Origin of the sequence: Herbaspirillum autotrophicum, assembly GCF_001189915.1 — a bacterium.
Classification (GTDB): Bacteria; Pseudomonadota; Gammaproteobacteria; order Burkholderiales; family Burkholderiaceae_D; genus Herbaspirillum; species Herbaspirillum autotrophicum.
This window is the reverse complement of sequence record NZ_LFLS01000021.1, coordinates 1-109,408: the sequence shown is the minus strand read 5'-3', so window position 1 is coordinate 109,408 and position 109,408 is coordinate 1. Positions and strand designations below refer to the sequence as shown.

Annotated in this window: 90 protein-coding genes, 1 pseudogene and 1 riboswitch; of the genes and pseudogenes, 53 read left to right on the top strand and 38 right to left on the bottom strand. The window is 58.7% G+C overall.

Going from position 1 to position 109,408, the window contains the following annotated elements:
* The coding region (locus AKL27_RS16905; protein ID WP_198155995.1) for an adenosylcobinamide-GDP ribazoletransferase at positions 1-411 on the top strand (411 nt) is incomplete at its 5' end.
* A gap of 21 nt (positions 412-432) precedes the next feature.
* Positions 433-1,014 carry a histidine phosphatase family protein gene (locus AKL27_RS16900; RefSeq protein ID WP_050464016.1) on the top strand — a complete coding sequence of 194 codons (582 nt, stop codon included), beginning with the start codon at positions 433-435 and terminating at the stop codon, positions 1,012-1,014.
* Here AKL27_RS16900 and AKL27_RS16895 read toward each other — a convergent pair.
* Together AKL27_RS16895 and AKL27_RS16890 are read right to left on the bottom strand one after the other, a co-directional pair.
* Positions 983-1,618 (bottom strand): response regulator, encoded by a 636-nt coding sequence (locus AKL27_RS16895; protein ID WP_050464015.1) that lies wholly within the window; start codon positions 1,616-1,618, stop codon positions 983-985. The genes AKL27_RS16900 and AKL27_RS16895 overlap by 32 nt on opposite strands.
* Positions 1,611-2,990, bottom strand: a complete 1,380-nt coding sequence (locus AKL27_RS16890; protein ID WP_050464014.1) for a cache domain-containing protein — start codon at positions 2,988-2,990, stop codon at positions 1,611-1,613. The genes AKL27_RS16895 and AKL27_RS16890 overlap by 8 nt, the downstream gene beginning before the upstream one ends.
* A gap of 207 nt (positions 2,991-3,197) precedes the next feature.
* Here AKL27_RS16890 and AKL27_RS16885 point away from each other — a divergent pair, with 207 nt between their 5' ends.
* The 10 genes from AKL27_RS16885 to AKL27_RS16840 all read left to right on the top strand — a co-directional run bounded on the left by AKL27_RS16885 (position 3,198) and on the right by AKL27_RS16840 (position 12,427).
* Entirely contained in the window at positions 3,198-5,270 is a 2,073-nt protein-coding gene (locus AKL27_RS16885) for a carbon starvation CstA family protein (protein WP_050464013.1), read from the top strand.
* Positions 5,271-5,281: 11 nt separating this feature from the next.
* On the top strand, positions 5,282-5,491 hold the full coding sequence (locus AKL27_RS16880) for a YbdD/YjiX family protein (RefSeq protein ID WP_050464012.1): 210 nt from the start codon (positions 5,282-5,284) through the stop codon (positions 5,489-5,491).
* A 286-nt stretch (positions 5,492-5,777) separates the two neighbouring features.
* Positions 5,778-6,158, top strand: coding sequence for a response regulator transcription factor (locus tag AKL27_RS16875; RefSeq protein ID WP_050464011.1), 381 nt, complete (start codon positions 5,778-5,780; stop codon positions 6,156-6,158).
* Entirely contained in the window at positions 6,158-6,775 is a 618-nt protein-coding gene (locus AKL27_RS16870) for a chemotaxis protein CheC (RefSeq protein WP_050464010.1), read from the top strand. Before AKL27_RS16875 ends, AKL27_RS16870 begins: the two co-directional genes overlap by 1 nt.
* Positions 6,776-6,785: 10 nt before the next feature.
* Positions 6,786-7,739 carry a sensor domain-containing diguanylate cyclase gene (locus AKL27_RS16865; RefSeq protein ID WP_050464009.1) on the top strand — a complete coding sequence of 318 codons (954 nt, stop codon included), beginning with the start codon at positions 6,786-6,788 and terminating at the stop codon, positions 7,737-7,739.
* Between the two features lie 116 nt (positions 7,740-7,855).
* On the top strand, positions 7,856-8,194 hold the full coding sequence (locus AKL27_RS16860) for a hypothetical protein (RefSeq protein WP_050464008.1): 339 nt from the start codon (positions 7,856-7,858) through the stop codon (positions 8,192-8,194).
* A 154-nt stretch (positions 8,195-8,348) separates the two neighbouring features.
* Positions 8,349-9,233 (top strand): protease HtpX, encoded by an 885-nt coding sequence (htpX, locus tag AKL27_RS16855; RefSeq protein ID WP_050464007.1) that lies wholly within the window; start codon positions 8,349-8,351, stop codon positions 9,231-9,233.
* A gap of 160 nt (positions 9,234-9,393) precedes the next feature.
* Positions 9,394-11,058 (top strand): YbaL family putative K(+) efflux transporter, encoded by a 1,665-nt coding sequence (gene ybaL, locus AKL27_RS16850; protein ID WP_050464006.1) that lies wholly within the window; start codon positions 9,394-9,396, stop codon positions 11,056-11,058.
* Between the two features lie 110 nt (positions 11,059-11,168).
* Positions 11,169-11,342: riboswitch (FMN riboswitch) on the top strand.
* A gap of 80 nt (positions 11,343-11,422) precedes the next feature.
* Positions 11,423-11,935: a 6,7-dimethyl-8-ribityllumazine synthase gene (locus tag AKL27_RS16845; protein ID WP_050464005.1), complete on the top strand. Its 513-nt coding sequence runs from the start codon at positions 11,423-11,425 to the stop codon at positions 11,933-11,935.
* 177 nt (positions 11,936-12,112) lie between these two features.
* Entirely contained in the window at positions 12,113-12,427 is a 315-nt protein-coding gene (locus tag AKL27_RS16840) for a hypothetical protein (protein WP_050464030.1), read from the top strand.
* A 97-nt stretch (positions 12,428-12,524) separates the two neighbouring features.
* Here AKL27_RS16840 and AKL27_RS16835 read toward each other — a convergent pair whose 3' ends face one another.
* Complete coding sequence (locus tag AKL27_RS16835) at positions 12,525-13,118, bottom strand: DUF2242 domain-containing protein (RefSeq protein WP_050464004.1); 594 nt, start codon at positions 13,116-13,118, stop codon at positions 12,525-12,527.
* 177 nt (positions 13,119-13,295) lie between these two features.
* On the opposite strand from AKL27_RS16835, the gene AKL27_RS16830 reads away from it, so the two are divergent.
* Complete coding sequence (locus AKL27_RS16830) at positions 13,296-13,886, top strand: YXWGXW repeat-containing protein (RefSeq protein ID WP_050464003.1); 591 nt, start codon at positions 13,296-13,298, stop codon at positions 13,884-13,886.
* On the opposite strand, the gene AKL27_RS16825 is transcribed toward AKL27_RS16830, so the two are convergent.
* Entirely contained in the window at positions 13,860-14,762 is a 903-nt protein-coding gene (locus AKL27_RS16825) for a LysR family transcriptional regulator (protein ID WP_050464029.1), read from the bottom strand. The genes AKL27_RS16830 and AKL27_RS16825 overlap by 27 nt on opposite strands.
* Before the next feature lie 141 nt (positions 14,763-14,903).
* Between AKL27_RS16825 and AKL27_RS16820 the strand changes: the two genes are divergently transcribed.
* Both AKL27_RS16820 and AKL27_RS16815 read left to right on the top strand, forming a co-directional pair.
* Complete coding sequence (locus AKL27_RS16820; protein WP_050464002.1) at positions 14,904-15,944, top strand: NAD(P)H-dependent flavin oxidoreductase; 1,041 nt, start codon at positions 14,904-14,906, stop codon at positions 15,942-15,944.
* 255 nt (positions 15,945-16,199) lie between these two features.
* A complete protein-coding gene (locus AKL27_RS16815) occupies positions 16,200-16,421 on the top strand; it encodes a hypothetical protein (protein ID WP_050464001.1) in 222 nt (73 codons plus the stop codon).
* 78 nt (positions 16,422-16,499) lie between these two features.
* On the opposite strand, the gene AKL27_RS16810 is transcribed toward AKL27_RS16815, so the two are convergent.
* Together AKL27_RS16810 and AKL27_RS16805 are read right to left on the bottom strand one after the other, a co-directional pair.
* On the bottom strand, positions 16,500-16,730 hold the full coding sequence (locus tag AKL27_RS16810; protein ID WP_198155994.1) for a hypothetical protein: 231 nt from the start codon (positions 16,728-16,730) through the stop codon (positions 16,500-16,502).
* 116 nt (positions 16,731-16,846) lie between these two features.
* On the bottom strand, positions 16,847-17,278 hold the full coding sequence (locus AKL27_RS16805; RefSeq protein ID WP_050463999.1) for a YXWGXW repeat-containing protein: 432 nt from the start codon (positions 17,276-17,278) through the stop codon (positions 16,847-16,849).
* 210 nt (positions 17,279-17,488) lie between these two features.
* Between AKL27_RS16805 and AKL27_RS16800 the strand changes: the two genes are divergently transcribed.
* Positions 17,489-18,280, top strand: coding sequence for a hypothetical protein (locus AKL27_RS16800; protein ID WP_050463998.1), 792 nt, complete (start codon positions 17,489-17,491; stop codon positions 18,278-18,280).
* 40 nt (positions 18,281-18,320) lie between these two features.
* On the opposite strand, the gene AKL27_RS16795 is transcribed toward AKL27_RS16800, so the two are convergent.
* A complete protein-coding gene (locus AKL27_RS16795) occupies positions 18,321-18,542 on the bottom strand; it encodes a hypothetical protein (protein WP_050463997.1) in 222 nt (73 codons plus the stop codon).
* A 76-nt stretch (positions 18,543-18,618) separates the two neighbouring features.
* Entirely contained in the window at positions 18,619-18,816 is a 198-nt protein-coding gene (locus tag AKL27_RS16790; RefSeq protein ID WP_050463996.1) for a hypothetical protein, read from the bottom strand.
* A 274-nt stretch (positions 18,817-19,090) separates the two neighbouring features.
* On the opposite strand from AKL27_RS16790, the gene AKL27_RS16785 reads away from it, so the two are divergent.
* The 6 genes from AKL27_RS16785 to AKL27_RS16760 all read left to right on the top strand — a co-directional run bounded on the left by AKL27_RS16785 (position 19,091) and on the right by AKL27_RS16760 (position 28,178).
* Positions 19,091-19,315 (top strand): dodecin, encoded by a 225-nt coding sequence (locus AKL27_RS16785; protein WP_050463995.1) that lies wholly within the window; start codon positions 19,091-19,093, stop codon positions 19,313-19,315.
* A gap of 111 nt (positions 19,316-19,426) precedes the next feature.
* Positions 19,427-22,870, top strand: a complete 3,444-nt coding sequence (locus tag AKL27_RS16780) for a response regulator (RefSeq protein ID WP_050463994.1) — start codon at positions 19,427-19,429, stop codon at positions 22,868-22,870.
* The gene (locus tag AKL27_RS16775) at positions 22,870-23,697 is read left to right on the top strand and encodes a CheR family methyltransferase (RefSeq protein ID WP_050463993.1); all 828 of its coding nucleotides are present in this window, start codon (positions 22,870-22,872) and stop codon (positions 23,695-23,697) included. Before AKL27_RS16780 ends, AKL27_RS16775 begins: the two co-directional genes overlap by 1 nt.
* A 52-nt stretch (positions 23,698-23,749) precedes the next feature.
* Complete coding sequence (locus tag AKL27_RS16770; protein ID WP_050463992.1) at positions 23,750-24,913, top strand: hybrid sensor histidine kinase/response regulator; 1,164 nt, start codon at positions 23,750-23,752, stop codon at positions 24,911-24,913.
* 140 nt (positions 24,914-25,053) lie between these two features.
* Positions 25,054-26,154 carry a YihY/virulence factor BrkB family protein gene (locus AKL27_RS16765; protein WP_050463991.1) on the top strand — a complete coding sequence of 367 codons (1,101 nt, stop codon included), beginning with the start codon at positions 25,054-25,056 and terminating at the stop codon, positions 26,152-26,154.
* Positions 26,154-28,178 (top strand): AsmA family protein, encoded by a 2,025-nt coding sequence (locus AKL27_RS16760; RefSeq protein WP_050463990.1) that lies wholly within the window; start codon positions 26,154-26,156, stop codon positions 28,176-28,178. The genes AKL27_RS16765 and AKL27_RS16760 overlap by 1 nt, the downstream gene beginning before the upstream one ends.
* A gap of 24 nt (positions 28,179-28,202) precedes the next feature.
* Here AKL27_RS16760 and AKL27_RS16755 read toward each other — a convergent pair whose 3' ends face one another.
* Both AKL27_RS16755 and AKL27_RS16750 read right to left on the bottom strand, forming a co-directional pair.
* Positions 28,203-30,302, bottom strand: a complete 2,100-nt coding sequence (locus AKL27_RS16755; protein ID WP_050463989.1) for a hybrid sensor histidine kinase/response regulator — start codon at positions 30,300-30,302, stop codon at positions 28,203-28,205.
* Complete coding sequence (locus AKL27_RS16750) at positions 30,292-31,794, bottom strand: ATPase domain-containing protein (protein WP_050463988.1); 1,503 nt, start codon at positions 31,792-31,794, stop codon at positions 30,292-30,294. The genes AKL27_RS16755 and AKL27_RS16750 overlap by 11 nt, the downstream gene beginning before the upstream one ends.
* A gap of 342 nt (positions 31,795-32,136) precedes the next feature.
* On the opposite strand from AKL27_RS16750, the gene AKL27_RS16745 reads away from it, so the two are divergent.
* Both AKL27_RS16745 and AKL27_RS16740 read left to right on the top strand, forming a co-directional pair.
* Positions 32,137-32,559, top strand: a complete 423-nt coding sequence (locus AKL27_RS16745; RefSeq protein ID WP_232311015.1) for a response regulator — start codon at positions 32,137-32,139, stop codon at positions 32,557-32,559.
* A 129-nt stretch (positions 32,560-32,688) separates the two neighbouring features.
* Complete coding sequence (locus AKL27_RS16740) at positions 32,689-33,768, top strand: sensor histidine kinase (RefSeq protein WP_232311014.1); 1,080 nt, start codon at positions 32,689-32,691, stop codon at positions 33,766-33,768.
* Between the two features lie 27 nt (positions 33,769-33,795).
* Here AKL27_RS16740 and AKL27_RS27795 read toward each other — a convergent pair whose 3' ends face one another.
* Entirely contained in the window at positions 33,796-33,954 is a 159-nt protein-coding gene (locus tag AKL27_RS27795) for a hypothetical protein (protein ID WP_198155993.1), read from the bottom strand.
* Positions 33,955-34,076: 122 nt separating this feature from the next.
* Here AKL27_RS27795 and pgi point away from each other — a divergent pair, with 122 nt between their 5' ends.
* Complete coding sequence (gene pgi / locus AKL27_RS16735) at positions 34,077-35,759, top strand: glucose-6-phosphate isomerase (protein WP_050464027.1); 1,683 nt, start codon at positions 34,077-34,079, stop codon at positions 35,757-35,759.
* A gap of 28 nt (positions 35,760-35,787) precedes the next feature.
* Here pgi and AKL27_RS16730 read toward each other — a convergent pair whose 3' ends face one another.
* The 3 genes from AKL27_RS16730 to AKL27_RS16720 form a co-directional block, all read right to left on the bottom strand.
* Positions 35,788-39,606, bottom strand: a complete 3,819-nt coding sequence (locus AKL27_RS16730; RefSeq protein ID WP_050463986.1) for an ATP-binding protein — start codon at positions 39,604-39,606, stop codon at positions 35,788-35,790.
* Positions 39,607-39,776: 170 nt separating this feature from the next.
* Positions 39,777-40,265: a GFA family protein gene (locus tag AKL27_RS16725; RefSeq protein WP_050463985.1), complete on the bottom strand. Its 489-nt coding sequence runs from the start codon at positions 40,263-40,265 to the stop codon at positions 39,777-39,779.
* A 90-nt stretch (positions 40,266-40,355) separates the two neighbouring features.
* Positions 40,356-42,044, bottom strand: a complete 1,689-nt coding sequence (locus AKL27_RS16720) for a thiamine pyrophosphate-binding protein (protein WP_050463984.1) — start codon at positions 42,042-42,044, stop codon at positions 40,356-40,358.
* 613 nt (positions 42,045-42,657) lie between these two features.
* Between AKL27_RS16720 and AKL27_RS16715 the strand changes: the two genes are divergently transcribed.
* The 9 genes from AKL27_RS16715 to AKL27_RS16670 all read left to right on the top strand — a co-directional run bounded on the left by AKL27_RS16715 (position 42,658) and on the right by AKL27_RS16670 (position 49,592).
* Entirely contained in the window at positions 42,658-43,236 is a 579-nt protein-coding gene (locus AKL27_RS16715; RefSeq protein WP_050463983.1) for a hypothetical protein, read from the top strand.
* Positions 43,237-43,550: 314 nt separating this feature from the next.
* Positions 43,551-44,537 (top strand): cation diffusion facilitator family transporter, encoded by a 987-nt coding sequence (locus tag AKL27_RS16705; RefSeq protein WP_050463982.1) that lies wholly within the window; start codon positions 43,551-43,553, stop codon positions 44,535-44,537.
* Positions 44,538-44,696: 159 nt separating this feature from the next.
* Complete coding sequence (locus AKL27_RS16700; protein WP_050463981.1) at positions 44,697-45,281, top strand: DUF4142 domain-containing protein; 585 nt, start codon at positions 44,697-44,699, stop codon at positions 45,279-45,281.
* A 93-nt stretch (positions 45,282-45,374) separates the two neighbouring features.
* Positions 45,375-45,782, top strand: coding sequence for a hypothetical protein (locus tag AKL27_RS16695; protein ID WP_050463980.1), 408 nt, complete (start codon positions 45,375-45,377; stop codon positions 45,780-45,782).
* 140 nt (positions 45,783-45,922) lie between these two features.
* Positions 45,923-46,210 carry a DUF4186 family protein gene (locus AKL27_RS16690; RefSeq protein WP_232311013.1) on the top strand — a complete coding sequence of 96 codons (288 nt, stop codon included), beginning with the start codon at positions 45,923-45,925 and terminating at the stop codon, positions 46,208-46,210.
* A 205-nt stretch (positions 46,211-46,415) separates the two neighbouring features.
* Complete coding sequence (locus AKL27_RS16685) at positions 46,416-47,477, top strand: acyl-CoA dehydrogenase family protein (RefSeq protein ID WP_083439115.1); 1,062 nt, start codon at positions 46,416-46,418, stop codon at positions 47,475-47,477.
* The gene (locus tag AKL27_RS16680) at positions 47,465-48,238 is read left to right on the top strand and encodes a PIG-L deacetylase family protein (RefSeq protein WP_050463979.1); all 774 of its coding nucleotides are present in this window, start codon (positions 47,465-47,467) and stop codon (positions 48,236-48,238) included. The genes AKL27_RS16685 and AKL27_RS16680 overlap by 13 nt, the downstream gene beginning before the upstream one ends.
* A 50-nt stretch (positions 48,239-48,288) precedes the next feature.
* Complete coding sequence (locus tag AKL27_RS16675) at positions 48,289-48,936, top strand: SAM-dependent methyltransferase (RefSeq protein WP_083439117.1); 648 nt, start codon at positions 48,289-48,291, stop codon at positions 48,934-48,936.
* Positions 48,933-49,592, top strand: coding sequence for a glycosyltransferase (locus tag AKL27_RS16670; protein WP_050463977.1), 660 nt, complete (start codon positions 48,933-48,935; stop codon positions 49,590-49,592). Before AKL27_RS16675 ends, AKL27_RS16670 begins: the two co-directional genes overlap by 4 nt.
* 19 nt (positions 49,593-49,611) lie before the next feature.
* On the opposite strand, the gene AKL27_RS16665 is transcribed toward AKL27_RS16670, so the two are convergent.
* On the bottom strand, positions 49,612-51,561 hold the full coding sequence (locus tag AKL27_RS16665; protein ID WP_050464025.1) for a sensor histidine kinase: 1,950 nt from the start codon (positions 51,559-51,561) through the stop codon (positions 49,612-49,614).
* Between the two features lie 42 nt (positions 51,562-51,603).
* Complete coding sequence (locus AKL27_RS16660; RefSeq protein ID WP_050463976.1) at positions 51,604-52,323, bottom strand: response regulator transcription factor; 720 nt, start codon at positions 52,321-52,323, stop codon at positions 51,604-51,606.
* Between the two features lie 121 nt (positions 52,324-52,444).
* On the opposite strand from AKL27_RS16660, the gene AKL27_RS16655 reads away from it, so the two are divergent.
* Positions 52,445-52,909 carry a helix-turn-helix domain-containing protein gene (locus AKL27_RS16655; protein WP_050463975.1) on the top strand — a complete coding sequence of 155 codons (465 nt, stop codon included), beginning with the start codon at positions 52,445-52,447 and terminating at the stop codon, positions 52,907-52,909.
* Between the two features lie 182 nt (positions 52,910-53,091).
* Positions 53,092-54,513: an MFS transporter gene (locus AKL27_RS16650; RefSeq protein ID WP_083439113.1), complete on the top strand. Its 1,422-nt coding sequence runs from the start codon at positions 53,092-53,094 to the stop codon at positions 54,511-54,513.
* 23 nt (positions 54,514-54,536) lie between these two features.
* Here AKL27_RS16650 and proC read toward each other — a convergent pair whose 3' ends face one another.
* From proC to AKL27_RS28760, 8 genes are all read right to left on the bottom strand, one after another.
* Positions 54,537-55,346 (bottom strand): pyrroline-5-carboxylate reductase, encoded by an 810-nt coding sequence (gene proC, locus AKL27_RS16645; RefSeq protein WP_050463974.1) that lies wholly within the window; start codon positions 55,344-55,346, stop codon positions 54,537-54,539.
* A gap of 53 nt (positions 55,347-55,399) precedes the next feature.
* On the bottom strand, positions 55,400-56,239 hold the full coding sequence (locus AKL27_RS16640) for an IclR family transcriptional regulator (RefSeq protein ID WP_050464023.1): 840 nt from the start codon (positions 56,237-56,239) through the stop codon (positions 55,400-55,402).
* A gap of 122 nt (positions 56,240-56,361) precedes the next feature.
* The gene (locus AKL27_RS16635; RefSeq protein ID WP_050464022.1) at positions 56,362-57,927 is read right to left on the bottom strand and encodes an AMP-binding protein; all 1,566 of its coding nucleotides are present in this window, start codon (positions 57,925-57,927) and stop codon (positions 56,362-56,364) included.
* Positions 57,928-57,968: 41 nt separating this feature from the next.
* The gene (locus AKL27_RS16630; RefSeq protein WP_050463972.1) at positions 57,969-59,705 is read right to left on the bottom strand and encodes an ABC transporter permease subunit; all 1,737 of its coding nucleotides are present in this window, start codon (positions 59,703-59,705) and stop codon (positions 57,969-57,971) included.
* A 27-nt stretch (positions 59,706-59,732) separates the two neighbouring features.
* The gene (locus AKL27_RS16625) at positions 59,733-60,818 is read right to left on the bottom strand and encodes an ABC transporter ATP-binding protein (RefSeq protein ID WP_050464021.1); all 1,086 of its coding nucleotides are present in this window, start codon (positions 60,816-60,818) and stop codon (positions 59,733-59,735) included.
* A 13-nt stretch (positions 60,819-60,831) separates the two neighbouring features.
* Complete coding sequence (locus tag AKL27_RS16620) at positions 60,832-61,890, bottom strand: ABC transporter substrate-binding protein (RefSeq protein ID WP_050463971.1); 1,059 nt, start codon at positions 61,888-61,890, stop codon at positions 60,832-60,834.
* Between the two features lie 67 nt (positions 61,891-61,957).
* The gene (locus tag AKL27_RS16615) at positions 61,958-62,731 is read right to left on the bottom strand and encodes an enoyl-CoA hydratase/isomerase family protein (protein WP_050463970.1); all 774 of its coding nucleotides are present in this window, start codon (positions 62,729-62,731) and stop codon (positions 61,958-61,960) included.
* 92 nt (positions 62,732-62,823) lie between these two features.
* Positions 62,824-63,333: an extracellular solute-binding protein gene (locus AKL27_RS28760; RefSeq protein WP_332308351.1), complete on the bottom strand. Its 510-nt coding sequence runs from the start codon at positions 63,331-63,333 to the stop codon at positions 62,824-62,826.
* Positions 63,334-63,629: 296 nt separating this feature from the next.
* Here AKL27_RS28760 and AKL27_RS16605 point away from each other — a divergent pair, with 296 nt between their 5' ends.
* The 5 genes from AKL27_RS16605 to AKL27_RS16585 all read left to right on the top strand — a co-directional run bounded on the left by AKL27_RS16605 (position 63,630) and on the right by AKL27_RS16585 (position 75,190).
* Positions 63,630-64,661, top strand: coding sequence for an alpha/beta fold hydrolase (locus tag AKL27_RS16605; RefSeq protein ID WP_157056963.1), 1,032 nt, complete (start codon positions 63,630-63,632; stop codon positions 64,659-64,661).
* A 92-nt stretch (positions 64,662-64,753) separates the two neighbouring features.
* Positions 64,754-67,777 (top strand): ShlB/FhaC/HecB family hemolysin secretion/activation protein, encoded by a 3,024-nt coding sequence (locus tag AKL27_RS16600; RefSeq protein ID WP_050464019.1) that lies wholly within the window; start codon positions 64,754-64,756, stop codon positions 67,775-67,777.
* A gap of 9 nt (positions 67,778-67,786) precedes the next feature.
* Positions 67,787-71,722, top strand: coding sequence for a beta strand repeat-containing protein (locus AKL27_RS16595; protein ID WP_083439111.1), 3,936 nt, complete (start codon positions 67,787-67,789; stop codon positions 71,720-71,722).
* The gene (locus AKL27_RS16590) at positions 71,709-73,247 is read left to right on the top strand and encodes an argininosuccinate lyase (protein WP_083439110.1); all 1,539 of its coding nucleotides are present in this window, start codon (positions 71,709-71,711) and stop codon (positions 73,245-73,247) included. Before AKL27_RS16595 ends, AKL27_RS16590 begins: the two co-directional genes overlap by 14 nt.
* Positions 73,248-73,348: 101 nt before the next feature.
* Positions 73,349-75,190, top strand: a complete 1,842-nt coding sequence (locus AKL27_RS16585; RefSeq protein WP_050463969.1) for a peptide transporter — start codon at positions 73,349-73,351, stop codon at positions 75,188-75,190.
* On the opposite strand, the gene AKL27_RS16580 is transcribed toward AKL27_RS16585, so the two are convergent.
* On the bottom strand, positions 75,168-76,412 hold the full coding sequence (locus AKL27_RS16580) for a cation:dicarboxylate symporter family transporter (protein WP_050463968.1): 1,245 nt from the start codon (positions 76,410-76,412) through the stop codon (positions 75,168-75,170). The genes AKL27_RS16585 and AKL27_RS16580 overlap by 23 nt on opposite strands.
* Positions 76,413-76,680: 268 nt before the next feature.
* On the opposite strand from AKL27_RS16580, the pseudogene AKL27_RS28470 reads away from it, so the two are divergent.
* Both AKL27_RS28470 and AKL27_RS16575 read left to right on the top strand, forming a co-directional pair.
* Positions 76,681-76,803: pseudogene (locus AKL27_RS28470) on the top strand (LysR family transcriptional regulator); the annotation flags it as partial.
* A 192-nt stretch (positions 76,804-76,995) separates the two neighbouring features.
* Positions 76,996-77,607 (top strand): LysR substrate-binding domain-containing protein, encoded by a 612-nt coding sequence (locus AKL27_RS16575; RefSeq protein WP_232311016.1) that lies wholly within the window; start codon positions 76,996-76,998, stop codon positions 77,605-77,607.
* A 4-nt stretch (positions 77,608-77,611) separates the two neighbouring features.
* On the opposite strand, the gene AKL27_RS16570 is transcribed toward AKL27_RS16575, so the two are convergent.
* The 4 genes from AKL27_RS16570 to AKL27_RS16555 are packed head-to-tail and all read right to left on the bottom strand — an operon-like array spanning position 77,612 to position 81,700.
* Positions 77,612-78,244, bottom strand: a complete 633-nt coding sequence (locus AKL27_RS16570) for a Rossmann-fold NAD(P)-binding domain-containing protein (protein WP_050463966.1) — start codon at positions 78,242-78,244, stop codon at positions 77,612-77,614.
* A gap of 56 nt (positions 78,245-78,300) precedes the next feature.
* Positions 78,301-79,440 (bottom strand): ABC transporter substrate-binding protein, encoded by a 1,140-nt coding sequence (locus tag AKL27_RS16565; RefSeq protein WP_050463965.1) that lies wholly within the window; start codon positions 79,438-79,440, stop codon positions 78,301-78,303.
* A 29-nt stretch (positions 79,441-79,469) separates the two neighbouring features.
* Entirely contained in the window at positions 79,470-80,489 is a 1,020-nt protein-coding gene (locus AKL27_RS16560; RefSeq protein ID WP_050463964.1) for a zinc-dependent alcohol dehydrogenase family protein, read from the bottom strand.
* Positions 80,486-81,700: a serine hydrolase domain-containing protein gene (locus tag AKL27_RS16555; RefSeq protein WP_408609776.1), complete on the bottom strand. Its 1,215-nt coding sequence runs from the start codon at positions 81,698-81,700 to the stop codon at positions 80,486-80,488. The genes AKL27_RS16560 and AKL27_RS16555 overlap by 4 nt, the downstream gene beginning before the upstream one ends.
* A 200-nt stretch (positions 81,701-81,900) precedes the next feature.
* On the opposite strand from AKL27_RS16555, the gene AKL27_RS16550 reads away from it, so the two are divergent.
* On the top strand, positions 81,901-82,815 hold the full coding sequence (locus AKL27_RS16550; protein WP_050463962.1) for a LysR family transcriptional regulator: 915 nt from the start codon (positions 81,901-81,903) through the stop codon (positions 82,813-82,815).
* Between the two features lie 96 nt (positions 82,816-82,911).
* On the opposite strand, the gene AKL27_RS16545 is transcribed toward AKL27_RS16550, so the two are convergent.
* From AKL27_RS16545 to AKL27_RS16525, 5 genes are all read right to left on the bottom strand, one after another.
* Positions 82,912-84,261, bottom strand: coding sequence for an amidase (locus tag AKL27_RS16545; RefSeq protein ID WP_050463961.1), 1,350 nt, complete (start codon positions 84,259-84,261; stop codon positions 82,912-82,914).
* 51 nt (positions 84,262-84,312) lie between these two features.
* Positions 84,313-84,987, bottom strand: coding sequence for a DUF2848 domain-containing protein (locus AKL27_RS16540; RefSeq protein ID WP_050463960.1), 675 nt, complete (start codon positions 84,985-84,987; stop codon positions 84,313-84,315).
* 86 nt (positions 84,988-85,073) lie between these two features.
* Entirely contained in the window at positions 85,074-86,402 is a 1,329-nt protein-coding gene (locus AKL27_RS16535; protein WP_050463959.1) for an MFS transporter, read from the bottom strand.
* Positions 86,403-86,757: 355 nt separating this feature from the next.
* The gene (locus AKL27_RS16530) at positions 86,758-87,684 is read right to left on the bottom strand and encodes a LysR family transcriptional regulator (protein ID WP_050463958.1); all 927 of its coding nucleotides are present in this window, start codon (positions 87,682-87,684) and stop codon (positions 86,758-86,760) included.
* 105 nt (positions 87,685-87,789) lie between these two features.
* Positions 87,790-88,317 (bottom strand): YgjP-like metallopeptidase domain-containing protein, encoded by a 528-nt coding sequence (locus tag AKL27_RS16525; RefSeq protein ID WP_050463957.1) that lies wholly within the window; start codon positions 88,315-88,317, stop codon positions 87,790-87,792.
* Positions 88,318-88,630: 313 nt separating this feature from the next.
* Here AKL27_RS16525 and AKL27_RS16520 point away from each other — a divergent pair, with 313 nt between their 5' ends.
* The 9 genes from AKL27_RS16520 (at position 88,631) to AKL27_RS16480 (ending at position 105,128) form a co-directional block, all read left to right on the top strand.
* Positions 88,631-89,437 carry a helix-turn-helix transcriptional regulator gene (locus AKL27_RS16520; RefSeq protein WP_198155992.1) on the top strand — a complete coding sequence of 269 codons (807 nt, stop codon included), beginning with the start codon at positions 88,631-88,633 and terminating at the stop codon, positions 89,435-89,437.
* A gap of 116 nt (positions 89,438-89,553) precedes the next feature.
* Positions 89,554-91,788, top strand: coding sequence for a TonB-dependent siderophore receptor (locus tag AKL27_RS16515; RefSeq protein WP_232311011.1), 2,235 nt, complete (start codon positions 89,554-89,556; stop codon positions 91,786-91,788).
* A complete protein-coding gene (locus AKL27_RS28170) occupies positions 91,788-92,360 on the top strand; it encodes a hypothetical protein (protein WP_050463954.1) in 573 nt (190 codons plus the stop codon). The genes AKL27_RS16515 and AKL27_RS28170 overlap by 1 nt, the downstream gene beginning before the upstream one ends.
* A gap of 1 nt (position 92,361) precedes the next feature.
* The gene (locus AKL27_RS16505; protein WP_050463953.1) at positions 92,362-93,240 is read left to right on the top strand and encodes a PepSY-associated TM helix domain-containing protein; all 879 of its coding nucleotides are present in this window, start codon (positions 92,362-92,364) and stop codon (positions 93,238-93,240) included.
* 634 nt (positions 93,241-93,874) lie between these two features.
* Positions 93,875-94,726 carry an HD-GYP domain-containing protein gene (locus tag AKL27_RS27235; RefSeq protein ID WP_198155991.1) on the top strand — a complete coding sequence of 284 codons (852 nt, stop codon included), beginning with the start codon at positions 93,875-93,877 and terminating at the stop codon, positions 94,724-94,726.
* Positions 94,727-95,256: 530 nt separating this feature from the next.
* Entirely contained in the window at positions 95,257-97,134 is a 1,878-nt protein-coding gene (locus tag AKL27_RS16495; protein WP_083439106.1) for a ShlB/FhaC/HecB family hemolysin secretion/activation protein, read from the top strand.
* A gap of 94 nt (positions 97,135-97,228) precedes the next feature.
* Positions 97,229-102,241, top strand: a complete 5,013-nt coding sequence (locus AKL27_RS16490) for a beta strand repeat-containing protein (protein WP_083439105.1) — start codon at positions 97,229-97,231, stop codon at positions 102,239-102,241.
* Between the two features lie 77 nt (positions 102,242-102,318).
* Positions 102,319-104,214, top strand: coding sequence for a hypothetical protein (locus tag AKL27_RS16485; RefSeq protein ID WP_050463949.1), 1,896 nt, complete (start codon positions 102,319-102,321; stop codon positions 104,212-104,214).
* Between the two features lie 23 nt (positions 104,215-104,237).
* Complete coding sequence (locus tag AKL27_RS16480) at positions 104,238-105,128, top strand: Crp/Fnr family transcriptional regulator (protein WP_050463948.1); 891 nt, start codon at positions 104,238-104,240, stop codon at positions 105,126-105,128.
* A 66-nt stretch (positions 105,129-105,194) separates the two neighbouring features.
* On the opposite strand, the gene AKL27_RS16475 is transcribed toward AKL27_RS16480, so the two are convergent.
* The 4 genes from AKL27_RS16475 to AKL27_RS28465 form a co-directional block, all read right to left on the bottom strand.
* Positions 105,195-105,992, bottom strand: coding sequence for a Crp/Fnr family transcriptional regulator (locus tag AKL27_RS16475; protein ID WP_050463947.1), 798 nt, complete (start codon positions 105,990-105,992; stop codon positions 105,195-105,197).
* Between the two features lie 54 nt (positions 105,993-106,046).
* Complete coding sequence (locus tag AKL27_RS16470) at positions 106,047-107,786, bottom strand: 7TM diverse intracellular signaling domain-containing protein (protein WP_083439104.1); 1,740 nt, start codon at positions 107,784-107,786, stop codon at positions 106,047-106,049.
* A 749-nt stretch (positions 107,787-108,535) separates the two neighbouring features.
* Positions 108,536-109,012, bottom strand: a complete 477-nt coding sequence (locus tag AKL27_RS16465) for an energy transducer TonB (RefSeq protein ID WP_198155990.1) — start codon at positions 109,010-109,012, stop codon at positions 108,536-108,538.
* A gap of 182 nt (positions 109,013-109,194) precedes the next feature.
* A partial coding sequence (locus tag AKL27_RS28465) for a hypothetical protein (RefSeq protein ID WP_232311010.1) occupies positions 109,195-109,408 on the bottom strand: 214 nt, incomplete at its 5' end.

The following is a 109,408-nucleotide window of genomic DNA, read 5'->3' as shown; positions in this document are numbered from 1 at the left end:
ATGCTGGCGCTCAAGGTCGCGGCCCTGACGTCGTTGCCGGCGGCACAGGTGATGCCGGCTTTATTGCTGGGACATTCCTTGTCGCGCGCTCTGGCTGCAGCCCTGATCTGGCGCATGGAGTATGTACGGGAAGAGGGCAAGGTCAAGCCGCTGGCGCAACAGATGTCCACCGCCGAATTCGCGATTGCCGCCATCACCGTGCTGATTGCCGCGCTGGTCATCGCCGTGACGGGATGGCTGGCATGGCCGGCCATGGTGGCCGGCGGCTTGCTGGCCTTGTTGGCTACGCTGTTTCTGGCGCGTAAATTCAGCCGTCGCATTGGCGGCTATACCGGCGACTGTCTCGGCGCCGTACAACAGTTGAGTGAAGTGGGTTTCTATCTTGGCTTGCTGGCCAGTCTGCAATTCTGACCACGGGGTCAATCTCGCACCATGCGCCTCCATCTGATCCGTCATTCGCAAACACTGGTGCCGCCGGGCATGTGCTACGGCAGCAGCGACGTGGCGGTAAGCAGCAGCGAGCGCGATGCCGTTTTGCAGGTGCTCATTCCCAATCTGCCGCATGGCGCACCTTTGTTTTCCAGTCCTTTGCAACGTTGTGCCAGCCTCGCGGAACCGTTGGCGCAAGCATTGCACGGCGGGCCGGTACATTACGATGCGCGGCTGGCGGAAATGCATTTCGGTGACTGGGAAATGTGTGCCTGGGACCAGATTGCACAGGCCGCGATTGACGCCTGGGCGGCGCAGCCGGTGGACTACCGGCCCGGCGGTGGCGAGAGCGTGTTGCAGATGGCGCAACGCATCCGCGCCTGTTACCAGGACTTGCGCTTGCTGGCGGTGCCGGACCTCATCGTGATCTGTCACGCCGGCAGCATTCGCTTGCTGCAAGCGGCGTTGCACGCCTCATCGGCAAACGGTATGGCGCACCTGGCGGCTGCCACGCCGCATGCCATTGCTTACGGCAGCGTGAGTGTGCTGGACCTCACTGATACCGCTGCTCCACCGCAAACTTGATCAGTTCGGCCAGACCGTCGATACCCAGTTTGCGCTTGATATTCAGGCGATGGGTTTCCACCGTCCGCACACTGAGATCGAGTTCACGCGCGATGTGCTTGTTGGATTCGCCATTGGCGATGTGTTGCAGAATCTGATGCTCACGTGCCGTCAGTGCTTCGCCGGCGGCCAGCGGTTGCGAAATTTTTCTGGCGAGTGCGGCGCTGTAATAGATGCCGCCGGAAATCACGGTTTCGATGGCCTGGATGATGTCCTGACTTGGGGCATCCTTGAGCACATACCCGCGGGCGCCGGCCTGAATCGACTGCATCACATATTCGCCCTTGTCATGCATGCTCAGAATCAATACCGCGATTTCCGGGAAGTCGCTGTGAAACTGGCGCGTCAGTTCGATGCCGTTGACGCCGGGCATGTTGATATCCATCAACACCATATCGATGGTGTGCAGTTTTGCCTGTTGCAATGCCTGCGCCGCAGTACCGGCTTCGGCCACGACTTGCAGGCCGGATACCGCTTCCAGACGCGCGCGCAGGCCGTCACGCACCAGCGGATGGTCGTCGACCAGCATGATGCGGGTAATACGTGATGCAGTTGCTTCAGACATGAGTAAGGGCCGGATCAAAAGGGTAGGGAATACGCGCGGTGACGGTAGTGCCGGCGGCTGACGAGCGCAACGCCAGATGACCGTCGACCGCTTCCAGTCGTTCTGCCATGTTGCGCAGGCCGATGCCGCGTTGCGGGTTATTGTTGATTTGTTCCAGATCGAAGCCGACGCCATTGTCGCTGATTTCCAGGATGATCGACTGCGCAGCGCGCTGCAACGTCATGGAAATTTCACTGGCATGGGCGTGGCGGGCGATATTGGTGAGGGCTTCCTGAGCAATGCGGAACAACACCGTATTGGCACCTTTGGGCAGCGTGTCATCGTCCGCTTCCGCCTTGAAACGGATCGGTGTCTGGCTGTGACTGCTGCGCTCCTGGCATAAGTGTTCCAGCGCCGCCGCCAGCCCCAGATCATCCAGAATGGCGGGCCGCAAATCCTGCGATATGCGGCGCACTTCGCCCAGCACGTCATTGATCTGCAATGCCGTGCGTTCCAGTGCGACCCGCGCTGCAATGGCTTGATCGGGAGAGCCGGTGAGGCGGATCACGGCGGCTTCGATTTGCAGTTTGATCGATATCAGCCACTGACTGATGCCGTCATGCAAATCGCGTGACAGACGCGCGCGTTCTTCCTCTTGCGAACGCACCACGCGTTGCGCCAGATGTTTCAGTTTGGCATCGGCTACCCGGTGTTCGCTGATATTGAGCAGCCAGCCCGACAGCGCAATCACCAGCGCACTCAGAATCGCAATGCCGGCCAGCAGCCACATGGTTTTACGAATGTGTCCCGAGACTTGCTGATCGATCTTTTCCAGCGCGGCATCGACATCATCGAGATAAATGCCGGTTCCCAGCACCCAGCCCCAGCGCGGTATCGCCACCACATAACCGAGCTTGGGGGCGACCGTCTGGCTGGATGGCTTTTGCCACAGATAGCGCTCATAGCCGCCACCCTGATTGGCCAGTGCGATCAGATGCTGAATGGTCGGACTGCCACTGGCATCGCGCCATTCCCACAAATTCTTGCCCTCCAGCTCAGGCTGGCGCGGGTGCATCAGATTTTTTCCGTGTTGATCGTAGACAAAGAAATAACCATCGTTGCCGTAGTCAAGGCGCGCCAGAATGCGAATCGCCTCTTCCTTGATCCGGGCATCATCGCGGCCGGATTCGGACAGATGCGCAATCGCGCGTGCGGCCAGATCGACATAGTGCTTGAGTTCGGCATCCTTGCTGGCCAGATAAGCGGTCTCGACCGATTGCCGTTGCTGTTGCCCGAGCTGTACCGCCTGATGGCGCACCACCAGCGCGATCACGCACAAGGCCAGCAACAACGGTGCAATTGCCAGAAAAATGATCTTTTGTCTGAGTTTCATGCAGCGAATTCTACATAAAGGCATTGGGGGCGCACTACGCAATCCTACGTAGATGGTCTGCGTAGTACTCCGCTTGTGGGCGATCCGCAGATGTCAAATACTACGCCACTTGCTGCGGGTGGCTTGCCGGATCGGGAAGCGCTGGTATTCCCGGCAAGCATAAAAACAATATTTCAATTACCGACATCCCTGCACGGGAGGAGAACAATGAACCAGTTAATTTCAAAGCTGGGCTGGCTTGCGCTGGCCCTGGTCGGGGCGTTCGCACTCGGCTACGTGGCGTTGCAACGGGGCGAATCGATCAGTGCCGTATGGATCGTGATCGCCGCCGTGTGCGTCTACCTGATCGCTTACCGTTTCTACAGCCTGTATATTTCGGAAAAGGTATTGAGCCTGGACCCGGGGCGCATGACGCCGGCCTACAAGTTCAACGACGGTCTGGACTATGTGCCGACCAACAAGTACGTCTTGTTCGGCCATCACTTCGCCGCCATTGCCGGCGCCGGACCGCTGGTGGGGCCGGTGCTCGCCGCGCAGATGGGGTATTTGCCCGGCATGCTGTGGATCCTGGCCGGCGTCGTGTTCGCCGGCGCGGTACAGGACTTCATGGTGCTGTTCATTTCGACCCGGCGTGACGGCCGTTCGCTCGGCGATCTGATCAAGTCCGAACTGGGCCATGTGCCGGGCGTGATTGCGCTGTTTGGCGCGTTCATGATCATGGTGATCATTCTGGCGGTGCTGGCCCTGATCGTGGTCAAGGCGCTGGCCGAATCGCCGTGGGGCACCTTCACCGTGGCAGCCACCATTCCGATCGCGTTGTTCATGGGTGTCTATACGCGTTATCTGCGTCCGGGCCGGGTCGGTGAAGTATCTCTGATCGGTTTTGTGCTGCTGATGCTGGCCATCATCGGCGGCCAGTATGTGCAGGAACATGCGGTGACTGCACAGATGTTTACCTTCACCGGCAAGGAATTGACCTGGATGCTGATCGGCTACGGCTTCATCGCCTCGGTATTGCCGGTGTGGCTGTTGCTGGCGCCACGTGATTACCTGTCGACCTTTCTCAAGATCGGCACCATTCTGGGCCTGGCAATCGGCATCATCTTTATCGCGCCGAATCTGAAGATGCACGCGGTGACGCAATTCATCGACGGCAGCGGCCCGGTCTGGTCCGGTTCCTTGTTCCCATTCCTGTTCATCACGATTGCCTGCGGTGCGGTGTCGGGTTTTCATGCGCTGATCGCTTCGGGGACCACGCCCAAATTGCTGGAAAACGAACGCCATGCGCGTTTCATCGGCTATGGCGCGATGCTGATGGAATCCTTTGTGGCGATCATGGCGCTGGTCGCCGCATCGTGCATCGAACCGGGGATTTACTTCGCGATGAACAGTCCGGCGGCGCTGATCGGCACTACGCCGGAGCAGGTGGCGCAGGCGGTATCGCAATGGGGCTTTTATCTGACGCCGGAAATGCTGACCCACACCGCACAGGCGGTGGGCGAACACACCATCATCTCGCGCGCCGGCGGCGCACCGACGCTGGCAGTCGGCATGGCGCAGATTCTGTCGGGCTTTACCGGCGGCACGGCGATGATGGCGTTCTGGTATCACTTTGCGATTCTGTTTGAAGCGCTGTTCATTCTGACCGCAGTCGATGCCGGTACCCGCGCCGGACGTTTCATGCTGCAGGATTTGCTGGGCACCTTCATGCCGGCCATGAAACGTACCGACTCGTGGGTCGCCAGTCTGACCGCCACCGGCCTGTGCGTGGCCGGCTGGGGCTACTTCCTGTATCAAGGCGTGGTCGATCCGCTCGGCGGCATCAATACCTTGTGGCCGTTGTTCGGTATCTCCAACCAGATGCTGGCCGGTATTGCCCTGATTCTGGCAACCTGCGTCCTGTTCAAGATGAAACGCGACCGCTTTGCCTGGGTCACGATCGTGCCCACGGTCTGGATTTTGATCTGCACTCTGACTGCCGGCTGGCAAAAAGTGTTTGACGCCAATCCGCGCATCGGCTTCCTGGCCCATGCCAGCAAGTATCAAAGCGCGCTGGCCGAAGGCAAGTTGCTGGCGCCGGCCAAATCGGTGGAGCAAATGCAGCAGGTGATTTTCAACGATTACGTCGACGCCGGACTGGCAGCGATGTTCATGCTGGTGCTGATCAGCGTGCTGGTATTCGGTATTCGTACCGTGTTGCAGGCGCGGCGCTCAGGGCAGGTGAGTGTGGCCGAGACTCCTTATGAACCCATGCCGGCCGGTGTATCGCCGCAAAACTGACAGGCGCGCAGATGAAAAACATATTGCAGGAGTTGCTGACACTGAAGCGTTACGCCGGGCAAACCATGCGCTTGATGGTCGGGGTGCCTGAATATGAGGTGTATGTTGCCCACATGCAGCAAACGCATCCGGAGCAAACGCCGATGACCTATGAAGCGTTTTTCCGGGAGCGGCAGGAAGCCCGGTATGGCGGCAAGGGGCGGGTGGGCCGCTGCTGCTGAAGAACGCGACGCAAGCAGATGCAGTGAGATGACAAGGGAAGCCCGGGGAAACCCGCCGGCTTCCCTTTTTTCATATCCTGACGGCGTGCGCGGCAGGTGTTTTTTGCGCCGTATCCTGACCGCAGGGCGGGGCTGTTTCCGGGCAGGAATTTTGGCGATGTTTTGTCTGATTTGCAACATCGCAGTGAGCTTTCGCCCCGCCAGCAGTCGGTTTCCGGTGTGAATGGATGTAAAATGCAGCCAGTTTAGCAACGTCTAACAATGCCGATCACCGAGCTTACACACTATGTCAGAGCAATTTCCCGCAAAAAAAGTATTGATCGTTGATGACAGCAAGGTTTCGCGCATGGTCATCAAGGCCCACGTGTTGGCCCGGCATGCCGACTGGCAGATCCTGGAAGCCGCCAGTGGCGATGAAGCAATCGAAGTGGTCAAGCGCGAAGTGCCGGATTTTTGCACCATGGATATCAACATGCCCGGCATGCTCGGGACGGATGCCGCAGAAATCATTCTGGCCAGTTACCCGCAGGTGCGGATCGCCATCTTTTCGGCCAATATTCAGGAATCCGTGCAATCACGCTCGAAGCAACTCGGCGCGGTATTTGTTGCCAAGCCGGTGACTGACAAATCCATCGGACAGGCATTGGCGCACTTTACAGGCGAATAATGAATATCCTGACCGAGATTGAACTCGACGCCCTGACGGAAGTATTTAATGTCGGTGCCGGTCGTGCGGCGCAAAGCCTCAGTGAAATCGTCGGCGACGGGGTGCGGCTGTCGGTGCCGTCGATTGAAATTCTCAAGTCGAATGAAGTCAACGCCAAGGTGCTGGCGTTGTCGCATAGCCGGTTTGCCACGGTCAGCCAGTTTTTCACCGGTCCGTTCGACGCCGAAGCGGTGCTGTTGTTTACCGAAGATCATGCGCTCGAAATCGTGCGCGATATGATGGGTTCGCAGATGTCGCTCGAAGATCTGGCCGAGTTCGAGCAGGAAGCCATGTGCGAACTCGGCAATATCATTCTCAACGCCTGCATGTCCGCCATGTCCGATATGCTCGGCATCGTGCTCGGCAGTTCGCTGCCGACCTATCTGGTGTCGTCGCCCGATGACATCTCCGAGCGGCTGGTCGCCGATAGCAACGATGATGCCTACGTGCTGGTCTTGCACATCGATCTCATGATCGAAAAGCGCCACACCCAGGGCCATCTGATCTTCTTGCTGAGTTCAAGCTCCCTGAATCAGCTGGTGACGCATATCCAGCGTTATCTGGACAGTATTCCGTGAGCCATATTTGATGAGTAGTCCGGTTTCCCATTTCGAAGCAATTGAAGTATTCGACAGTATCAATCTCGGATTGATTGTGGTCGATCCTGACTTGAAGATCGTGCTGTGGAATCAGTGGATGGCCCGGCATAGCAGGATCACCCAAGAACAGGCACTCCGAAATGATTTCAAGGGTTTGCTCGCCGATCAGTTGTCGCCGGGATTCCTGCGTGCGCTCGACAATGCGCTCAGGTATGGATTGCCGGCGGTGATGTCGAGTGCCTTGCACCGGTCACCGTTGCCGCTGTTTCATCAGCACGAAAACGAGGATGCGCCGGTGCGGATGTATCAGTCGATCATCATTACGCCGCTGACCTCGGCCGAAGGTATGCATTCCTGCCTGATTCAGGTCAGTGATTCCAGCACGTCGGTGAAGCGCGAAAAAATGCTGATGTCGCACTCGGAAACGCTGAAGCGACAAGTGGTCACTGACAGTCTGACCGGTATCTACAACCGGCGCTTCTTCGACGACAGTTACGCCAGCGCGCTCAAGCAGGCCAAACGCCAGCAGAGCGCGTTGTCGCTGTTCATGATCGATATCGATTTTTTCAAACAATATAACGATCATTACGGCCACATGGCCGGCGATAAAGCCTTGAAGGCAGTCGCCAACGCCCTGGGCGGGCAGATGATGCGTTCCACCGACGTGTTTGCGCGCTATGGCGGTGAAGAGTTCATCATCCTGATTCCCGGCTTCAGTCCGGAACAGGCCGGCTTGTTTGCCGAAAAGCTGCGCGCCTGCGTGCTGGCGCTGGCAATCCGGCATGAGAAGTCACTGGCCAACCACTATATGACGATCAGCGTCGGCGTCGATACCTGTATCCCGGAGCCGGACTTTGACGGCAAGCTGTTGCTTGACCGTGCCGATGCCGCGTTATACCGCGCCAAGCAGGGCGGACGTAATCAGGTGCACGCCTCAGTTTGAGGTCTTTTATTTCGATTTCGCCATGCTTGCGTATAATTGACCCCGTGCCCGTCAGGGCCTTGTCTGATCAACCTGACCAACGCCTTCCGATCTGATTGTTAATGCGCCGACTATTGATGTTGCTTCTGGTATTGCTGTTCCCCTTGCAATTGTTTGCAGGGACGCTCGCGCATATGCCCGAACCGGTAGTCGCCGCGATTGATATCGTCAGCGTTGACGCCGGCAGCAATCGCGACAGTCTGGCATTGCCGGGCGAGCTGGCGGCACAGGATTTGTCAGTTGATGCCGATGAAGCGGACAGCAGCGCGCAGCAATGCGATCTCGAAGATCAGACATTGCCGGGGCAGGAGCTGACACTGTCTGCCGTCTGGCATTCCTTCCCGCATTTATTTCCACGCCCGGCGGCGTGGGCATCGTCGTTTATCGACATCGTCCGACCGCCTCCATCCGTCTGATCGTTTGGCGCTGCCGCGACCACGCTGCGCGCCTTCTGCTGACACTGCCGCCTGCGCCGGTGCCGGCCTGATCCCTGTCTGAGTTTTTGCATTCTGCTCTCTTGTCTGACTGCTGCCGCCGTGTCGGCGGCCGGTCCTTTTTACTGGAACCAACATGAAACGCGTGATCCTATTCCTTGTTACCAACCTGGCCGTGATGCTGGTGCTGAGCTTTACCGCCAGCCTGCTCGGCATCAATCGCTACCTGACCGCCAACGGCATGAACTTCGGCATGCTGCTGGCATTTTGCGGATTGATCGGTTTTGGCGGGTCGTTCATTTCGCTGTGGATGTCCAAGACCATGGCCAAGTGGTCCACCGGTGCCCGCGTGATCGATCAGCCGCAGAATTCCACCGAGTTGTGGCTGGTGGATACGGTGCGCCGTCTGGCGACCCGGGCCCAGCTGACGATGCCGGAAGTCGCGGTGTACGACGGTCCGGCCAATGCCTTTGCTACCGGCGCCAGCAAAAACAATTCACTGGTCGCGGTATCGACCGGCTTGCTGCAAAGCATGACCAAAGAAGAAGTCGAAGCGGTGCTGGCGCATGAGGTGGCGCACATCGCCAATGGCGACATGGTGACGCTGACCCTGATTCAAGGCGTGGTGAACACCTTCGTCATGTTTCTGGCGCGCATCGTCGGCTATTTCGTCGATTCGGCCCTGCGCCGCAACAGCAATGAAAACTCTGGTCCCGGCATCGGTTACATGATCACGGTGGTGGTCTGTGAAATCGTGTTCGGTATTCTGGCCAGCGTCATCGTCATGTATTTTTCGCGGCAACGTGAATACCGTGCCGATGCCGGCGCGGCTTCGCTGCTCGGTTCGCCGGTACCGATGATCGGTGCCTTGCGTCGCCTCGGCGGTATCGAACCTGACGGTTTGCCGCAAAACCTGCAGGCCTCGGGTATTTCCGGACGCCAATCCTGGATGGGCCTGTTTTCCAGCCATCCGCCGCTGGAGTCGCGCATCGCCGCATTGCAGAACCGTTCGGTGCGCTAAGTTGGCTGACATGCGCACAGTGCGCGCCAAACATGGTCGCGCACTGATGCGTTAACCCGGGTGACTTTTATTTGTTGTTCCGGTTTTTAGTGTGTTTTTTCATTTCGTTTTTTATCGCGTTATTTCCATCCAATTATTTTCATCTTGATTCAGGGAGTCTATGCCTCACCACACACCGCTCATCGCAACCATTGTCGGCGGTCTCGTACTGGCTTTTATTTTCGGGACGCTGGCACATCGACTACGCATGCCACCGCTGGTCGGCTATCTGATCGCCGGTATCGCCATCGGCCCGTTTACACCCGGCTTCGTCGGTGATGCCGACCTGGCCCAGGAACTGGCTGAAATCGGCGTCATTCTGCTGATGTTCGGGGTTGGGCTGCATTTCTCGCTCAAGGATTTGTTATCGGTCAAGAATATCGCCATCCCCGGCGCGGTGGCGCAGATCAGTATCGCCACCTTGCTCGGCATGGGTATGGCGTGGGCGCTGGATTGGCCGATGGGTGAAGGCTTTCTGTTCGGACTGGCATTGTCGGTCGCCAGTACCGTGGTGTTGCTGACCGCACTGCAGGAACGCCGACTGGTAGAAACCAAGCGCGGTCGCATCGCGGTCGGCTGGCTGATTGTGGAAGATATTGCGATGGTGCTGGCGCTGGTGCTGATCCCGGCGCTCAGCGGCGTGCTTGGCGGCAAAGGCGAAGCGCTCGGCACCGGTGCCTTGCTGACCACGCTGGCGCTCACGCTGGGCAAGGTAGTGGCATTCGTGGCCGTGATGCTGATCGTCGGCCGGCGCGTGATCCCATGGATTCTGGAACGGATTGCCGATACCGGTTCGCGCGAATTGTTCCGGCTGGCAGTGCTGGCGATTGCACTCGGATTTGCGCTGGGTTCGGCCTACGTGTTCGGCGTGTCGTTTGCGTTGGGTGCATTCTTTGCCGGCATGATTTTGTCGGAATCGGAATTGAGTCATCGCGCGGCCGAAGAATCGTTGCCATTGCGCGATGCATTCGCGGTATTGTTTTTCGTCTCGGTCGGCATGTTGTTCGATCCCTCGATCCTGATTCGTCATCCGTTCCTGGTGCTGGCCACCTTGCTGATCATCGTGGTCGGCAAATCGCTGGCGGCGCTGTTCATCGTGCGCGCATTCGGACATCCGTTATCGACCGCGCTGACGATCTCCGCCAGCCTGGCGCAAATCGGCGAATTCTCGTTCATTCTGGCGACGCTGGGTATTTCGCTGGGCCTGTTGTCGCCCACTGCGCGCGACTTGATTCTGGGGTGTGCGATTCTGTCGATTCTGGTCAATCCCTTGCTGTTCTCATTGCTGGACCGGCTCAAACCGGCGCTGGAAAAACGCGAACGCGCGCTGCATCCGGCGGTGGCCGACAGCGCGCCGTATACTGCCGAAGCGCTGCATGATCACGTCGTGCTGGTGGGCTACGGCCGGGTGGGGCGGCATGTCGGCGAGACGCTGAAAGCGCAGGGCAGTCAGTTTGTCGTGATCGAAGATCAGGTCGAACTGGTCGACAGTTTGCGTGCCGCCGGGATCAATGCCTTGTATGGCAATGCCGTTTCCGCCGAGGTGTTGCAGGCCGCCAATATCGCCGCCGCGCGCTGGTTGCTGGTAGCGATTCCGGGTGCCTTTGAAGCGGGGCAACTGATTGAACATGCGCGAGCTTCTAATCCGGCGATCCGGGTCATTGCCCGGGCGCATTCGGAAGCCGAGGTCGAGCATCTGGAGAAGCACGGTGCCGCACATGCCATCATGGGAGAACGCGAAATTGCCAATGGCATGCTGGCTTGCGTGAAGAGTGCAGCGGCCTGATGGCGTGAGTGGTTTGGTGCAAAATCGCTGTTGCTCTGCAATATTTTTTCAGGCGTGATAAATTCCTGACTGGCGCGACACATCAGGCAACCATGATGCATCGCAGCCAAACATGTTCTCGGGGCGGGGTGTAATTCCCCACCGGCGGTAATGATGTGATGATGTCTTTTTCGACGTCATGACATCGAGCCCGCGAGCGCTTGACGGACGCCAGTCCGACAAGGTCAGCAGACCCGGTGTGATCCCGGGGCCGACGGTCATAGTCCGGATGAAAGAGAACGGGTAGCCTGCCAGGCGCATTTTGCGTGCCTGTGCTGTACCCATGCGCCCTGTTTTTTATTCAGCAAACAGGAGTCTTGAACACATGCAACACCATTCCACCGACATCAATTCCCAACGCAGCCGTATCGCGTTTATCCAATCTTGCTGGCACAAAGAGATTGTCGATCAATGCAAAATCTCGTTCGTGGCCGAAATTGCCAAACTGGGTTTCGCTGAATCCGATATCGATTTCTTTGAAGTGCCGGGCGCCTTTGAAATTCCATTGCATGCCAAACTGCTGGCAAAAAGCGGCAAGTACGCCGGCATCGTCGCCAGCGGACTGGTGGTCGATGGCGGCATCTATCGTCACGATTTTGTCGCGCAAGCCGTCATTACGGCATTGATGGAAGTCCAGGTCGCTACCGAAGTGCCGGTATTTTCAGCGGTATTGACACCATTGCATTTCCATTCGCACAGCGAACATCAGCAATTTTTCCACGAGCATTTCGTGGTCAAGGGGCAGGAAGCCGCCCGTGCCTGTGCCGATACCGTGACCAAGATCCGGGCATTGCAAGCGTCCCTGCGGGATATCGCGCCGGTACTCAACGCCGCCTGATCACGGCGCTCTGGTTGATCTGCGGCAACAGCTATGGCGAGGAAACCGAGGTAATGCCGGGCTATTGCCGCAGCGGAAGCATTTTGTTACATGGCTTACCGGATTGCCGTGGATACCGAGGGCGAATTGGTCTTTAATACAGGTATCCAATCAACGCGCAAGTATCGGGAGTACACCGTGAAAAAATCAATCGTCAGTATCGTCTTGTTGTCGGGTGCGGTATTGCTTGCCAGTGCCGCACCTGCGATGGCTGCCCATGTCGGCATCGGTATCAATATCGGCGTGCCGGGCTATTATCCGGCCCCGGTGTACGTGCAACCGGCCCCGGTCTATATGCCGCCGCCAGTGTATGTGCAACCGGCGCCGGTTTATGTCCGTCCGGCCCCGGTTTATTACGCACCGGCACCGGTGTATTACGGTCCCGGCCCGTATTACCGTGACTACCATCGCCACGGTCGCCCATACCACGGACACGGCTATTACCGGCGTTAAGAAATACTAAAGGCAGTCACGCTGCCTGAGCTGCGGCGCTGAGTTTCCTGCGTTGCCCGCATGCCGGCCATTGGCCGGCATTTTTCATGTCTGTTGCTCAGGGTTTGCTGTCGGCTTTGACGGGAGTGGTGGTGGCTGGTGTTTTTTCGGCGACTGAGGATTCGGCGACCGTGCCCAGATAACGTTCCACTGCGCCAAAAAAACGGTCATAGAATTGTCCCGAGCGAATGGTTTCGCTGGCAACCCTGACCAGCGAATCATCACTGGAACCGAACGGCATGGAAACCGAACCCAGCACGCCGACGCCGAGGCTGGCGGAATTATTGGTTTTCTTCAATGCGTAGCGATCCTGGGTGGCGCTGACGAAGGCGGTCGCATTCTTGTCGGCCTTGCCATTGGCGGCGCATACGATATGAAATGAAATTTCCAGATGCTGATCGGCGTCGGGCTGGAAGCTCTTGGTGCCGTCGACCACGTTGGCTTGCGCCTTGCTGATCACATAGCCCTGACTCAGCAGAGCACGTCGGGCAGCTTCGCAGGCGGCGGCGTCACTGCTGGCGAAAGTACGGGAGTAGGTGTCGGTCTCGCCGAATTCTTCTTGATGATAAATGGCTTGTTTGGACGTCGTGCAGCCGGCCATAGCGATGGCGATCAATCCTGCTATTGACGAATGGCGAACAAGGCGACGCATGCACAGATCTCCGAACTGAAAACAATGTCCGTGATTGTAATTTATCGTGACGACAACAAGTCAAAAGAGTTGGTAAATGTCGGTAACCCGTGGCGGCAAGTGTGCAAGCAAATGTAAGCGGCGTCGGCGCGCAAGGCCGCTGCCGCGTTTTTGACAGACCTCTTTCAAGGACACGACATGAACCCTCTCCATTCGCGCAGAAAATTGTTGCTGGCACTGAGTGCCGCATCGGTCTTGTTGGTCACCGGTTGCGTGGTGGCGCCACCGCAGGCGCACATCGAACGTGCTGAACATAAAGTGGTGCAGGCGCCGCCGGCACCGATTGCAGAGGCGATTCCGCCGGCGCCGTATCCCGATGCTTACTGGATTACCGGGCACTGGAAATGGGCAGGCAACCGTTATGTGTGGAATGGCGGTCATTGGGAGCAGGCGCGCCCGGACATGGTATTCCAGCATGCGTACTGGGCCAATGAGCGCGGCGAGTGGGTATTGCACCCGGGCCATTGGGTCCGGATCGACCCCGGTTACCGGGTAGAAACGGAAGTCATCACGATCGCGCCGCCACCGCCACGGGTGGAAGTGCAACCGCCGCCGCCAAGTCCGAACCATATCTGGATCGGCGGCTTCTGGCGCTGGAATCATGGTCGTCATGAATGGGTCGGCGGTCACTGGGATGTGCGGCGCGACGGCTACTTCTGGGCGCCGGGACATTGGTATCGCAACGGTGCCGGCTGGACCTTTTCAGGCGGCTTCTGGCAGCGTTATTGATTCGTCCGCGTCAGGCAAGCTGTCGAAACTGTCGGCAAAGGCTTGTCGCGCCGGATGATGCGTCACGTTTTTACGCCATACCAACAGGGTTTTGATGTTGGCGATAGCGGGCGGCAGGGCGTGAAACCGGATCGCATCGTCCATTTTGCGTTGCAGGATGACCGCCTTCGGCATCATGGCCACGCCCATGCCGGCCGCGACGCAACCGATGATGGCTTCGAAGGTGCCGAACTCATGCATGCGAAAGGCGTGAATGCCGGCATCGGTGAACCAGGACTCCAGCCGGCGCCGGTAGGTACAGCCGGCACGAAAACCGAGCAACACTTTCTTTTCCACATCGGCCGGGACGCTGACTGCTGCGTGGCCGCTGTGCGTCAGCAATACCAGCTCTTCTTCAAACACTTCCTTGCAATCCAGTTCCGGGCGCGATATCGGTGCCGTCACCAGCGCGACGTCGAGACGATGATCAAACACCGCTTGCACCATGGCATCGGTGGAGCCGGTTTCCAATACCAGATCGACATCCGGGTAATGCCGGTGAAAGCCTGCCAGCAAACCGGGTAAGCGTACTGCGGCGGTGGTTTCCATCGCGCCGATCTTCAGTTGCCCGGACGGTTTTTCGCCGCCGCGCACTGCGGCCTGCGCCTCGTCCGACAACTGCAGCAAGCGATCGGCATAGGTCAACAAACGTTCGCCTTCAGTGGTGATCAGCAAGCGGCGGCCGGCGCGGTGAAACAGCGGTACACCCAGCGTCTCTTCCAGTTGTGCCAGTCGTGCCGACACATTGGACTGCACCCGGTGCAAACGGGCAGCGGCGCGGGTGACGCTGCCTTCTTCAGCAATTGCCTTGAATATGCGTAATGCGGATAAGTCCATGATCATCTCTAAAAAAGATTGATAGGCTCATTATTATTCATTTTAAAAAATGGTTTAAGTACTTTATGCTGTTTGCTCTGCGACACCGGGATCGCAAACAACGGCCGACATGATGATGGGCTGGACTATCAGGAGCAGAGCATGACAACATTGCAACAATTGTTCGGTATCGAATTGCCGCTGATTCAGGCACCCATGGCTGGCGTGCAGGGCCATGCACTGGCGGCAGCGGTATCCAACGCCGGCGGGCTGGGGTCGATCCCGGCAGCCATGCTGGATGCCGAGAGCCTGCGGCGTGAACTGAGTGCCGTGGCGGCGGCAACCGACCGTCCTTACAACGTCAACTTCTTTGCGCACACGCCGCCGGTGCCGGATGCCGCCCGCGAAGCGGTCTGGCGCAAGGCGCTGGGGCCGTACTACGCAGAATTCGGTATCGATGCTGCCGCCATCCCGGCCGGCGCCGGCCGGGTGCCATTCAATGCCGCAGCGGCGGACATCCTGAGCGAGTTCGAGCCGGCGGTTGTCAGTTTTCATTTTGGCTTGCCGGCACCGGAACTGGTCGCGCGGGTGCGCAGTTGGGGCGCCAAGGTGCTGGCTTCGGCCACCACTGTCGAGGAAGCGCTGTGGCTGCAGGCGCGCGGTGTGGATGCGATCATTGCGCAAGGACTGGAAGCCGGTGGTCATCGGGGGATTTTTCTGAGCGACGACCTGACGACACAGGTCGGGACCTTTGCACTGTTGCCGCAAATTGTTAACGCAGTGACCATTCCGGTGATCGCTGCCGGTGGCATTGCCGATGCGCACGGGGTGGCTGCGGCGCGGGCATTGGGCGCGGCCGGCGTGCAGGCCGGCACTGCCTACCTGTTATGTCCGGAAGCGCTCACCAGCAGCGTGCATCGCGCCGCATTGAAGAGCGAGGCCGCGCGCCATACGGCATTGACCAATCTGTTCACCGGCCGTCCGGCGCGCAGTATTGTCAATCGCGTCATTCGTGAACAGGGAGCGATCAGCGCCGCCGCGCCAGCGTTTCCGTTGGCCACAGCCGCCATTGCGCCGATACGGAGCAAGGCGGAAGCGCAGGGCAGTGGTGATTTTTCGCCGTTGTGGTCGGGGCAGAATGCCAGCGCCTGCAAGGAAATTCCTGCCGCCGAGCTGACGTGGGAGCTGGTTTCCGGCTGGTGATGATGTACTGACCGGCGCACGGTGCTTGCCGTGAACCGGCGTTGGACATTGGGCAGGGTTATTGCGCCGGTTTTGTTTTTATATTGCCCTTGCTTGCTGGCATGAAGATCGCTTGTTGATGGTATGCATGTTTTTCTTTGGGAAATGATGCATGATGGATACTGGCGCTTCATAATATAATTTCTCGATTGAAATTAGAAACACTTCTATCTGAGTTGGTTTTCAATTCAGTTTAATGACCAGCAGAAGGCCCTAATGGATAACAACAAGAAAACTGAACTTGATCGCATTCGCCGCGAGTTGATCAATGCGCATAACCGCGCTGCCTGGCATATGGCGGCGACTATCATCAAGGCATCGCAGATCAAGGATGGCATGGACAAGCCGCCGACGGCGCGCGAACTTGCCGAACTCAATGCCACCATCACCAATCTGAGAAGTGTCGCTGAAGATGCTTTGTTGTTACTGAAGAAGTAGATTGACTGGCAGCAGTGCAACTGCTTGCCAGGTCATGCAGGCCGCCGCCGTTCGCTGTTGACGGCAGGGCAGTGCGACTCAGAATATTTCAAATGCCAGAATGAATGCTGAAATTGCCATGATGGCCATGCCGACCATGAAAAAAGTGTCGGCCAATTCTTCGCAGCGCGCCATTTTGCTGCCGCGCCGGACAGAAATATAAGACAGGATGATGCTGACCACAAAAATCAGGCTGTCCAGCGCCAGCAGTTCATCCACCCACGTTTGATTGCCATTGCCGGTCAGCTTGATGATGCTGATGACCGTCATGCACACACCGACCATGGTCGATGCGGTCGGCAAAATATGATTTGAAATCGAGTCCCGGTTCGGCATGTGGTTAAGCTGATCGTCAAGCGCGTGTTGGTGGTGAGCAGCTGATGCGCTTAACGCCCGCCACGGTGGTCATTGCGATCATGGCCGCGGTTGTCATGACGGTTGCCGCGGTGGTGATCGTTGCGATGGTCATCGCGCCGGCCATAGTGCGGATCGCGGCGCGGCGGATTGCCGTGATGCCAGCCGCCGCGACGCAATTCCCAGCCATGACTGCCGTGATACCACTGCGGACGGCTGTAGGCATAACCGGGTCGTGCCCGTTCCCAGTGTCCGGGGGCCCAGACGTGACGATTGCCAGCCCAGTTCCAGTAGCCCGGCGCCCACAGGTAGCCCTGACGTGGTGGCGGCACGCGTTCGTAACGCATGGGCGGTGGCGACGAGCCGATCGTGATGCTGACGCCGACTTGCGCCATGGCTTGCGTTGGCAGCATGGCAACGGCGCTGACGGCAATGAGTGCGGCGGCACAGAGGAAGCGTTTCATGGTTTTGCTCTTGGTTGTTGGATAATTGAACTATATAGGTTGCGATTGCAACGACAACTAAAGATGCAATTCATTACACTCGCTACAATACGGTACTTGCTGTCCGGCACGATGCCAGCAAGCAATTTCCGTGTCTGATACGGCGCGTGAAAATAACTTGCCTGGCCGCTGCCAGTAAAGTGTTTGAGTGTTTATTGGGGAGAGGAAGCCATGCGCAATCGTTTTAATCTGGGAGTGGGCTGTCTGGCGCTGGTATCGGGTCAGGCGCTGGCGCAACAGACGTTTTTTGAACTGGGTACTGAGTTGTACCAGGAAGTGTATTCCGAGAAAATCAATGGCCGGCCATTCATGCGGGAAGAGGCCACCATGTACGGCGTGAACGGCGTCGCCGGCTGGCGTCTGACACCGCAGCAAACGCTCAAACTCAGCCTGCGCTACGCTCAGGGGCGCAGCAAGTACACCGGCGGAAATGCGGTTATTCCGTTCGGCGGGCTGGTAGCCAGCGGGCAGGATCGTTATGTGTACGAACTGCGGGGTATCTACGAACATCAGGTGCAACTGTTGGGGCAAGACTTGCTGCCGTCGGTTGGCATCGGCTATCGCAATTTGACCGATCATCTGGAGCAGGCGGGCAGTGGCGGCTACAAGCGCGAGTCGGAGTATTACTTCATCAATCTCGGGCTGGCGGCCACGTTTGCCGCGGGACCGTTGAAAATCACACCGAAAATCGGTTGGAACCAGTTATTCAAAGGCAAGCAGTACTCCTACCAGTACGCAGGCAACAACGACATCGGCAACAAGCAGGAAACCGGACGCGGACTTGAATTGAGCACCATGTTTGCCTATGCCATGACTGATGGCAGTGAAGTGCGTGTGACGCCGTTCTTTCGCTACTGGAAAATTCCTGACAGCCAATGGACTTTTTACACGCAACATGATGCGTTGAAAGAACCAGACAATATGACGCGAGAAGTCGGCGTCAATCTCAGCTACGCATTTTGACGCCGGCCTGACTCCTGACGTTGACTGATATACCGTTTTACTAATGGGTGGTTTTTTTTGCCGCGGTCTTGATCTTGTTGCTGTTCTGATGATCTGCGGCCGCTTCCGGCAATACCGGTGCTTTGGTGATGCGCGTGATATTCGAAGTATTCACCGGATCGCTGGCCGGAAATGACATTTCATTTGCTTCGTCGAGTGCCACTTCGCTCGGTGTGTCGTGTTTGGTCGAGCGATGTTTCGGTGCAGGATCTGATTTGCTCATGATATTTCCTCGGTTGCAGAAAGTAGGGGATGCCGTCGGCCTGATGTGAGCAAGCGAGATTCTCCGTGAGCGAGACTCACGGCGCGCTGGTACCCTCGTCGGAGGCGGCGTCTTCAGCGCCGGTGCCGGGCAGGCGGCCGGAAATCAGAATCGCCGTAGCGTCGCGTTCGGCTTCCGGCGAAGGCGTCGGTGCCGATAATGGTCCGGGTGCAGAAGCAACGTCGCTTTTTGGGGCCTGGGCCCGGATTTGTGTCAGTGCGGTGTCGGTTCTCATGAGCTGCTCCTGGTTTGTTGGTCTGTTGTTGCGTGTCGTGCAGGGGCGCGGTGCATTCCTTGCGTTCCCTGCGGTATGGATACGACATCAGCGTAATGCGGCGTCACCGGGGGCGCCATAAGACCCTATCGCTTCCGCGTGTCAGAAAAGCAGCGGTGCATTTCTCCTACATTGTTTTCAGGCAACAACCGACTTGATCGAGGGCCGCATTTGGCTATGCTGGGAGCTTTCGTGGGCGTGGCATCCAGCCAGGCATATTTCCCGGGAGCCGGCGATGAGCAGATCTCACGATGACCAGCATACTTACAAAATACGCGAAGTGATTGGCAGTTCGCCCGACAGCAGTGATGAAGCAATTCGCAACGCCATTCGCGATGTCGGCAAAAGCGTCAGGCATCTGGCCTGGTATGAAGTGACGGAGCAGCGCGGACATATCGCGCAGAATGAAGTTGCCCATTTTCAGGTAACCCTGCGCGCGGGATTTCGTATCGACGCCTGAGCGGGGATTTTTACCGGGGCGGGCAGATTATCTGCATCACTCAGCTGTTTTTTGCACTCTTGCTGCACAGAACTTTTTCTAATATAAAATCAATAGTTTTGCGAGAGAACAATGTCCGAGTCCGCTCCCGCCGCAGTTGATCAGGCCGGCTTTCGCCGTATTCTGACGCGCAATATCGCCTTGCCGGCTGCCGCCGGACTGGCCAGTGCCATCGTTTTTGTCGGCCTGATCCTGTATCTGTTGTCATCCATGCGCTGGGTCGATCATACGCAAGAGGTGATCGGCAATGCCAACGAAATTTCACGTCTGGCGGTCGACATGGAATCCGGCATGCGCGGCTATCTGCTGACCGGAGACGACGCTTTTCTGGCGCCGTATCGCATTTCCAAACCGAAGATTGCCAGCGCCATGGCCACCCTCAAGCAACAAGTCATCGATAACCAGCCGCAAGTAGACCGGCTGACGCGGATCGCGGCATTGCAGGCGCAATGGGACAATTTCGCCATGGCAGCGATTGTGTTACGTCGCAACGGTGGTGATTACCTGAAGGTAGTGGCGACCGGCCGTGGCCGCCAGGAATTCGATGAAATCCGCCGCGAGTTTGCCGATTTTCTCGATATCGAACAACGTCTGCGCCAGGAGCGCATCGACACCTCACAACGCGTAACGACCGGCGTCATCCTGATTTACCTGCTGGTCAGCCTCGGTCTCACCGGTTTGCTGGCGCTGCTCGGGCGGCGTGACCTGAAGCTGTTGGCTACGACCTATGGCGAAGCGCTGGAACAACATCGTGAACACGCCGCAGTGCTGGAGCGGCAGGCTTGGCAGCGTACCGGGCAAAGCCAGTTGGCGCAGCAAAGCATGGGCCAGTTGTTGCTCAGTCAACTGGGCGGAACGGTACTGGAATTTCTGGCCACCTATATCAATACCTCGGTCGCGGCAGTGTATGTGCGCGAAGACAGCGGTACGCTGGAACGGGTCGCCAGTTATGGCTTCAGCCGTGAACAACTGCATACCACGCAAGCATTCAACGACGATGAAAGTCTGGTCGGACAGGCCGCTCGCGGGCGGCGCCTGATTCATCTGGAACAGGTGCCGGACGGTTACCTGACCGTCAATTCCGGCCTCGGTCAAGGCAAGCCGGTGAGCGTGCTGTTGTTGCCACTGGAACAAGACGACGAAGTGATCGGCGTGATCGAGCTGGGCTTCTTGCACCGTCCCCACGCCCGTGTGCTGGAATTTCTCGACATGACGGCACCCAGCGTGGCGGCAGCGTTCAAGGCCGCACTGTATCGCCGGCGCCTGCAGGATGTGTTGCAAAAAACCCGGCAACTCAACGAAGAGTTGCAAATGCAGCAAGAAGAATTACGTACCGCCAACGAAGAACTCGAACAGCAGTCACGCGTGCTGGCAGACTCGCAAGCGATCCTGGAAAATCAGAAGGCCGAGTTGCAGCAATCGAACGATCAGTTGGCCGACCAGACCACCGCACTGGATCAGAAAAATGCCGCGCTCAGTCTGGTACAGGTGGAACTGGAAGCGCGTGCCAGTGATTTGCAGCGGGCCAGCAAGTACAAATCCGAATTTTTGGCCAACATGTCGCATGAGTTACGCACCCCGCTCAACAGTTCACTGATTCTGGCCAAATTGCTGATGGATAATCCCAAGGGCAATCTGGATCCGGAGCAATTGCAATTTGCCGAAACCATTTATTCGGCGGGCAATGATTTGCTCAATCTGATCAACGACATTCTCGATATTTCCAAGGTCGAAGCCGGCAAGCTCGAACTGGCGCCGGAACCGATCCGGGTACAGCGTTTGCTGGATGGTTTGCACATGAGCTTCGCGCCGCTGGCGCAACAAAAGAATCTGCATTTTTCGGTCACGCTGGCAGCCGCTGCACCGCAGATGATGTTTGCCGATCGTCAGCGGCTGGAGCAGATTCTCAAGAATCTGTTGTCCAATGCGCTCAAATTCACCGAAACCGGCAGCGTAGCACTTGAGGTCTCGGCGCACGGCAGCCGTATTGCGTTTGCGGTACGCGATACCGGTATCGGTATTCCTGCGCATCAGCAAGACATCATTTTCGAAGCCTTCCAGCAAGCCGACGGTACCACCAGCCGGCGCTACGGCGGCACCGGTCTGGGGCTGTCGATTTCACGCGACCTGGCAAGCCTGCTCGGCGGCACCATCACGGTGTCGAGCGTGCCGGAGCAAGGCAGTATCTTTACGCTGGACATGCCGCTGACAGCAACGTTGCCCGAGGTGGTTGCGCCGGCATCGCCGGCGCCGACGCCGGTCCCGGTCCCGAAAGGCGTGGCGCCGGCCGAGATTCCGGTATTCGCGGATGACCGCCATCATGTGCCGCTCGGCCGTTCGGTGCTGGTCATCGAGGACGACGCCGAATTCGCCGGCATTCTGTATGAAGTTGCGCATGAAGCCGGCTATCAGTGCCTGGTGTCGCATGGCGCTGCCGATGGCTTGCAGACTGCCAGTGAATTCCTGCCCGATGCCGTGCTGCTGGATCTGCGTCTGCCCGACGATTCCGGCATGGCGGTACTGCAAAAACTCAAGGCCAATCCGCGTACCCGGCATATCCCGGTCCATATCGTCTCGGCCTCCGACCGTACCGAAGTGGCGTTGCAACTGGGCGCGATTGGTTACGTCATGAAGCCGGCCACGCGTGACCGGCTGCAACAGGTATTCCAGAAGCTGGAAGCGCGCTTGACGCAAAAGGTCAAGCGCGTGCTGCTGGTGGAAGATGATGCGCGCCAACGTGAAAGCGTGGTGCACCTGATCGAGGATACGGACGTCGAGATCGTTGCCGTTGAAAGCGGCGAAGAAGCCATTGCACTGCTGCGCGACACCGTATTCGATTGCATGATCATTGATTTGCGCTTGCCGGATATGCAGGGGCATGAGCTGCTGCAACGGGTTGCCGAAGAAGATGTCTGCGCGTTTCCGCCGGTGATTGTCTATACCGGCCGCAATCTGACGCGCGCTGAAGAAGACGAGTTGCTCAAGTATTCACGCTCCATCATTATCAAAGGCGCGCGGTCGCCGGAGCGCTTGCTCGATGAAGTGACGCTGTTCCTGCACCGGGTCGAATCGGAGTTGTCGGCCGAGCGGCAAAGCATGCTGCGCACGGTGCGCAGCCGCGACCGTATCTTTGAAGGGCGGCGCGTGCTGCTGGTGGATGACGATGTCCGCAATATTTTCTCGCTCACCAGCGCGCTCGAACAAAAGGGCCTCAAGGTCGAAGTCGGTCGCAACGGTTTCGAGGCAATTGCCCGACTCGATGAAGTGGCCGATATCGATCTGGTGCTCATGGATATCATGATGCCCGGCATGGATGGACTGGAAGCGATGCGCCGCATTCGTGCCGACGGCCGTTTTGCCAAGTTGCCGATCATCGCCATCACCGCCAAGGCCATGAAAGACGATCAGGAGCAATGCCTGCAGGCCGGCGCGTCGGATTATCTGGCCAAGCCGGTTGATCTGGACCGGCTGTACTCGTTGCTGCGGGTCTGGATGCCGAACATGGAACGGATCTGATGCACGCCGTCAGCGCCATTGATATCGAAATGCATTTGCTGATCGAGGCGATCTACCTGCGTTATAGCTATGACTTCCGCAACTATTCCAGCGTCTCGCAAAAGCGGCGTTTGCAATATGCGGTGCAGCAGATGAAGTGCGGCACCATTTCGGAATTGCAGGCGCGCGTGTTGCACGATCCCGATACCTTCATGGAATTGTTGCAGTACCTGACGGTGCCGACCAGCGAAATGTTTCGCGACCCGTCCTATTTTCTGGCCTTGCGACACGACGTGGTGCCGGTGCTGCAAACCTATCCGTCGCTCAAGATCTGGGTTGCCGGTTGCAGCACCGGAGAAGAAGTGTATTCGCTGGCGATCCTGCTCAAGGAAGAGGGTTTGCTGGAGCGCAGCATCATTTACGCCACCGACATCAATCCGTATTCGCTCGACAAGGCGCGCAAGGGCGTATTTGCGCTCGACCGCATGCGCACCTATACGGAAAATTATCAGGCCGCCGGCGGCAAGTGCGCCTTTTCGGATTACTATACGGCGGCCTACGATGCGGCGTTATTCGACCGCAGCCTGACCGACAACATCAGCTTCGCCGACCACAGCCTGGCTACCGACAGCGTGTTCTCCGAAACCCATTTCATTTCCTGTCGCAATGTGTTGATTTACTTCAACCGCAAGCTGCAGGAACGTACCTTTGGCCTGTTTCACGAATCGTTGTGCCGGCGCGGTTTTCTCGGCCTGGGCAGCCGTGAGCGTATCGATTTCTCTGATATTGCCGGACACTTCGAACCGCTGGTGCGGGAGCAGCGGATTTACCGCAAGTTGTCAACCTGATGGATTTTAGAAAAGAAAAAGCATTCGCCATGACGAAGCCGGAGAACCACTGATGCCGCCCGAACCAGCGACCAAACTGCTGATTGTCGATGACTTGCCGGAAAACCTGCTGGCCCTGAGCCATATCCTGCAGCAGGAAGACCGCGTGGTCTACACCGCAAGCTCCGGCGACGCCGCGCTGCAATTACTGTTGCAACATGAATTTGCGCTGGCCATCCTCGATGTCAACATGCCCGGCATGGATGGTTTCGAACTGGCCGAGCTGATGCGCGGCACCGAAAAGACGCGCCATATACCGATTGTCTTTGTCAGCGCTGCCGGCAAGGAATTGAATTACGCCTTCAAGGGTTATGAAACCGGCGCGGTCGATTTTCTCTACAAACCGCTCGATATCGCGGCGGTCCAGAGCAAGGTCAAGGTGTTTGTGGCGTTGTATCGACAGCGGCTGCAAATGCAGCGCCAGGTCGAAGCGCTGGAAAAAAGCCGTGCCGAATTGCATGCCACGCAGATCGAATTGCAGCGCTTGTTGCAGGTGCGGGACGAATTCATGTCGATGGTGGCACATGAGTTGCGCACGCCGCTCAATACGCTGTTGCTGGAAACCCAGATGCGCAAGATGCATCTGGACCGAGGCAATGCAGCGGCATTCAGTGCCGAGCAGTTGCGGCCGATGATTGCGCGCGACGGGCGTCAGATTCAAAGCATGATCCGTCTCATCAACGATATGGTGGACGTGTCGCGCATTCGCAGCGGCAAGCTGTCGGTGCGCCCCGGTAACACCGAGTTGTCCGGCATGTTGCAACGCATTGCCAGCGATCTGGAGCAGCAGGCCGCCGCCGTCGGCGTCACCATTCATTTGCGGGCGCCGCAGCCGGTGCATGGTGTCTGGGATGAGTTTCGCATTGAACAAGTGATCATCAATCTGTTGACCAATGCCTTGCGTTACGGCGATGGCAAACCGGTAGAGGTCACGTTGAGCACGGCCGGCGGCTTTGCCGAAGTCGCTGTGCGCGATTACGGCATCGGCATCTCCGAAGCCGACCAGCAGCGCATTTTCGCGCCGTTTGAACGGGCCGGTTCGAAGCAGGTCAAGGAAGGCCTCGGGCTCGGCTTGTATATTGCGCGGCAACTGGCCGAGACCCATTGCGGTGAACTCGGCGTGCAAAGTGCGCCGGGTCAGGGCTCGGTATTTGTGTTACGGTTGCCACTGGCATAGCGGCAGCATTGCCGCTATTCCTACTGCACTCCGGGGCGGTTGCCGACATTCAGTTGTGGTGGTCATGGTTATAGTGGCCACTGGACAAGTTAATCCATCGCCGGGGCAGCGTGTGCTCTGTTGCATGGGGAACCGACAATATGAAAAATCCGCAACGTCCTTCTGCCTGGCGCAGAGTGCTGGTCGGCTTGCAACTGACAGCCGAAGTCTATGTGCTCTGGCGTGATTACCAACGTTATGTAGAAGCAAAGAACGCGCGTTCGCTCACCATTTCCATGGCGCCGCCCAAGCCGGCGACCCTGGTGGCGCCGTTACCGGTAGTGCCGCCATTGCCGGCGCGTGAAGCCGTCTCTCTCAACAGTTTGTGGCACGTGGTGCGAGCCGCCGGCAATGCCTGGCTGCAGCATCGCGCTGCCAGCAAGGGCGCAGCGCTGGCCTTGTACACCTTGTTTTCGCTGGCACCCATGCTGATTCTGGTGGTGGCAATTGCCGGCTTTTTTCTCGGCGAAGCGCAGGTCGCCGATGGCATCGTGGCGCAGATGAAGAATGTGGCAGGGGTGCAGGGCGCCAGCGCGATCCAGTCGATGCTGATGGGCGGACGCAATCCCGGCAACGGGCTGGTGGCCGGATTGGTATCCGGCGGCATTGTGTTGTTTACCGCGACCAGCGCCTTTGCCGAACTCAAGAACAGTCTCGACGAACTATGGGAAAACAAGATCACTTCCAGTTCGGGGGTCTGGACCTTGCTCAAGGAACGCTTGCTGTCGTTCGGGTTGTTGCTGGTATTGGCGCTGATGTTGCTGATGTCGCTCACGGTCAGTGCCGGACTGGATGCCCTGAGCAATATCTGGGGCAACAGTTCGTGGATATTGTTTACCCAGATCCTCAGCAGCGGTACCGCGATTCTGATCGTGACCATCCTGTTCGCAGTGATTTTCAAATATTTGCCCGAAGTGCCGCTGGCGTGGAGCGATGTCATGGTCGGCGCGGTTCTGACCTCGGTATTGTTCAGTATCGGCAAAGCGCTGATCAGCCTGTATGTAGCGCATGGCAATTTTGATTCGACCTACGGCGCAGCCGGTTCGCTGGTGGCCCTGATCGCATGGATTTACTATTCGGCGCAGATATTCTTTTATGGCTCCTTGTTCACCCATGAATACGCAGTGCGTCTGGGCAGCCGCTATGGCGACCGCAGTGCCGCAACACCTGTCACGGAGACCGGCTTGCCGGTCAATTCCTGATGCGGACACTCCCCAACACAGTCATTAAATTCGCCCTCGGTTTGGTGGCCGCGCTGGCGGCGCTGCTGGTGTTGCTCTGGATACTGATCGTGACACTGGACTGGAACCGGGCGCGTCCCTATATCAATGAACGTGTGAGTGCTGCCACCGGCCGCGAATTCGTGATCGCCGGTGATTTGCGGGTAGCGCTGGGTTTCGGCCCCGCCAGTGAGACCGGCTGGCGACATTATGTGCCGCGCCCGCATATCGTGGCGCATGACGTCAGCATGAGCAATCCCGACCGGAGTAGTGTCGGTCCGGCACTGGCGCGGGTCAAGGCGATTGACATCTCGCTGCACCTGTTGCCGCTGCTGGCGCGGCAGGTCAACATCAGCGATCTCGGTTTGCAGGAAGCGGCGGTGGCGCTGGAGCGCCGCCCGGATCGCAGCAACAACTGGACCTTCAAGAGCAACGGCCCGTCGCGCTGGCAATTCAAGGTGCAGCAATTGCGCGTGGCGGGCGCGAATATCCGCTATCTTGATCCTGCCATCAAACTGGATGTCTCGGCCCGCATCGATTCGCTGGCGGCACCGCAACTGGTGGCCGGCAGCATCCAGCCGTATGGTCTGGCATTTACCCTTGGCGGCAGTTACAACGGCGCCGCGGTCAGCGGCGGCGGCAAGGGTGGTCAACTACTGACACTGGCCGAAAAGGGCGTGGTGTATCCGGTGCAGGTCAAGGGCCGGATCGGCGACAACGCGGTCAGCCTCGATGGCCGCATCACGCAGCCGAGCGCCGTTACCGATGTCAATTTGCGGCTGTCCTTGTCCGGCCGCAGCATGGCCGATCTCTATCCGCTGACGCGGGTGGTGTTGCCCGATACCCCGGCTTATGCCACCAGTGGCCACCTGATCGGCAAGATCGATGAGAATGGCAGCCGCTGGGTCTACGATAAATTCACCGGCACCGTCGGCAGCAGCGACTTGTCGGGGACCGTCGAATATCTGGTACGTCAGCCACGGCCGCTGTTGCGCGGCAAACTGCAATCAACCATGTTGAAGCTGGCCGATCTGGGGCCGGCCATCGGCGCTGACTCGAATCAGGAAAAGCGCAACAAAGGCAAACCGGCAGTCCAGCCCGACAGCAAGGCCTTGCCGGTGGAACAATTCAATACCGCGCGCTGGGGCGCGATGGATGCCGATATCAGTTTCAGCGGCAAACAAATCGTGCGGACCCATGACATTCCGCTCAAGGATGTGGCGGCCGAACTGCACCTCAAGGATAAGGTGGTCACGCTGACGCCGCTCAACTTCGGCGCTGCCGGCGGCAATGTCACCTCGAACGTGATGCTCGACGGACGTACTGCCAAAATCGATGCCCAAATCCGCATGGCGGCGCGTCACATGCAGATCAGGCAACTGTTTCCGAAACTGGAATCGATGCAGGCCAGCTTTGGTGAAGTCAACGCCGATGCTTTCCTGCGCGGCGGCGGCAATTCCATTGCGGCCATGCTGGCCAGCGCCAACGGTGAACTGAACGGGGTCGTGACTGACGGCTCGGTCAGCAAATTCATTCTCGAAGCAGCCGGGCTGAACGTGGCTAATGCGGTGTTCGTCAAAGTGTTTGGCGACAAGCAGGTGCATCTGAATTGCATGGTGTCGTCGTTTGTCGTCAAGGACGGGCAGGCGCAGGTGCGCCGCTTCGTGCTGGATACCGACGATGCGGTAGTCGACGTCAGCGGCCATATCGATCTGGCCCGGGAGTTGCTTGATCTCGACGTGCGTCCGAAGAGCAAGGGCGTGCGGATATTTTCCTTGCGCACGCCGCTGTACGCCAAGGGCAGCTTCAAACACTCCGATGTCGGTCCTTACAAGGGACCACTGGCGCTCAAGGCTGGTGCCGCAGTGGCGCTGGCGGCACTGGCGCCGGTGGCAGCGGTGCTGCCGCTGGTCAATATCGGCAAGGTCGAAGACACCAATTGTGCACCGTTGCTGGCACAGGCAGAGCAACCGCCGACCATGCAACCGCCGGCAGCCCGGCGCTGAACGCGCTGCTGCGGCAAGTGTGGTTCAGTGTGCGGACGGAGATTTGCCATTGCCGGGATGATTGGCATTGAGGGCGCGTTTGACGCTGCCGGCCAGATCGGAAATCTGGAATGGCTTGCGCAACACCGCATCCAGTCCGATGACTTTTTCCACCGCCTGCATGTCGGCATAACCGGTTGCCATGATGATCGGCAGATGCGGATAGCGTTCGCGCACGGCGGCGATCACCTCGGCGCCGTTCATGCCTGGCATCAGAAAGTCGACGATCATCAGATCGAAGTTTTCGTGTTGCAGCTTTTCCAGACCGAACCAGCCGTTTTCGGCATGTTGCACAGCATAGCCCAGAATCTCCAGCGACTCGACGATGAATTGCCGCACTTCGTTGTCATCTTCAATGACCAGAATATTGCCGGATTCCTTGAGCGGCAATTGCAGTTCCTGCGATTGCGGGTCGGGCGCCGGCACTGCTTCGACCGACGCCACCGGCAGCCAGACTTCGACCGTGGTGCCTTTGCCGACCGTGCTGTCGATGCGCGCCAGACCACCGGATTGGTTGGCAATGCCATAGACCTGGCTGAGTCCGAGGCCGGTGCCTTTGTCGACCGGCTTGGTGGTAAAGAACGGATCAAATACCTTGCCGAGTATTTCCTGCGGTATGCCTGAGCCGCTGTCCTTGACCGCAATCACGACATAGGTGCCGGAGGTGAGAATGCCGTCAGCGGCATCGCGCAAGGACACGATGATTTGCAGGTTGCCGCCGTCGGCCATGGCATCGCGGGCATTGATGGCGAGATTGAGAATCGCCATTTCCAGTTGGTTGAGATCGGCCACGGCGCGCGGCAGGCCGGGGGCGATCTCGAAGGTGACATGAATGTTGGCGCCGACCGACACCGCGATCAGATCCTTCATGCCCTCGACCAGCGATTCGATTTCGACCGGCTTCAGATCGAGGCTTTGATTGCGCGAAAAGGCCAGCAACTGGCCGGTCAGTTTGGCGCCGCGCTTGGTGGCGTTGCGCGCCGAATTGGCCATGCGTTTGATGCGTTCGTTATCGGCCAGCCGTTCGATCAGATCGACATTGCCGATGATGACATTCAACAGGTTGTTGAAATCATGCGCGATGCCGCCGGTGAGGCGGCCGATGGCTTCCATTTTCTGGGCCTGCATCAGGGCAATCTGGGTCCGTTCGCGTTCAGCCATTTCGCGCATCAGGCGATCATTGGCCTGCGCCAGTTCCGAGGTCCGCTCCTGAATCCGCAATTCCAGCGTGTCGTTGAAGCGGCGCAATGCGCTCTGGTTTTCCAGCAAATGGTTTTCGGCTTCGCGGCGGTCGCTGATATCCAGTGAAATGCCGGCCATGCGTACCGGAATTCCGATCCGATTGAGCACGGTCTGGCCGCGAATCTGTATCCAGTGCACCGACTGATCCGGCCACAGCACCTGGTATTCAATCGAGAAATCCTTGCTGGAAGCGACCGCCGTTTCAATCACGTCGCGATGGCGCTGACGATCATTGGGATGAATCGCGTGCAGCAGATCGTCGTAGGTAAACTCACTGTCTTCAGAAAAGCCGAAATGCCGTTTGCAGGTCGCCGATACCTGCAGCACGGAAGTCGCCAGCTCCAGGCTCCACGAACCAAGCTGACCGGCATTCAGCGCCAACCGCAGATGTTCCTCCGAGCGCGCGCCTTCTTGCAGATGGCGGCGGCTCAAATATTGCCGGCGGCGTGCCCGCAACGCCGAGACGCTGGCACGCAGCAAGGTTTCGGCATTGATCGGGCGCTCCAGCAAAATCATGTTGACCAGATGCTCAAGCACATCCAGTGCCGGGTGGCGATTCTGTCCGGACTGTCTGGCGCTGAGAATCACGAACGGAAAGTCGGACCACGATTCCTGCTTTTCCAGCCATTGGTGCAGCAAGGAAAAATCGGCGCCGTTGAAACCCTCTTCGGTGATCAGGGCGGCGCCGGCGCCGATGTGCAGCTGCTGCATCAGCTCGGCATAGCCGGCGCAAATGAGGCAGTTCAGGCCGTGCTGCGACAAAGTTTGCCGAATGACGTCGGCATCTCTGCCTTGGGGCGCGAGAATCAGAATGCGTTCTTCGATGGGAACATCAATCGGCATTGCTGTTCATCATGGGAGTCGCGCCGCGATACGTCGGCAGGCCGCTCAGGATGCCTTCAAAATTTTTCAGGGGCGGGCCGATTTGCAAGCCGTTCTGCGGTTGCAGACGAAACTCGTGAATGGTACGGGCATGATGATTGGTGCGACTCTTGATGACCGAGATGGCGGTGGCGATATCGCCATGCGCTTCAAAATACCGAAACATTACGACCGAATCACTGAGGTAACTGAGATCGACGTCCGAGCGAATTTCGCCGACCAGACCGTGCTGGCCCAACACCAGCATGGTGGTGACTCCCTGCCGGCTCAGATAGCTCAAGATCTCATGCATTTGCAGTAACAGGAATTTCTCTCCCGGCATGGCTTGCAGATAAGCGTTGAGACTGTCGATGACGGCGAATTTGCGGTTCTCGACTTCGACCGCATGACGGATGCGGGTGGTGAATTCACCGGGCGACAGCGCGGCCGGATTGATCTGATACAGCACCAGGCTGCCGTCTTCCAGATAAGGGGAGATGTCCATGCCGAGCGAACGCGAGCGGCTCAGCAGCGTATCGATTCCTTCGTCGAACAGGTAATAGGCGGCCCGTTCACCGCGTTGCAGCGCACTGAGTACGCAGCCTATCGCGGTAGTCGTCTTGCCGACGCCGGACGGTCCGTTCAGCAAGGTATTGGTGCCACGCACCAGACCGCCGCCCAGCAAGGCGTCGAATTCCGCCACCCCGGTGCTGACAACCGTATCGTCGAAGCGGTTGGGGTGGTTCGACGCGACCAGACGAGGAAACAGCGACATGCCGCCGGTTTCCAGTACGAAATCATGATACCCGCCGCTGAATTTGATGCCGCGCATTTTGATGATGTGCAGCCGGCGCCGCTCGTTGCCGAATTCCTGCGGCAGTTGTTCGAGCCGGATGACGCCATGCACGATGCTGTGCAGTTGCAGATCGCCCACCTCGGTGCTGCGGTCATCCAATAGCAGGACGGTGCAATTGCGGGTCGAGAAAAAATGCTTGAATGCCAGGATCTGACGCCGGTAGCGCAAGGAATTTTGCGCCAGCAGCCGCATTTCCGACAGGCTGTCGAAAATCACCCGGCTCGGTTTCAGTTCATCGACCAGCCGCATGACATTGTTGATGGTCTCGCCGAGTTCAATTTCGGACGGATGGAGAATCGTTTGCTGGAAATCGGGATTGAGATTTTCTTCATCAATCAGTTCATACAGTGTCAGACCTTCCAGCGACCAGCCATGCGACGCCGCTACCGCCCGCAACTCGGATGCGGTTTCCGACAAGGTGATGTAGAGACCGGATTCGCCATTGGCCAGCCCGGTCAGCAGGAATTGCAGGCCGCAGGTCGTCTTGCCGGTACCGGGAGTGCCTTCCAGCAAGTACAGACGATGTTTGGTCAGACCGCCGCCCAGAATCGTATCGAGACCGGCAATGCCGGTCGGGCAGCGCTCGGTGGCAGCAGAGGAGGTGGTGGTTTGAGCCATGTTGGTGGGCGTGATGGGCACGGTGGAATATTAGTTTTATATGAAGATCCGAATTTAGCAGCGGCCCTTTTTTCGACTTGTCAGTGAACTCCTGAAAGTCTTGTAAGACATTCTGAAGGGCGCCCGCAATCCCAGTGCCAGCAAGGATTGTTCGTTTTTTTATGGTCTTTTTGACATGGATTAATCGAGCGCCGAATGCTTTACTATGCGGTATGCGTAGTCCAAGCGGAACCCCCGGCGACAGTTGCTCTGATAGGGCTGTCAGCAATAGCGGCAAGCGGATGATGTTTTACCCTTGCTGTAACCGCATACCGGCAACAACCAACAATACAGGCGAAGATGATGGAACGAATATCGGATATCGGGAAGACACATGACGATGCTTCTCTGCACATTCTTGTGGTGGAAGATAATCTCGATTCGCAAGTGCTGGTGTGCGAATTGCTCAACGTGCTCGGTCATCGTGCCAACGGCGTGGCCAGCGGCGAGTTCGCGCTGAGCGCTTTGGAACAAGACGCTTATGATGTCTTGTTTACCGACATCAGTCTGCCTGGCATGTCGGGCATTGAACTGGTACGCAAGGTCAGTGAAACCAACCCGGCATTGAAAATCATCTATGCCTCGGGGTATGGCGCTCAAGTCCGGAAAAATGTCGACAGCAATACATTTTCGCTGCCGAAGCCGTATGATATCGATGAGTTGCAGAACATTCTCGATTGCATCCATCGCCAGTTGCAGGTCGCGCCCGCCGCGATCGCACACTGATGCACTGAACCCCGGCCGGCGCAGCGCTGATGACCAGCTCTCAGACCGTTGTGCGCGGCCCATTCCCATCAGGAGAGCACTATTAATCCGCTCATACAGCTGTCCGATCTCGTCCATCAGCATCGGGAGGTGCTGCTGACGCGTTGGCGAGGCCTGGTGCGCGCCTTGCCGTCGGCGCGTGAACTCAGCACGCCCACCCTCAACGACCACATACCGGCGCTGCTGGTCGAAGTATCACAGGCATTCCGGCGCAATTCCGATGCCGCCACCGCCGACGTGCTGGCCGAAGGTACGCCGCCCGAGCACGGCCTGCAGCGCCTGCACGACGGGTACATGATCGAGGAGGTAGTGGCCGAATACAATATTTTGCGCGGCTGCATTCACGATCTGGCCAGTGAGCATGGCATCAATCTGCAAGGAAAACCGTTTCACATCCTCAATCTGGTGTTCGACAGCGCCATCGGCCTCGCGGTCCAGACCTTTTCGATGAACCGGGCGCTGGAAGTGCAGCGCCGGCGCAATGAGTATCTGGCGTTTATCGCGCATGACCTGCGCACGCCGCTCAACGCGGTGGCGCTGGCGTCGAAAGTGCTGGAGGTGCAGTTTTCCGGCAAGACGGACGAGCCGCAAGCGGTCAAAATGCTCAAGGTATTGCAGCGCAATGTGCAGACCCTGTCCTTGCTGGTAGCCAATGTCATTGAGGAAAATGCCAACCTGGAAACCGAAAGCGGCGTGCGGCTGGAACGTCGCCAACTTGATCTGTGGCCACTGGTCGAGAGTCTGGTGTACGACCTCAATCCGGTCGCCGGCACCGGCAGCGCCAAACTGATCAATGATGTGCCGGAAGAGCTGGAGATCTACGCCGATGCCCACCTGCTGCGACGCATGATACAAAATCTGATCGCCAATGCGATCACGCATACCCCGCGCGGCGAGGTGGTGATCGGTGCGGCGGCGAATGCTGACGGCAGCGGGGTCGAATGCTGGGTGCGTGACAACGGCTGCGGTATCGCGCCGGATCGGCTGGACAAGATATTCGACAAGTACGAAAGCGAAACCCGGGACCAGGGTGGCCTCGGTTTGGGCCTGACGATATTCAAGGCATTCGTCGAGGTGCATGAAGGCACGCTGCATGTGGAAAGCGAAGTCGGCACCGGTTCGCGCTTCAGTTTCATTTTGCCCAACCGCCAGCGGTCAGCCGGCGCCTGACCGCGTTGCCGGTGGCCAGGCTGGCCATCACGCTTCACGTGCATATCTGTTGCAATGATCCAGATAGGCGCGTTCATGCGTGGCAACCAGATCGATGACGCTGTCCCATCGCCAGGACGGTGCTTCCAGGTTTTTGGTGCGGCCCCGCGCCAGTTCGTTGACCCGGGTCCGGCACGTCGCCATCATGCGCGACTTCTCCTACAGAAATAAGCGGAGCCGTCCTATCGCTATCTCTTGCTGTCGGGCTTACTATTTTTGCACAGGCGCAAGCCAACTCTCTCTTGTTTGCAAAAATCGAAGGACCCGACATGACTCCGTTGCGTACCAGCTTTTCCCCGGCAATTATTCCGTTCACCCAGATCGACCTGACCCAGAAGACCGCGTGGAAATTGCTGGAACAACATTACCGGCAGCAAGCCCGGCATGTGCACTTGCGCGATCTGTTTGCGCAGGACGCCGGGCGCGGTACCCGGCTCAGCGCAGAAGGCGCCGGCATCTATCTCGATTATTCCAAGAATCTGGTCACCGATCAGACGCTGCGGCTGTTGATGCGCCTGGCGCGCGAGTGCGGTTTGCGACAACGTATCGAAGCCATGTTCAGCGGCGACAGGATCAATGCCACGGAACAGCGCGCAGTGCTGCACACCGCTTTGCGCGCACCGGCCAACAGCAGTTTGCGGGTCGATGGCAAAGATGTCATTGCACCGGTGCAAAAGGTGTTGCAACGGATGGGCAAGTTCTCCGCGCAGATTCGCACCGGTGAGTGGCCCGGTTTTACCGGCAAGCCGATCCGGCATGTCATCAATATCGGCATTGGTGGCTCTGACCTTGGACCGATGATGGCAGTCGAAGCGCTGCGTCATTACGCCGACGCCGAACTCGATGTGCGTTTCGTGTCGGATGTGGACGGTGCGGATTTCGAACAGGCGATTCACGGGCTGGCGGCCGACCAGACCCTGTTCATCGTTTGCTCCAAGACCTTTACCACCATGGAGACCCTTAGCAACGCCAGACTGGCGCGCGACTGGCTGGTGCAAGCGCTGGGCGATGAGCGGGCAGTGGCACGGCATTTTTCCGCCGTCACCACCAATACCGCCGCGGCCGGGAAATTCGGCATTGCGCGCGACAACATGTTCGGTTTCTGGGACTGGGTGGGAGGGCGCTATTCGCTGACGTCGGCTATCGGCCTGTCATTGATGATCGCGATTGGTGAAGACGGTTTTCGTGACCTGCTGGCCGGCTCCCATGCCATGGACCGGCATTTCCGCGAGACCCCGCTGGAGCAGAATTTGCCGGTGCTGATGGGCATGCTGACGGTGTGGTACAACAATTTTTTTCAGGCGCACAGCCAGGTCGTGTTGCCTTACAGCCGGTCGCTGAAAAAATTCCCGGCCTATCTGCAACAACTGGCGATGGAGAGCAACGGCAAACAGACCACGCTGGACGGCGCGCCGGTGTCCTATCAGACGTCGCCGGTGTACTGGGGCGACAGCGGCATCAATGGCCAGCATTCGTTTTATCAGTTACTGCATCAGGGAACCCGAATGGTGCCATGCGACTTCATCGGCTTTTGCGAGCCGCTGACCCGCACGCCTGAGCAGCATCAGTTGCTCATGGCCAGCATGTGCGCTCAGGCCGAGGCACTGGCGTTCGGCAAGAGTGCGCAAGAAGTGCGTGCCGCCGGCACCCCGGAAGAACTGGTGTCGCATCGCAGCTTCGAAGGCAATCGTCCCAGCAATACCTTGTTGATGCAGCGCCTCACGCCGCATGCGCTGGGCGCAATGATTGCCCTGTATGAACACAGCGTGTTTACCCAAGGGGTGATCTGGAATGTGGACTCGTTTGATCAATGGGGCGTTGAACTGGGCAAGGCGCTGGCCAAGCGCACCAGTGCCGAGCTGGCTGACAGCAGTTTGCCGCTGACCCATGACAGTTCCACCAATGCCTTGCTGAAGCGCTTGCGCCGGCAGTCGCCGGCCGCGCGTTCCTGAACCTGGCCGCAGCCCCGCGGCTCAGGCCTCAGGCTGGCGGTGGCGCCAGCAATTCCCGGATCACCGCTTCCAGCGTATCGATATCCACCGGTTTCACCAGATGCCGCACAAATCCCGCCTGCGCTGAGCGCTGGCGGTCGGTGGCCTGACCGTACCCGGTGAGCGCCACCATCTGCAACTGCGCCAGACCGGGTTGGGTACGCAGATGACCGGCCAGTTCGTAGCCATCCATGATCGGCAAACCGATATCCAGCAACGCAATGCGGGGCGTGAAGCTTTGCACTACGTGGAGTGCCGACGGACCGTCGCCGGCGACGCGCACCTGATAGCCGCAGAAGGTGAGCAGCTCGGACAAGATCTGGGCCGCATCCGCGTTGTCATCGACCACCAGAATCGGACAGGAAAGTCCACTGTTGGCCCGCTCCGGCAGACGGGGATGGGCAATCGCGGTGGCCGTCACGCCGGTGGCTGCCGGCAGCCGCACGGTGAACACGCTGCCCTGATCGCGGCCACCGCTGCTGGCGCTGATGCTGCCGCCATGCAATTGCGTCAGGCTGCGCGAGATCGCCAGCCCGAGCCCGATGCCGCCTTTGGCGCGGTCCAGACTTTGTGCTTCCTGCGAAAACATGTCGAACACGTGGGGCAGCATGTCGGCACTGATACCGACGCCGCTATCCACCACCCGCAACACAATGTGTTCACCTTCGCGCAGCGCGCTGAGCGTGATATCGCCGCGATTTTCAGTGTATTTGCCGGCATTCGTCAGCAGGTTGGCAAACACCTGGGGCAGCCGTTCGGGATCGGCTTCTACCTGCAAGCCTTGTGCCGCCACCGAGATGTTCAGCCGGTGCTGGCGTTCTTCCAGTAACGGACTCGCCGTTTCCACTGCCTTGGCGACGATCTCGGCAATTTCCAGCACGTGTTTCTTGAGTACGATCTTGCCTTGCGCGACCCGTGACACATCGAGCAAATCATCGACCAGCCGCACCAGATGGCGCGCTTGCCGTTCGATGATGTTGCATTCTCGTTCGGTGCCGGCATTGCCGCGCAGACGCATCAGTTGCACTGCGGTCATGATGGGGGTGAGCGGGTTGCGCAATTCATGTCCGAGGATGGCGATGAATTCATCCTTGGTGCGGTTGGCGACCTCGGCGTTTTGCCGTGCCCGCGTCAGCTCGCTGACGTCGAACGCTACCACGGCGATGCCTTCCGGTTGGCCGCCGGTATCGAACATCGGCTGGTAAACGAAATCGAAATAGCAGACCCGCAGGGTGCCGTCGGGCTGTTGCAGTTCGACTCGCAGGGAACGCCCGATATGTGGTTTGCCTTCGCGATAGACTTCATCGAGCAATGCAAAGATGCACTGGCCGGCCAGTTCCGGCATGGCATCCTTGACGGTCTTGCCGACCAGCGATTGACGTCCGACCAGATCGCAATAATGCGAATTGGCCAGTTCAAAAACATGTTCTGCGCCGCGCGTGATGGCGATGCCGACCGGCGCCTGGGCAAATACCGTCGCCATGCGGGCAGCATGTCGTTGTTCGACCTGGCGCAGTTGCGAGCGCAACAGCATGGCTTCGATACGGGCGACCAGCTCGCGTCCGGAAAACGGCTTCACCATGTATTCATCAGCGCCGGCCAGCAGACCGTCGAGTCGCGCTTCTTCGCCGGCCCGCGCCGACAGCAGAATGAAGGGCAGATTGTGATCGCTCATTTCGGCGCGTACCGCCGCCAGCAGTCCGAAGCCATCGAGTTCCGGCATCATGACATCGGAGACGATCAGATCCGGCGCCTGCTCGCGCACTGCGGCCAACGCCTGCACGCCATTGGCAGCGGTTAGCACTTGCCAGCGTGGCGACAACAGGTTGCGCAGATAGTCGCGCATATCGGCATTGTCATCGGCCACCAGCACGCGCATGTGGCGCGTGCTGGTAGCTGCCATCAGTTCAGTGGCAGCCGCGACCACGGGTTCCTGCATGCTGTTCCAGCGCTCGGCTTCACCGACATAGCTGGCGGCCAGCGTGCCGTCGGCGGTGCTCACCGGCAGCGCGGCCGGCATGCTGATATCCGTTGCCGCTACCACGGCGGCGGCCGGCACATGGGCGTGACCCAGCGGCAGGTGCAGCGTGAAGCGGGTGCCGCGCGCGGGCGCGCTGTCGACTTCGATCTGGCCCCCATGCAGCGCCAGCAGATCGCGTACCAGCGCGAGGCCGATGCCGGACCCTTCATGACTGCGCGCGCGGGCGCCGGCGACGCGATGAAAACGCTTGAACAGCAGTGGCAGATCACTGGCGGCGACGCCGACCCCGGTATCGCTGACGGTCACCACGACGTGCTCGTCGCGTTGCCGCAGAGTCAGTGTGACGCTGCCTTCAAACGTGAATTTGTAGGCATTCGACAATAAATTCAAAATGATTTTTTCCCACATGCCGACATCAACGAAGACGGCTTCGGTCAGTGTCGGACAATCGACTTCAAATGTCAGTCCGGCACTTTCCATGGTGGCGCGGAAGGTGCTGGCAATGTCGGCGGTGAGGGCGGCCAGGTCGACCGCGACAAATTCCGGTTGCGTGCTGTTGGCCTGCAAGCGGGAAAAATCGAGCAGGGTATTGACCAGTTTTTGCAGACGCAGGGCGTTGCGCCGGATCAGTTCCAGTTGTTGTACCTGTGGTGCCGCCCAGTCGAGGCTGGGCTCCGACAGCAGGTCGTCGAGCGGTCCCAGCATCAGGGTCAGCGGCGTGCGGAATTCGTGGCTGACATTGCTGAAGAAGGTGGTCTTGGCATGATCCAGTTCGGCCAGCAGGTCGGCGCGACGCTTTTCGTCTTCGGCGCTGCGGGCATTCCGGATGGCGGTTGCCGCCTGACCTGCCAGCAATTCGAAGAAGGTACGGTAGTCATCATCGAGCGGCCGGGTGGGATTGACGCCGAAGATCAATACCCCGACCGGCTGCTCCTTGCCCGATGCCGCCAGGGGCAATGCGATGGCGGTGCGCACGGGATGATTGGCCGGTCCGCGCGGCAAGTCATGCAAGGTCGAGACGTCAATGATCTGCGCTCTGCCGCTGGCCAATACATCATGTACCGGACAGATCGGATATTTTTCCGGCGTACTCAGATCGATGTGCGCGGGTGCGCTGTAATGCGCCGGCAATACGTGCACGCTTTGTTCCAGCACCGCGTGACGGCCATCGGCATCGCTCAGGTAGAGCAGCGCAAACGGAATGTCATCGGGGTTGCCGGCCAGTACGGCGGCGGTGGCGGCGCAAGCGGTGATGGTGGTTTTTTCCAGCAGGGCGCCGGCCGCCAGTTCCGACAGGGTGCGCAGGCGGCGCGCATGCAAGAACTTGGCCGTGACTTCGGTGTTGGGACAAAACAGGCCGCCGACGGCGCCGCTTTCATCCCGGATCGGGCTGTAAGAAAACGAATAATAGGTCTCGCGCACGCCATCCTCGCGATTCATGAACAGGCGTTGTTCTTCCACCGAGGTCGCTTCGCCCCGGGCAAATACCTTGTCGGCCAGCGGACCGCAGATATCCCATACTTCATGCCAGACTTCGGCGGTAGGGCGTCCCAGCGCGTGCGGATGTTTGAGCGAACTGAGTACGCCGATGTAGGCATCGTTGTAGAGAAAGGTGATCTCGGGACCCCAGCCGATCCAGATCGGATGACAGGAATTGAGCATCAGGCTGACCGTGGTGCGCAGGCTTTGCGGCCAGTTGTCGAGCGGTCCGAGCGGGGTTTGCGACCAGTCGTGGGCACGGATCAGGTCGCCCATGATACCGGGACCTTGCAGGAAAGCGTACGGAGCCGGCGCATCGGTGGCGTCGCTGGGCGTAAATCGCGGCATGCTTTTTTCTCTATGTCGGAGTCTCAGGTGCACCCGCACATGCACAGGCTGGCCGCCATGGTCACTCCCGGGTACCGGGATTATAAATACTATCCACGCGGCAAGAATGTCACGCACGAATCCTACGGCAAAATAAGTAATCGGCCTACAATCCGGCCGATGTCAAATCATCAATATTTTCCGGGGCAGACGCGTTGATGCCAGACCTCAAGCGATTCTTCGGGATACTGGTCGAAATGCTTGTCGCGGCTGCCGCCGTCGATTTCCACCCAGGACGCTTTCGACGCCAGCATCATGTGCGTATGTTGCGATGCCGCCGGCAGCGGGGTATCGATCGCCGAGGCGAACGGATGTATCAGCTCCGGCCATTCCGGACTGAACAGCCACAGCGCGCTGCCGCAGCGGCGGCAGAAATGGCGTTCGGCGGTGCTGGCGTGGGTGCGCCCCTGGCCGTTTTTCATCTTGGCGTGATAGATGCTGATATCGTCCTGGCCGCGTATTTTCAGGGTACTGGCGTCGGCGCCGATGTTGACGGCGTAACCGCCGCCGCCCTGGGTCTTGCGGCAGATCGAACAGTAGCAGCGTTGATAGGGGACCGGCGTGCTGCTGTCGACGCGGAAATGCACCGCGCCGCAGTGACAGGATCCTTCGAGTTCCATGGTTGATCTCCCGAAATGCGGATGCAGCTTGCAGTATGCGCCGCATCCGGTGTCAGCGGTGATGTCGCCTCGCGGCGTGGCGCGGGCGGTTCAGGCGCCGGTCATGGACAGCATGGTTTCGCGTACCTTGGCCAGACCGAAGCGCCAGATCTGATCCAGTTTGATGTGCGGCATGGCCGGTAGTTCGTTGGGATCGATGAAGACATTCAATACCGCCGGGCCGGGGGCCGCCAGCAGTTGCTCCAGCGCCGGATCCAGTTGTGCCGGGGTCTTCGCGGTAAAGCCCTGCGCGCCGCAGGCCAAGGCGAAGGCAGCGAAATCCAGATTGGGAAATTCGCTGCCCGCGAATGCCGGCAAGCCGGCTTGCTCCATTTCCAGATGCACCAGACCCCATTCGCGGTTGTTGAACACGATGACCTTGACCGGCAGCCGGTGTTCGACGCTGGTCATGAACTCGCCGAGCAGCATGGTGAAGCCGCCGTCGCCGACCGCAACGAGCACCTGGCGCGCACGATCCAGTGCCTGGATGCCATTGGCCTGACCGAGTGACGTACCGACGGCGGCATTGTTGAAGGAGGCCAGCAAGCGTTGCTGTCCGCTCTGGCGCAGCCAGTTGCCGCACCACAAGGTGACGACGCCGGTATCGACCACGAACACCGCATCGGCGCGCGCATGATCGCTGATCTTGCGCGCCAGCCGCTGCGGTTTGATCTTGTCGCCGGCGACCGCTGCATGTTTGTCCAGCATCTGGTTCCAGCGCAGCCGGTGTTCACTGACCTGATTGAAAAACGCATTGTTGGTGCGGCCTTCGCACAGCGCCAGCAATTGCCGCACGGCAGGTTGCACCGAGGCTGCGATGCCGAGTTCGACCGGGGTCCGGCGTCCCAGCACGAACCCGCGTTCGTCGATCTGAATGGTACGGGTATTGCCGGGCAAGAATTCCGAGTAGGGATAGTCGGAACCGAGCATCAGCAGCAGATCTGCATCCCGCAAGGCATCCACGCCGGGAGCGCCGCCGATCAGGCCGACGCCGCCGATCCAGCACGGATGATCATACGCTTGCATGTCCTTGGCGCGGAAGGTATGCACCACCGGCGCCTGCAGCTTTTCCGCGAGTGCAGTGATTTCAGCCACTGCGCCACGGGCGCCGTTACCGGCCAGAATCACCACGCTTTTGGCTTGATTGATCATGCTGGCAGCGGCGGCGATTTCTTCTGCCGGTGGCGCGTTGTCGGTCAGCGGCCGCAAGGTGTTGATGCTGCGCATCACGGTACTGGTCTTGGCGCCGATGATATCGGCCGGAATATTCAGATGGGCGACGCCGCGCCGGGCATAGGCCTGGGCAATCGCCTGATGAATGACTTGCGGTGCCTGCTCGGCGCTGACGACGGTCTGGGTGTAGACCGCGACGTCACGGAACAAGAGGTCGGGGGTGTTTTCCTGCAAATAATCGATACCGCGCCGGCTGGCCGGCACGCCGCCGGAAATCGCCAGTACCGGCGCATGATCCTTGTGGGCTTCGTACAGTCCTGCCAGCAAATGATTGGCGCCCGGTCCGGTGGTGCCACAGCATACCCCGAGCCGTCCGGTCAGCTTGGCCTGACCGGCCGCCGCCAGTGCCGCGCCTTCTTCATGCCGTACGCCGATCCACTCCAGACGTTTGTCGCGCCGGATGGCGTCCGTAAACGGATTGAGTGCATCACCGACCACGCCGAATACCTGACGCACACCGATCTGATACAAGGTATCAACGAGTATTTCGGCAACAGTGGCTGACATGGCAACTCCTTTGGCAACAAGAATGAAAATTCAGCTTAGCGCGCTGATGCTGACAGCGGTATCGGGCGATGCGGTAAATCGCTGTAGGAGAAGTGCAGCGCTGGCGGATACCGGCGTGGCGGCGCCGCCCGGGCGCCACCGGAACGCAAGTCGAGAGCCGGCAAGCGTGCCGGAAAATAAATCTTCTTCCTGATCCGCACTGGCGGCAACTGGTGGTACGTCATGGCGTGCGCACCGGTTGGCTGAAGCAGCGGGCGGCGCCGGCAGTGAAGGCTGCGGGCAAGGCGGAACATGGGGGCCCGGCTGAAAGCAGATCGAACTCTCATGTTGCGACCGCGATGGCGGCGAGGGTAATCGGCCAATCCTGTAGCTTGATGTCAGACGACATCTGAAAACGGGGTGCCGCTGGCTGAATTTTCACTTGCCGGATTGCGTCACCATCGCCATGGCGCTGGCGGGCACGATGTTGACGCGGCAACAAGCGGCTGACGATTTTTCTTACAGGCGAATGCGGCAGACGCCTATCGTGCCGCCACCGGGCGCGGCGTAGTCTTTGGCCATGTGCCGGCTTGCCGGCAGTCATCAGGCATTCATCGCAGAAAGGAAGCACGCTATGTCATCCATCATCGTGGGCCGATTTCAATTGCAGGACGAGACCGAACATGCGGTCGACCAACTGGTGTTGGCGGGCCATCCGCGCACCGCGATTGCCACCTTCTACCTGAACCCGGCCGGGCAGCATGACTTGTACCCGATTGGCGGCGACCGTGACAAATCACCGGGCGCCAGCGACACCGACGTCGGCGTGGTGGCGGGCGCTGGTGCCGGGGCGGTCGTCGGTGCCGGGGCCGGCGCAGTACTGGCTCCGGTTACCGGCCCGGTTGGTCCGATACTGGGAACACTGGCGGGGGCCCATGTGGGGGCGCTGATCGGCAGTCTGGATGCCACCGCCGACAGCGACGACGGCACCCATGCCAACGAAAATCAGGTGCGGCGGGCCGGCATGCGGGTGGCGGTTGCCATTGTTGATGACGAACAGCAACGCCGGGTTGTCGCTACCTTGCGTGAACTGGGCGCGGTGGACATGGAATACAGCGAAGGCAGTATTGTGGACGGCGACTGGACCGATTTCGATCCGTTGACGTCGCCGCATTACCTCGATCAGGGCAAGCGTGCGGCAGCGCCGCTGTGAGCGTTGCAAGGGGCTGGAAAGGACGTGGCAGATGATGGATGTCGTGGGCTGGATCAGCGCCCTGATCTTGTTGCTGACGGTGGGTTCGCAAGTGTTTGAACAATGGCGCAGCGGCAGCAGTCGCGGCGTCTCGCCGTGGTTGTTTGTCGGTCAACTGGCGGCGTCAACCGGGTTCGTGATTTACAGCGCGGCAGTCGGCAACTGGGTCTTCGTCGCAGCCAATGCCGCGACCTGGTGTGCGGCGCTAGTCGGCCAGTATCTTTATCTGCGCAATCGCGCCCGGCCGGCAGCGGCCATCACAGTCCCAGCTGACCATGAATGCACCGCGCCAGCGCTGGTGGAGCAAACTGCGGCAACCGCAGCAGTCATCGACGCTGGTCATCTATGCGGCGCTGGCCGGCAACTTCATGGTGGCCCTGACCAAATTGGGTGCCGCCCTGTGGACCGGTAGTTCAGCCATGCTTAGTGAAAGCATTCATTCGGCGGTCGACATGGGCAACGAATTGTTGCTGCTGTATGGCATGCGGCGCGCCGAACGCAAACCGGATCATGATCATCCGGTCGGTTATGGTCGCGAAGTGTATTTTTGGAGCTTTGTGGTGGCGGTCCTGATTTTTACGCTCGGCGCCGGGATGTCGATGTATGAAGGCGTGCGCCACATTCTGCAACCGACACCGATAGAAAGCGCCCGCGTCAGTTATCTGGTTTTGCTGGCATCTGCCGTATTTGAGGGCGGCTCATGGGTGCTGACGCTGAATCGCTTCAAGGGCAAGAAGCGCTACTCGGAATTGTTTGCCGAATTTCGTCGCAGCAAGGACCCGCCGACGTTCATTGTGTTGCTGGAAGATACCGCCGCCATCCTTGGTCTGGCAGTAGCGTTCATCGGCATTTGGTGCTCGGTGTATTTTGAGCAGCCGGCGTTTGACGGTATTGCTTCCATCGTTATTGGCTTGATTCTGGCGGCTACTGCCGCCATGCTGGCGCGCGAAACCAAAGGCTTGCTGATCGGCGAACGGGCGCATCAGCAAGTGCAGGATTCGATCGTGAAACTGGTGACGGCGATGGATGGCGTGGTGGGTGGCAACGGTCTGGTAACCGTGCATCTGGCGCCGCATCAGATTCTGGCGGCGTTGAGCGTGGAGTTTGAAGATGATTTGCGTACGCCGCAGATCGAAGCGCTGGTGATTGCCATGGAGGCACGTATCCGCGAACGGCATCCGGAAGTGGTGGTGCTGTTTATCAAACCGCAAACGGCCGGGCGTTACCAGGCGCTCTGGAATGCGACTGACAGCACCGGCTGAGGATGTCGCCCGACAAGTAGCCGGCATGCGCTCATCAATTCTTACAGCCGGCAGAGTGAGTGTCCGATTTCATTCGCAGCGCGCACATCCTACAGTGGATACATGGCAAGTTTTCTGCCATCTGCATTTCATTTTTCCCCATGTTCAAGGAGAACCCGTATGTCATCTTTTTCATTTCGCCCGCAATTCCGCCTGCCTCTGTCGCGCCGCAACGGCACCTTGATCAAGGTGCTCGGCATCACAGCGGTGAGTGCCGTCGGATTGGTGATGGCGATCCAGCAGGCACGCGCCGACGGACTGCCACACAAAGACAAGGCCTTTCTGGAACATGCGGCTGAAGCCGGCAATGCCGAAGTGGAAGCCAGCAAACTGGCGCTCGAAAAGACCGCCAATCCCGACGTCAAGACGTTCGCCACGCTGATGATTGATGAGCATACCACCGTCGGCGACCGCCTCAAGAAATTGGCTGCCACCAAAAATCTCAAGGTGCCGGATCGTCCGGGCGTGACACAGCGCGCCAAGATTGCGATTCTCGGCAAGTTGGATGGCGCTGCGTTCGATGAACAGTACGTCGGCACCATCGGCGTTTCGGCGCACAAGGATGCGGTTGATCTGTTCAAGAAGGGCGCCGCCGAAGCCAAGGATGCCGAGGTCAAGGATTTCGCCGCCAAGACCCTGCCCAATCTGGAACACCATCTGGAGATGGCCAACGCGCTCAAGGCCAAGCTCGACGCCAGCAAATGATGGCTGGCAATTTCCGGCTCCCTGACTGCCGGCGGCGACAGCAGTATCGGATGCGCCGTCGGGTAGCAGGCAACTGTTTTTCAGGGAGGACATATGAAGACGTCCGGCATCGGGAATCCGCAGCAGCAACCCCGTCATGCCGTGCGCAGCGATGGCGGCAGCCATCCCTTGCACGACGCCATGCGCGACTGTATTGCCGCTTGTACCCATTGTCATCAGGTATGCCTGGCGACACTGGCGGCCATCAGTGAGTCTGACTTGGTGGCCGAAGCCGGTGCCGCCGCCTTGCCGTCGCCGGCCTTGTTGCTGGCATGCAGTAACTTGTGTGCGTTGTCGGCCAGCTTGCAGGTCATGCACTCGCCTTACAGCAAACGGGTCTGTGCATTGTGTGCCGATATTTGTCGCGAGTGCGAAGCGCAATGCGCAGAGCGGATTGTGACCGTCGAATGTGCTGCCGCCTGTCGCGCCTGCGCCGCCAGTTGCAGTGCGATGAGCGCTTGATGGCGCCGCCGTCAAGTCGAGATACCTGCATTCATTGTCTCTGGTATTGGATCAACTGAAGCATTCGCGCTTGCGGCGCCGGTTTCGGTTATCCGCGACGGAATATCGTTACTTGCAGAAAACCGGGGCCGGATACGCTGTTGCTGCATGCCGGGCAATTCGTTGCCACCCGTCTGGCACCGGCTATCCCGCCCAACGATGGCAAGCAGACCCCGTTCCACGGCCATCCGGTATTTGTCGCCCGGCATGCCACCGCCACCTGCTGTCGCCGTTGCCTGTACCAGTGGCATGGCATTCCCGAGGGTGTCGCATTGACACATGTCCAACAGCAATATGCGGTGGCCGCGGTGATGCATTGGTTGCAGCAACAGCCGCCACCGCCAGTCAAACCGGTGTCGGTGTCACCGGCCCAGGCCCGAGTGTTCTGAGGCACGCTGCTGCACTTCAGCAAGTCTTACATGCAAACAGGAAAGGCGCTTATGTCGGGGCCCGGGGTTTGCTTTTATGCTGAAGTTGAGTCGGCACAGCGTGTCACGACAAGCCGCGGGCGCGACCGGTGGCAGGCATTGGTTGGTATAGCCCGCGCTGTGTTCTGACCTTTTTATTTCTCTTATTTCATCTCCGGAGGTGCTGATGCATTCGGCAATCGGTATTGATCAGGCGCCTGCCATCCGCGCTTTTCTTGACCAGCGCCAGAGCGCCACTGATCTGGATGTCAATAACACTACCGGCTTGTTGCTGGCGGCCATGATCGAGGCCGGGCTGGACCGTCTGGTGTTGCCAGGTGACGGCCATATCTTGCTGCGTTGGCAGGCATTGGCGGCAGTCGCGGCACATGACCTGAGCCTGACCAAATTGTACGAAGGGCATACCGATGCGCTGGCGATTCTGGCCGAGGCCGGCGTGACGCCACCGGTGGCTGACAGCCGTTGGGGCGTGTGGTGTGCCGAACCGCCGCAAGCCCGGGTCGAGATCCGCGCTGCCGGCGGTACGGACAGTCAGGAAGTCCGGCTGAGCGGCACCAAAGCCTGGTGCTCGGGAGCCCGGGTGTTGACCCACGCCATCCTCAGCGGCTGGAACGAGCAAGGCCAGCCTTGTCTGGTGGCCGTGGATTTGTACCAGTCCGGCATCGTGATCTCGGATGAAGGCTGGCATGCTGTCGGCATGGCCAACACCATGAGCGTCAATGTGCAATTCAATGAGGCGCTCGGGATCACCATCGGCAGCCCCGGTTTCTACACGCGGCGGCCCGGGTTCTGGCATGGCGCAGCAGGTATCGCGGCCTGCTGGTACGGGGCGGCGGCGCAGTTGGTTCATTATCTGCGGGAGCATCTGACTGCCCGTAACGACCCTCATGCCCTGGCGCATCTGGGGCGCGCCGACATGGCCTTGAATCTGGCAGCGTGCGCCTTGCGCGCGGCCGCGCAAGAGATAGATGCGGCCCCGCTCGGTGACAGCTATCACAGCGCAATGCGGGTGCGGCTGGGGTGCGAGTGGGCCGCCACGCAAGTGATGCAGGCATTGGGCCAGGCGCTTGGGGCGGCGCCGTATTGCCGGGATCCGTGGTCCAGCCGGATGCTGGCCGACTTGCCGGTATTTTTGCGCCAAAGTCACGCTGAACGCGATCTGGCAGCACTGGGTCGCTTTTGCGCAGAGCAACATGGAAGCGAGCGAGAACACCCATGGCAACTGTGATTTCAACGCCTGCCGAGCGCTTGCAAAATCATCCCGGCACGGTCGAACAGCATTGGCGTGAACACCCCCGCATGGCACAAGTGCCGGAGGTTGGCGCGGCGCAATTGGTGCCGGCCGGATCGCGGGCGGTGGTGGTGGCACCGCATCCGGATGATGAAGTGCTGGGTTGTGCCGGCTTGCTGATGGCGCTGGCGCAAGCCGGGCGCGATATCTTGCTGATTGCGGTGTCGGATGGCGAGGGCAGTCATGCCAGTGGCTCCGCCATGAGCGCCGGTTTGCTGGCGCAGCTGCGGCCGGCGGAAACCATCGCTGCGCTGGGGGTGCTGGAACTGGTGCAGGTCGACATCATGCGCGCCAATATTCCGGACAGCCGGGTCGCTGAACATCGCCTCAAACTCCAGGATCTGCTGCTGGCCTATGTGCAGCGCAGCGATACCTTGCTGGCGAGCTGGCATCTGGACGGTCACCCGGATCACGATGCAGTCGGCGAAGTTTGTCGTGATGTCGGTCGCCGCATCGGTTGTCATGTGATCGAAGTGCCGGTCTGGCTGTGGCACTGGCGTCAGCCCGATGATGGCGACATACCGTGGCACAGCGCGCGCAAACTGGCACTCGATCAAGAACAGGTGGAGCGCAAGGCGCAAGCGCTGCAGTGCTATCGCAGCCAGCTGGAACCGGATTTGTCGACCGGCAATGCCGCCGTGCTCAGCAATGAAGTACTGGCGCACTTTCTGCGGCCTTATGAAATTTATTTTGTGTAGATTGTTTTTGCACCATGTCACTGAAAAACCGAGGAGGGCGCATGCGGGCCATGTCATCCGACTATTTCGACGCCTTGTACCAGGCCAGCGACGATCCGTGGCGGATTGAAGATAACTGGTACGAACAACGCAAACGCGCGCTGCTGACAGCGATGCTGCCGCGCCGGCGCTTCCGCAATGCGCTCGAACCGGGCTGCGGCACCGGCGAGCTGACGCTGGCGCTGGGACCGCATTGCGACCACATTCTGGCCGGCGATCTGGCACCGGCAGCGGTGGATATTGCGCGTCGCCGCTGGCAGCAATATCAGCAACGCCAGCCCAATTTCTTTGCGCCGGGGCATCAGCCCCATTGTCATGCCCGCTTCATCGACATGACCTTGCCGGCCGACTGGCCCGCGCATCTCGGCGCCAGCTTCGATCTGATCGTCATCAGTGAACTGGCCTACTATCTGGATGCCGCGGCCTTGCAGCGGCTGCCGGCGCTGATCAATGGTTCGCTGGCGGACGACGGCGTACTGCTGGCCTGTCACTGGCGTCACGATTTTCCGCAACGCCTGCACGATACCGCAAGCATTCACGCCGGCTTCGACAACATACCGGCGCTGCATCGCATGGCGCACTATCAGGATGAGGATTTCCTGCTCGACATGTGGTGCCGCCAGCCGGCGTCCATTGCGCAGCAACAGGGGCTGGCATGATCGGCGTGGTGATCCCGGTCCACAATGAAGAAGATTTCCTGCGTGGCTGCCTGCTCTCGCTGCAAGTCGCGGCGCGTCATCCCGGGCTGATGGGGGAACAGGTCCGCATCGTCGTGGTGCTGGATGCCTGTACCGACCGGTCGGCGCTGCTGGCAGCGGCACTTGAGGTCGAGTGTTTGCAGATCGGGGCGCGCAGTGTCGGTACGGCACGCGCTGCCGGCGCCCGTTACCTGCTGCAACAGGGAGCGCGCTGGCTGGCATTTACCGATGCCGACAGCGTGGTCTCGCATGACTGGCTGCCGCGGCAACTGGCTTTGGACAGCGATGCGGTATGCGGCACGGTGTCGGTGCTGGACTGGGCCGTACACGGTGCGCGCGGTGCCTTGTTGCGGGAACGGTTTTACGATTGCTATCGCGATCACGATGGACACCGGCATATTCATGGCGCCAATCTCGGCGTTTCGGCGGCCGCATATTTGCGCGCCGGCGGCTTTTCCGCCTTGCGCTGTGGCGAAGATGTCGCGCTGGTGCAGGCGCTGCTGGCATGCGGGGTGCAGATCGCATGGAGCGCCGCGCCCCGGGTCCAGACCAGCAGCCGCTTTGCCTGTCGCGCGCGCGGCGGGTTTGGCGATACCTTGCATCGGCTGTGGTGTTGAGCGCTGGTGTTGAATGCGTCTAGGCGCCAGACACCTGGCGCCGCAGCGGCAGCCACAGCGTAAAACGGGTGCCGGCTGCGGTCGAGTGCCAGGCTACGCTGCCGTCAATGGATCTGGCGCGTCGCTGCTGATTATGCAAGCCGCGCCCGGCGGCGCGCAGCAGCGCCTGGTCGGGGTCGAAGCCGGCACCGTTGTCTTCAATCATGACGACCACGCCGTCTGCCTCGGCTGCGGTGTGCACGCGGATCCTGTCGGCACTGGTATGGCGCAGGATATTGGCGATGCTTTCCTGCACGATGCGCAAGATATGCAGCGCGCTGGACGGCTCCAGCCAGTCCAGCGCCGGCAGTTCCTGTACTTCCCAGACCAGCTTGATATTGGTGTCTTCCAGACGCGGCTCCAGCCGGAAGCGCAGGGTCGCCAGCAACAACAGTAAATCCGCTTCCACCGGCTCCATCGAATCGATGGTCAGCTTCAAATCATCCAGACAGTCCTTGAGTATTTGCGATATCTTGCTGTCGCTGACGCCGCCATGTTCTACCGAACGGATGGCGCTGATCAATGACGATCCCAGCCCATCGTGCATGTCTTGCATCAGCCGCTGACGCTCGTCACTGATGCTTTGGCGCAGGGCTGCCTGGCGCAGGCGCTGATGGCTCAGTTCCAGCTCGGTTTCGCGTTGTTGCAGGCGTTGCGCCAGACTGGCATTGAGCTGTTCCACTGCGGCGATGGCGCCGACGTAATGGCGGTACATCAAGGTGCCGAACATGGCGAAGGTGACGGCATTGGTATAGGCGCCGAGGAACCAGCCTTCGGGACCGATGACATTGTTGTGCAGCAGCCAGTCGGACATCCCGAGCAGGGTCGAGGCCGCCACGCCGACCGCCACCAGCAGACCGTCGCGCGAACGTCCGCGGGAACAGAGGGCGCCCGTGACGCTGACCACCACCCCCATGATCACCGCGATGGCATACACCAGCGGCACCAGCAGCGAGGTGCTCGGATAGACCGGCAGGATGCCCGGCACCGGCATGCTGAGGATGCTGATCAGCAGGGTCACGCCAACCACGGCTCGGGTCAGCCAGGTCAGTGCTTGTCCGTGCAACTGACGCAAAAACAGATGGATCACCATCAGCAACCAGAACAAGGCGTTCGCCGTCAGCCACGCAAACCAGTCGCTGACAATCGGCAGGCTGACGTAGTAGTGCAGATGGCCGACGAACGATACTGCCGCCAGATTGAAGAACAGCAGATAGCTGGTTTCATGACGGCGTCTGAACCAGACGAACAGGGCAAAAATGCCGACCGCCATGAAGGCGGCACTGAGCGTGGCCGGCAATTCCCGCTGCAACCACTGGCGCAGGTAATAGCGGCCTTGCAATGCCGCCGCCGGCCCGATCCACAGCGAAGACAAGCCCACCGGCGTTTCGGCTGCGTGCTCCACACGGATCAGGATTTCCTGTAACGGTGCGCCATCGACAGCCTGATCCAGCGGCACCCACAAGGGCGTGAACAAGCTGTTCCAGAGTTCACCTTGCGCTTGCACCCGCTGTACCAGCCGGCCATTGGCATAAAGGGTCACGTTGCCGCTGGTCTTGATGCGCGCGCCATATAGCATCAGCGGACCGGCAGCGACGTTGCGCTCGTCCGGCGTGAGTCGGATCCAGGTGGTGCGCAGCGGCGTCTGGCCGGCATCGCCGGTTTGTGTCTGCGGCCCCGGGTTCACCGGCAAGGTGGCCGGCAACACGATGGCTTGCCACGTCGGCGGCAAGCTGCTGCGGTCAATGCTGAGTGGCGGCGCGGCCGTGACGCGGGTATCCGTATCCTGCCATTCGGCATGCGTCAGATGGAGGCTGGTCGCCGATCCGGCATTGCTGGTCTGCAGATACCAGGCACCCACGGCGACCAGCAACGCCAGAGAAAAGACGAAGATCGCACTGGAAAAAAGGGAGGCCGGGCGCAGTTTCATGTCGGCATCATAACCGACCGGCATCGGTTTGCGACACGGTACTTAATCGGGCAGCAAACCAAGGGTCCTTGCCTCGTAAATGGCTTCGGTCTTGGAGGTGACTTTGAGTTTGTCGTAGATGCGGCGCACGAACGTGCGTACCGTGAAATGCGATAACTGCATCAGACGTGCTATTTCGTGAGTAGTAAAACCGCGCGTAATGTAGTCGAGCACTTCCCGTTCCCGCGCCGACAACAGGCCGGCGGCCGCTGCCGCTTTTTCAGTGTTCGCGGCCGCTTCCGGCGCTGCCGCGGCGCCGGCCTGGCCGCTTGCACCGGCCCGAAACCGCGCCAATACCTGACGCGCGATGATGGGGCTGATCGGGCTGCCGCCGCTGGCGAGGCTGCGAATTTCATCACTCATCCTGGCCGGCGAACTGTCTTTCAGCAGATAGCCGGCAGCACCGGCTTCAATCGAGCGCATGACATGGGTTTCATCACCGAAATTGGTGCTGACCATGATGTGGCAGCTTGGCCATTGCACGACGGCGGTCTGGATCACGTCAATGCCGGAGCCATCGGGCAAACCGAGATCAACCAGCAACACATCGGCCGGCGGCCCTTGCAACATCAGCAAGCCCTCGGCCCGGGTCGCTGCGGTGTGCGCCAGCCGCATGTCCGGTGCGGCTTGTACCACCTTGCTCAAGGCGGCGCGAAAGTCGGGATCATCCTCGACGATGGCGACGTGGATGGTGGCGGCAGGACTGTCTGGAGTGGCTGGCATAGGAGTGCCATTGTACGCCGCCGGGCCGCCGCTTTTGTAGCGCGTTTGTGCTACAGACAAGCGGGCGGCGCAGGTCCTACAGTGACGTGCATTCACAAGGCTGCAGAGGAGGATGATAAAAATGCAATATATGAGCGCCGGTCCGCAGCCGGCGGTATCAGCCTCTGGCGCGACCGCCCCGGAGCACCGCTTCGGCGGCGTGCGCAGCGGCGTGCGGCAACGCAGTGAATCACCCGCAGCGATACGGCGCAAGGCCGCAGAACGCAATTGCCTGATCGACAGCATCCGCGACTATATCAATGACCGGCTGGATTCGGCACGGCTGTCGCCGGGCACCATCCAGGCCGCCTTTCAACTTTCGCGTCCCACGTTGTACCGCATGTTTGGCGCCGAGGGCGGCCTGGCCCGCTACATCCGCTGCTGCCGTCTGCAAGAGGCCAGCGTGATTCTGGTGCGGGTCCCGCAGCGCCCGATCATCGATATCGCCTACGCTGCCGGCTTTCGCAGTGCCTCCGATTTCAGCCGGGCATTCCGGCGCGCGCATGGCATGACGCCGCGTGAGTTCCGGCGGCAGGGAACGCGCTGAGCAATATCCTGATGGCGGCATTGCCCGGCGCGGCAAGCTATGGCAACCGCCAGTGACGGTGCGGCATTCGCGATCCGCGTTCACCGGCGCTGTCCTCAGACCGGTCACGATGCTTCGCTACGTAGCGAAGCATGCGGCATCTCATCCACGTTAGGCTCCATGCTTTTGCCGCGGACCCGAGGATGACTGACAACACCAATATCAAAACAGGCAGCCGCCCTGCGCGGTTGCAGGCAATCCCGGGCCGCGATCCGGAGGGCTTGACGGCGCGCCGGGTGCTGGCCGCCACCAGCGTCAGCTATGTCATCGTCTTGCTGGATACCTCAATCGTCAATGTCGCGCTGAACGATATTGCCACGTCGCTGGCGACCCATATCGAAGGACTGCAATGGGTGATGAATGCCTACACGCTGGCGTTTGCCAGCCTGTTGCTGAGCGGCGGCAAGCTGGGCGACCGCCGGGGCGCGCGCAATATCTATCTGGCCGGGCTGGCGTTGTTCACCCTGGCATCGGTGGCGTGCGGCATGGCGCCGGACCTGCCAACGCTCGTCATGGCGCGCGTCTTGCAGGGTGCCGGGGCCGCCATGCTGGTGCCGTGTTCGCTGAAACTGATCAATCAGGCCTGCCCCGATCCGCACCAGCGGGCGCGCGCCGTCGGCATCTGGGTTGCTTGCGGCGGTATCGCCATGGCGGCCGGACCGCTGGTGGGCGGCATACTGATTCAGTTGTTTGACTGGCGCAGCATCTTCTTTGTCAATGTACCGGTCGGCTTGCTGGGAATCGGGATGACGCTGCGCATTCCCGGTGACGCCACTGCGTTGCCGGCGCAGCGCTTCGATCTGGCGGGGCAATTGTCGGCCATCATCGCGCTGGGCGGATTGATTGCGGTGCTGATCGAAGGCCGCGCGCTGGGCTGGGGATCGCCGGTGATCGTGGCGGGGATCGCGCTGACGGTAATCGCCTGGGTGGTATTTCTCGTGGCCGAACTGCGCCACCGGGAGCCGATGCTGCCACTGGCCTTGTTCAATAACGGCATCTTCGCCGGATCAACCTGCGTTTCGATGGCATCGGCATTCGTGTTCTACGGTTTGTTTTTCGTCACCAGTCTGGATTGGCAACAGGCCAAAGGTTATTCACCGCTGGCGGCCGGGCTCGCCTTCCTGCCGATGACGATCATGGTGGCGCTGGGCAGCCTCATTTCCAACCGGCTGGTCAAATGCGGTGGCCGGCGCGGGTCCATGTGCGCGGCGTTCGGCTTGTATGCCGCCGGTGCGCTCGGTTTGCTGGCGGCGGCAGGGATTTCATCGTATTGGTTGGCGGTAGCGCCGATGCTGGCGATCGGACTGGCGTCGGGCTTCATCTCGCCGGCCGCGACCGCTCCGGCCATGAGCACGGTCGGCAAGGAGAGTGCAGGGGTGGCGGCAGCGGTCCTCAATGCGGCGCGTCAGACCGGCGCCGCGCTCGGGGTCGCCATCTTTGGCACTCTCATTACGGCATTTCAGCCGCTGGTGGCCGGCATGCGCATTGTGTTGTGCCTCGCCGTGGCGGTATCGATGCTGGCCGCCGCAGCGTGGTGGCTGGCGACAGCGCGGGCAGGGGACTAGTCTGCCCGGGAGCAGCGGTGTTACTACTGCGCACCCAGTTCGCGGCTGCGGGCAACGGCGGCTTTCACTGCATTGGCAACCACGTTGTCGAAACCGTCATTGCCGAGACTGGTGAGACCGGCAAAGGTGGTGCCGCCTTTGGAGGTCACGCGCTCGCGCAATACCTGCACCGGTTCTTCCGAGGTGGCGGCCAGTTGCGCCGCGCCGGCCACGGTTTCGATTGCCAGCACCCGGGCATCGGCGGCACTGATGCCGACTTCCTGCGCCGCTTTTTGCAGCGCCTCGATGAACTGGAATACATAAGCCGGGCCGCTGCCGGAGACCCCGGTTACGGCATCGAGCATGCCTTCTTCATCGAACCACAGAATCTTGCCGACTGCACTCAGCATCGCGCTGACCAGTTCGCGCTGTTGCGGCGTGACGCCGGCCATCGCAAACAGGCCGGTCATGCCGCGTCCGATCAGCGCCGGCGTATTGGGCATGGCGCGCACGATGGCGCTGTGGCCGCGCAAGCCGGAAGACAACTGCCGGGTTTGCAAACCGGCCGCCAGTGAAATCACCAGTTGTCCTGCCAGGCCGGGCGCGATCTCTTGCAGCACCTGATCCATATGCTGCGGCTTCACCGCCAGCAGGATCACGTCAGCACCTTGGATGGCGGCGGCGATATCGCTGCCGGTCTTGACGCCGAATTGCGCAGCGAGCACCTGCAATGCCGCCGGATTGACATCGACCACCCAGATATTGCTTGCCGCCGTGACGTTGCCGGCCAGGCCCTTGACCAGTGCCGACGCCATATTGCCGCCGCCGATGACGGCGATCCTGATTTGATTCATGTCAGTCCTGTCCTTGTTGTTCCTGTGATTGCTCCGCGCCGTTGCCGGCAGGCTTATCTGCCCTGAACGGAAATGGCGCGGGCGGCCGACATGACCAGATCCGCATAGCGGCGCTCGTCGTTGTCATCCACCCAGCGCGCCTTGGTGACGGCGACGTTGACCGCGCCTACCGCACGTCCGCGAAAATCGGTGACGGCAGCGGCGGTGGACATATCGCCCAAAAAATATTCTTCGCGAATGTGGGCATAGCCCTGTTCGCGAAACATGGCCAGCCGTTGTTTGATCTTGACCGGATCGGTGACCGTGAACGGTGTATGCATCCTGAGGTCGGTCATGGACAGGATGCGGTCGACGTCGACCTCGTCCATGCGCGACAGGATGGCCAGACCGGATGCCGTGCAAAATGCCGGCAACCGGGTACCCGAGACCACGGTCGGGTTGAGCACGTTGCGGCTGACGATACGTTGCACGAACACGATATCCGAGCCATCCAGAATCGTCAGATTGGTGGTTTCTTCGGTTTCCTGGCTGAGCTGTTGCAAGTAAGGCGTGGCGCGCCGCACCAGTTCGCTGGACGCCAGATAGTGATAAGCGAAGTTGAGCACCTTGGGCGCCAGTTCATACTTGCGGCTTTCCTCATCCTTGCTCAGATAACCGAGCGCGGTCAGCGTGAAGGTAAAGCGCTGCGCCGTGCTCAGATCAAAACCGGTCACGGCGGCGATCTGCGACAGCGACAACTGACGCTGCTGGCCGTCGAAGGCCATCAGCACCCGCATGCTTTTTTCCACGGAATTGACATACAACGGCGAGTCGACCGCACTGCTTTCCGCTACGTCAGCCGGATTGCCTGCCGGCGACGTATTGGCGGCCTCGGCGTTCTTCACCGGTTTCATTTTGGCGTTTGCGCTTTTGGCCGCCGCAGCTGGTTTTTTCACGGCTGTCTTTTTGATGTCTGTAGTCATCGTTGGTATCGCCATCTGCGCTGCAGTGAAGGCTTTCAATAAGAAAACCGCTATTATCGTCGTTCTGCGACGATCTCATCCGGTTTTGCCTGCCGGTCCCATGCGGCGCTGATGTCGCGCGGCAACAAGTGCTTGCGGATACGTTCGCTCAGGGTTTTCTCGAAGTCACCGGTTGCCGTGAAGTAGCGCGGCACCTGATAGCTGGCCAGTTTGCTCTTGGCCCATTGCGCCAAGGCCGGGAAATCGATCTCCTGGCCCGGCTTGAATTGCACATACAGCATGATTTCCTGTTCGCCGATGTCGCTGGCGATACCAATCGCCGCCGCTGCCGCCACCGCCGGATGCATGACGAATACGCGTTCGATTTCCCAGGCCGAAACATTCTCGCCGCGCACGCGCATGCTGTCGGTTTTGCGGCCGACGAAATAATAATCGCCATCTTCATCCATGCGGCCCAGATCGCCGGTGTACAGTTTGCCGTTGCGTACTGCTTCGGCACTGGCGTTGGGATTGTCCAGATAGTGCGGCAAAAAGCAGCCGTCGATGGCGCTGCTGACCACGATCTGACCGATCTCGCCGACGGCTACCGGCCGTTCCTTGTCGTCCAGCAATTCAATCTGCAGCCACGGCAGGGCGCGACCGATGGCGCCGCGCTTGCCGCTGGCATTGACGGTGGCGAAACTGGAGCCTTCGGTCATGCCATAGCACTCGCGCAATTCAAGTTGCAAACGTTCGATCACGCCGTCCCAGGCTTTGGCGGAAACGCCGGCACCCCATGCCACCCGGATCGTGTGCCGGGCCGGTTGCATTTCGGGCGGCAATTGCGTCAGGATATCCAGGATGCCGCCCAGATAGTGCAGATGGGTGGCCTGCGCAGCGGCGATCTGTTGCCAGAACCGGCTCGATGAAAAACGTTCGACGATATGCAATTCAGTACTTTGCAGGAACGGCACCAGCAGCATTTGCGCACCGCCGATATGGCACAGGGGTTCCCACATGAACAGGCGGTCGCCGGCCTTGGCGTCGGACACGATCAGCGTCGCTTCGCTGGCAATGCGCAGCATGCGATGGGTGAACACCACACCCTTGGGGGCGCCGGTGGTGCCGGAGGTGTAGATCAGGCACAGCGGATCTTCAGGCAGGATGTCACGCGTGGCGGGACTGCGCTGATCACCGGGTTCGAGCGTGATTTCATCGAGCCATTGCAAGCGGCCGGCGAGATCGGGGACTTCACTGATGGCGTCGCTGAAAGCGCGTTGTGCGATAAACAGCGAGGGCGTGCAATGGCCCAGCAGATAGCTGATGCCGGGACCCTTGAGGCGAGTATTGACCGGCACCCATACCGCGCCGCTCAGGATCAGCGCGTAAATCAGCGCGACGTGTTCCAGTCCGTTTTCCAGCATCAGCGCCACCCGGTCACCGCGTTTCACGCCGCGTCGTTTGAGCCAGCCTTGAATTGCGCCGACCCGTTGCGCCATGGCGGCAAAGCTGGTTTTTTCACCGTTGAATTCCATCAGCGTGTGCGGGCCGTTTTTCAGCAAGCCTTCCAGCAGCAATGGCACGACATCGAGATTGTCTTGCGTGGAACGAACCGGAAAATATTCAGTGTAATTATGCATATCAATCAACTATAAAAATGAGAAGGGCGCGGCAGTCGTCATCAGACGGCACAGGCGCGCGCCCGCATGCGGCGATATAAAGTCGGGGTCAGCACCAGCAACGCGATGACCAGCACCATCACCAGCGATACCGCAGCCAGCGTCGGGTTCACCTGCAAGGTCATGTCGTCCCACATCTGCTTGGGCAAGGTGTTTTTCAGGCCGCCGCTGACGAAGATGGCAATCGTCAGTTCATCAAACGAAATGATGAATGCCATCTGCATCGCCGCCGCCAGACTGCCGATCATCATCGGCAACTGAATCGTGCGTAGCCGGGCAAAGGCCGAGGCGCCGAGAATCCGGCCGGCATCATCGAGGCGCCAGTCGAAACGCTTCAGCGCAGCCGCCATGGTGACTACGACATATGGCACGGCCAGCACGGTGTGGCCGATGGTCAGGCCGAGATTGGTGCCGACCAGACCCAGTCGCGAAAACAGATAGAACAGGCCGACCGCCACCACGATGCGGGGCACGATCAGCGGTGCCAGCAAAAAGGCGAATACCGGTTTGGTCCAGCGTGCCGGCAGACGCGTGAGCGACAAGGCCGCGCCCAGGCCCAGTGCGGTGGCCGCAACCGCAGTGACCGCAGCGACCCCGAGTGAACGCAGGAACGCCGATTGCCACAGTGGCGAGAACAGGAAGGCATCGAACCAGCGCAGGCTGAAGCCTTTGGGCGGGAACGACAGGAACGGCGAATCGGTGAACGCAATCGGCAACACCACCAGAATCGGCAACGACAGCAAGGCCACGATCAGCAAACTGTAGACCTTGAAGCCGCGTACTTTGGCAGTCAGCGGTCCCAGTGCGGCATGACCGCAGCCGCTGATGCGGCCCATGGCGATCAGCAAACCGGTGGTGCCGCTCAAGCTGTTTTTGCGCGTCACGGCACGGGTCTCGCCGCTCAGGGACGACAAACCGACCAGCTTGTCGTAGATCATGAACACCGCCACCGCACTGACCAGCAGCACCGAGGACAAGGCCGCGGCAAATGGCAGATTGAACAAATCGTTGATGGCCGAGATCACCAGTTGCGCCACCATGGTTTCCTTTGGCGTACCGAGCAGGGCCGGCAAGATGAAGAATCCCAGGCTGGTGATGAACACCAGCAAACCGGCTGCTGCCACGCCGGGTGCGGCCAGTGGCAAAAATATCGAAAAGAACGCCACCGGTCGATTCGCGCCCAGCGTTTCGGCGGCTTGCAGCAATTGATTGTTGACGCCTTGCATGATCGGCAGCATGTTGATCACCGCCAGCGGCAGCATGGCGTGCACCATGCCGATCATGACCCCGGTCATGGAGGGCGCCAGTGCCTGCGGATCGCTGACCAGCCCGAGGCTGACGGCAATCGAGGTCAGCACGCCGGTCTTCGACAGCACCAGAATCCAGGCAAACGTCTTGACCAGATAACTGGTCCAGAACGGGATCATCAGCCAGATCATCCAGCGGTTGCGCATTTTTTCGCTGGCCTGACTGAGAAAGTAGGCCACCGGAAATCCGATGATGACGGAAAACAGCGCCGTCAATCCGGATATCTTGAAAGTGGTCCACAGCACCTTGGCAAACACGATGTCGTTGCCCATGCGCCGGAACTGTTCCAGACTGACCTGACCATCGGCGTTATAGGCGCCGGTCTGCAAGATCTCGATCACCGGGATGCAGAAAAAGCAGATCAGAAATATCAGGCACGGCAACGCGGGCAAGAGCGCGCGGCCGAGTTTGCGACCTGATGAGGTAGGCATAGTTGATCCTTATCGCGTGAAGAAGACTTAGCGCGCCACGACGGCGGTATGTTCCGGATTCCAGTTGATGCCGACATGGTCGCCGACCGCCGGCGCATCACGCCGGCCACAGCGCAGCGCAAACGGCTGCCCGCTACCGATATCGATCTGCACCCGGAAATCGGAACCGGCAAACACCACTTCGCTGACGCGACCGCGCAGAAAAGCGTGCTCGTTGCTGGCCAGTCGCGCATCTTCGGGGCGTACCACCAGCGTGCGCTGATCCGCAACGCTGCCAGTCACGTTGCTGGCAGCGGCATGCGAACCTGTCGCCGGCGATAAGCAAACCGGTACCGAGAAGCTGCCGTTGCTCAAGATCTGCGCCCCGGCGCTGCCGCTCAGACTGCCCTGAAGCAAGTTGGAGTAGCCGATGAACTGCGCCGAGAATGCCGTTTGCGGACGGTCATACAGATCTTGCGGCGTACCGAGTTGTTCGATCTTCGATTGATTCATCAGGCAGATGCGGTCCGACAGATTCAATGCTTCTTCCTGATCGTGCGTGACATAGATGAAGGTGGCGCCCAGATCCTTGTGCAGGCTGCGGATTTCCGACTGCATGTGTTCGCGCAGTTTCTTGTCGAGCGCGCCGAGCGGTTCGTCGAGCAAGATCACCGAAGGACGGTAAACAAAACAGCGCGCCAGCGCGATGCGTTGCTGCTGGCCGCCGGACAATTCGCGCGGCAGCCGGTGTGCGTACTCGCCCATCTGCACCATTTCCAGCGCGCCTTTGACGGCCTGGTCCATTTCCGGTTTTTTCATCTTGCGCATGCGCAACGGATAGGCAATGTTGTCCCACACCGACATGTGCGGGAACAGGGCATAGCTTTGAAACACCATGCCGATGCCGCGCTCGCCGGCCGGCTTGCGGGTGGCATCCTTGCCGTCGATCAGCAGCCGGCCATCGCTGGGCTCGACCAGCCCGGCGATGATCTGCAACAACGTGGTCTTGCCCGACCCCGAAGGGCCGAGCAAGGTCAGAAACTCCCCATCCTGTACTTGCAGGTCGGTCGGGGAGAGCGCCGTGACGCTGTGATATTGCTTGCTGATTGCTACAGTTTCTAATCTGGCGGTCATGATGTCATTCGCTTCAGGAAAGTAACCAGGCGTTGAAGCGGTCTGATGCCGCATTCCGGTTCTTGTGCCACCACTGGCCGCTCGGCGGTTTCATGAGGCTGATGTTGGCGGGGGCGGTGGGCAGAATGGCGGCGCGTGCAGCAGGAATGTTTTTGTAGGCTTCCAGCGCGGTCGGTCCATACGCCAGCGTGTCGGTGAAATCACTTTGCCGTTTGGCGTCGGCACAGAATTTCACGAACTGTTTGGCAATATCGGCACGCGGGCTGCCCTTGGGCACGCCCCAGCCTTCGACTGAATACAAGCCCTGATTCCAGTTGATGGCGACCGGTGCGCCGCCTTCGATGGCGGTTTGGGCCCGGGCATTCCAGGTCGAAATCATGTTGACTTCACCCGACTGAATCAATTGCATCGCCTGCGCCCCGCTGGTCCACCACACTGCGACATGCTTCTTGATCTTGTCCAGACTCTTGAATGCGCGATCCAGATCCAGCGGATACAGCTTGTCGATCGGCACGCCATCGGCCATCAGTGCCTGTTCCAGCGTGTCGATGGCATTGCGGCGCAGCGAACGCGGGCCGGGAAATTTCTCGACATTCCAGAAATCAGCCCAGGTCTTCGGCGCATTCTTGCCATACTTGTCAGTGCGATATGCCAGCACCGTGGCATATACGTCGACGCCGAGGAAACCGGGCGTGACCGATCCCTGCAGCATGTTGGGGAAGTCGCTGGCGACCAGTCCCAGTGGTTCCAGCAAGCCGCCTTCTTCGAGGATCGGCACATCTTGTTGCAGGGTCAGCGTGGTGACATCCCATGCAAAGTTTTTGGTTTTGACCATGGCCGTGAGCTGCGCCACCGGTTGCGCTTCACGCGCCACATTCACCACGCGTATGCCGCTGGCTTTTTCGAACGGATCGTAAAAGGCCTTGCGATAGGCCGCGGTATAGGGACCGCCCGGATCGGCAACCACCAATTGTTTGGATTGACTGAATACCGATGGCACTGCGCCAGCCAGCGCCAGACCACCAGCCATTTTGAGAATATTGCGACGACCGGACATGATGTGCTTTGTCATACGACCTCCCTGAGTGAAGTGAAAACCAAACGCGTGATGCGAAACAAAATGAACCCGACAGGAATTTTCAGGCGGCGATGGTGCGGCCGCGCTTGCGGAAGAACTCTTCCATCATGCGGGCCGGCTCACCGGTGCCATAGGCTTCGGACTGGATGCGACGGCCGGCGCTGATGGTTTCGATGAAGGACGGCTCGCTCATTTCGAAGAAGCGCTGTTTGTCCAGACGCATCGCAACCGGTGGTTTGGCGGCCAGTTCGCGGGCGATTTCCATGGCTTTAGGCATCACTTGATCGGCTTCTACCAGATGGTGAATCAGGCCCAGTTGATGCGCTTCGGCGGCGCTCATCATGCGGCCGGTCAGGGTCAGTTCAATGGTGCGCGACAGGCCCAGCATCTGTTTCATGATCCACGGACCGGTGACGCTTGGAATGCCGGAGTTGATTTCCGGCTGACCCATCTTGGAACCGGCGTGGCCGACCCGGATATCACCGAGCAGCGCTACCTGAAACGCCGAACCGGCAGCAGTGCCGTTGAGCGCCATGATCAGCGGCTTGGACAAACTGCGCAGCGTGCGGTAGTAGTTTTCCCATTCGGTCATCCACGCATCGGCGCGCTGCGGATCGAAGCCGTGCGCCTCTTCCAGATCCTGGCCGGCACAGAAAGCGCGGTCGCCGGCACCGGTCATGATGATGGCGCCGATAGTCTGCTGGCGGTTGAAGTCCTGCAATGCCGCGATGATCTCGTTACGCATTTCGGTATTCCACGCATTGAGTTTTTCAGGACGATTCAGAGTAATGACAGCGACATTGCCTTCAACTGCTAATTGGATCAAATTCGTCATAACTATTCCTATGTAATAACTACTATGTGATAGAGATAGTAAGTGTTGCGTAAACTAAGTTGGATGTCTATATGCAATGCAAATTTAATTATTTAGCTATGAAGACGGCACTTTAGCGGGGGTAAAACGACGCGGTGCAGCATGGATATGTACGGCTCGTTACCCATGCCGGGGTCGCAAGAGCAAAGAGAAGTTGCTGACGGGAACGCAACGATGCAGGTGACACGGTCAGCGCAGTGGTCTTGACCGGAATGAAAAAAGCCCGCAAGGCTTGAGGCCACGTGCGCCTGACCTTGTGGCGACAACACGTAGTCGATGAACTTGCGGGCATCGTCTTGCGCCTTCGATGATTTCAAAATCATCATCGGCCGCGGTGCGATCACCGTGCCGCTCTTCGGAAACATCACTTCAACGCTTTCGCCCTTGGCCTGATTGCCCAGCGCGACATAATCGACGGCACCGAACACGGCCGCCCTGGCACCTTGCAGTACCGGGTTCATGGCTTGCGCATTGGGCCCGGCGATCACCATGCCATTATTCTTGAGGGCGCCGAACAGTTGCCAGGCGCGGTCATTCTGGCGGCTTTGTAAGCCGGACAGCAAGTCCAGCTAAGGGGGAATATTTCTTCCTCATGACATCAAGCGATGACCTGTGCTGCCGGTCACCTGCGCGGCAGTGGCGAAGCGTCCGCCGGCTTGGTATCTGGATACTTTAAAAGTATTGAATGTGCTGAATTGAGATATTTTACATACGCCTGTGCGACTTCTATAATTCGCCCACAACAAAAGATAAGGCAGTGGCGATTGGCAAGCAGCAAGCAGTCGCCATCACTAGAGACACAGGGATTGGTGGTACTGCGCACAGCACATGCGTCGCATCCCGTAACGAACAGACGACTATGATTGCGATTCGCCGGCCATTACTGATCTCATTGCTGTTGACGGCACTCTGGGGCGCACTGCTACCGGTTGCGCACGCCGACGTCACCCCGCAAATCATCAGGATCGGCGCCGCCGGACAGCAATATCCGTTTCCGGTGTATGCCAACATGGACCTCACTCAGGCCGGGGCCGGGGTGCGCCGCGTGATCATTCTGGAACACGGCGTCAAGCGTGACGCCGATCATTATTTCGAGATCGGCATGCAACTGATGCGCAAGGCTGATCTTGCGCCATCGGCCACGTTGTTGCTGGCACCGAAGTTCGCGATTGCCGCTGACGCGCTGGCGCAATATGACATGCCGTTGTGGACCGGCAGCAGCTGGATGCAAGGCAAGGAATCGAGTCAGGGACGGACCGGCATCACTTCGTTTCAGGTGCTCGATGATATTGCCGGCTATCTGCGCGCCGGCGGGTTTCCGGGATTGCAGGAAATTGTGTTTATCGGCCACTCGGCCGGCGCTCAGCTCATGCAACGGTATGCGGTATTGAACAATCTCGATGAAACGGTGCGCAGTGCCGGCATCAATGTCCGTTACGTGATCTCCAGTCCGTCATCGTATCTGTATCTGGATGGCGATCGCCCGGACGGCGCCGGCTTTGCCATGGTCGGCAACATTCTTTGTCCCGGCTATAACAACTATCGCTACGGCGTTGAAGAAATGCCGGCATATGGTCAGGGTCACGACGGCAAGCAATTGTTCCGGCGCTATGCGGCGCGCAATGTTGCCTATCTGGTCGGACTGCGCGACAACAACCCGAATCATCGCTGGCTCGATAACGCCTGCGGCGCACGTCTGCAAGGCAGCAATCGTCTTGAGCGGCACCGGAACTACCTGCGCTATGAACAATTCCTGGCGCAGAAGTGGGATGCACCGGTGACCCGCACTGATATCGAAGTGAAAGGCGCCGGTCATGATGCCAGCGGAATTTTCGAATCGGATGCAGTGGCCGCGGCGTTGTTCCCGGCCCGCCAGAACGTAAAACAGTAGTACAAGCAGTACATGCAAGCAGCGGATAAAAGCTGCGCATAAAAACGACAGCAGCAATGCTGCATAAAAATTGCGGAGACCAGAAAATCATCATGAACAGACAGCGGGTAGTCGCGCACAAGCGACGCATCATGGCATTGCAGGTGTTGTCGGTGCTGGCGGGAGCACCGATGACGGCAGAGGCGCAAACGCCGCCGAGTTCGGGCAGCATTTTCGATGCCAATCGCGAGCAGCTGATGCCGGCCGAGCGCACGCTGACGCCGCCGGGCCAGCGCGTGCGCATCGAAAACGACGTCGCCGACGACGTCGGTGCACCGCTGCCGCCAGCCAGCGACATCCGGGTCAGGGTCAGCAGCTTTGCAGTGACCGGCAATCAATCCATGTCATCCGTACAGATACAGGATGAATTGCGTGAATTTGTCGGCCAGGAACTGGATTTTGCCGGGCTCAGAAAAGTGGCGGCAAAAATTACTGCCTGGTATCGCGCGCACGGTTATCTGGTAGCGCGGGCCTACCTGCCGGCGCAGGAAGTTCGTGCCGGCGAAGTCGTCATTGGCATCCGCGAGGGCGTCATCGGCAAGGTGAGTGCAGAAACCGAAGGTTCGGTACGTTTCAATCAATATATTCTGGCGCGCCATCTGGAAGCATTGCAGCCTGGCACCGTGATTCGCGAGCAGGAACTGGAAAGTGTCTTGTTGCGGCTCGCCGATATTCCCGGTATCGCGGTCAAGGCGGTATTGCGGGCGTCGGCAATTGCCGGCGCCACCGACATCGTGGTCAGGATCAGCGAGATGACGGCGCTCACGGCACGGGTCGGCATCGATAACTATGGCAACTATTACACCGGCGCCAACCGGCTGTCGGTCAATCTGAGCCTGAACGATGCGCTTGGCCTCGGCGAAAGCTTCACGTTGAATACGCAAAATTCATTTGAAGGCTTGCGTATTGCGGGACTGGGCTACGTGCAGCCGATTGGCAGCAGCGGCCTCTCGATTGGCGCCAATGTCGCTGAGTTGCAATACAACGTCGGCAAAAATCTGAAAGATGCGCAGGCCAGCGGTCAGGCAAAAATCTCCAGCTTCTTTATCAACAGCGCGCTGTACCGCACCCGCAAAGCCAACATCAACGCCTCGCTGACAGCAGATTTCAGGCATTTTCAGGACACCACTGCGGCGACCACGGTCAACAAATCGGCCACGGTCTGGACCGCCGCCTTGTATGGCGACTGGCGCGACGGCTGGAACGGCAGCAACGGCTGGAGCCTGCGCTACGGCAAGGGCCGGCTGGAAAAGGAAACGCCGAATGATGCGGCACTTGACCGGATTACTGCCAAGGCCGCCGGTGATTACACCAAAATCAACTTGTCGTTCAGTCGCCTGCAACAACTGGGCGCCGGCTATTCGCTGCTGGGCGCAGTCAATGCCCAATACGCCGACAAGAATCTCGATGCTTCGGAAAAAATGAGCCTGGGCGGGCCGAATGGCGTGCGCGCCTATCCGGTCGGCGAAATTGCCGGCGATGAAGGCCTGTTGGGAAGAGTTGAATTGCGCAAGACCTTCGGCATCGTCGGCAATTCCATCGTCGAAGGCGCCTTGTTTACCGACGCCGGTCGGGTCACGATCAACAAGACGCCGTGGGATCCGAGTGTCAACCGGGCCTCGCGTTATGGTTACGGGATCGGCGTCAATGTGTACAACAAGGATGTGATTTTCAATGCCAGCATGGCATTTTCACCGGGAGCCGATCCCGCCAGCGAAGCGCGCAATGCACGGCGCTTCTGGGTGTCAATCTCTGGCGCGCCGCAGTCATTTGCCGGTCTGGCGTCAGACCTCGGTAACAAAGGCGAGGATTTCGAAAATGCCGATCCGGCGTTCGTGTTGTATGGCTCGTTGGGACTGGTGCCCGAGTATGTTTCACGCACTGGTGCAACGCTGGCGGCGAGTGCGGACCAGAGCAAATTGGCAACCGCCAACGGACGCAACATGCCGGGCTTTTGGCGGGTACGTGACAACGTTAACTATATCGGCGCGCACGGCGGCGTGGGATTGTACGAACAATGGAAATTGTTGTGGCAGCTTGAGTTGGGATTGTCTCTCAACTACACCAACCGCAGCGCAGAGTCGGTGCCGGACTGGACTCACTCACAAGACTTGCGCAATACCAGTGTGGCGCTGGCACATCCGGCGGTTGGCACGCTGATGTACGGACGCTGGGATATGCCGATGAAGGAGAGTACCACCAGCTTCGATCCGTTTCGGGCGTTGACCAGCGCCAGCCACTATAACATCATCGGCTCTCCCGGTTTTGTCACCAGCATCACCAAAAATTCCGGACCGGTCGGCAGTGCATCATCGTCGGTCAACGATGATGCGGCTTTCAACCGCCGCCAGGATGGGCTGCTCGGATACTGGACACCCAAGCTGGCCGGCTTCCAGCTAAAGCTGGCATTTTCCAACAACGGCATGAAAGCGGCGCCGGATGTGGATACCGGCTATGTGTACGGCGGCAGTCTGTCGTATGAACGTGGCGGCTTTTCGGCTGTGCTGGCGGCCGAGCAGCATATCAATTATTTCGGCATCGCCAGCCTCGGGCGCAACGCCCGCGGTGTCGGTTCGAATACCCATGTCACGCAAGGGACCTCGTCCAGCGATTTCAGCATGCGTTACGGGATTGCCTACGATTTTGGCGCCACCAAGATTTCATTGATTGCGGATGACTTGTCTTATTCCGAATACGGCGTCGTCAATACCAGCACCACCTCCACCGATTTATCCAACTATCGCCGGCGCGCCTACTTGCTGGGCGTCACGCACAAGATCGGCTCGCTGGAACTGCGCGCCAGTTTTGCCAAGGCATTGGCCGGTGAGTGCAGCATGATTTCCGGCAACAACGTCGCTTGCTCTACCGACGGCATGGGCGCGACGTCGCAAGCCATTGGCTTTTCCTACAGTTGGAATAAGCAGACCAAATTGTTTGCCCAGTATGTCGTGTTGCGCAATGAAGCGCTGGCCAATTACAACTACGCGGTGACCGGTGTGTTTGGCGCCAGCGGCTACTCATCCGGTGTCGGCACGACGATCCGTGCCATCGGTGGCGGTTTCAATTATTCTTTCTGAGGATGCGGCATGAACCACTTTCAGCGACGTAGCACCCAAGCGAAGCTGGCCTTGAGCCCGCTGAAGCCGCTCAGCATCGCGATTCTTTCCGCGTGGTGCGGTATGCAGGTGATGCCGGCCTGCGCCTTGGATGCCGGTGCCTTGCCGACCAATGGCCAGATCAGCGCCGGCAGCGGCAGCATCAGCCAGAGCGGCAACGTGATGAATGTCACGCAAAACAGTGACCGCATGGTGGCAACCTGGAATACCTTCAATATCGGCAGTGCCGCGCAAGTCAATTTCCTGCAGCCGTCATCGTCGTCCGTGGCCTTGAACCGGGTCACATCCAGCGATGCCTCGCAAATCATGGGGCAACTCAATGCCAACGGTCAGGTGTACCTGATCAACCCGTCCGGCATTTTGTTTGGCGCCGGGTCGGCCGTCAATGTCGGCGGACTGGTCGCCAGCACGCTGAACATGACGGATGCCGGTTTCATGGCCGGCGACAACACCTTTCAGCTCAACGGCGCCAGCGGTGCGGTCGTCAACCAGGGGCAGATCACGGCCAGCGATGGCGGCTATGTGGCCTTGCTCGGCAATCAGGTGCGCAACGAAGGCACTATCGTGGCGCGGCTCGGTTCGGTGATGCTGGGCGCGGGTGAAAAGATCACGCTCGATTTCAACGGCGACGGTCTGATCAATATGGAAGTCAGGGACAAATCCCTCAATGCCAGTGTCATCAATCAGGGCCTGTTGCAAGCCAATGGCGGCATGGTGGTACTGTCGGCGCAAGCCAGCGATGCCATGTTGTCGGCGGTGGTCAATAACGAGGGCGTGATCGAAGCCACCAGTTTGCAACACCGGAATGGCGCAATCCTGCTCAGCGGCGGCGATTCCGGGGGGGTGGCCGTCAACGGCACGCTCAATGTGTCCGGGCGCGGCACAGGGGAAAGCGGCGGCAGCGTCAAGCTGCTGGGTGAGTATGTCGGTCTGTTCGACGGCACCCGTATTGACGCCAGCGGCGATGTCGGCGGTGGTACGGTATTGGTCGGCGGCAATTTTCAGGGCAGCGGCAGCGAGCAGCAGGCCAAGGCCGTGTATATGGGCAGCGACGCCCGCATCCATGCCGACGCACTGCGCAGCGGCAACGGTGGCAAGGTGATTTTGTGGTCGACAGAAAGTACCCGTTTTTACGGCGACATCACGGTGCTGGGCGGCGGTCAGACTGGCAGTGGCGGATTGGTGGAAACCTCGGGTCACGATCTGGAAGTGATGGGATCGGTCAATCTGAGCGCCGCTTCGGGCAAGGGGGGAACCTGGCTGATTGATCCCTACAATATCAACATCACCAGTGCCGCCAATGCCTCCGGTGCGACCACCGGCAATCCGTTTACCTCGGCCGGGTCGGCCAGCTCCAACCTCAGTTCGGCGACCTTGAACAGTTCCTTGTCGGAAGGTGCAAATGTCATCGTGTACACCACCTCGGCGGGTGGCACCTCCGGCGATATCAACGTGCTCGACGATATCAAGGGGATTGGCAATGCGTCACTGACCTTGCAGGCGCACCGCAATATCGTGATGACCAATCACAGTATTTCCAACGCCAGCGGCAAGACCCTCAACATCTCTCTCTATTCCAACTACAACAACAGCGGCAATGGTTCGGTCGCGCTCAGCAATGGCACCATCACCACCAATGGCGGCGCCATCACCATCGGCGGCGGCCTTGACCAGAGCAGTGGCGCGGCCAGTACGATTCTGAACAGTACGGCCGGGGTCTCGCTGAGTAACGGTTCGGTGCTCAGCAGCGGTGGCGGCAATGTCACCATCCGCGGTGCGGTGGCTGCCAGTGCCGGCAATTCCAACAGCAGCGGCGTGCAGATCAGCAGTGCCTCGGCGATTGATGCCGGCGGCGGCAACATCACCATCATCGCCGATCAGGCCAGCAGCACCGGCACCGGCGATGCTTTCATTCTTACCGGCGGCAGCCGGATTGTCACCAACGGCGCCGGGTCGATCAATATCGACAGCCGCAATCTGGGCAGCGGCAACGGCACCCGCATCTACAGTACCAACAACACCATCGCCGCCAGCGGCAGCGGCAATCTGACGGTCAGCGGCAACGCCACCTCCGGCTTCGGCATTCTGGTCTGTTCCACCGCCAACACCTCGACCCAAACCATCAGTGCCGGCAGCGGCAATCTGACGTTGCAGGCGAATACCAATGGCTTTGCCGGCAGCGGACGCGGCTTGTATCTGGCAGCGTCGGGCAATGGCGCGATCATCGTGAACGCCAGCGCCGGCGGGGCGGTGACGCTGGCCGGCAGCAGCAGCGGCAGTTACGGCACCATTCTCAATGCAACCGGCGCGGGGGCGGTCATCACCGTGGCCTCGGCTGGCAATGTCACACTGAGCGGCAATACTTCCGGTGGTACCACGCCGGCGCTGGCGCTGATCAGTTCAGGCAATGGCAGCACCAGCACGGCAGGCTCGAAGATCAATGTCACCAGCACCGCCGGCAATCTGACGCTCAACGGCAATAACAGCGTCGTCAACACCGCCACCGGTTCATTCAAGGCAATTTCGCTGGATGCCGGCGGCCAGTATGCGGCGATCAATCTGGGCACCACCACCGGCGCGATTACCCTGTCTGGCACCAGCTACTCCGGACGTGGTGTGGACATCGCCCCCTCGGCCGCCGGCGCCGTGATCAATATTGCCACCGGCAGCGGTGACATCACGGTCAATGGCAACAGCACCAGCAGTTTCGGCGGCTATGGCATTTTTCTCAACTCCACCGGCAATGCCATCGGCGTCAATGTCACGACCGGCAGCGGCAATATCACGTTCAACGGTGACTCGGTCGGCACCTCGGATGCAATTGCGCTGGGCGGCAATGCGTTCAGTATCGGCTCCGTCAACAATATCGCTTCGCAGGGTGGCAACATCACGCTCAATGGCAATTTCCATTCTCCGAACGCCGGCGAACTGGATCACGGCATTGCGATTCTCAGTGTCACCAACAAAATCACCACCACCGGCAACGGTAATGTCACGCTGACCGGCAATGCGGCGGATCAGGGTAATGGCATCAGTCTGTATGGCGGCGGCAATGCGCTGATCAGCGTCGAGAATGGCAATCTCGCCATGACCGGCAGCAGCGTCTACGGTAACGGCATCGGCATCCAGACCGGCATCAATACGATTGGCGCGACCGGCAGCGGCAGCGTCAGTCTCAACGGAACCTCGGGCTATGCCAGCGGCATCAGTATCTATCCGTCCAACAACAACAGCGCCGCCACCATCTTCACCCGTACCGGAAAACTGCTGATGAATGGCGTGAGCGGCAGCGCTTCGGCCGCGCCCGCGATTTCGCTGCGCAGCAGCGCTTCAGGTGCCGGCAACGGCGTCAAGATCCTGTCCGGCAGCGGCGATATCGAGATCGTCGCCACTACCGCCGGCAGCGGTGAGGCGATTGCCATCATCGGCAGCAGTACCGGCGCTTACAACACTATCAGTACCGGTGGCAGCGGCAACCTGAAGCTCACCGCCGACAGTCGCGGCAGTTACGGCGTGCGCTTTAATGGCGGCACCAATAACCTGCTGGTGGTGGATGGCGTGCTGTTCATTACCGCCACCGCCCCGAACGGCACCGTATTTGCGCAGGCGGCGGACGCCACGACGATTGCCGCCACCGGCAACGGCATGGTGATCAAGAATTTCGGTTCGCTGATCAGCAATCTGTTGACCAATCCGGCGACGGCATCCGTGACCGCCTCATTGCAATCGAATCAGACCGATGGCAGCTGGATCATGCCGGTCACCAGCGGCAACGAGTTCAGTCCGGTCGATGAGCGCGCCGGAAAATTCAGTATCGATATGTCGCTGGCGGCAGCGCCGGCGACGATACGCGATGACACCATGAACAACCAGTCCACTCAAGGCCAAGACAATGACGCGCGATAATTTACTTCTCTCTTCCCGACCAGTTTTTGCGCGGCGTGTTGCCAGACTGGCGCTGTTGCCATTACTGGCGCTCTCGCTGCAAGCGGCAGCGGCAGACAAGCCGGCGGCGGCGCATGACAATTTCTATTATCTGGGGGAGATGAACAAGGCTTCTACCGTGATGGTGATAGAAACCGGCATTGTGCCGCCGGACCTGGGGAAGAAAATCGTGTCGGCAGTGGCGCAGGTGATCCGTGACGGCGATCAGCCGGGAGCCAAACGGCCGGCCGATTATTTGCAGTATGAACCGCTGATTCTGGCGCTGGCCGGACCCGACGGCTCGCGCATGCATTCCGGCCGCAGCCGGCAGGATATCTTGTCGACCACGCGTCGTCTCATGCAACGCGAGCGCGTATTGCAGCTGATGGATGCCATGAACCGTTCCAAAGCCGGTTTCCTGGCATTGGCGGAAAAGAATCTGGACACCATCGTACCGGCCTATACCAATGGCGTGCAGGCACAACCGACTACCTATGCGCATTATCTGCTGGCGTTTGCCTCGGCCTTCGGCCGCGACAGTGCCCGCCTGCGTGAAGCCTATGCCCGGCTCAATTTGAGTCCGCTGGGATCTGGTGCGCTGGGGACGTCGAGTTTTCCGATTGATCGCCAGCGTCTGGCCGAGTTGCTGGGCTTTGACGGACCGCTGGAAAACTCCTATGACGCGGCACAACTGGGTGCGCTCGATCAGGGTGTGGAATTGTCGGGTGTGTGCAGCAATGCCGCATTGACGATGGGGATTCTGGTGCAGGATATGCATACCCAATATCACCAGCCTTATCCGTGGATCATGATTCAGGAAGGGCGGCTCACCGGCACCAGCAGCATCATGCCGCAAAAGCGCAATCCCTATGGCCTGAATCTGTTGCGTTTGCAGGCCAGCGATATCGTCGGCGGCGCCATGACCTTTTTGCTGGAAGCACATAACGTGTCGCCCGGCATGCCCGACTATAAACGCGATCAGGTCGAGAAAACGCTCGACATGACCACGTCGGCATTCCTGCGCATGGCCGATCTGCTGGACAATCTGGTGATCGACAAAGAGCGCGCCTTGCAAGAGGTGGATGCCGACTATTCGACCACCACCGAACTGGCAGATATCCTGCAGCGCGACGCCGATGTGCCATTCCGCATCGGCCATCATTTTGCGTCGGACCTGGTCAGCTACGGCCGGGCCAACAAGCTGAAGCCGGCCGCCATTCCTTTTGACGTGGTGCAATCGATTTATGCTGAAGCGGTCAAGAAATTCAACTTTGATCGCCCGCGCTTTCCGTTGACGGCAGAAGAATACAAAACGTCGCTGACGGCGCAGAACATGCTGGCATCGAGCAAGGGGCTGGGCGGACCGCAACGCAGTGAAGTGCTGCGCATGCTGGCCGTGGAGAAAGACAAACTGAAGCAGGATGCCGGCTGGCTGGCGCTGCAGCAACAGAAGCAAGCACGGGCAGCGGAAAATCTGGACCGCAGCTTTTCCCGTCTGGGGCAGTAATCAAGCTGACCGCAACGGCGATAAATGCGGTTTAATAGTCGCCAGCGGCGCCTGCGCAGGCAGGCGCATTTCCGAGTTTGCCGAGCCGCCGTCCGCACACCATGACAGAAGATATTTTTTCGCTGGAAAAATTCGAGTACCTTTGCTATTCCAGGCAACACGAAGCAGCTGCCCGGCAACTGCTCAAGCTGTTGCTGCTGATCGACAGGAATTACGGCAAGCTCAACGAGCGTTTCGTCCTCACGGCATCCGCCTCGATTCCGGCTGAGCAAATGAATCAACATGTGTTGACCCGGGTTGCCAGTGCCATTTCGGCGTTGTTCTCCGATCCCGGCTTTCACATCACGCCCGATGGCTTCGGCCAACTGATCAATTTTCAACGCTGGTTGTCGGCGCTGTTTGCTGCCAGTCCCTTCGTCAACGCCGACCATATCCTGAGCTCGCTCAATTTCCTCGGCCCGGACGCCAGCGCGTTTCAGGTTACCGAACTGGATCTGATCAAGTTCTGCATCTTGTATTCGCCGGAATCCGAACAGCCGCTGGATGCCGCCATGCTGTGGCAACAAAACCGTCAGCTGGCAGCGGCCTTGTTCATGGCCTTGCTGTCGCCGCGCTTTCTCGGTTCGGTGGCCGCGCATTCGAAACGCGAAGCCTTGCTGGCGTGGCTGCCGGCGCAGCTGGAACAAATCGACTCGCTGGACAGCTTGCCGCTCGCCATCTTGCACGATGTCTACATGCATTGCAGCTATGCCGATTTGCCGGGGCGCCACGATATCAAGCGCCCGATCAACCGCTTGATCCGGAACAAGCTGGCGGCGCTCGATATCCGCGCTATTGCTCCGGCAGCGGTGGCGCACCGGCAGGGCGGCAAACCGGTGATGCTGGTCTTGCTGGAATGGTTTTCCGGTGCCCACTCGATTTACCGTACGCACTCGAAAACCCTGGAGGCGGCGCGCCAGCATTTCCATCTGGTGGCAATTGCCTATGCCAATAACGTCGACGATCCGGGACGGGCAGTGTTCGATGAAGTGATCGAATTCGCGGCCCCCGATGACATGATCGCCTGCCTGCGCCAGTTGCATGCGGTAGCCGAAGCGTGGCGACCCGAGGTGTTTTACATGCCCAGCGTCGGCATGTTTCCGATCACCATGTTTGCCGCCAATCTCAGGCTGGCGCGGTTGCAGGTGGCGGCGCTCGGTCATCCGGCCACCACCCATGCCAGCGCCATCGATTACATCAGCGTCGAAGAAGATTTCGTCGGCGATCCGGCCTGTTTCAGCGAGAAGTTGTTATTGCTGCCGAAAGACGGGCAGCCATATCGTCCGTCCGCGCTGGCGGTAACGCTGGCACCACAACCGCGATCAGAGCGGCCGCTGGTGCATGTGGCGGTGGCGGCCACTACCATGAAACTCAATCCCGGCTTTCTGGCGGCATGCCAGACCATCGCCCGCCAATCCTCGCGTCAGCTGCATTTTCATTTCTTGATCGGCCAGGCACAGGGCTTGATTTATCCCCAGGTACGGCGGCTGATACAGCGCTATCTGCCGCAGGCAGCGGTATATCAGCATCAGCCGTATCAGGAATATCTGTCGATTTTCAGCCAGTGCGACATGTTTCTCAGTCCGTTCCCGTTCGGCAATACCAATGGCATCATCGATGCCGTCACGGCGGGGATTCCCGGCGTATGCAAAACCGGCCGGGAAGTGTTCGAACATATCGACGAAGGCTTGTTCCGGCGGCTGGGATTGCCCGACTGGTGCATCGCCGCCAGCGTGGAAGAGTACGTGGCGGCGGCGGTGCGTCTGGCTGACGATTATTCGGCGCGCGCGGCGCTGTATCGCGAACTGGCAGAGCCGGAACGGCTGCAGAGATTATTTCGCGGTCGCCCGGAAATTCTCGGGCAGCGCTTGCTGCAATTGCTCACGGCGTTACCGGCGGCTTAGTCGCCGACAGTGTTTGGCGTAGCATGTCGCGGTCCAGTGCCCGGTCCCAGGCGCTGATCACCAGACAGGCAACGCAATTGCCAATCACATTGCTCAGTGAGCGGCATTTCATCAGGCGTTCGACGCCCAGCAACAGTACGATGCCGGTGACCGGAATCAATTGAAATGTTGTCAATGTCGCCGCCAGCGCAATGAAGCTGGAGCCGGTGACGCTGGTTGCGCCCTTCGAAGTCAGCATGGCAATTGCCAGCAGCGACAGTTGCTGCCACAAGCTCAATTCGATACCGGTGGCCTGCGCCAGAAACATGGCTGCCATCGCGATATACAGATTGCTGCCATTCAGATTGAAGGTATAGCCGGTCGGCAGCACCAGTCGCACGACCGGTTTGGCGCAACCGAGCTGCTCCATTTTTTCAGTCAGGCCGGGCAGGGCAGCCATTGAAGAAGTGGTAAAGAATACCAGCAGCAATTCGGTTTTGATAAACGCAATCAGGCGCAGTATATTCACGCCGGCACTGGCGGCAATCAGGCCCAGCACCACGAGGATGAAGACCAGACTGGCCAGATAGATCGCGGCGACAAAGTGCAATAACGGCAAAACCGAGCCGACGCCGTATTTGCCGATGGTAAACGCCATGGCGCCGAAGGCCGCGAGCGGCGCCACTTTCAAGATCAGACTGATCATCCCGAACAGAATCGCGAGCAGGTCTTCCAGCAGTTGCAGCAAGCTGCGTCCGCGCTCGCCCATGCGCGACAGCGCTACGCCCGACAATACCGCCAGCAACAGAATCTGCAGGCTGTTGTTGTGCATGAAGGCCGCTGTCACGGTATCGGGAATCATGTTGAACAGAAAGCCGGCAACACCTGCGCCCGCCGCCAAGGCAGTATCCGGCACGGTAGTGACCGCGAGTGGGGCCGAGGTGGCAGAAGAGGGGGCCAGATGAAAACCGATTCCGGGTTGCAACAGGTGCGCTGCCAGCAAACCACAGGTCAGTGACAGCAAGGTCATGACTTCAAAATACAGAATCGCTTTGCCGCCGACTTTGGCTGCCCGCATTTTGTCTTGCATGCCGGCGATGCCCGATACCACCAGCATAAACACGATCACCCCGACCAGCATGCCGATCAGGCGCACGAAGCCGTCGCTCAATGGCTTCATCTTGAGCGCCAGCGACGGATCGGCATGTCCCAGCGCGATACCGGCGGCAATTGCCGCCAGCATTTGTACTACCGAATTCTGGTACAGCGGAACAGCCGTTTGACGGCCTGTGAAACGGGTGAGCAGAGGGTCTCCTTGAGCAATGGCTATGCTGCGTATTTTTGTGATGTATTTTATCTGCCGGTACGCACAGTGTACTTGCTTCACAGTTGCCGGGGCTTACGTGGAATCCCCAATTGCATTATCGAAGAGGGCGGGGGCGAGGCAATTGTGTAGATATGAAAAATATCGACTTATAATTCTTGAAACTTTAAATAGATGAAAGGCCGATATGGAGTTGAGACATTTGCGGTATTTTTTGGTCGTCGCAGAAGAGCAGCATTTCACGCGCGCCGCTGAACGCCTGAACATGCAGCAACCGCCACTCAGCCATCAAATCCGGATGCTCGAAAAGGAACTGGGGTTTGATCTGTTTCGGCGTCATCCCAAAGGTGCTGATCTGACTGCTGGCGGCGCGGTTTTTTTGCAGGAGGCGAAAGCGATTCTGGATCGGGTGGAGACTGCGGCGTTGAAGGCGTCCCGCGCCGCCCAAGGATTTGAGGGCTCCATTTCGGTGGGCTTTACCAGCTCCGCTGCTGCTCATGCAATGATTCCCGCCATTATCAGGGCTTATCGCCATGCTTATCCGAACGTGCAACTGGACTTGCGCGAGGGGAATGCTGCTGAACTCACCGAATGGATCGAGGATGGCAAAGTGAATATCGGATTTCTTCGTTCGCCGGTCAGCCAGCCGCGCGGGATCTGCTTTCAGCATTTGCTGGATGAAGAAATGCTGTTGATTGTGCCGGTTGGCCATGCGTTGTTGCCCAAGAAAATGACGGGTGAGATGCCGGTGCTATCGATCAAATCACTGGCGCAAGAACAATTCATTCTGGTCCGCCGACACGGCGCGCCCGGTATGTATTCCAATCTGATCGATGCCTGTGAACATGCCGGTTTCACGCCCCGGATTACCCTGGAGGTCGAGCGCATGCTGACCAATATCAGTCTGGTGGCGGCAGGTGTGGGCATCTCGGTGGTGCCGGCATCGATGAAAAATTTCCATCGTGATAGTGTCGTCTATTGCCGCATGCGCGATGCAAAACCGGCGTTGGTGGCGCCGATCACGCTGGTCAGCAGGGAGAGCGGTGGTTTACCGGTTGAACGCAATTTTCTGGAGTTGGCAAAAAAAATCCAGAAAGAATACAAAAAATGCTGATGGGTCAAATCAACTCTCTGGAGGTAACAAGGCGGACTCCATTCTTTGCGGTCACCGCGGCTTCGATCAGCACGTCGGCAATATTGATCGCCGGGTTGATCCTGAGCGGCTTGGGCAGCAAAGGGCGAAGCAAGCTTGCCAGAGGCATGATCACCCGCTCCGCAAGTCTGAATTCTTGACGATGACCGCCAATCATTCCCGGCCGCACTATCGTCACTGATTTGAAGCCAATTCCTTGCATGTCTCTCTCGGCCTCGCCTTTGACGCGGCAATAAAACAAGGGTATCGACAACGAGGCTCCTGGCGAGGACACCAGCGCGATTGTGTCGGCGCCAGTCCGGTGCGCCAGTGTCGAGAATGCAATTGGCAGCACATAGTCGACATGACGAAATGCTTCTTTTGAACCGGCTTTTCCAATCGTCGTGCCCATTGCGCATATCACGGCATCGACCACCCAATCGGCAGCAGCGGGTAGCAAGTCGGCAAGGTCAGCTGCAACCGGATTGAACAGTTTGGGATGTGGCGCCAGTTGGCGCCGCGTCGGCGCAATGATTTCAGTGATCCGGTCGTCCGCCAACGCACGTTGCATGACGTGTTTTCCAACCAGGCCGGTCGATCCGAGAATGAGTACTTTCATGATTTTTTGCTTTCTTGCTGCATTTTCATGGTGATCAGATTGAAATCGGAATTGCCTCAATGTTGATTGCTGAGCAGGTTAACTGCACCGTTTCTCAATCCGATAATGGGTATGGAAATGTGAGCATGATTATGCTGATCCATCTCGAAGGTCTTGCCCAGTATGGAGCGCATATCCGATGTTTGCAATGCAGCGCGGATAGCTTCCGGTGCATCGGTACCGGCGCGGCGAATGGCATCGACTATCAAGTATGTGGATTCGAACGCAAACGCCGCTCGTTGGTTTGGCGTTGATCCATATTTACTTTGATAGGCGGAGACGAATTTTTGTGTCTCGACGTTTGGACTGCCGGCGAAGAAGGCGGTCACGCTGCTTGATCTGTCCAGCTTGCCGCTGTTCAGGAAGTGCTGCGACAAACTGCGCTGTGCCAGTGCGTAATCAAAACGTCCCGTCAGAGCAATGTCGATATCAGCCTTTTCATAGGCGCGAAAAAATGCGGCACTTGACGGCCCCAGCAAGACGACGATCTGGTCCGGGCGGACCGCTTTTGCTTGTGTCAGGAAGCCGGAAAAATCAGTTGCGGCAGCCGCCATCGTTTCATTCATCGTCACCGCAATACCCGATGCGACGGCGGCGTTGTTCATGGCAATTGCATTTTCCCGGTTAAAGATAAGGTCGTCGCTGACGATGCCAATACTTTTCGTGCCATGTTCTGTGAGCCAGTGCATTAACGCCCGCGCCACATCCGAATTGGACGGGCTGGGTTTAAACGTATAGCGATAACCGCCTGCGCCGGCAGCATCGACGAACTCGTCGCCGGCAGAAACCGCGACCACCAACGGCACCCGTTTTACCTCTGCGATTGGCATGATGGCGCGCGTCACCGGTGTTGCCAATGCGCCAATGACGACCGATACATGTTCGCTGTCGATCAGGCGTTCGATGGCACTGACGCCGCTATCGGTATTCGCCGCATTGTCGATATAGTGGGCCTGCACCGGACGATGCAATACGCCGCCAGCCTGATTGATTTGCTGCAGCGCGAGTTCGATGCCATATTGCTCGCTCTGTCCGCGCTCGGCCATTGGTCCGCTGAGTATTGATGTCACGCCGATCCTGACCGGCAACTGCTGTGCCTGTGCCGTCCAGCCCGCACCCAGCAGGGTGGCTGCTGCGAGGCAAAAAATAAATCGCATGATGATTTCCTTTGGTTGAATCAGGCAGGTCAGGCGCTGATTTGAATAACAATCTTGCCGAAATGTTTGCTGGTGGCCATATATTCATAGGCAGCCCTGGCTTGATCGATTGAGAAAACTTTGTCGATGACAGGATTGATGCGATTGATGTCGACGAAGCGAACCAGGTCTTCCAGCATTTGCCGGCTGCCGGCAGTAATGCCGGTTAAGCGTTTGGCACCGCCGATCAGCATGCCGGGTTCAATCGCGACAGCGCCACCGCCGGTAACGCGACCCACCACGACAACCGTGCCACCGATCGCAGCCGATTTAAGAGAACGCGCCAGCGTGCCTTCGCCGCCGACTTCCACCACCAGATCGACACCTGCGCCGTCGGTAATCCGAAGTACTTCGTTTTGCCAATCAGGATGGTTGCGGTAATTGATCGTGGCGTCGGCGCCGAGGGCGCGCGAGCGTTCCAGTTTTTCATCCTGAGATGAGGTAACGATGGCGTACATGCCAGCCGCCTTGGCCAGTTGCAGCGCCCAGGTGGAAACGCCGCCGGTTCCCAGCAGTAACACGCGGGCGCCAGGTGGTGCGTTGCCGGCCACGAACAGCGCATTCCATGCGGTCAGTCCGGCGCAGCTCAACGTGGCTGCCGCAGCGGAAGTCAATCCCCGAGGTGCCATGACAAAATGGTTGGCGTCGGCGACGATTTCCTCTGCCAGAGTACCGTTGAATTGAGCGCCAAAAGATCCGGCAGTTTTTTCGGCGGTAATTGCGCCATCTGTCCAGAACGGGTAGTAGCTGGTGATAACGCAGTCTCCCGTTTTAAACCGGCTGACCTCCTGGCCTGCCGCGATGACCACGCCGTAACCGTCTGCCAGCGGCACAATGGGATGCGCTGCCGGATTGGGAAACTGACCCCGTGCAAAGCTGAGATCGCGACTGTTTAATGCCGCAGATTTCATTTGCACACGAATCTCGTGCGGCTCCGGATTACGGACCAGAAGTTCCGCCATATGGAGGCCGGCAATACCTGCGCCGGATTGGAGTAAGCAGGCTTTCATGAGTATTCTCCTGATCGAGTGGTTTGATTGTGGTAGACCGCTTTGCGCAATGCCAAAGGAAAATTTCCTACTATCCCGGCAACGGCAGTATTGGTCAGCGCCACAACTGAAAGTTGATTGGCCGGATCGACCCAAAAACCGGTGCCGTATACGCCAGACCAATTCCAGGAGCCGGCAGGTAACGGTATCTTTGCGGCCTTGGGATCGGTAACAACCGCAACCCCCAGTCCCCAGCCGTAGCCGGCACCAGCGGCATTGACGGCAAGCGTGCTGATGGCGTCAGATGTCATTAACTGCACGGTCTCGGGACGCAACAGGCCTTGGCCGCCGGTGCGGATTGCCTCGATAAATTTGAGGTAATCATCGGCGCTGCCAAACATGCCGGTGCCACCAGAAGGAAAGGCGCACGGGTCGAAAATCCGCGCTGGCGAATAGGCGATGGCGCTGCTGCCGAAGTTGAGAAAAAAAGGATCGGTCATGCGCACCGGAACGGCTGCGGCATCACCGTAAGGTGTCGCCAGAATGGCATCCGCTGGTGCCGTGAAGTCGGTATGTGTCATCGCCAGCGGTGTCGTTACCAGTCGACGTATTGCGGCCGGCAGCGATTGACCGGTAGCGCGCTCGATTACTGCGCCAAGTACATCAATGGCAACCGAGTAATGCCAGTTGGTTCCGGGTTCGAATAGCAAGGGCGCGGCAGCGATGCGCTGCAGATTTTGTTCTAATGTGAGTCCTGACATATCGAGTCCGTCAGAAATCTGGAGGCGATGATAAGGACCGTCGGGCGCCTCCAGAAATCCATATCCCAGACCGGCGGTATGCGTCAGCAAATGCCGTAGCGTAATTACCGGCGCGCGACCGTCTGCCAGCCTGGGCTGAAACGCCGGCAGCCAGTTGGTAACCGCCGCATCCAAATGCAATCGTCCTTGCTCCACCAGAGCGAGGGCTGCGACGCAAACGATAGGTTTGGTCATGGAGGCTAACCGGAACAATTCATTCTCTGCCACCGGACGCTGCGCCTCACGGTCTGACCAGCCGGCGGTTCTGCGGTAAACGGTGCGGCCGCGGTGGGCAACGATAACGGACGCGCCGACGATATGACCGCTGGCGACCGATTCATCCATCACGGCATCAAGCATAAGGCCATTTGTCCAGCGCGCGGCATCGTCTGATCCGGCCCCGAATGCAGGTGCCGGAAGTGCCGTAACCAAGCCGGCCAAAGAGGTCGCTGCCAGCAAGCGTCGACGGTTGGGTTGTGGAAGACGCGCGGCGACAGAAAAATGTTTTCTCATGTTGATATCCCTCGATACCAAAGGATTGTCCGTTGAAGAGAGAAAACTATAGACTTTTCCTTGTTGGGTGATAATCTCCAATTTTGCATCTTCAGTTTTTACTCGGAGTGAGAAGTGACATGCTGGATAGAATCACAGGAATGCAGATATTTGCCCGCTCTGCGGCGACGGGAAGTTTGTCTGCAGCAGCGCGCCAGCTTGATTTGTCGCCCGCGATGGCAGCAAAACATGTGGACGCGCTTGAGCAACGACTGGGCGTGAAGTTGCTCCATCGCAGTACCCGCAAACTGACGCTGACCGAAGCCGGTCAGCAATATCTGGACGCTTGCCTCAAATTGCTTCCCGAGCTGGAAGAAGTGGAAGCTTCCATTGCGTCGCAACGGGTATTGGCACAAGGGTTGCTGCGACTCAATACGCCGCTTTCTTTCGGCGTCAAATACATTGCACCGCTACTCAAGGAGTTCAACCGATTACATCCCTTGGTTACGGTCGATCTGGGACTCAATGATCGGGTCGTCGATTTGCTGGAAGAGGGATGGGATTTGACGATTCGCGTCGGCAAACTCAAAGACACCGGTCTGGTCGCGCGCAAACTTGCTGATGCGGAGATGATCGTCTGTGCTGCGCCGGAATATTGGGCATCGCATGGCAGTCCGGCAACCTGGGCTGATCTGTCGGCGCATAATTGCCTGAGTTTCACGTTGTCGAATATTTCGCGACCAGCGGAATGGCGTTTTGGAAAAAATGCAGAACACAGCGTGAAAATTCAGGGCAGCTTGCGTACCAACAATGGTGATGCATTGGTTGCTGCTGCCATATCCGGTCTGGGCGTGCTGTATGAGCCAGCGTTTATTGTCGCCGACGGCATTCGTCGTGGTGATCTGGTACCGCTCAGGCTGGATGTGGAGAGCGCCGAGCTTGGCGGCATTCATATACTGCGCTCAGCTAATCGTGCGCCACCGGCAAAAGTGCGGGTGATGATCGATTTTCTGTTGTCGGCATTCGGTGCCAACTCGCCCTGGCTACTCAAGTAATCAACGGCGAGTGGGTGCCGCCGTGCAGGCAGCAGGGGGCATCGGCTTCAGAATCACCCCCCCCTGCATCAATGGAATTCGCTTGCCGGCGAGCGGTTACTTCAGTAGCGTTTCCAGTGCCAGCGCAATCGACAACACACGATGATCGTTGCCGCCTGCGGCTGCCAGACTCAAACCAACCGGTGCCGTGCCGGCAGCATGGCAGGGCAGTGAAATGGCACAACCGTCGAGGAAGTTGATCAGGGTTGGATTGCGCAGGATCAGGCCATTGGCAGCGTAGTAAGCGTCGTCGCTGGCTTGCAGATCGGCGATCTTGGGCGCGACGATGGGTACGGTCGGCATCAGCAGTGCATCGTAACCGGCCAGTTGCTGTTCCACTTCGGCGATCCAGCGGCGACGGTTGTGGATGACGTCGAGCAGATCGGCGGCGCTGATATCCTTGCCGCGCATGATGCGCGATACCACGCGCTGGTCATAGTGTTCCTTGCGCTCGGCAATCAGCTGGCGGTGCCAGGTCCATGCTTCGGCAGCGGTGAAGCCGCCTTTGGCATTGATGGTGGCGAGTTGACTGAAGGCCGGTACTTCCTGTTCGACCACCAGTGCACCCGCGGCGGTCAGCTTGGCGATGGCCGCCTGCATGGCGGCGGCCACCTCGTGATCCATGCCATCGCGCACCACATTGGTCGGATAAAGCAGACGCAGGCCGTGCAGCGAATGCGCCACCGGCGCCACAAATTCCTCACCGGCCAGCACCGCATCCACCATGGCGCAACACAGTACGGTCGGCGCCATGGCGCCAATCGAGTCGAGATTTTCCGACAGCGGCAACACACCTTGCATCGATACCCGGCGCGCGGTCGGCTTGAAACCGGTAATGCCGCAGAAGGCGGCCGGGATGCGGATCGAACCCCCGGTATCCGAGCCGACGCCGGCTACCGCCATGCCGTCGGTAACCGAGATCGCCGCACCGGAAGAAGAACCACCGGGAATGCGGCCGCCATCCACATCACGCTGCCATGGATTGCGCGGCGTGCCGTAGTGCGGATTGATGCCGAGACCGGAATAGGCGAATTCAGTCATGTTGGTGCGACCGACGATCACGGCACCAGCCGCGATCAGGCGCTTGACGACTACGGCGCTATCGGTGGCCGCCGGATAGCCGCGCAAGGCGACCGAACCTGCCAGCGTGGTTTCGCCGGCGACGTCGAACAAATCCTTGATCGATACCGGCAGGCCGTCAATCGGCGAGCGAGTCAAACCGGCGTCGCGCAAGACATCCGAAGCGCAGGCGGCGGCGCGGGCGCGGTCGGCATACAGCCGGGTGAAGACGCGGGCGCCTTCACCATCGGCTGCCGCCGCCAGCGCCAGCGCCTGGTCAGTCAATTCTTGCGCAGTGCTGCGACCGCAGCGCAAGTCTTCGCTTTGTTGATGCAGGCTGGGAATCATGGTGTAGAAGGATGGGTGTTGAAATTGGCTTGTTGACGACAGCGAAATGACTCAGGCTACTTCCGCCAGAATCTCGGTTTCATAAGTGTGGCGCAGCGCCCGTTGGCGGCGCGGATCGAACAGCTCCATCGTGAACGAAGTCGCCGGACGAATGCCGCCGATGGCGCCGACTGTACCGCACGTCATGCCGCTGCCTTCAGGCAGGATGTCCTTGCCATCGGTAAAGCGCGCGATCAGGTCTTGCGGTGTACGCAGGCTGGCCAGTGTGCCTTCCTGGTACAACACTTCCTTGCCATCTTCCTGGATCCACGAACGGATCACCAGTTCGTCCCAGTATTCAGCGACGTCGCTGAGCTTCCATGCGGCGGCGGCTACCGGCTTGATGCAGGCCTGCTTGGAGAAGGCCACGCTGTGCGCTTCCAGCTTGCGGTCGGTGTGGTCGGAGGCGATGCTGACATACAGTTCACCGCCGGCGTTGAAGACGAAGGTTTCCACTTCGCCCGACGATTCGGCGCCGAGTACTTGCACTGCCGGTGATTGCGTCAGTTGATTGTGCGATACCCGGTAATACAGCGGAACGGCGCTCGGGCGCTGGATGCCCAGTGCTGCCAGTTCTTCGATGTGATGCTCGATGGCGGCCAGATCGCGACCAGCCCAGCCGGCGATGATCAGGGTGTGGATGTCAACGTTCAACGTTGCGGCGTCAAGTTGGAAAGAGAGTTTCATGAGATAACTTCCGATACGTAAAAGGGAGTGTTGCGGTATAGCGTTAATCAGTCGGCACAATCAGTGCAATCAATGCAAGGAGTGGTTCAGGTCTTCTTGACGAACACGATCACCAGGAAACTGGCGATGAATTCCAGGGCCGCCACCACATACAAGCCGGACGACAGCGAACCGGTGCTGGTCTTGAGGGCGCCGATCATGTACGGCGCTGCGAAACCGGCCAGGTTGCCGATTGAGTTGATCAGCGCGATACCGCCGGCGGCTGCGGTGCCGGCCAGGAATGCGGCCGGAATCGACCAGAACACCGGGAACGCGGCGAGGATGCCGATGGCTGCCAGCGTCAGTGCACACAGTGCGACCACGGCGTTGCCGAGGGTCAGGCCGGTGACAATCAAGCCGATACAGGCGATCAGGGTGGCGATAGCGCTATGCATGCGGCGTTCGCCGGTCTTGTCCGAATGGATCCCGTTCCAGATCATGGCCAATGTGCCGGCGATGAACGGGATGGCGGAGATCAGACCGATTTGCAGATTGCCCTGAACGCCGATTTCCTTGATGATCGACGGCGTCCAGAAAGCGATGGTAGCGTTGCCGCTGACGATACAGAAATACACCCCGGCGCACAGCCAGATGCGGTAGTCGCTACAGGCATCCTTGAGCGACATGTGCTTGCTGGCGGAGGTGTTTTCGGCAACCAGGGCTTGTGTCACGGCTTGCTTTTCTGCGGCCGACAACCATTTGGCGTTGGCTGGCTTTTCCGGCAGGTACAGCAGCACGAAGATACCGGCAATCAGCGACGGAATACCTTCGAGGATGAACAGCCATTGCCAGTTGGCGAGATGACCGACGCCTTCCATGCGGCTCATGATGAGGCCGGCAATCGGACCGCCGACAGCACCGGCAATCGCGAACGAGGTCATGAACAAACCATTGACGCGGGCGCGGCGCTGGGCCGGGAACCAGTAGGTCAGATACAGCACGACGCCGGGGAAGAAGCCGGCTTCGAATACGCCCAGAAAGAAGCGCAGGACATAAAAGGACATCGGCGTGGTGACATAGGCCATCGCCATCGAGGTCAGGCCCCACAGAATGGTGATGCGCGCCAGCGTCTTGCGGGCGCCGATTTTTTCCAGCAGCAGATTGCTCGGGACTTCAAACAGGAAGTAGCCGATGAAGAAGATACCGGCGCCGAGACCATAAATGGCTTCGCTGAACTGGAGATCTTGCAGCATCTGCAACTTGGCGAAACCGACGTTGACGCGGTCGATCCATGCCAGCACGAACAGGAAGACCAGGAACGGGATCAGTCGCCAGGCGATTTTCTTGTAGGTGACTTCCATGTTCACGCCGGTATTGCCGGGCAGTGAATTCGCGCCTGAACCGGCGTCAAGTGTTGCTGAGGTTGAATGAGTCATGCTGTGCCTTCTCCTGCTTTGAGATTGATTGAGCTGCCGTGACCTCTGCCGGTATGAGAATGAACACCCCATCAGGAGATGTCGGAGCCGATACCGATACCGCGATTGCCAGGCGGAAATCTGTCGCTTGTGTTGGTCGCTTGGATAACGACGCCACGCACGATCTTGTGAGAATTCAGTATGCGTATCCGCTCTGGCACTGTCCAACAAGAAATTGTTGGTGCCGATGATTGGAAAATCTTATGAGCAAAAACGGGTCGGCCGGTGCGCCGTTGTGGTGCTGTCTGGCGGCGCCGGACAATGGCGCGCCAGCCGCGTGAACATTGACTGTGCTGCTGTTTTGACGGGGGTGCTGCTATACCTGCGACGGCAATCGCGCGATCTCCTGGCCCCAATTGAGTGCGAAGTCGGCGGCGGTTTCCTGTGCGATGCGGGCAATGGTTTCAGTCAGCGGGTTCTCATTGTCCGCACGAAAGCCGGCTTGCATCACCAGTGCTGGGAACTCGACATCGACCCGCAGCGGGTGCAGGATTTCTTCATTGAGTTCGCGCTGGATGATCGCCGGCGGCACTGCTGCCACGCCGAAGCCGTCGGTCACCAGCCGGATCATGGTGGCCACCGAAGCAATGCAATTGATATGCAGCGCGCCGCGCTCGCTGCCGGAAAACATGCGTTCGATCACAGCATGCGGCCCCGAGTTGCGGGCAAAGCTGATGATCGGGAAGGTGGCCAAATCGGACAGACTCAGCGTCTCGCTGCCAATGTTGAGCTTGGGGCTGCCGACCCAGCGCATCGGAAACTCGCACAGATTGATATTGGTAATGTGTGGGCCGCTCATCGGTCCGGCCTGTAGCACGACATCGAGCAAGCCCTTGCTGAATTGTTCGCGCAGATGAATCGTGGTGTCACTGGCGATTTCAATCTGCAGGCGCGGGAACATCTTGTGCAGGCGTCCGATGAAATCCGGAAACCAGCTATGCACGATGGATTCGATCACGCCGATGCGAATCACGCCGGCGTAGATCTGCTTATCCGACATGTCATCCTTCATCTCACGCATCAGCTTGACCATGCGTTCGGCATACACCAGCGCCTTGCTGCCGTCAGTGGTCAGCGCCACCTCACGCGCGCCACGGTCAAACAGACGCACGCCGAAATCTTGCTCGAGCGTGGCAATGCGGCTGGAAACGGCAGCCTGCGTGGTATGCAGGCGCTCGGCGGTAAGCCGGAAGTTTTTCAGCTTGGCCAGCCAGACGAAGGTTTCGAGAAAGCGGATATTCATGGTTGGCGTTGGTGAGTGCGGGTTTGTGATGCGACAAGGGAAAACAAAAACGAAGGAAGCCGGCAGGATCGTCAATTACCCGGAGGCTTGGCCGAACCAGCATTGTCAGGGCGCTCCTTTTTCTGCACCCCATAGACGTTTTCCAGACAGATCAAGCTCGGTCAGGTAAAGCCGCAGATCGAATTCATATTGATGATAATTTGGTTCCATATAAGCGCAAAGCTTGTAGAAGGCTTTGTCGTGCTGTTTCTCTTTTACGTGGGCCAGTTCGTGCACCGCGATCATGCGCAGAAATTCCAGCGGCACTTCCTTGAACATCGTGGCAATGCGGATTTCGTGTTTGGTCTTGAGCTTGCTGCCCTGCACGCGCGAGATTGTCGTATGCAGCCCGAGCGCATGCTGGATGACATGGATTTTGCTGTCGAAGCCGACTTTGCTGATCGGATCGGCATTGCGCAGGAATTCTGTCTTCAGCTCCTGTACATATTCATACAAGGCCTTGTCGGTGCGAATGCCGTGCGCGGCAGGATAGCGAGAAGTCAGCACGTCGGCCAGCTTGTTTTGGGCGATCAGCTGCGAGACCTGCGTGCGGGTCTGGTCGGAATAGGCGCTGAGGTACTTTAAGGGCAGCATGCGGGCATTATCAAAAGCGGGGCAGGGTGTTTATCGAATATCAACTGATGGCAGCCGGGTGTCGTGCAGCAGGCCGGACAGACGCCGGCGCGCGTCGTTTTGCTATTGCCGGCACTCGAGATGCGTCATTGTACGCCGCGCCAGCGGGGACTTCATCAACGGTCTTGCGAGAGGCGCTGGCCATTGCGGTGGCGTTCAGCTGTTTGCGGCCCAGACGCGCGTTGTCGGAATCCCTTTATAATTGATAATAATTATCATTCAGGTCAATATGAACAGCTTCAACTGGTCTAAAACTTTCTCTGCGGACATGTCCATGTCGGTCGGATCGATCACGCCTGACATGGCGTTGGAAACCTGCGCGCCGGTGTTCGAAGGCTTTCAGGTGATCGTTCTGATGAATGGCTGGTTGCGCAGCCGGATCAATGATGCACGGCCCTTTGATATTGCCGACCCGGCCGTTTTCGTGGTGCTCGCGCGGGGTAGGCAACTGGGGTATGACCGGATGGAGGCGGGCACATTGCAGCGTTATGTGCGCATCGGCATCGATGCCGAAAGTGCCCAACGCAATGGCATCGACTTCAAGAAGATCGCCGCCAGCGACGGACCACGCTTGCATGGCGGCGATGTCGACGTCATCCGGCTGCCGTTGACGCCGAAGGTCAAGGCAATCGCGATGCAGGCGTTTACCTGTCCGGTGCAGGGCGACATGCGCGACCTTTACCTGGCGGGCAAAGGGATGGAATTGGCGGCAGTCACCATCAGCGAGCTGGCGCAGGAAACTAACCCCGGCCTGGTTCATCTGGGCCGGCGCGATCTCGAGCGTCTTTGGTATGCCCGCGAACTGGCGCTGGCGCATTATCAGGATCCGCTTTCCCTGCACGAACTCGCACGTCGTGTCGGCACCAATGTCAACAAGCTCAATCAGGGATTCCGCCAGGCATTCGGCGCCAGCGTGTTTGAATTCATCCAGCGCCATCGCTTGCAGGAGGCGCACCGGATGCTGTCGACCGGGGCCTTCTCGGTGTCAGAGGTGGCGTTGTCCGTGGGCTATGCGATTCCGCATTTTTCCACTTTGTTTCGCAAGCATTTCGGTTGCTCGCCGAGTCAGCTCACCGTTTGATGGCGGCCACGACTTTGTGCAAAAAACGAAAGCGGTCGTGAAGATATAAAAAGCGCGTGAGACAGCGGCTCCTTAAAATATGAGAATAATTCTCATTAACAAACAAGGAACCTTGCATGTCTCGCCCTGTAATCCCGCGGCGCCCGCCGCGCGCGCTGCCATTATCGGCGTATCTGTCTCCCCATGTTTTTTCGATGCTGGTTGCTTCCGCGGCGCTTGGCGCGAGCGGCGGCATCTGCGCGCAAGAGACGCCGGCTGATCGTTCCAAGGCGGATGACGTGCAACCGGCCAGCGCCTTGCCGGCCGTTACGGTATCCGCCCGTGGCACCGATGATTCCTATACCACGGCAGGTGCGGTCAGCGTCGGTTCGAAAATCCCGGCCACGTTGAAAGAAACGCCGCAATCGGTGTCGGTCATCACGCGCAAGCGCATGGAAGATCAAAACCTCAATTCGCTCGACGAGGTCATGGCGCAAACGCCCGGTGTCACGGTCCAGCCCTACAACACCGGCGTGATTCCGCAGTTCTATTCACGTGGCTATCCCATCGAATATTTCCAGTACGACGGCGTGCCGCTGCAGACCGGCGGTGCTTCCTGGACCATGCCGGAAATGGTGATGTTCGAGCGTGTCGAATTGCTGCGCGGGGCTGCGGGTTTGTACAACGGTGCCGGTTACCCGGGCGGCGTGATCAATCTGGTCCGCAAGCGTCCGGGCAAGGAGCTGGCGTTTTCCGGCTCGGTCGCCGCCGGATCCTGGAATGCGCGCCGCACCGAGCTGGATTTCAGTTCGCCGTTGAATGAATCCGGCTCGCTGCGCACGCGGCTGGCGGTGAACTACGATGCGCGCGACTCGTTCATCGACTACGCCAAGAGTGAAAAGTCCTCGGCCTACGGCATCATCGAAGCCGATCTCGCCCCCGGCACCACATTGGCGGCCGGCTTCGGTTACCAGAAGCGCAACTGGACGCCGGCCATGATGGGCTTGCCGCGCTACAGCGACGGCGGCGAGCTCGGACTGCCGCGCAGTACCTTTTTCAATACCCCTTGGACCAACTGGAATTTCGAAAGCACGCAACTGTTCGCCGAGCTGTCGCACCGAATCGACAAGGATTGGTCATTCAAGCTGAATCTCACCAGCGATCACGAGACCAGCGATCTCAAGTATTCCTACGTGTTTGGTGCTGTCAATCGTCAGACGCTGGCGGGCGCGCGCCTGATGGGCGGTGCCAATCAATACGACAACCAGCAATACGGCGTGGATGCCATGTTGAACGGTCGCTTCCAGGCGTTTGGCCGCCAGCATGACGTGGTGGTCGGCGCCAACTGGTACAAGCGCAGCGCCGAAAGCTGGGGCGGCACGCTGCCGGGTTACGGCGGCACGGCGGTGAACGTGTTCAACTACAACCCGGCCGCCATCGCCGACCCTGGCACACCGAAATGGACCAGCAAGAGCAATACCGATCTGACGCAATACGGCTTGTACGGCTCGACGCGTCTGAAGCTGGCCGATCCGCTGAGCCTGATCCTCGGCGCCCGCGTCAGTTGGTGGAAGACGACCGCGCAGAATTTGCTGACGTCGGCCACCACCTCTGACTTTAACGACAGCGCGCATTGGACGCCGTATGCCGGGCTGGTCTACGAACTCACGCCGAACTGGTCGCTGTACACCAGCTACGCTGACATCTATCGCGTCCAGAGCAACTACAAGGACAGCAGCGGCAACGGTTTGCCACCGGTCACCGGCGCCAACTACGAAGCGGGCATCAAGGGCGAGTTCTATGACGGCGCACTCAACACGTCGTTTGCCGTGTTCCGCATCGACGAGACCAATCGTGCGCTCCAGACTTCGGTGACGGTGGTGGATGGCTGTTGCTACGCCACCAACGGTCAGGTCCGCAGTCAGGGCTTCGAAGCCGAACTCGCAGGGCGTTTGCTGCCGGGACTGGAGGTCGGTGCCGGCTACACCTTCAACACCACCAAGTACCTGCGCGACGCCACCTTTGAAGGCCAGCCGTTTCGTACCATGTCGCCCAAACACATGCTGCGGCTCTGGTCTTCCTATCAATTGCCGGGCGAACTCAATGCCTGGAGTGTCGGTGCAGGCGTGACGGCGCAAAGCGAAACCGCGGTGCAGTCCGGCGCGGTGCGCGCCAGTCAGGGCCTTTACGCAGTGGCCAATGCGCGCATCGGCTACCGGCTTGATAAGAGATGGTCGCTGGGCCTGAATGTCAACAATCTGTTCGACCGCACTTATTACATCTTGCCCGGCGCTTCCAATGCGCCTGCCAGCTACGGCAGCGTCTACGGCGACCCGCGCAACATCATGCTTACTTTGAGAGGAACCCTGTGATGCACCTGAATACCTGCAAACCGAATTCGACATGGACCGCGGCCGCGCTGCTGTGCGCCGCCTTACTGGCAGCGCCAGTCGCGAACGCACTGACACCGGCGCTGACATCGGCGCTGAGTAAGCCACCGGTGGTGAAGGCACCGACCTGGGTCGGTACTTACCAATGGCAGATGCGCATGCAGCCGCACAGCGGCGATCCGTTCCGCCTGCGTCTGGGATTTACCGCGTTGCCGAGCGGCGACTGGACGGTGGCCGGTTCGCTGGTGCTGGACGATGCCGAACTGGGCGCCAGCGGTACCGCCCGCTTGCGTGACGGCCGTCTGGTGGTCGACTTGCTGGTTAGTGGCGGCGTGCGCGATGTGGTGCCCGATGAAGGCAAGCTGGCGTTGTTCCCGCCCGGGAAGGCACCGCAGAAAATCAGCTCGGCCGGCTTCGCGACCTTGCGCCTGGAACTCGATCCCAAGGACTACCGGGGTGTCGCCGCCGGCTACATGATCAATGTGGTCAATGGCAATCTGCAACAGGGACCGTACTACACCGAAAGTACGCTGGTGCCGGAAGCGGTGAAGTAGTATGGTGACCGGACGTCGCCTCTGGCTGGCCGTGCATCGCTGGATCGCACTGAGCATCGGTCTGATTCTGGCCTTGCTGGGCGCAACCGGTGCCGCGATGGTGTTGCGCACACCGATTCTGCAATGGGAGGTCGGCGCCGGTCCGCTGACCTTGCGCGCAGCACCGGCGCCGGGCACCGCCTACGCTTCGCCGCACGCCTGGCAAGAAGCGGCGCTGGCTGCCTATCCGCAATTGCAGCGCGCCCTCGGCACTGCGCCACCCAATGGCGGCTTCCTGCTGTCGGACAACGCGATGGTGTTTGGTCCCGTGCAAGGCCGGCAGGCCATGGGCATTGCCATGCTCGATCCCTATACCGCCGCGCCGCGCGGATTCTTCGTTTTCGACGATTTGTGGTTGGCCAGGATTGTCGCCTTCCACCGCGCCCTGATGCTGCCGGCACGACCGGGTTCGCAGATACTGGCCGCCTGCGGCATGGTTCTGCTGGCGTCGCTGTTCACCGGCTTGTGGCTATGGTGGCCGCGCGGCACTTTCCCCGGACGCTGGCGGCGGGCCTTCACGATCTCGCTGCGCGGCCGGAGCGCGCAACGCTGGCTGGCATTGCATAACCTCGCTGCCGTTTATCTGTTCCTGCCGTTGCTGTTGCTGACCACCAGCGGCGTCATCTTGGCACAGCCAACATGGTTCGGCTGGCTCGGCCTGAGTCGCGGCCCGCATTCCGTTCTGTCTGCATTGCATGCACAACTGATGCTGGGGATGGCGGGGGAGATTGTTACTTTCCTGGCGGGCGTGGCGTTACCGGTGTTGTATGTGTCGGGTTTGTCCATGTGGTGGGGAAAGCGGAGGGCAAGGCGTCAGGCCATGTTGCGGCCAACAGGTTGATGCCGGTCATGTTGATTTCAGCGGACGCACGGGCTGCACAGTAAATCCCGTGGCCGGCTGCGCGGATACCCTGTCCGAAGAGAGGATATCCGCAAGACCCGGAATTCATACAAGGTACTGGTGACAGGCGGCGTTGCCGGGCTGGCACTGGCGCGAGCGAATTCCACGCGGATTTGCAGGCCACACCAATTTTTATCATTCCATTCCGGCACGTTCGTGAACCGGTTCCATTGCGAGAAATCGCACCCGCATGCAGGCGATTCACACGCTCTGTCAGGCGACCCATCCATGCTGAAACATTCGGGCTTGCCTGCGCAGGCAGGCCGCCTCTGAACTGTTCCGGGACGTATCCACTCGCGTGGAATTTTCATTCCACTCATCCTTCAGTGTTGCCTTGAAGAACAAGACGAATTTTTCTCGCGAACGTGATGCTGAATTGCGAAAAGAACAGCAGATTGTTCGCCGGCGAACAGTTGATGCATCACGGCGGCAACCAGCAAAATAGAGTCTGGACAATGAGGTCGATCAATGTCAGGTTCCCCCTCCACAGAATGAAATGCAATCTTTTCTGTCGGCAATATATGGCGCCCTTCCAACTCCTTGGCGATCCCGGAATATGAAAAGCAGGAATCTAATGAAAAATTACTCGACGTCGTTGCGGACCCGCCGGGATGGAACTGATGCGCGATCAAAGAGTATCAGTCGCCAGAACACGGTTATTCTCAATATGGATATCCAAACTCCCCGACGCGAAAAACCATCAATTCCGGCGCCGTCGAAGATGAAGAAAAATCGTCTGGCAATGGACCTGGAAAGTTTCTCGCCATGGGAGATCCCGAGCGGGATATCCCAGTTTTCCTCGGAGGCGGCAAGGAATGCCGAACTCGATATGATGCATCGGCTTACCCTGGCCGCCTCCTTCAAGGATTCCGACACTGGCATGCACCTTGAGCGGATGAGTCACTATGCCCGGGTGATTGCCGCGGCCATGGATACCTCCTTGGAATTTCAATATGCATTGTTCCATGCCGCGCCCATGCACGATATCGGCAAGCTTGGCATCCCTGACCACATTTTGCTCAAGCGAGGGCGGCTGACCGATGCTGAAATGGCGATCATGCGTACGCATCCTGACGTCGGCTATCGGATTCTCAGTGGCAACCAAGGCATGTTTATTCAACTGGCTGCGGAAATTGCGCTAACGCATCACGAAAAATTTGACGGCTCAGGCTATCCGTCGGGATTGCGGGGCGAAGCGATTCCGCTGGCCGCAAGAATTGTCGCTGTAGCAGACGTTTTCGATGCATTGACATCATCTCGTCCGTACAAAATAGGATGGGAATTCGATCACGCGGTCAAATTCATGATCGCCAATGCGAATACCCATTTTGATCCGGCATGCATTGATGCATTTCTGGCGGTACTGCCCGAAATAAAAAAAATACAAATCGATTTCCATGGCGTCAGTTCAATGGCGGCGTTGTAAGAATCGATACCGACGTATTGATTCGATCCTTCTGATAAGGATCGGCTACCCAAGCAAATTGTGTGTGTGACCTGCTGCATGCAGCGGGCGTAGTCCCCTGAAACTCTCCCGCCGTCGTCCCCCAGCCCGCAAACATATGCCGCCAGTCACAGATCCGGATGCACCGTGCTGTAGTTGCGATGCGTGCGCTGACACATGCCTGTCGTTCATCGCGTTGGCTTCTGCGCAGATTTACTTTGCGTTGTTTCTATACGACGCCGACCTCGCTGCGACTGTTTCGAGTCGCGGCGGTAATCCATTTTTCTGGCCCGTATGCTTCTTCGGAGGTGTCTTTGCTTGATTAAATTTCCATCAGGAACTGATTAAATTTCCATCAGGAATTTATTCTGCAGTAATCGGAAAAATAGTTTTAATAATTACCGCGAATTGTTCGGGGGCGAACAATCGTCGCCGAAATTTTTTGACCCGACTAATACAGTTACATAAAGAGCAACCGTCCTGATCATGACGAATTCTTTTAGTGCCTTGTGATGAATTTTCGTTCTCCGGAATTTTTCATTTTCTCGACAGGCGCAGTAAAAGACCGGTCAGCGCGATTGCACGTTTTTGTGACAAAAGGGTACGAAAATAAAATGACAAACTTCTTGTTTCGACCTGCGCCCCTCGGCATTCAGGTAACCATCGCAGTAGCCCTGTCGGCCGCCCCGTTTTCGAATGCGCATTCTCAAGCGATAGGTCCCTCCGATGTCGAGAGTCAGAATCGCGGATTGTCCGGACCCGGCGTTCGCTCGCGTGTCATTCCAGAGGTATTGCAGATCAACAATGATACCGCTGACACGGCTGCGTCAGCGGCGGACGAAGCGGCCATCTTTCCGGTGACGCGTTTCAGGATTGAAGGACTCACTGCGCTGTCGGCAGACGATGTACTGGCACGCGCGGCGAAGAAGATTCCCCTTGATGCGGGCACATACAGTCTCAAGCGTGTACGCGAGATTGCTGCCGAAGTGCAAAGGGTGCTGCGCGCAGAAGGATTGATCGGTGCCATCGCTCTGGTGCCGGCACAGAAACTCACGGATGGCACATTGTCGATTCGTGTGGTGGAGGCCAGGCTGGCGTCTTCTCATTTCAGCGAAGTGACTGACGACCCGGACAACACCATTTTTCCGCCGCGCCGGGTAGCCATGCCGGTGGTCGAGTCGGTGATCAACAGTCAGCTGTGTCTGGAGCCGCAGCGGTTTGATTGCGAGCCGGGAGCGCTCCGGCAGGCTGATGTCGAACGCGCCTTGCTGCTGGCCGGAGAAATGACCAACTCGTCCGTCAAGGGCAGTCTGAGCGTCGATGCCGTGAACGGCCTTGGCCTTGACGTGAGCAGCAAGGCGCTGCCCCGCGTCAGCGGCGAGCTGGGGTTCGACAACTTTGGAACGCCCAGTACCGGAACCTATCGCGCGCAAGGGCGTGTTGCGATCAGAGACCTGTTTTCTGCGGGTGACTCGCTTGCCATGTACGCGCTGAGAAGCACCACCGGGGAAACCACCGACCTCGGCATCGACTACAGCAGGTATGTCGGCAACGCCGGCTGGAAACTCGGGGCTACCGCAGGCAAGACGCAATATCAGCTTGGTGGCGATTTTTCGGCACTCGATGGGTCGGGCAACGCCAAGACCTTGTCGCTGTATGCCACATATCCGTTTTTGCGCCGCTTGGGCGCATATGGCGACATCCGCGTGGAATACCAGCGCGCTGAACTGACTGACAGCCTGCTGGGTGAGGTGACAAAACGCACCCAGAATCAGATCCGGGTGGGCGGCTCCGGTGCATTTGCCGACAACCTCGCGGGACTCAACGCAAACTCAGCCTGGAGCCTGGCGCTGTCAGCGGCAAGTGTGTCCAGCAATGATGCTGCCGAGGCAGTACAGCAAGTAGACAAGTCATCGCTCAAGGTGATCGGCAGCATCAACCGGGTGCAGTTCCTGGGGCAGGGCTTCCAGGCATCGGTGAACATGTATGGCCAGTCCAGCAATGCCAACCTTCCCGGCTATGGAAAGCTGTATCTCGGCGGACCGGGTGCAGTGCGTGCCTACATCGCAGGCGAAGCCGGTGGCGATTCTGCTGTTATTGCGCAGACCCAGGTCGGTTGGACCGGCGCCATTCCCTACGTGAGCAATCCGGATTGGAAATGGGGGCTTGGCGGCTTCTACGACCGTGGCTGGGCCAAGCTCCAACAGCATCCAAACTTCTCTGTCGCAGGAAATACCGTGGTCCTGGCTGGCGCCGGGGTCGAATTTTCTCTGCTTAAACGAGATCGCTTCAGCTTGCGTGTTTTCTATGCCCGCACCGTGGGCTCGCCCGCCTCAAGCGTGGATGCCAAACAGGGACGGATAGGTTTCATCGCAGGTGCCGCGCTGTAGCAGATATCGCATCGCCACAGCTGTTGCTTCGAATACCCCCTGACCCATGTTGGCTGCGCCGCAGCCGACCGACACATTTTTAGACTGAGCTCTCATGAACGCTAAACAATTTCGCCTCGTCTTTAGTAAGCGCCTCGGCATGCTGGTTCCCGTGGCTGAAAACACCAACGCGAACGGCAAGGGCGCCGGCAGCGGTTCGGTTCAATTTCTGACATCGCCGGCAGCGCGCGGCGTTTTCCGCGTCAGCCTGATAAGCGCGTGCGTCGCAACCCTGCTGTGGGCCGGTTCGGATGCGCTGGCGCAGGTGTTGCCAACCGGCGGGACCATCGTCAGCGGCCAGGGCAGCATTGTCTCGAGCGGTTCGCAGATGACAGTCAATCAAGCGTCCAATGTGATGCGCGCCAACTGGAACAGCTTCAGTATCGGTAGCGGCAATACCGTGACGTTCGTGCAGCCGTCTTCGAGCGCGACCGCCCTCAATACCGTCATCGGCAATTCGCCGAGCCAGATCTACGGCAACCTGAACGCGAACGGGCGCGTGTTTCTGATCAACCAGAACGGAATCCTGTTCGGGCCGAACTCCCAGGTCAATACGGCTGGTCTGCTGGCGTCGACCAACCCCAACGCCAGTCTTGATTCAAATGGCACATTGGTGCTTTCCGGTAGCGGTCGCGGCGAGGTCATCAATCAAGGCAATCTGAAAGCGGTCAACGGCGGCTTTGTCGTACTGAGCGGCGCGCGGGTCTCCAATGAGGGAACCATCACCACCCCGGGCGGAACCAGCGCGCTTGTCGCCGGCAGCAATGTATCGCTGGTGCTCGATAACAGCGGCTTGCTGTCGGTGACGGTTAACGAGGGCGTGGTCAATGCGCTGGCGCAAAACAAGGGGTTGATCGTTGCCGATGGTGGTCGCGTGCTGCTGACCGCCGCGGGTGTCGATACCTTGCTTTCCACCGTGGTTGGCAACAGCGGTACGATCCAGGCGCGCTCGGTTGGCACCAGCAATGGCGTGGTCGTGCTCTCGGCCACTGGTGGCGACAATGTGAATACGGGCGACATCGACGTCAGCGGCAAGAACGCCGGCGAAAAAGGCGGCGCCATTGTACTCAGCGGCGACCGCGTCGGGGTGTTTGGCAACGCTACGCTGGATGCGAGCGGCGTTGCCGGCGGCGGGCGGATCTTTGTCGGCGGCGACAATCTGCATAAAGGCACCGATATCGCCGACATCCCGATGGCAAATACGACCTATATCGGCGAAGGCACACGGATGCTTATCGGCTCGAGCGAGGGGGCCGGCGGATTCGTGGAAACGTCGGGCGGCAAACTGACGATGCTCGGCAGCGTTCAGGGGCAATCGGCCAAAGGCAACGGGCAGTGGTTGATTGATCCAACCGATATCACCATTAGCAACGCTACTAGTGCTAATACAACCTCGGCAACAACCGCAGGACTCGATATTTTTTCCGCTAGTCCTAGCAGCAGTGCTACAGGTATTGTGCAGGCTAGCTCTATCAGCAACGCTCTGTATAACAATATCGACGTTACTGTCACCACCGCAAGCAGTGGGTCTAGCGTCGGGAACTTAACACTAGATGCCCCAATTGACCGTCTAATCAACGCCAATAACTCAGTCAGCGGACAATATCCAGTGTTGAGTCTTATTGCGAACAACAATTTGACGATCACCTCGAATGGTTCGATTGGTCAAGGCAATGCTGCATCATATAACGGTATTGCCGTTAATTTGACGGCTAGCAATATCAATATTATCGGTAATATTGATACCAAAGGTGGGGACCTCAACGTTCAAGCAACAAATGGAATTGCCGGCACAGGCAATCTGACGGTGGGCGGTGCGACCAACGCTACGGCCACGACTGGCAACATCGCGCTGTTGAGTAACAACAACAGCTTGGCAGGCCCCGTCAATCTGAGTGCGTCGAACGGCGCTGTGATGCTAAATACGACCGGTGATACGACGCTGGGCGAGGTGGTGGCGGCGAGTAATGTGTCTGCTACAGTGGTCAACGGCACGCTGACGTTTGCCGGTAACATCACCGCTACGAACGTCGCAGGGAGTGGCAGCAACTTGACACTATCAGGCAATGTGCGCGCTTCAAACGCGATCATTCTGGCTAGCCAGGTCGGCGATCTAGTGGTGTCCGGTAATCTGACTAACTCAGGAAACGGAGATGCCTTTTCCACCCTTCTGACGGCTAAGAGATCCGTAATAGTTTCTGGCAATTTGAACACTCCAGTAAGCGGTGCTTCGTTGACGGCCGCTCAAGATGTGATCACCACTGGTAACCTGACGGTGGGCGCAGGCATTAATAGCATAGCCTTCGGAGGCAACGTCGCGCTGTTGGGTAACAACAGTCTGGCAGGTTTGGTCAGTCTGACTTCGGTGGGCGGCGCCGTAACGCTAAATGCGACCGGTAATACGACGCTGGGCCAGATGGTCGCGGCGGGTAATGTGACTGCCACAGTAGCCAACGGCAGCCTGACAGTTGCCGGCAACACGAGCGGTGCGAATGCGAACCTGAGTGCCAGCGGCGATCTGACGGTACCGGGCAACGTGAGCACACCGGGTAATGCAACCTTGCTGGCCGGTGGCAACCTGATCAGCACAGGTAATGTGACGGTGGGCGGCACGACCAATACGACAGCGACGACAGGCAATATCGCCTTGACAGGCAATAACAGTCTGGCAGGTCCGGTCAATATGAACGCATCGAACGGGACCGTGGCACTGAGCACGACCGGCAATACAACGCTGGCTAACGTCACAGCGCTGGGTAATGTGACTGCCATGGTGGCCAACGGCAGCCTGACAGTTGCCGGCAACACGAGCGGTGCGAATGCGAACCTGAGTGCCAGCGGCGATCTGACGGTACCGGGCAACGTGAGCACACCGGGTAATGCAACCTTGCTGGCCGGTGGCAACCTGATCAGCACAGGTAACGTGACGGTGGGCGGCACAACCAACGGTACAGCGACGACAGGCAATATCACTTTGATAGGCGATAACAGCCTGGCAGGCCCGGTCAATCTGAACGCAGCGAACGGTACCGTGAGGTTAAGGACGAACAGCGATACGACACTGGGTAACGTCACAGCGCTGAATAAAGTGTTTGCCGCGGTGACCAACGGTAACCTGACGGTGGCAGGCAACACGAGCGGTACGAACGCGAACTTCAATGTCAGCGGTGATCTGACGCTGGCAGGCAACGTGAGCACACCGGGTAATGCAACCTTGCTGGCCGGTGGCAACCTGACCGGTACGGGCACTCTGGATGTGGGCGGCGTCACGAATGGTACTGCCACGACCGGCAACATCGCACTGACAGGCAACAACAGCCTGACCGGTCCGGTGAACCTGAATACGCCAAATGGTACGATCACGCTGAACACAACTGGCAACACGACACTGGGTAATGTGACCGCCTTGGGTAACGTGACGACCAACGTTTCCAACGGTAGCCTGACGGTCGCTGGCAATGCGACAGGTGCGAACACCAACCTGAGCGCCAGCGGAAACCTGAGCGTGGGTAACCAGGGCAATATCAGTACCGCAGGTAATGCAACGCTGACTGCCGGAGACAACCTGACCAGCACCGGTAATCTGACCGTGGGCGGCGTTACCAATGGCACCGCCACAACCGGCAACATTGCGCTGACTGGTAACAACAGTCTGACCGGTCCGGTGAATCTGAACGCGTCGAACGGCACGGTCACCTTGAACACGACCGGCAATACCACGTTGGGTAATGTCACCGCACAGGGCAATGTGACGACCAATGTGTCCAACGGCAGTCTGACGGTTGCCGGCAATACGACAGGTGCCAACACCAACCTGAGTGCCAGCGGCAATCTGACCGTGGGCAACCAGGGCAATATCAGCACCGCGGGCAATGCAACCCTGACTGCCGGCGGTAATCTGAGCAGCACAGGCAATCTGACGGTGGGCGGCGTCACCAACGGCACGGCCACCACCGGCAATATCGCGCTGACCGGCAACAATACGCTGACCGGCACCGCGAACCTGAACGCCTCCAACGGCAGTGCAACGCTCGTTACCAATGCAGACACCGCGCTCGGTAACGTGACCGTAGGCGACAGTCTGTCGATCAACACCGGCAGCGGTCATCTGACATCGGCAGCCGACCCGACCGGTCCGCTCAACTTGAGTGTGGCGGGCAATCTGAGCGTGACGACCTCCGGCGACACCACGCTGGCCAATGTTGCCGCAGGCGGCAATCTGACTGTCGCCATTGGCAACGGCAACCTGACCGTGGCCGGCAATACGACAGGCACCAATGCCAACCTGAGTGCCAGCGGCAATCTGACCGTGGATAGCCAGGGCAGTATCGGCACGACGGGCAACACAAGCCTGACAGCCGGCGGCAATCTGACCAGCACTGGCAACCTGACCGTGGGCGGAACCACCAATGGCACTGCCGTGACCGGCAACATTGCGCTGACGGGCAACAACAGCCTGAGCGGTCCAGTGAATCTGAATGCATCGAATGGTGCGATTACGCTGAACACCGACGGCGATACCACGCTGGGCAATGTGACGGCGCAGAGCAATGTGACGGTCGGTGTGCCCAATGGCAACCTGACCGTGGCAGGTAATGTCAGCGGCAGTAACACTGATCTGAGTACAGGCGGCAGCCTGATAGTCGGCAACCAGGGGGGCATCAGTACCTCCGGCAACACGACCTTGCTTGCTGAGGGCAACATCACCAGCACAGGCAACGTCATCGTAGGCGGTGCTACCAACGGCACGGCCACTACCGGCAACATCGCGCTGCTTGGCAACAACCTGCTGAGCGGACCGGTGAATCTGAATGCGCCCCACGGCACCGTCACGGTGCTGGCGCCAAGGGTGGCAACGCGTGTCCTGAGCGTAGTGGCGCAAGACTACCTGGCCGCCACCATCGGCGGGCAAATGATTGCCGAGTCGGAGTACTTCAATGGTCGTCGCGGCCCCATCAACTGGATGGAGTCATTCGATGAATTGCTCGGTTCAGACCCTGATGGCAAGCGTATCGGGGCTGATCAGCCAAACGCAACATTGACCATCAACGAAGTTCACGCGAAGTGATCCGTTCGTGATCCAGGGCGACCTGGATCACGATCTGTTGCCCTGTTTAGTGGTTTTACCCTGTTAGAGACCCTGTCATGTCATTCAATCTGGAAGAGTTCGAGTACAAATGCTATCGCCGCGAAACTGAAGCGGCGGCCCGTGATTTGCTGGATCTGTTGTTGCGCCTGGACCAAAACCTGGGGCATTTCCCGACGCCGTTGGCGGCAATGATTCCATCCAGCTTGAGCAATTCAAGCCGGGATGTCGATGCCCATCTGCTGTCACGCGTGGTGGCTGCGTGCAGCGCATTGCTGGCCGATACGGGGACGAAATTCAATCCTGAATATAACGTGCGCATGTTCACGGTCCATCGCTGGTTATCGACGCTTTTCTCTGCGAGTCCGTTCGGCAATGCCGATCATATTCTGCGCTCATTGAATCTCGACGGCTTGAAGGCGGGGTCCCAATTGGCTGTTGCCGCTGACGAAGTCAGCAAGTTCTGCATGCTGTATACCCCGGAATCTGATGTGCCGCTCGATCTCGATGCGCTTTGGGCATTTGACAAGAATCTCGCTGTCAGTCTTTGCATCGGCTTGATCTCGCCCAGGTTCATCGCATCGCGGTCGGCGCATGCCAAGCGCGAAGCCATCTTGCCTTGGCTGACCGAAAAACTGCTGGAAGTCGATGACATAGAGGACTTGCCCTACGGCGTGACGCATGACCTGTACATGCATTGCAGCTACGCAGACCGACCGGACAAACACGCGGTAAAAAAATCCATCAACAGGTTGATCAGAAAGAAGCTGGACAAGCATGGCGTGCTGCCGGTCGATGAGCTGCCGTCCGCGTCATCTCTGACGGACGGTGGCAAACCGGTCATGCTGATCGTGCTGGAGTGGTTCACCGCCGATCATTCCATTTTTCGCACCCACTCCAAAACGATGGAGGCTGCCAGAAAGCATTTTCATGTCGTGGGCCTCGGTTACGAAAAATGCACGGATGAATTGACGCGCAAGACATTCGACGAATTTATTGCGTTGCCGTCCGGTTCGTCTTTGATCGAGCATATCGAAAAAATCCGGGCCATCGCCGTGGAGCGCTCTGCACGGATTCTATACATGCCAAGTGTCGGCATGTTTCCCTTGACGATGTTCTTGTCGAACCTGCGGGTCGCACCATTGCAATTGATGGCGCTCGGACATCCGGCGACAACGCATTCCGACTGTATCGATGGCGTTGTCGTCGAAGAAGATTATGTCGGCAGTCCGGCTTGCTTCAGCGAGCCGCTGGTCATATTGCCTGCCGACGGAATGCCTTACCGGGCATCGTCGGCGATGAGCACGGTGGTGAAGCCGGCTGCCATGCGCCTGGCGCCTGAGGAAGTGAAGATTGCGGTCTGCGCCACCACGATGAAAATCAATCCCGGTTTTCTCGATGCCTGCGTTCGCATCGTCAAGGCCGCGACCGTACCGGTGCATTTTCATTTCCTCGTTGGCCAGGCGCAAGGGCTGGTCTATCTGCAAGTCGAAAGAACGATACGGAAATTTCTGGGCGACGCCTGCACCATATACCGGCACCAGCCTTACAAGAGCTATATGGATGTGATTGCCAATTGCGACATGTATATCAATCCGTTCCCGTTCGGGAACACCAACGGCATCATCGATACCACCAGTGCGGGGCTTGTCGGGATATGCAAGACCGGCGATGAAGTACATGAACATATCGATCAGGGTCTGTTTCAGCGCCTCGGCCTGCCGACATGGCTGGTCGCGACCACAGTGGATGAGTATGTCGAATCGGCAGCACGCCTGGCCAGCGATCACAGTTTGCGATACCACCTCAGAGAAAAGCACAGTGGTCCTTCCTATGTCGAGAGATTTTTTGAAGGAAGGGCGGGACTGATGGGCGAACGGTTTTTACAGTTGTTGACTGAGAAGGAGCAAGGAGTACAGCACGCGTTGCATCAACCTTCACCGACGCCCCATTAACCACTCACTTTCAAAAAATATAATTGCAAAGATATTTTTCCAGCGAAGCCTTTGCGAAGGGGAGTGGCCTGGGCACTGGCGGTTTCGTTTATAACCAATTGCGACTTCTTGGAATACCCGATGCTACTGCGCGTGCGGGTCAGTACCAGTTGACGCAGAAATCCTATGAATCGAATTCTTTGATCTGGAGGCGCGGCGAACATGTGGATGGATGGAGCTTTATTGTAAATGGAATCGTGGGTACCTCGATCGCGACCGATGATGGTAGTACGCTGTCGCTGGAAGTTTATGGGCCCTGGTCCTGGTTTGGCGAGCAATCCATCTTCACCAGCCAGACCAACCTGATTGAATACGTGTGCCTGACCGACGTCGACCTCATCACTCTGCCCAGCGATTTGGTACGGGGCTGGCTCGTTACAGTTCCGGAGTTCGCCCAGTACATTTCCCGCATGATGGCAAATCGCCTGCAACTGGGAGCGGAGATGCTTGCGCTCCAGAAGCTTGGCAGGCCATCTGCAAAAGTAGTGCTTGGACTGGCGCAACTGGTCACCTCCCTGGCCAACCAGGATAGTGGCGAGTACCAGGGGAACATTTCCATTCCGTTTTCACAAGGACTATTCGCTTCATTGTGCGGGGTATCCCGGACTGTCTTCTCCAGCAATGTGCTGCAACTGGAAAAGAAGCATTGGCTTGCATTGACGTACTCGAGTATCGAACTGATCGATATCTCCAGATGGCGCGCACTCATGGAGCTGTATCGTATAAAGTTCGAAGTCAGCCTGATGACTTCGGTAGATGAGATCATCGATGGTGCCGAACGCTACATCCCGCAGAAAAGACAGGCGCGCAGTTTACGCGGGCCTGAGAGTGGCGCAGGGCGAATCTCGCGCAGAAAAAATGATCATGGCCGTTGATGGTTCGCCATCTCCGGTTGCTTCGCGCTGTTCAGGCGAATTTGATCGCTCTCCCGGGTCGTGATTTCACAGCCGGTCTGACCCGATCAGCGAGATCAGTTCTGCCACCGAATCAAACGTCGGGCTGAGCCGGCTGGTTCGATATCGATTGAGCAGGCTCTGCCATTGCTTCAGTTGAACAATCCCGAGCTTGCCATACGATATCTCGATCCAGCCTATCTGCTCCAGTTGAAGAACGTAACTTGAAAAGACGGTTCTTGCGACACCGCACAGCGAAGCAAGAACGCCTTGGGTAATCGGTATGGTCAATTGCGATAATTCCTTCCCCAGTTCGTGTTCTGCGATCAATGCATCGACAATCTGTGCAATGCCCAGCACCACTTTCATGCACGGCTTGCCATTCTTTTGCAGCGCCAGAACTTCCGCTTTGCGTTGAAGGCGTGCCACGGTAACCCTGCTAAAGTTTTCGCTGAAACCGAGGTCCTGTTCCAGAAGTCGCAGAATGACCGCTTTGGGCAACGTAATCGCATCTATGTCGGTGAGACATTCGTAACCCAAAGAGCTCGGTATCTTGTTGACAATGGATTCTTCTCCGAACCAGGATCCCGTTCCATAAATATGGACGGGCATGGATTGACGCGACTCACTCGGCGAGAACTGAGCGATCAGCCCTGTCACAACCAGGCTCCACGAATCGATGAGATCTCCCTTCGGCCAGATGATGCTGCCAGATACAAAAGAATTGATCTTGATCTGGGGCAGAATCGAAAGTGCAGCGACATCTGACATGCCGAGCCGGCGCAGCTGCCTGTAACCATAGCCGTCAGGGCCTATTTTTCTAGAGCGAGTTCTGGAATAAGTCATATCGATTTGAAAAGGGGAGGGAAGGTCATCCGAAATCCAGATGTCAATTGCAGTTCATCTCATATCGCTATGCAGGGCGTAGCCTGATATGCCACTTTGCCTGACATTCTGCATGGTTTCGTCGGCAGCCGACATCAGGCTGTCAAGGTCTGCGCCGTCCGCTGGAAAACAGGAAATTCCGATACTGACGCGCAGCGCAACCTCATCGCGGCCGGTGTTCATTCTGCGGAATATATCCTCGAGCAGCAGCTCTGCACGTACGCAGAGAATATCGTCGTTGGGAACGCGGTTGAACAGAACAAAAAATTCATTTTCGCCATACCGCGCGTAGAGATCCTGTGATCCCGCTTCTCTGGAGATGGCTTTTGTCACCGTGTTGAGGTCCTCTTCACTGCCCGCCTGGTCTACGCTGATCTTGAGCACCGCACACTTTGCTCCTAGCACCAGTATTTTCGGTGCGAACCTGGCCCACCCTTTTTCGTTCTTGGCGCCGGTGCGTGCATCAACATATTCTGGTCGTGCCGAAGCGGGGGTTTCGTCCTCAAACAGTCCGCTCAGATTCCTGATGCGCCTGATTCTGCTGCCAAGCGCGACCAGGAAGAAAAATCCGTCCAGCACGACGCCTATCTGGAGCACGATATTCTGACTGCTGAATTCGACCAGATTGTAGTTGCTGGCCGCGATGCCGATGACTGTCAGAAATAATACGCCAAGCCCTGCCAGATACCATTTGGCGGGCAGGAATCCTTTGCGATAGGTGAGCACTGCCGCGACCGAAAGGCTTATCGTTCCTATCACAGCGCCAAGGCTCTTGAGTATGAGCCCCACCGAAAATGCCTGAAACAGAAGCAAGCCCAGCGTAACAAATCCAAAGTTCTCCAGATAGTAGAGCAGCGAATTCAACCTTGGCATGTATCCCTTCAAATCCAGAAAATGCCGCCCGAATTTGCTGCCAAACATCAGCCAGAACAAAGGGAATATCTGGACCAGGGAATAAAGAAATGGACCGTTCAAAAAGGACAGATAGTGCTGAAGATGTCCGCTGAATGTGGCAAGCGTGAGCGCCGCAAACAAAGTGCTCAGAGAGTTGTAGGCATACAAGCGTTCTTTGAACGCAATCGACATGACGACATTGCACAGGAAAATTGCGAATAGCAGGCCGTAGCAGAGCCCGCTTAGAAAGTTGACTTGCAATTCCTTTCTGGCGTAATTGACGCTGTCCCATATTTTCAGATCGTAGTGCAGCGCAAAATCCGAACTGGTGTTCAGATAGATGACGTAAACCTCGGGTTTTTCCAGCCTGAAAAGGAAGCTGAAATGGTCGTTGATCTGGTTGACGTGGTTCGAACGGACCCCCGTTCCACTCAAAATGGTTGGTATGGTTTCCGTGTCTTTCGCAAGGAATGGACCATAGACAGCAAATTTTCGCAAGGCAAAGAAACCTGTATCCAATACCCAGGCTCCCGTTGTTTCGACCCGCTTTACTTCGAGTTTGAACCAGAGTTGGTGATTGCGCGACGAGTCCGTGTTGAGCGGAGCGGTCTGCGTCCGGAATTCTCCTTGTGCGTCCAGCGCCCTGATTTCAGTCAAGCTCAAATCCCTGTCAACCTGCAAATAACTGATCTTGTTGATCAATGATTCGCCATGCATATGGGTACTCAGATCAACGATCTGATCGGATGATTTGGCCGGTTGGGGGAAAAGTACGGCAAGAAACAGCGCGCCCGCCACTGAAATCATCAGGCGGACAGCGCGGCTGAGCGCCGCAGAAGATGGTGTGCGATCGGATAGCATGCAATTGAGTCGATTGGAGTATTTTTAGGGCTATTTTTTTCGCGAGAGCATGTCATCAACCTGGCTCATGGCTGCCCGATTATATGCCCAACGACAACTGTTTCTTTGCAACAATCATTCGCGGTGCGCCGCCGATTCCGTATTCATCAGCGTGGAAGAGCCGCCTGCAGACCTCCCAGAACGGCCTGGATGCGGGTATGCAGGCGGTCCGCAGGCCGTCAAGCCTGGCTCAACCGATAGTGTGGAATTGTCCGATTGATAACAGGTATCGTTTGTTGGAAACGCGCATTCGCTCACGGAGAGTCACACGCAAAAGCGGGGCGGCTGGATATTTCTCTTTAATTGTTCGCAGCAGAACAATTTGCGCGTCAAGCGGAAATGAAATTGCATACGATAGCGATGAAGGCCTTTTTCATTGGACAACAACAACGACATTCTCGCTCGTCGAAAAGCGTTTCAAGGTAAGTGCTGGGAAGTCCCCCCCCCATTTCTTGCCGGCACAACTATTTACCTGCCGATTTCCCCGAGTCGGCTTTTTTTTCGATAGAGACTTTACATTGACATTTTCCCGACGGGAGACAAGCTGCTGATGCTGTAGCCACTGCCGCTCGAAACGAATCAACCGTCGGCAGGAGTGTGTCCTCAACGGGCAGATTTCAGTGTAAAACGATACCCTCGACATCGGCGTATTTACCGCTGGCGCGGTTGATGTCCTAAATATTGATTTTCAGCGAGTCTGTCGCGCTGAATTAATTGATTTTCTCGCCTGCGCCATATCCCGCATTTTCGGGTGGCTGAAATTCAATGGTGCGATTTGCACTCACTTCTATTGGCTTGCCATTCTCAATGTAAGGCATGAATCTCGCGGAAAGACAGGTGTCAAGCGCTTCTTTATCCAGCACCGGGTAACCCGATGATCGTATCAGCTGCGCCGGCTTTACTTGTCCGGTCTGATCAATGACGGCGCGCAGATGCACCGTCCCGGCTTGGCCCGGCCATCGAGCGTCTGCGGTGCCTGTGGTCCGGAGTGGCGCAATCATCTTCAAGGTTGCAGCCTCCGTACCGCTTAATTGCCGAGGCATCATCGGCGCTGGCGTTGAGCAACCAACCAATAAATAACCGATCAAGATGGCGCTTAAAAACGACCGATTCATGACCGTTCTTTTTGCATGAAGATGATGCTTTATAAATTGCGTTGCAGGCGAATACTTCAATTTTTTTGACAAGAAGAAGCCGCAAAGCGGAGGCATGTATGGTACCGAAGGAATAGGGAGGTCAAAAGCAGGAGTCGCTTTTATGAATTTGCGGAACAGTTTGGTTTTGCGGAAAAAACAAACTTAAAAACAAGTTTCGCAAGACGGCTGAAAGCCTTTGCTGGTGCCTGAGACCGGAACATCGATCCCAGCATTTACGCGGCTTCCATGGCTTTGTGCGGGATTCTGGCGGGTTTTCTTGTGACGAAAGCCCGCACTTCAGAGCGGACCCACAGCTTATGACGCGGTCGGCTGGTCGGGGCTTCTTCTGGGAAACCGGGCATTTTTACCACGATATCGCGTGCGTGTCGGAAAGTGCAGCTATGCATTTCGGCAATATCTTCCAAGGTCATCAGTTCGTTATTGTTC

Coding starts and splice junctions, on each gene's coding strand:
- AKL27_RS16900 (WP_050464016.1), top strand. CDS start 433: ATGCGCCTCCATCTGATCCGTCATTCGCAAACACTGGTGCCGCCGGGC.
- AKL27_RS16895 (WP_050464015.1), bottom strand. CDS start 1,618: ATGTCTGAAGCAACTGCATCACGTATTACCCGCATCATGCTGGTCGAC.
- AKL27_RS16890 (WP_050464014.1), bottom strand. CDS start 2,990: ATGAAACTCAGACAAAAGATCATTTTTCTGGCAATTGCACCGTTGTTG.
- AKL27_RS16885 (WP_050464013.1), top strand. CDS start 3,198: ATGAACCAGTTAATTTCAAAGCTGGGCTGGCTTGCGCTGGCCCTGGTC.
- AKL27_RS16880 (WP_050464012.1), top strand. CDS start 5,282: ATGAAAAACATATTGCAGGAGTTGCTGACACTGAAGCGTTACGCCGGG.
- AKL27_RS16875 (WP_050464011.1), top strand. CDS start 5,778: ATGTCAGAGCAATTTCCCGCAAAAAAAGTATTGATCGTTGATGACAGC.
- AKL27_RS16870 (WP_050464010.1), top strand. CDS start 6,158: ATGAATATCCTGACCGAGATTGAACTCGACGCCCTGACGGAAGTATTT.
- AKL27_RS16865 (WP_050464009.1), top strand. CDS start 6,786: ATGAGTAGTCCGGTTTCCCATTTCGAAGCAATTGAAGTATTCGACAGT.
- AKL27_RS16860 (WP_050464008.1), top strand. CDS start 7,856: ATGTTGCTTCTGGTATTGCTGTTCCCCTTGCAATTGTTTGCAGGGACG.
- htpX (WP_050464007.1), top strand. CDS start 8,349: ATGAAACGCGTGATCCTATTCCTTGTTACCAACCTGGCCGTGATGCTG.
- ybaL (WP_050464006.1), top strand. CDS start 9,394: ATGCCTCACCACACACCGCTCATCGCAACCATTGTCGGCGGTCTCGTA.
- AKL27_RS16845 (WP_050464005.1), top strand. CDS start 11,423: ATGCAACACCATTCCACCGACATCAATTCCCAACGCAGCCGTATCGCG.
- AKL27_RS16835 (WP_050464004.1), bottom strand. CDS start 13,118: ATGCGTCGCCTTGTTCGCCATTCGTCAATAGCAGGATTGATCGCCATC.
- AKL27_RS16830 (WP_050464003.1), top strand. CDS start 13,296: ATGAACCCTCTCCATTCGCGCAGAAAATTGTTGCTGGCACTGAGTGCC.
- AKL27_RS16825 (WP_050464029.1), bottom strand. CDS start 14,762: ATGGACTTATCCGCATTACGCATATTCAAGGCAATTGCTGAAGAAGGC.
- AKL27_RS16820 (WP_050464002.1), top strand. CDS start 14,904: ATGACAACATTGCAACAATTGTTCGGTATCGAATTGCCGCTGATTCAG.
- AKL27_RS16815 (WP_050464001.1), top strand. CDS start 16,200: ATGGATAACAACAAGAAAACTGAACTTGATCGCATTCGCCGCGAGTTG.
- AKL27_RS16810 (WP_198155994.1), bottom strand. CDS start 16,730: ATGACGGTCATCAGCATCATCAAGCTGACCGGCAATGGCAATCAAACG.
- AKL27_RS16805 (WP_050463999.1), bottom strand. CDS start 17,278: ATGAAACGCTTCCTCTGTGCCGCCGCACTCATTGCCGTCAGCGCCGTT.
- AKL27_RS16800 (WP_050463998.1), top strand. CDS start 17,489: ATGCGCAATCGTTTTAATCTGGGAGTGGGCTGTCTGGCGCTGGTATCG.
- AKL27_RS16795 (WP_050463997.1), bottom strand. CDS start 18,542: ATGAGCAAATCAGATCCTGCACCGAAACATCGCTCGACCAAACACGAC.
- AKL27_RS16790 (WP_050463996.1), bottom strand. CDS start 18,816: ATGAGAACCGACACCGCACTGACACAAATCCGGGCCCAGGCCCCAAAA.
- AKL27_RS16785 (WP_050463995.1), top strand. CDS start 19,091: ATGAGCAGATCTCACGATGACCAGCATACTTACAAAATACGCGAAGTG.
- AKL27_RS16780 (WP_050463994.1), top strand. CDS start 19,427: ATGTCCGAGTCCGCTCCCGCCGCAGTTGATCAGGCCGGCTTTCGCCGT.
- AKL27_RS16775 (WP_050463993.1), top strand. CDS start 22,870: ATGCACGCCGTCAGCGCCATTGATATCGAAATGCATTTGCTGATCGAG.
- AKL27_RS16770 (WP_050463992.1), top strand. CDS start 23,750: ATGCCGCCCGAACCAGCGACCAAACTGCTGATTGTCGATGACTTGCCG.
- AKL27_RS16765 (WP_050463991.1), top strand. CDS start 25,054: ATGAAAAATCCGCAACGTCCTTCTGCCTGGCGCAGAGTGCTGGTCGGC.
- AKL27_RS16760 (WP_050463990.1), top strand. CDS start 26,154: ATGCGGACACTCCCCAACACAGTCATTAAATTCGCCCTCGGTTTGGTG.
- AKL27_RS16755 (WP_050463989.1), bottom strand. CDS start 30,302: ATGCCGATTGATGTTCCCATCGAAGAACGCATTCTGATTCTCGCGCCC.
- AKL27_RS16750 (WP_050463988.1), bottom strand. CDS start 31,794: ATGGCTCAAACCACCACCTCCTCTGCTGCCACCGAGCGCTGCCCGACC.
- AKL27_RS16745 (WP_232311015.1), top strand. CDS start 32,137: ATGGAACGAATATCGGATATCGGGAAGACACATGACGATGCTTCTCTG.
- AKL27_RS27795 (WP_198155993.1), bottom strand. CDS start 33,954: ATGATGGCGACGTGCCGGACCCGGGTCAACGAACTGGCGCGGGGCCGC.
- pgi (WP_050464027.1), top strand. CDS start 34,077: ATGACTCCGTTGCGTACCAGCTTTTCCCCGGCAATTATTCCGTTCACC.
- AKL27_RS16730 (WP_050463986.1), bottom strand. CDS start 39,606: ATGCCGCGATTTACGCCCAGCGACGCCACCGATGCGCCGGCTCCGTAC.
- AKL27_RS16725 (WP_050463985.1), bottom strand. CDS start 40,265: ATGGAACTCGAAGGATCCTGTCACTGCGGCGCGGTGCATTTCCGCGTC.
- AKL27_RS16720 (WP_050463984.1), bottom strand. CDS start 42,044: ATGTCAGCCACTGTTGCCGAAATACTCGTTGATACCTTGTATCAGATC.
- AKL27_RS16715 (WP_050463983.1), top strand. CDS start 42,658: ATGTCATCCATCATCGTGGGCCGATTTCAATTGCAGGACGAGACCGAA.
- AKL27_RS16705 (WP_050463982.1), top strand. CDS start 43,551: ATGAATGCACCGCGCCAGCGCTGGTGGAGCAAACTGCGGCAACCGCAG.
- AKL27_RS16700 (WP_050463981.1), top strand. CDS start 44,697: ATGTCATCTTTTTCATTTCGCCCGCAATTCCGCCTGCCTCTGTCGCGC.
- AKL27_RS16695 (WP_050463980.1), top strand. CDS start 45,375: ATGAAGACGTCCGGCATCGGGAATCCGCAGCAGCAACCCCGTCATGCC.
- AKL27_RS16685 (WP_083439115.1), top strand. CDS start 46,416: ATGCATTCGGCAATCGGTATTGATCAGGCGCCTGCCATCCGCGCTTTT.
- AKL27_RS16680 (WP_050463979.1), top strand. CDS start 47,465: ATGGCAACTGTGATTTCAACGCCTGCCGAGCGCTTGCAAAATCATCCC.
- AKL27_RS16675 (WP_083439117.1), top strand. CDS start 48,289: ATGTCATCCGACTATTTCGACGCCTTGTACCAGGCCAGCGACGATCCG.
- AKL27_RS16670 (WP_050463977.1), top strand. CDS start 48,933: ATGATCGGCGTGGTGATCCCGGTCCACAATGAAGAAGATTTCCTGCGT.
- AKL27_RS16665 (WP_050464025.1), bottom strand. CDS start 51,561: ATGAAACTGCGCCCGGCCTCCCTTTTTTCCAGTGCGATCTTCGTCTTT.
- AKL27_RS16660 (WP_050463976.1), bottom strand. CDS start 52,323: ATGCCAGCCACTCCAGACAGTCCTGCCGCCACCATCCACGTCGCCATC.
- AKL27_RS16655 (WP_050463975.1), top strand. CDS start 52,445: ATGCAATATATGAGCGCCGGTCCGCAGCCGGCGGTATCAGCCTCTGGC.
- AKL27_RS16650 (WP_083439113.1), top strand. CDS start 53,092: ATGACTGACAACACCAATATCAAAACAGGCAGCCGCCCTGCGCGGTTG.
- proC (WP_050463974.1), bottom strand. CDS start 55,346: ATGAATCAAATCAGGATCGCCGTCATCGGCGGCGGCAATATGGCGTCG.
- AKL27_RS16640 (WP_050464023.1), bottom strand. CDS start 56,239: ATGAAACCGGTGAAGAACGCCGAGGCCGCCAATACGTCGCCGGCAGGC.
- AKL27_RS16635 (WP_050464022.1), bottom strand. CDS start 57,927: ATGCATAATTACACTGAATATTTTCCGGTTCGTTCCACGCAAGACAAT.
- AKL27_RS16630 (WP_050463972.1), bottom strand. CDS start 59,705: ATGCCTACCTCATCAGGTCGCAAACTCGGCCGCGCGCTCTTGCCCGCG.
- AKL27_RS16625 (WP_050464021.1), bottom strand. CDS start 60,818: ATGACCGCCAGATTAGAAACTGTAGCAATCAGCAAGCAATATCACAGC.
- AKL27_RS16620 (WP_050463971.1), bottom strand. CDS start 61,890: ATGACAAAGCACATCATGTCCGGTCGTCGCAATATTCTCAAAATGGCT.
- AKL27_RS16615 (WP_050463970.1), bottom strand. CDS start 62,731: ATGACGAATTTGATCCAATTAGCAGTTGAAGGCAATGTCGCTGTCATT.
- AKL27_RS16605 (WP_157056963.1), top strand. CDS start 63,630: ATGATTGCGATTCGCCGGCCATTACTGATCTCATTGCTGTTGACGGCA.
- AKL27_RS16600 (WP_050464019.1), top strand. CDS start 64,754: ATGAACAGACAGCGGGTAGTCGCGCACAAGCGACGCATCATGGCATTG.
- AKL27_RS16595 (WP_083439111.1), top strand. CDS start 67,787: ATGAACCACTTTCAGCGACGTAGCACCCAAGCGAAGCTGGCCTTGAGC.
- AKL27_RS16590 (WP_083439110.1), top strand. CDS start 71,709: ATGACGCGCGATAATTTACTTCTCTCTTCCCGACCAGTTTTTGCGCGG.
- AKL27_RS16585 (WP_050463969.1), top strand. CDS start 73,349: ATGACAGAAGATATTTTTTCGCTGGAAAAATTCGAGTACCTTTGCTAT.
- AKL27_RS16580 (WP_050463968.1), bottom strand. CDS start 76,412: ATGCTGGCGGCAATTGCCGCCGGTATCGCGCTGGGACATGCCGATCCG.
- AKL27_RS16575 (WP_232311016.1), top strand. CDS start 76,996: ATGATTCCCGCCATTATCAGGGCTTATCGCCATGCTTATCCGAACGTG.
- AKL27_RS16570 (WP_050463966.1), bottom strand. CDS start 78,244: ATGAAAGTACTCATTCTCGGATCGACCGGCCTGGTTGGAAAACACGTC.
- AKL27_RS16565 (WP_050463965.1), bottom strand. CDS start 79,440: ATGCGATTTATTTTTTGCCTCGCAGCAGCCACCCTGCTGGGTGCGGGC.
- AKL27_RS16560 (WP_050463964.1), bottom strand. CDS start 80,489: ATGAAAGCCTGCTTACTCCAATCCGGCGCAGGTATTGCCGGCCTCCAT.
- AKL27_RS16550 (WP_050463962.1), top strand. CDS start 81,901: ATGCTGGATAGAATCACAGGAATGCAGATATTTGCCCGCTCTGCGGCG.
- AKL27_RS16545 (WP_050463961.1), bottom strand. CDS start 84,261: ATGATTCCCAGCCTGCATCAACAAAGCGAAGACTTGCGCTGCGGTCGC.
- AKL27_RS16540 (WP_050463960.1), bottom strand. CDS start 84,987: ATGAAACTCTCTTTCCAACTTGACGCCGCAACGTTGAACGTTGACATC.
- AKL27_RS16535 (WP_050463959.1), bottom strand. CDS start 86,402: ATGACTCATTCAACCTCAGCAACACTTGACGCCGGTTCAGGCGCGAAT.
- AKL27_RS16530 (WP_050463958.1), bottom strand. CDS start 87,684: ATGAATATCCGCTTTCTCGAAACCTTCGTCTGGCTGGCCAAGCTGAAA.
- AKL27_RS16525 (WP_050463957.1), bottom strand. CDS start 88,317: ATGCTGCCCTTAAAGTACCTCAGCGCCTATTCCGACCAGACCCGCACG.
- AKL27_RS16520 (WP_198155992.1), top strand. CDS start 88,631: ATGTCGGTCGGATCGATCACGCCTGACATGGCGTTGGAAACCTGCGCG.
- AKL27_RS16515 (WP_232311011.1), top strand. CDS start 89,554: ATGTCTCGCCCTGTAATCCCGCGGCGCCCGCCGCGCGCGCTGCCATTA.
- AKL27_RS28170 (WP_050463954.1), top strand. CDS start 91,788: ATGCACCTGAATACCTGCAAACCGAATTCGACATGGACCGCGGCCGCG.
- AKL27_RS16505 (WP_050463953.1), top strand. CDS start 92,362: ATGGTGACCGGACGTCGCCTCTGGCTGGCCGTGCATCGCTGGATCGCA.
- AKL27_RS27235 (WP_198155991.1), top strand. CDS start 93,875: ATGAAAAATTACTCGACGTCGTTGCGGACCCGCCGGGATGGAACTGAT.
- AKL27_RS16495 (WP_083439106.1), top strand. CDS start 95,257: ATGAATTTTCGTTCTCCGGAATTTTTCATTTTCTCGACAGGCGCAGTA.
- AKL27_RS16490 (WP_083439105.1), top strand. CDS start 97,229: ATGAACGCTAAACAATTTCGCCTCGTCTTTAGTAAGCGCCTCGGCATG.
- AKL27_RS16485 (WP_050463949.1), top strand. CDS start 102,319: ATGTCATTCAATCTGGAAGAGTTCGAGTACAAATGCTATCGCCGCGAA.
- AKL27_RS16475 (WP_050463947.1), bottom strand. CDS start 105,992: ATGACTTATTCCAGAACTCGCTCTAGAAAAATAGGCCCTGACGGCTAT.
- AKL27_RS16470 (WP_083439104.1), bottom strand. CDS start 107,786: ATGCTATCCGATCGCACACCATCTTCTGCGGCGCTCAGCCGCGCTGTC.